Below are 113184 nucleotides of genomic sequence, written 5' to 3' on the forward strand. Positions count from 1 at the left end.
CGAGCAGGGTGAGGCTCAATGCCCCGGCCAGCCCCAGCAGTACGGCCCGGGCCGTTCGCCGAAGGGGGTGGCCGTCGGTATCGAAGTGGGCCGGGAAAGCAGATGTGGGGGGCAGGCCGCGCGAGAGAGGTCTGCGGGGTCTGGGGGAGCGGGGTTGGCGGAGACGGAACACGGAGCTCCTTCCTGAGCGCACAGCGTGTACGGCAGGGCAGTGCGCCGCCGTCGCGCAGCACGGCGGAGCCCGGCCCGCCGTCGCTTCGTGGGCGGTGCCACAGTCGTTGGCGCGGTTGCCTATGTGTACGGGCACGGGCGGGCGCACTGGCTGCGAGCGCCAGAGTAGAGCCGCTTGTACATCGATGTATACAGACGTGCGCAACTTTTTTTACATCGATGTACAACCTCTGTGGCATCTCCCACACGCGTAGGACTTGGGCTCCGGAAGGCCCTTGCGGAGCTCGCCGATCTCCCGCCGGCCCGCCCGCACAGCCGTCCGACCGTACCGGCGTTGACGGCTGTGCGGGCGGCGGTTCGGCAGGTGACTGGGCCCACCACGGACGCCGCAGTGGGGGCGGAGGTGCCCACTCCCTCCAATCAGGCTCCCGGCTCGACGCCAGGGCTCGACGCCAGGAGACGTGGATCCGGACCACCCAGCGGGGCTGTCCGAGTTTTCAGGTGATCACCAGACTCACGCTGGGCTTGTCGACGGTCACGGCGCCGAGGCTGGGGGCTTCCCGGCCGTCGCGGCGGCAGACGCGTACGACGGGCTGTCCCGCGCTCCTGGCCCTCGTGGTCGAAGTGACCGACCGCGTCGAGCGGGTGAGCGGCGAGGCGTTCGCGGCCAGGGCCGTGGGCAATTACTCGGCGTCGACTCCGCCCGCGCCCGCCTCCACGAAGTCTGGCGGCGGCTCGGCTCGGTATCCGGTCCTGCTTCACCTCGGTGAACTGCGTGGGACCCGGAGTCAGGGCCAAGCCGGCCCCCGACACCTATCTGCGGGCGCTGGCGGGGCCGACCCTATTACATGGGGTGAGGGCGGATCAGACAGCGGAACATCCCCGCGGGTGCGGGGCCGACGACATCATCGTCTTAGCGCTTTAGGGTGCATGTACTACGCGGCCATGCGGCCGGCAGAGGTCATTCACCTCCGCCTCTCGCAGTGCCACCTCCCAAAGGCCGGGTGGGGCATGCTCAACCTGACCGGCGGGGTCGTAACCTCCGGCAAGGAGTGGACCGACAACGGCGAGGTCCATGAGGTGCATTCCCTCAAACGACGTGCGGCCAAGGCCACGCGCCCGGTGCCGATTCCGCCGTCGTTCGTGACCGAGCTGAGAGCACACATCGACCGGTTCGGCGTGGCGCCGGACGGTCGACTCTTCCGCAACGAGGCAGGGCGCTACGTTGACGCCTCTGCCTACGGCAACACCTGGGCCCGGGCACGCACGGACGCCCTGACTGCCGCCGAGCATGCCTCCCTTCTCGCCAAGAGGCCCTACGACCTTCGGCACGCGGGGATCTCCTTCTGGCTGCACTCCGGCGTGGACCCGGCCGAATGCGCGCGCCGAGCCGGGCAGAGCATCGAAGTCCTCTTCCGGCATTACGCCAAGTTCCTTGTCGGCATTCAGGAGCACGCCAACCGGCTCATCGAGCAGTCCATGCAGGAGTGGGACCGGCGTGGCGAAGGCGCGGCTGATCAGAGCTGAGTGCCGGATCTGGTCCGCCACTGGTCCGGAAGTGCTGGTCAGGAGTGGGATACCGGTGGGAGGAACTGGTGTAGACGGCGCTATTCGGGCTGCTCTGGGATCGGATCGCATGGAAGGTGCCTGACGGGCATAAGCCCAGGTCAGGCACCTTCTTTCCGGCCGCTAGAAGAAGCCGAGCTTCCTGGGGGAGTAGCTCACCAGCAGATTCTTCGTCTGCTGATAGTGCTCCAGCATCATCTTGTGGTTCTCGCGGCCGATGCCCGACTGCTTGTAGCCGCCGAACGCCGCGTGCGCCGGGTAGGTGTGGTAGCAGTTCGTCCAGACCCGGCCCGCCTGGATGGCGCGCCCCGCCCGGTACGCGGTGTTGATGTCCCGCGTCCACACGCCCGCCCCGAGCCCGTACAGCGTGTCGTTCGCCGTCCTGATCGCGTCATCGAAGTCCGAGAACGACGTGACGGCGACCACCGGACCGAAGATCTCCTCCTGGAAGACCCGCATCCGGTTGTCGCCCTCGAAGACCGTGGGCTGGACGTAGTAGCCGCCCGCCAGCTCGCCGTCATACTCGATCCGCCGACCGCCCGTCAGCACCTTCGCGCCCTCCTGCTGGCCGATGTCCAGATACGAAAGGATCTTCTGGAGCTGGTCGTTGGACGCCTGCGCGCCGATCATCGTGTCGGTGTCCAGGGGGTGGCCGGGCACTATCTTCTCCGTGCGGGCGATGCCCGCCTCCAGGAACTCGCTGTAGTGCCCGCGCTGGATCAGCGCACGCGACGGACACGTGCACACCTCGCCCTGGTTGAGCGCGAACATGGTGAAGCCCTCGAGCGCCTTGTCGCGGAAGTCGTCGTCGGCCGCCCACACGTCGTCGAAGAAGATGTTCGGCGACTTGCCGCCCAGTTCCAGCGAGACCGGTTTGATGTTCTCGGAGGCGTACTGCATGATCAGCCGCCCCGTCGTCGTCTCGCCGGTGAACGCGATCTTCGCCACGCGCGCGCTGGACGCGAGCGGTTTGCCCGCCTCCACACCGAAGCCGTTGACGATGTTGACGACCCCCGGCGGCAGCAGATCGGCCACCAGGCTCAGCCAGACGTGGATCGAGGCCGGGGTCTGCTCGGCCGGTTTGAGTATCACCGCGTTGCCCGCCGCCAGCGCAGGCGCCAGCTTCCACGTAGCCATCAGGATCGGGAAGTTCCAGGGGATGATCTGGCCCACCACGCCCAGCGGCTCATGGAAGTGGTACGCGACCGTGTCGTCGTCGAGCTCGCTCAGCGAGCCCTCCTGGGCGCGCAGAGCCCCCGCGAAGTAGCGGAAGTGGTCGATGGCGAGTGGGATGTCGGCGGCCAGGGTCTCCCGTACCGGCTTGCCGTTCTCCCAGCTCTCGGCCACCGCGAGCTGTTCGAGATTCGCCTCCATCCGGTCGGCGATCTTCAGCAGCACGGAGGCGCGGTCACCGGCGGAGGTGGCGCCCCAGCCGGGCGCGGCGGCGTGTGCCGCGTCCAGGGCGCGTTCGATGTCCTCGGCGGTGCCGCGGGCGATCTCGGTGAAGGGGCGGCCGTTGACCGGGCTCGGGTTCTCGAAATACTGGCCGCGGGCCGGCGCGACGTACTCGCCACCGATCCAGTGGTCGTAGCGGGACTCGTACGAGACGATCGCGCCGTCGCTGCCCGGCGCTGCGTATCGGGTCATCTCCATGGCCTCCCGGTGAGGGTGCCGCCCGCCATTGGACGGCACTCGCCGCGAGGCTAGAAGCCCGGACGTTGCAGGCAGGTTGCGGTGGGACGGGTGTGGGGGCTACGAGCGCTGCCAGGCGTCGAGTGCGCGTACGCGCGCGAGCGCCGACGGCCGCTGCCGCACCGGCAGTACGGCCGCCAGGGCCCGCCAGACCGGCAGGTCGTCCTCGCCCCACGGGCTGTACGCCCAGTCCGCCAGCAGCCCCGGATCGCCGCGCGCGATCAGCGCGGCCCGCAGCTCGTCCGCAAGGCGCCGGCGCAGCCGCACCACCGCCGGGGCCACGGAGGCAGGCAGCAGCGGACCCGCGTACGCGCTCAGCGCCCCGGTCACCGCCCCCGACGCCAGCCGCCGTGCCACCGTGTCGAAGTCCGCGTCGACGCGCACCGCCAGCCGGTACGGGCGTGAGCGCAGCAGCTCCGCGCCCAGCAGTCCGCGCAACCGGGACAGTTCGGCCCGCAGCGTGACCGGGGTGACCGACTCGTCCTCGTACAGGTCCATCAGCAGCTCGTCGCCGCCGATGCCCTCCGGCCGGCGGGCCAGCGCCACCAGGATCTCGCTGTGGCGGCGGCTCAGACGCACCTTGCGCCCGCCCGCCACGAGCAGCGCCTCGTCCCGTCCCAGCGCGGACAGCCGCACACAGTCGGCGGCGGGCGGCGGGGCGAGCAGCGCCAGCTGCGACTCGGCGGCCCGCGCCACGGCGCCGACGAACGCGAGACTGTGCGGATGCGCCAGCCGGTCGCCGCCGGTGATGTCCACCGCGCCGAGCAGTCGCCCGGTCGCCGGGTCGTGAATGGGAGCCGCCGCGCACGTCCAGGCCTGCACCGGCCGCCGGTAGTGCTCGGCGGCGAAGACCTGGACGGGCCGGTCCACCGTGATCGCCGTACCGGGGGCGTTCGTCCCGGCGACGGCCTCGGCCCAGCGCGCGCCCGGCACGAAATTCATCCGGCTCGCCCTGCTACAGGTGGCAGGCGGCCCCTCGACCCACAGCAGTCGTCCGTGCGCGTCGCACACCGCGACCAGGTGCTCGCCGTCCATGGCGTACGCGCCCATCAACTCCCGTATCAGCGGCATCACTCGCGCCAGCGGGTGGCTCTCGCGGTACGCGCCCACCTCGTCGTCGGCCAGCTCGACGCCCGTCGTACCGTCCGGGCTGACGTGGGCGCGGGCCGAGCGCCGCCAGGATTCGGCCACCACGGACCGTACCGGCCGCTCGACCCGCCCGGCCGTCAGATACGCGTCGTACGCCCGGCGCAGGACCGCGAGCCGCTCCGCCGGATCCGCTCCGGACTCCAGGGCCACCCATGCGTCGCTCAACTCGGCCTCCCGAGCCCATCGTGACCCCATCCGCGAGGGCCGACAAGCGGCAGGGGCCGACAGGCCTCAGGCGAAGTTGACCAGGCGGATGTAGCGGACCCAGTCCCACAGCGGTCCGGGGTCGGTGTGGTCGGCGCCCGGCACCTCGTTGTGGCCGATGATGTGCGCCCGGTCCTTGGGGATGCCGTACCGGTCGCAGATGGAGGAGGTGAGCGCCGCGGACCGCTCGTACATCGCATGAGTGAAGTACGCCGGCCGGTCCACCCAGCCCTCGTGCTCGATGCCCACGCTGCGTGTGTTGTAGTCCCAATTGCCCGCGTGCCAGGCGACATCGCTCTCCCGTACGCACTGTGCGACATGACCGTCCGACGAGCGGACCACATAGTGCGCGGAGACCCGTTTCGCCGGATTCTGGAAGATCCCGATGGTGCTGGCGAAGGTCTCCTGGGTGACATGGATGACCACATACTGGACGGGGTACGCCGAAGGGCGGCCGGACACCGTGTAGTTGGCGGTCGATGCGGGTGTCCATTGCGCGAGCGGATAATCGATGCCGGCCCTGATGGTCGCCGCATGCGCATGCGCATGCGCACGGGGGGCGGGCAGCAGCGCACCGCTGACGGCCGCTGCTGCGGCGCCCTGAAGTAATCCTCTACGGTCCATGGGACCTTTCCTGGTCGGTCGTTGGCGGCGCACCCACGGTACGGGCTGTGGCGTGAGTGGTGGAAGGTGGCCGCGGCAACCGCTGTCGTGTCGGGGGAAGTTCAGCCCATCTGGCCCAGTGCGTCCGCCAGTGCCTCCGCCAGCGCCGCCGCCGGATCGTGGTCCGCGGGCCCGGCGGGCGCCCACTGTCCGCGCTCCTTGCGGTACGGCCACCAGCGGCCGTCCTGGCCCAGGCGCAGCTGTGCCTGGGCGCCCACCACCGTCCAGCGGCCCGGACCGCTCGCCCGCAGCTGTGGACGGTCGGACGCCTCCCAGGCCTCGGCGAGCCGCGTGCCGGCCCGTGCGAGCGCCTCCGGTTCCGGGGTGCGCTCCTCTTCGAGGACCGAGAGGGCGGCCGCCCCGCCGTAGCGCCAGGCGCGCACGGCCAGGTCCAGTTGGGCGGGGTGCCGGCCGGTGCCCTCGGCGAGGCGCTTCGAGACCGCCGCCGGGCCGGGATCAAGACCCGGGGCGGCTGTGGCTGCCAGCCGTACCGCATCCTGGTCCGGCGTCAACTCCGGCTCCAACGGCCGCTGCTCATGGCCGGGCGACAGCGCCTCCGACAGCAGCCGGTACGCCCGTGCCGCCGCGTCTGCGGCCAGGAACTCCAGCGCCGCCGCGTCGATCCCGGGCGCCGGAGCGGTCTCCGTGTCCAGCGCGGGCGGCGTGCCCGGCTCGTCCGGTACCGGCGGGGGAGCGGGCAGCGGCGGCAGGATGTCGCGGGCCGCGAACGCCTCGTCGGCCCGTACACCTATGCCTATGCCCATGGCGGCCCGACCGGCCTCCTGGCTCTGGCTCTCCGGCTGGCCCTGAGCCTGCTTCACGCTCCGCAGCTGCAACTCGTCCAGCAGCCGACGCTCCCCGCGCCCCCGCATCAGCAGCAGCACGAACGGATCCTCGTCGAGCAGCCGTGCCACCTGATAGCACAGCGCCGCCGTATGCGGGCAGTGGTCCCATGCCGCCTCACACGTGCACTCGGGCTCCAGGTCCCCGATGCCCGGCAGCAGTTCGACCCCCGCTGCCGCCGCGTCCTCCACCAGGTGCGGCGGCATCTCGCGGTCCAGCAGCGCCGCGATATGCCCGGCACGGTCCACCGCCATGTCCAGGAAGCGGTCCCACTCCTCCTCGCTCAGCTCCTGAAGCAGCACATCGCTGCGCTGCCCGCTGCCGTCCCGGTTCCGTACAACGGCGGTGATCCGGCCCGGCCGTACCGAGACCGCCCCGACCGCGCCCTCCCGCGCGTGCCTGCGGCCCTTCTTCAGCTGCTGGCCGTCGAGCGCCGTGTCCTCCAGCGCCTTGAGCCAGGCCAGGCCCCACCAGGTCTGCGCGAATCCCCGGCCCCGCGCAGGCGGCAGCGCGGCGAACGTCCGCTCCGCCCGCTCCCCGGTCTCACTCCTGTTGTCACTCCTGTGGTCACTCACACTCATCGTCCGCCGCCCCCTCGCAGCTCCACCAGATCCGCCAGCTCGGCGTCGGTCAGTTCCGTCAGTTCCCTCAGCGCGCTCTCGCCGGAGCCGAGGACCGAGTCCGCCAGCTCCTGTTTGCGCGCCAGCATGGCGGCGATCCGGTCCTCGATGGTGCCCTCCGCGATCAGCCTGTGCACCTGCACAGGACGGTCCTGTCCGATGCGGTACGCGCGGTCGGTGGCCTGCGCCTCCACGGCCGGGTTCCACCAGCGGTCGTAGTGCACGACATGCTCGGCGCGCGTGAGGTTCAGCCCGGTGCCCGCGGCCTTCAACGACAGCAGGAAGACGGGCGCTTCGCCTGCCTGGAAGCGGTTCACCATCGCCTCGCGCTCGGCGATCGGCGTGCCGCCGTGCAGGAACTGCGTACGCACCCCCCGCGCCGCCAGATGCTGTTCCAGCAGCCGCCCCATCTGCACGTACTGCGTGAAGATCAGCACGCTCGCCTCCTCGGCCAGGATGGTGTCGAGGAGTTCGTCCAGCAGCTCCAGCTTGCCGGAACGGTCCTGGATCCGTGGCTGAGGTTCCTTGAGGTACTGCGCCGGGTGGTTGCAGATCTGTTTGAGCGCGGTCAGCAGCTTCACCACCAGGCCGCGCCGTTCCATGCCGTCCGCCTCCGCGATCGCCGCGAGGGTCTCGCGCACCACCGCCTCGTACAGCCCCGTCTGCTCGCGGGTCAGCGAGACGGCCCGGTCGGTCTCCGTCTTGGGCGGCAGCTCGGGCGCGATGCCCGGGTCGGACTTGCGCCGGCGCAGCAGGAAAGGCCGTACCAGGGTGGCCAGTCGCTGGGCCGCCGCCGGGTCCTGGCCGCCCTCGACCGCCTTGGCGTAGCGCGTACGGAAGGCGCCGAGCTTGCCGAGCAGGCCGGGCGTGGTCCAGTCGAGGATCGCCCACAGCTCGGAGAGGTTGTTCTCCACGGGCGTGCCGGTGAGCGCGACGCGTGCCTTCGCGCCGATGGTGCGCAGCTGTCTGGCGGTGGCGGAGTACGGGTTCTTGACGTGCTGCGCCTCGTCGGCGACGACCATGCCCCAGGGCACCTGGCCGAGCCTCTCGGCGTCCAGCCGCATCGTGCCGTACGTCGTCAGGACGAATTCCCCGGCCGCCAGGGAGTCGAGACCACGCGAGGCACCGTGAAAGCGGCGTACGGGTGTGCCGGGAGCGAACTTCTCGATCTCGCGCTGCCAGTTGCCCATCAACGAGGTCGGACAGACGACGAGGGTCGGGCCCGCGGCCGCCTCGTCGGTCTGCCGGTGCAGATGGAGCGAGATCAGCGTGATCGTCTTGCCGAGCCCCATGTCGTCGGCGAGGCAGCCGCCGAGGCCCAGCGAGGTCATGCCGTGCAGCCAGTTGAGGCCGCGCAGCTGGTAGTCGCGCAGCGTCGCGGCGAGGGCCGCGGGCTGCCCGATGGCCTGTTGTCCCCCCTCAGGATCGGCGAGCCGGTCGCGCAGCCGCGCCAGCCACCCCGACGCCTGTACGTCGACGCGGCGGCCGTCGACCTCCGTCGAACCCGTCAGTACGGCGCCGAGCGCGTCGACCGGGGTCAGCTTGCGGTCCTGGTTGTCGCGGGCGCGCCGGGCCTCCTCCGGGTCGATGAGCACCCACTGGTCGCGCAGGCGCACGACGGGGCGGTTGGCCTCGGCGAGCTGGTCCAGCTCGGCCCGGGTGAGCTGCTGATCGCCCAGCGCGAACGACCAGTTGAAGCCGAGCAGAGCGTCGGCGGAGAGGAAGGAGGGCAGCCCGGACTCGTCCCTGCGGGGGCCCTTGCCGTTTTCCTCATCCGGTTCTGCTTCATCCGGTTCCTCGAGCGGGCCGATCACGGCACGTGCGGTGAACTTGCGCGCCAGCTCCTTCGGCCAGTGGACGTGGAAGCCGGTCGTCGCCAGGGTCCTGGACGCCTCGCCCAGCAACTCGCCCACCTCCTCGTCGGCGAGCTCGATCGCGTCCGGCACGGCGGCCTGGAGCAGCGGCGTCAGCGGCGGCCAGGCGCGGGCGGCGCGGCGCAGCGCCAGCAGGGCGTCCAGCCGGGCGCGCGGGCCGAACGCGGCTCCGGTCGGGCCCGCCTCCGCCGCCGCCCCCGCCCCCGCCCAGACCTCGGCGGCGTCGGCGACCAGCGTCGGATCGCTGACGCTGTGCATCTGCAGGACGGCACGGAAGACCGGCCCGGCGTCCGGCTGCCCGGCCCCGGCATCCCTCTGCTCAAGGCCCTGGATCTCGATGCGCAGGGAGAGCCGTACGCCCGCGTCGTGGCCCGCTGCCACATCCGCCGCCCAGGCGCGCTGGTCGGGCAGCAGCCGCGGCTCGCGCGCCGCGAAGGCGGGGCCGCCCGCGGCGATCGGCGCGGCGGGCGTACGCGGCAGCCCGTCCGCGACCGCGTCGAGGAACGCCCGCAGCAGCCGTTCCGGGTCGGGCAGCAGCACCGGGTCGGCCGCTTCGTCCAGCGGTACGGCGTGTGCGGCGGGCGGCATCGAGGCCGCGAGCGTACGCACACGCTCCAGGTCTTCGGGCGTCAGCGGGCCCACCCGCCAGGCGTCGTGGTCGCCCGCGCTGAGCCCCGGCAGCAGCAGCCCGCGCGCGGCGAACTGGAGCGCGAGGACCGCCGCCGTACCCCAGAAGGCGGCCGCGGGGGAGGCGTTCGCCGCTACGCGGGCCCTGGTGAGGACCGGCAGGGCGTCCCGTACGGGCAGCAGCAGCGCCGGTACGGCGTGGGGGCGGGCGTCGTCCGTGACGACGGTCAGCTGCTCGACGGAGGGGGAGCCAGGCACTGCGGCGGGGGGTTCGTCACCGTCGGTACACCAGAAGGCGATTCGGCCTGCGCGGGCCGGATCGCCGGGAAGGAAGACCACGGAGCAGCGGGCGAGTGGCGCGAGGTCGGGGTCGGGGTGGGGGACGGGGTCGAGGGCGGGTTCGGCGACCGGGGAGAGCATTGGAGCGGGGAGCCTCTGCACAGCGATGATGCATTCCTCAAATTTGACTACTGCGGCCGGAGTCGCCGAGGGTACCCCGCATCGCGAATGGATGGCCGTGACATGCCCGTGATGTGTGTCACTTTCGCCCCGTGGCGGTGTGCTCAGCCCCACCCTCGGCCACGGGTTGGCCCCCAGAAGTAATCGGGGGCTGGCGTCATGGCCGAAAGAGTCTGACAACCCGTACGTTTGGGAAGGTCGGCGCATGTAGCGCAGTCAGTCCAGCCAGTGCGGTCACGCACGGCCGCCCATAGACCGGAGACCGCTCATGCCCCAGGCCATCGCCACGCCGCTCGTGGCGTCCGTAACCGCAACCGCGACCTCACCGCCCGCCGCGGTCCCCGGCGCGCGGTCCGGAGCGGGAAGCGACTTCGCGCCACTTCTGCGGGCCGTCAAGGAGCAGGGTCTCCTGGAGCGCCGCACCGGCTGGTACACGCGCGGCATCACCCTCAATCTCCTCGGCCTCGCCGCCGTCATCTCGGGTGTGGTCCTGTTCGGCGGCTCCTGGTGGGTGCTTCTGCTCGCACCGCTGCTGGCCGTCCTGTCCGCTCGTACCGGCTTCTTCGGCCACGACGCCGGGCACGCCCAGATAACCGGCGACCGCCGCAAGAGCAGGCTCATCCAGCTCTTCCATGCCAATCTGCTCCTCGGCATGAGCCAGGAGTGGTGGAACGACAAGCACAACCGCCACCACGCCAACCCGAACCACTCCGAGAAGGACCCGGATGTCGAGGCCGACGTTCTGGTCTTCGCGGAGAAGCAGGCGGTCGGCCGTACGGGAGCGCGTGGCTGGCTCACCCGCCACCAGGCCTGGCTGTTCTTCCCGCTGACCACGCTTGAGGGCATAGCCCTGAAGGTCTACGGATTCCAGTCCGTCTTCTCCAAGGAGGCGGGCGCCCGTCAGTCCGTCAGCTCGCGCGTCCTCGAAGGCATGCTGCTGTTCGCGCATGTCGCCGCGTACGTCACGCTGCTGCTGACCACGATGCCGCTGGGCATCGCCGTGGTCTTCGCGCTGATCCACCAGATGCTCCTCGGCCTCCACCTCGGCATGGCCTTCGCGCCCAACCACAAGGGGATGGAAGTGCCCGACGAGGAGGGCGAGGGCGGGGAGCGCTGGGGCCATCTGCGCCGCCAGGTCCTCACTTCCCGCAATGTCCGCGGCGGGTTCCTCACCGACTGGTTCCTCGGCGGACTGAACTACCAGATCGAGCACCACCTCTTCCCGAGCATGCCGCGCCCGCACCTGCGGCTCGCCCAGCCGCTGGTGCGCGCCCACTGCGGGACGCTGGGGATGGCGTACACCGAGACCGGGCTCGTCGACTCGTACCGGCAGGTGCTGAGCCACCTGCACAAGGTCGGCGAACCCCTGCGGACCAGCGCATAGTGGAACCGTGGGGCGCGGGTGCGCGTTCTCACAGCAGGAGCGGCGTGGCCGCGGAGGAGGCGTCGAAGATGTCGACACGTACGAAGATCGTCGTAGGGGGAGTGGCTGTAGGCCTGCTCCTGATGCCGCTGATCGGATTCTGGCTGTCGCTGTTGGTGGTGCTCGGAGTGCCTGCGGTGGCGTATCTGGCGCTCGACCCCAGCCAGCGGCGCAGGCTCCGCCGCATCAACCGCAAGGAGATCGGCCGCTGACTGCGGACCACCCTGACTGCGGAGCCTGAGTTCGGTACGCCCGGCCTGAGCGTTGATCGCTGACGCAGATCTCAGGCCGGGCGTACGGCGATCCTGTTGAGCGACTCGAGCAGTCCGGGCAGCTCGGGTCCGCGGCCTACGGGCAGCACCTCGGACGGCTCCTCGTCCAGCAGTACAAAAGCCATGTCGTCGGTCCTGGCGACCAGGGACCAGCCAGGGCCGTCGGCGCGCAGGGTCCGGGCTCCGCCGGGGGCGAAGCTGGAGCGGATCCGGCCGACGGGCGGGGCCGACTCCAGATAGCCGCGGGCCTCCGTCAGGGCCCGGCGGACGCCCTCATGGCCCTGTCCGGCCGCTTTGGCCTCTTCGTTCCCCTCGCCTTTCGGCGTGTCGGGCACAGGCGCCTCGGGCGTGCTCGACGTGCTCGACGTGCTCGACGTGTCCGACGTGTCCGACGTGTCCGGCGGGTTCGGCGGGTTCGAATCCGATGCGCCGGGGACGTCGAACGTGTCGTCTTCGTCCACCTGCCGGCGCCACTCCACCCACTGGAGAGCTATCTCGTCCGCCCCGAGGCGGCGCTGTGCGGGTCCCCAGTCGCCGGTGTCGGGCGGCGTCAGCGGCGGCCGGTCGCCCTCCTCGGGTGCCGGATCGTGCGGCTCGGGGACGCCCGGCGCGGCGACCGCGAGGGCCAGTGGCCAGCCGGGCAGCGCGGAGACCACCGTGCGCTCGCTGGGCGACAGGTCGTACTCCATGCCGCAGTCCCAGGACGCGATCGCGACGGCGACGAGCGACACATCGTCCACGACGACCGTCCAGCGGGCGCCGTCGGAGTCCTGGCCGAGCACCAGCCCGTATCCCTCGGCGTACGGCTCAAGGCCGAGCGCCGCGCACGCGGCCGGGAAGTCGTCGCCGAGCACGCTCGGGAACTGGGCGGGCGTCAGCAGCAGTGCCGTGAGCACATACAGCGCGTCCTGGTCGATGGCGTCGTCCGTCCCGGCCACGGAAACCACCCTCCCCATCCGATCGCTTGTCGGCGCACCCTAACCAGTGGGTAACCCGGTAGTCGAGGGGCGTCGGCACGATTGTGATGAGGGCGATTCCGCGGGGGAGGCGGGCGGCGGCGAGGGCGGAGGTCAGGGTGGAGGTCAGGGTGGAGGTCAGGCGGCGGGCAGACCGAGGAGGCTGCGCGCCACTGTCTGCGGAGACTCGTCGCGCTCGCGGGCGAGGACGATGATCGCGCGGCACGCCAGTTCGCTGACCCCGAAGGAGAGCGCCTCGGGGGACACCCAGGTCGTTGCCTCGTCGATCTGCTGCTGATCGTCCTCGGCGCGCCCGGCCACGTACACCGCGGCGGCCTCGAATATGTTGTGCTGCCGCGCCGGAGGCCGTGCGGCCGGCGTGTCGTCGGAACGGTTCGCAAAGAAGTTGCGGAGCCTGCGGAATCCATTGAGCATGCGGACGACCTTCCCCCTGCGCGGCGGCTGCCGCCGATCTTTCAAGCCTGATCACTCAAGTCTGGCATCCCTGTGCGGATTTGATGTTGGGAGTGCGCACGTTCGAGCGCTGCGCGATCGTTCACGAACGTCTCTGTGTCACATTGCATCAGCTTTCGAAAGGCGCCCCCAGCGCGCGCCTCCCGCGGGTCTAGCGTCCCTGAGCCATGGGACACCTGGACCACGCCGCCTTCGGCTTGCTGACCCCCGTGCTGTCGTACGCGATGGCCGTCATCGGCGCCGCCCTCGGGCTGCGCTGCACCGTGCGCGCGCTCGCCACGAGCGGCCGTGCCCGCCGGAACTGGCTGATGACCGCCGCGTCCGCCATCGGCACCGGCATCTGGACGATGCACTTCGTCGCGATGCTCGGCTTCGCCGTACGCGGCACCGAGATCCGCTACAACGTGCCGCTGACCATCCTCAGCCTGCTCGTCGCCATGTTCGTCGTCGGTGCAGGGGTGTTCTGCGTCGGCTTCGGCCGCGACCGTGTCACGGCACTGCTGATCGGCGGGCTCACCACCGGGCTCGGCGTCGCGAGCATGCACTACCTGGGCATGGCGGCCCTGCGGCTGCACGGCTCGGTGCGCTACGACCCGCTGCTCGTCGTCCTCTCCGTCGTGATCGCCGTGGCCGCCGCCACCGCGGCCCTGTGGGCGGCGCTCAACATCAAGTCACCGGGTGCGGTCGCGGGCGCCTCGCTGGTCATGGGGGCGGCGGTCAGCAGCATGCACTACACCGGGATGCTCGCGGTCACCGTGCGGGTCGTTCCGTCCGGGGGAGAGCTGCCGGGAGCCACGGCGATGCAGTTCATCTTCCCCCTCGCCGTCGGCCTCGGGTCGTATCTCTTCGTCACCGCCGCCTTTGTCGCGCTCTCCCCGACAGCGGGCGAGCGCGCCGCCTACGCGTCCGCCGAGCGGCCCACCGAACCCGCGGGCTCCGTCGCCGAGGGCAGCAGCACCGCCACCGCCCACACCGCCTAGCCGGACCGGTGGTCGGCAGTCGGCAGTCGGCGGTCGGCGGTCGGCTGTCGCACCCCAGCCCTGTACCCGGAATGAGGAGGCCATGCGCATATCCCGCAAGACCCCTGGCACCGCCACAACGCCCCCCTCTCACAAGCAGCACGCATCGGCGGCGGTGCGCGGACGGCGCGCCCACGCCGGGCGGCCCGCCGTCGAACACGTAGGACAGGAGTCGGGGGCTGCCGCACCGCCGTCCCCGGCCGTCACGGACAGCCGATGGCTGCCGCGTCCCAGAACCGTACGAGCGAAGATCATCTCCCTGCTGATGGTCCCCGTCGTCTCGCTGCTCGCCCTCTGGGGCTTCGCGACCGTCTCCACCGCGCAGGAGGTGTCGCGACTGCGCGAGCTGCGGCACGTCGACACCCAGGTCGGCGAACCTGTCGCGGTCGCGGTCGCGGCCCTGCAAGCCGAACGGCAAGCCGCGGTACGTCAGGTGGCGGCCCCCTCGGACGAGCGCGCTGCGACACTCCAGCAGGAGGCACGGCGCACCGACGACGCCATGAAACGGCTGCGCCTCGACGACAAGCACACCGTCGCGGCAGGCGGGGAACTCCCGGCCGCTGCGGCAGGACGGCTAGAAGAATTCGTCACCCGGGCGGAGAGACTGCCCACCCTGCGCGCCGCCGTCCTCGGCGGCCAGGCCGCCTGGGACACCACATACGAGCAGTACACCGCTGCCGTTACCGCGGCGTTCGGCGTCACCGGCGCGCTCGCCGCCGGCCAGGACCGCGGCCCCGGCGCCGGCTCCGGCTCCGATGCCCGGGTCCTCCTGGAATTCGCCCGGGCAGGAGAGCTGCTCGCCCGCGAGGACGCACTCCTCACCTCCGCCCACCCCACCAAGTCCCTCGGAGCGGAACGGCTGCGGCTGTTCACCGGCGCCGTCTGGACCCGCAGGAGCGTCGCCGAATCAGCGGTCCCCGACCTGCGCGCCCCTCAGCGCACCGCCTGGCGCGAACTCACCGCCCAACGCCCCTACCGCGCGCTCCAGGCGGCCGAGGACAAGGTCCTCGCCGCCCCCGCGGGCCGCAAGACGGCGAAGATCGTCCCCGCCGCCGCCTGGGACGAGGCGTACGACGCCGTCGCCGGCGAGCTGCGCGCCATCGAGACGGACGCGCGCCGCGGCGCGGCGGACCGGGCCGACCCCGTCGCCCGCGCCATCCTCGCCCCGGCCGGAGCGGCGGTGCTCCTCGGACTTGCCGCCGTCGCCGCATCCTTGGCCATCTCCGTACGCATCGGCCGCGCCCTCGTCGTAGAACTGATCAGTCTGCGCAACAGCGCACTGGAGATCGCCCGGCACAAACTGCCCCACGCCATGCGCAGGCTGCGCACCGGCGAAGACATCGACATCCAGGCCGAAGCCCCGCCGGGACCCCTCGCCGACGACGAGGTCGGCCAGGTCGGCGAGGCGCTCTCCACCGTCCACCGGGCCGCGCTGAGCGCCGCCGTCGAACGTGCCGAGCTCGCCGACGGCATCTCCGGCGTCTTCGTCAACCTCGCCCGCCGCAGCCAGACCCTGGTCCACCGACAGCTCACCCTGCTCGACGCCATGGAGCGCCGCTCCGACGATCCCAACGAACTCGGAGACCTCTTCCGCCTCGACCACCTGACCACCCGGATGCGGCGACACGCCGAAAGCCTGATCATCCTGTCCGGCGCCGCGCCCGGGCGCGCCTGGCGCATGCCCGTTCCGCTCACCAGCGTCGTACGGGCCGCCGTCTCCGAAATCGAGGAGTACGCGCGCGTGGAGGTACGGCAACTGCCCGAGACCGCGATCGCCGGAGCTGCCGTCGCCGACCTCACGCACCTGCTCGCCGAGCTCATCGAGAACGCCGCGGAGTTCTCCCCACCGCACACCAAGGTACGTATCAGCGGCGAACCCGTCGGCAATGGCTACGCCCTGGAGATCGAGGACCGCGGCCTCGGCATGGGCAAGGACGTACTCGCCGAAGCGAACCGCAGACTGGCCCAGTCCGAAGCCCTTGACCTCTTCGACAGCGACCGCCTCGGCCTCTTCGTCGTCAGCCGGCTGGCCGTCCGCCGCGAGATCAAGGTCCATCTGCGTACGTCGCCCTACGGCGGTACGACCGCGGTCGTGCTGTTGCCGATCTCGCTGCTGCAGAGCGCCATCCCCGCTCCGGCGGGCACCCGTCCGGCCCCGGGCCCCGGCGAAGGGGAGTCGCAGCCGCAGCCGCAGTGGCAGCCGCAGCCGGCGCCGTATGAGCCCGCACCGCACGCCAACGGCACCTCCGTTCCGGCCCCGGCGCCGCGTCCGGCGCTGGAGGCGCAGGGACCCGAGCGCGCAACGCCGCCCGGCGTCACGACGCTGCGTCTGCACGGGGCCCCACCGCAGGCGCAGCACGCCCCGAGCGCCGAGGGCGGCGAACTCCCGCGCCGGATCAGGCAGGCGCACCTCGTCCCGCAACTGCGCGAAGAACCCCCGGCGGAGGAGCCGGAGAGGCCGGGGGAACCGGCGGATCGTACGGCCGGGGCCGACGCCGCCCAGGAACGTACCCCCGAACAGGTACGGGACCGCATGACGGCGTACCGCATCGGCTGGACCAGGGGCGGCGGCGCTCCACCCGGCACAGCCGCCACCCCCGGCAGCCGGCCAAGCGAAGGAGACGAAGCATGACTGAGCACGTGCCAGCCGCAGCCCGCCACCTCTTCGGTGAACTCGACTGGCTGCTGGACGACCTCGTCGTGCGGGCGGGCGAAGTCCGCCACGCGGTCGTGCTGTCCAGCGACGGCCTGCCGGTGGGCGCCTCGACGGCGCTGACCCGCGAGGAGGCCGAGCACCTGGCCGCCGTCGCCTCCGGATTTCACAGTCTCGCCAAGGGTGCGGGCCGGCATTTCCAGGTCGGAGGCGTACGCCAGACGATGGTGGAGATGGACGACGGCTTCCTCTTCGTGGCGGCCGCGGGAGACGGCTCCTGCCTCGCCGTACTCACCTCCGTCGTCGCCGACATCGGCTTGATCGCCTACGAGATGGCCCGCCTGGTCAAGCGCGTCGGCGAGCACCTGCGCACCCCGCCGCGCACCGTCGTGACCTGACCCGAACGTGACTGACACGGCGGAGGTGAGCCTGAGATGACCGACGACATGGCCGAGCCGGCAGGCATGGCAGGCATGGCAGGCATGGCAGGCATGAGCGGCAGCCAGTGGTACGACGCCGAAGCGGGCCCGCTCGTTCGCCCGTACGCGGTGACCGGCGGACGCACCAGGCCCGGCCCCGGCAATGTACGGTTCGACCTCATCGCGCTCGTCGACCTGGCGGCCGACGCACCCGGCTCCGCCGAGGAGTTACTGCTCGGACCCGAACACCGCGCGCTGCTCACTCTGTGCCGCGTGGAGACCCAGTCGGTCGCGGAACTGGCGGCGGACGCCGATCTGCCGGTCGGCGTCGTGCGCGTACTCCTCGGCGATCTGCTTGAAGCGGGCTACGTCACGGTCAGCCGCCCCGTACCACCCGCGCAGCTGCCGGACGAGAAGATCCTCAGGGATGTGATCGACGGCCTGAGGGCTCTGTAGCCGTTGCTCTCGACTCCCAGTCGGACCTGGTCAGCGCATACTCGACATCGCCGGACTCGGAGCCCTCGATGAGGTCCGGCCACTCTTCGAAGAAGGTCCGGACGTAGGTCAGGCCCGACTTCTCCAGCACGCGCCGCGAACGGGCGTTGACCGTCATCGTGTTCGCCGTCACCCGCTGTACGCCGAACTCGGTGAACCCCTTGCGGATCAGCGCGCGCGAGCCCTCTGTCGCAAAGCCGCGACCCCATGCTGCCTTTGCGAGCCGGTAGCCGAGCTCGACCACCGTGGAGTCGTGGTCCGTCAGCGGCCGGAATTCGAACCAGCCCAGAAACTCTGCCGTGGTCTTCTCCTCAGCTGCCCAGAAGCCGCGGTTGTCGATGCACGGATAGCGGTGCAGAAGCGGCGGCAGGGTCTCTGCCTTGACCGCTTCCCGCGTGGTCGGCCGGCCTCCATTGAGGAAACGCATGACTTCGGGGTCGTTGTCGAGGCCGAGCAGCCGGTCCACGTCGTCCTCGCTGAAAGGGCGGACGAGCAGCCGCTCGGTTGTGACCGGACAAGGGGACATGACTCGATCGTGGCCCCCTCCGGCATCGGCCACCACCGAATATCCGCCGCGACAGGGTCGTCATGCGTACTGATCCGGGCATCGAGTGGACCGGAACAGTCACAACGCTCCAAAAGAAGTCCGCTCCCCTCGGGGGAGGGCCGAGCTTGTCATCCTGTCTGGATAGCTGGAAAACCGGGTGCTCGGATTAGCGGGACACCGGGATACCGGGACACCGGGATGACGCTGAGAATCTTGCGAGAAGAAGAGAAGAAGTGACCCATGGCCTCCGAGAGCTCTGACAGCACCGGTGGGGAGTCCACCGCCCTCGCGCTGAAAATCCTTGTGGCCGGCGGCTTCGGCGTCGGCAAGACCACACTGGTCGGCGCGGTCAGCGAGATCCGGCCCCTGCGCACCGAAGAACATCTCAGCCTGGCGGGCAGCACGGTCGACGACACCGGGGGAGTCGATCAGAAGACCACGACGACCGTCGCCATGGACTTCGGACGCATCACCATCCGCTCCGGCCTGTCCCTCTACCTCTTCGGCACGCCGGGACAGGACCGATTCTGGTTCCTGTGGGACGAGCTCTCCCAAGGGGCTCTGGGCGCCGTCGTCCTCGCCGACACCCGCCGGCTCGTGGACTGCTTCCCCGCCGTCGACTATTTCGAGCACCGCCGGATCCCCTTCGTCGTCGCGGTCAACTGCTTCGCGGGCGCCCGTACCTTTGGCGAGGACGAAGTCTCACGCGCCCTCGATCTCGACCGTGGGACGCCTGTTGTGCTGTGTGACGCACGTGACCGGGACTCCGGAAAAGAGGTCCTCGTACGACTTGTCGAGTATGCCGGGCGCATGCACACGGCGCGGCTGCTCGACTCGGTCGGCTAGCCGCACCTTGCCCTGCCGTCCGTCGTACGAAAGGCTTACGGAAACACGGGGTTCACGGGGAACGTTTGAGCGGGGAGGACTGACCATGGCGTTGGACAAGGGACTGGACTGGCTTCTTGACGACCTGACCAAGAGGATCGAGCACATACGGCACGCGCTGGTGCTGTCAAATGACGGCCTGGTAACGGGAGCGAGCACGGGCCTGGCGCGGGAGGACGCGGAACATCTCGCCGCGGTCTCCTCGGGGCTGCACTCCCTGGCCCGGGGATCCGGCCGTCACTTCCACGCGGGCAAGGCACGTCAGACGATGGTCGAGTTCGATGAGGCGCTGCTCTTCGTCACCGCGGCCGGCGACGGAAGCTGCCTCTGTGTACTCAGCACGGCCGAGGCCGATGTCGGCCAGGTCGCCTACGAGATGACGTTGATGGTCAACCGGGTCGGCGAGCACTTGGGCGTCGCCGCGAGGCAGCCGGGCACCAACACCCGCTGACCTGCGGGAATCCGACCGGTCGAGGGGCAGCCTGCAGTTATCCACAGGCGACCATCGGTAGTTGTCCACAGGCCGGGCGGAAAGGTGGTCAGTCGGGCTACGGTCGTCACCGAGAGTTATTCGCACTCACGGGGGAGACTGTCATGACGGCGAAGGAAGCAGTGACGCGCAGCCTGGCGCTGGGCCGGGCCGCTCGGGAACTGGACCTCAAGCGCGGCGAGTTCGAGCTCGCGGTCCAATTGGGACACATTCGCACCACGTCGCCCGGCGCGGGCGGCGGGCCGCCGCGGGTCGAGCAGGCGGAGGTCGACCGGCTGCGTGGCTTGGAAGGGTTCCCGGACGCGCTGCGGGAGCGAGTGCGCACTGTTGGCACGGTGGAAGGCGCGCAGCTCATCTCGATCAGCCCCGCGCGGTTCGCCCGGCTCGCCCGCACGGGCCATTTCACTCCGATCCGGTTCTATCTGAACCGCTATCGCGCGGTCGTCTGGCTCTATCTCGCCGAAGAGCTGCGCGAGTTCGCCCTCGCCCATCCTGCGTTGCTCAGCGGCAGGACGCCGCCCGCGCTGCGGACTGTCCTGGACACGGGCGAGGACCGGCGCGCGCGGAACTGGCGGGGGCGGCGGCTTGGACTGCTGCTGCGCAGGACCGAGGATCCGTGGGAGCGCGCGGCGGCGATCGCCTCCGTCCTCGACCCGGTCACGGTGGCCGAGGTGGTGCCCGATCCATATGAACGGTCGCACCTGCGTGTGCTGCGGCCCGAACTGGTTCCCGCACGCCCCGATTCGCCCGCCGCGAGCGAAGTCGTGCAACAGCTTCTGCTGGCGGACCACCCGGACGAGATCCTCTGGCACCGGTCGAGTCTGGCCGACGCCCTGCGAGAGGCGCGAGCCCTGCGCCCGGCGCCCCGACCGGTGCCGAAGGCTGATCCCGGCCGCGATCCCAGGGCTCATCCCGGGGCGGTCCGCAGAGGCCCGCGGCTGCTGCCGATGCGCCGAACTCCTTACGGCCGAGGCCTGTTGAAGCGCCTGCGCCTGAGAAAGGCGGGCACAGTGGCCTGACGGCGACCGCGGAAGGCTTCATACTGCCCATACGCCCGAAGCCCCGCGGGGAGCCGAAGAACTCCGGACGCCGGAGAACGCCGATACGCCGGAACGCCGAAGAGCAACGACGGGGCCGACCTCGCCGCTGTGTGCCACGAACGCTGATGTGGCCGACTCTCGAAGGAGGCGCAATGGGGATGAGGGTTGTGCCTTGAAGATCCTTGTAGTCGACGACCGCGAGGACAACCTCTTCGCGATGGAGAGTCTGTTGCGCCCCCTGGGGCGTCCGGTGGTCCGTGCGCACAGTGGCGACGAAGCGTTGAAGACCGTGCTGCGCGGCGGCATCGCGGTGGTCATCCTTGATGTCGTCATGCCGCATATGGATGGCGTGGAGGCGCTGGCCTATATCAAGCGGCTGGATCACACCAGCAGCCTGCCCGTCGTGCTGATGACCGGCCTGGGCAGGGACGACGAGCTGGCCGCCCACGCCTACGACCTCGGCGTTTCCGACTTCCTGGTCAAGCCCGTGGACCCCTGGGCGGTGCGCATGAAGATACGGGCGCTCGCCGATCTGTATGTCGAGAACCAGAGCCTGCGTGAGCAGCTCAGTGCCCTGGCCGAAGGCGGGTCCGACGCCGAATCCAAGGAATCCGCCGAATCCAGTGAATCCGGCACCGGCACCGGCACCGGCACCGAATCCGATGCCGAAGCGGCGGCCCGCCTTCCCGACCTCGTCGACGCACGCGTGCCCCGCCAGCAAAGTGGCATCGACTGACGCGAGGGGGGAAACCGGTCGCCACAGGGGTGCCGAACGATCTATCCTCGGCAACCGCTCCACACCCCGGGTCCGCCGGTCCCCGCATCATCACACCGCCATGAGCCGGCCCACGCCCGGCCGCGGCAGGAAGGCAAGAACGTGCCCCTCGCCCTGCACCACAGCTCCCTCGTCGCGGACGCTCACAACGACCTGCTGATCGCGGTCACCGCCCGCCCGCCGCGGCGCTGGGCGGACTTCTTCCGCGAGCGGTGGCTGCCCCAACTGCGTGAGGGCGGGGTCGGCCTGCAGGTGCTGCCCGTCTTCATCGGGGACCGGTTCCGTCCGGACGGTGCGCTGCGCGAGACGCTGCGGATGATCGAGTGCGCCCACACCCTCGCCGAGGGCAACGCGGACCAAGTACGGCTGTGCCTGGACGGAGCCGATATCGACGCCGCGCTGGCCGAGGGAAAGATCGCGCTCGTGCTCGCCCTGGAGAGCGCACCTGGCGTCGATGCGAACGTGGAGCTCTTCGCCACACTCCACCGTCTCGGCGTCCGCATAGCGTCCATCGCGCACTGGAGCCGTACGCCGCTCGCCGACGGCAGCGGCGAGGACGCCACCGGCAGCCGGCTTACCGAAGCCGGGGTCGAGGCGCTCGCCGAGATGGAGCGCCTGGGGATGCTGTTCGACGTCTCACACCTGAGCGCCTCCGGCGTCGAGCATGTCCTGGAGCTGGCCACCCGTCCGGTCATGGCCACCCACTCCTCGGCCCGGGCGCTGCGCGACCATCACCGCAACCTCACCGACGACCAGATCCGGGGCATCGCAGCCACCGGCGGCACCGTGTGCGTCAACTTCCTGCCCGAGTTCCTCGCCGCGGACTCGGCCGACTGCACGATGGACCGGCTGGCCGACCACATCCTGCACATCAGTGAGGTGGCGGGCCCCGACCATGTGGGTCTCGGCCCCGACTTCATCCAGGAGGTCAACGACGACATCACCCCGCCCTGCTGCGAGGACAGCTACGACTTCGACTGGGCGCTGCCCGGCCTCGAAGGCCCCCGCGGCCTGCCTCTGGTCACCGAAGCGCTGCACCGGCGCGGTCTGCCCGAGGACTCCATACGGAAGATCCTCGGCGGCAATGTGCTGGACCTGTTCCGCAAGGAACTGGGCCGCCCTGCCTGAGCTCGGCCGGGGCGCTACGGCAGGGCGGGCGCGGCAGTGGGTGTCTTCGGCAGGGTGACCGTCGCCGGGGGCGTGGCCGCCGCTGACGGTGTGGTCGGTGCCGGGGGTGTGGCTGCCGCCGTCGGTGTGGCCGGTTTCGCAGGAGCGGGTGTCGCCGAGGTCGTAGGCGTCGTGGAGAGCTCGGGCAGTTCCGCGTCCTCCAGGCCGCTCAGGGTGGAGTCGATGATGGAGTTGACCACGTCCGTCACGGCGTCCAACAGCGAGGTGCCCGCTGTGGTCGTATTTCCGGAGGTGATGGAGTTGACGAACTCGTCGATCGCCTGATCGAGGGCGGTGGCCGCGTCGGTGTCGGTGTCGGTGTCAGTGTCGGTGTCTTCATCGCGGGCGGCGGCCGGGTTCGTGGACTGGGTGCCTACGAGAGGCGCGACGGTTCCACGCGCGGGGTCGCCGTTCGCGGGGACCACCAGCTTCCTGAAGGCGTCGGCGTGCCGGGCCGCCGCCGCGGAGCCGGGGGCAGGAGCGGCACTCGCGGCCGGGGCGGGTTCCGGTGCGGGGCCCGGGACGGTGGTCAGGGCGGTGGCGGGAGCGACGGTTCCCACGACCAGAGCGGCGCAGACGGCCGAGGGGACAAGGAGACGGGACACCGGTGGGACGCGCATGTGTACGTTCCTTTCAGGGGGGCTGCACTTTCCCCCACCGTGTAAAGAGGGGTCACCCAACGCAACCGCACGGATCCCCGGCCACCGGCTGCGCCGCGCCCGCGTAAAGCGTCTGACCAGCGCCTTTTCGCCGGTCCCTGTACCTTCCGAGCGGCTGGCACATCTGCTGCATCCGGGTCTGTCGAATGCGCGGATACTGGGACATTCCCGGTTGCGTGGCCGATTGCGTGGCTGGTGGCTCGACGAAGGAGGGAGCTGACGTGCCGGACCCGCTGCCGAGTCCTGACGAGGGCGACTTTCCCGCGCGTACCGCGCCACGCTGCGCGGATCTGGGTGAGCTCGACGCGCAGGTGATCCGGTGCCGGGCCTGTCCGAGGCTCGTGGCCTGGCGCGAAGAGGTCGCCGAGACGAAACGCGCAGCGTTTCAGGACTGGGAGTACTGGGGACGGCCCGTGCCGGGTTTCGGCCCGGCGGACGCCGCAGTGGCCGTGGTCGGGCTGGCACCCGCCGCGCACGGAGGGAACAGAACCGGCCGGATGTTCACCGGTGACCCCTCGGGCGACTTCCTGTTCTCCGCGCTGCACACTGTCGGCCTCGCCTCCCACCCGACGGCCACGCACCGCGGTGACGGCCTGGAGCTGCGCGGGGTGCGGCTCGCCGCGCCCGTTCACTGCGCTCCGCCGCAGAACAAGCCCACCCCGGCCGAGCGGGACTCCTGCCGGCCATGGCTGGCGGCCGAGCTGGCGCTGCTCGGCCCCACCCTGCGTACGATCGTCGTCCTCGGTGCCTTCGGCTGGCAGGCGCTGCTGCCTGTTCTCAGCGACGCGGGGTGGCAGCTGCCGCGCCCCCGCCCGGCGTTCGGGCACGGCAGACAGGTGATGCTGACCAGTGGCGGCGAGCTACCCGAGCTCTGTCTCCTCGGCTGCTACCACCCCAGTCAGCGCAACCAGTTCACCGGGCGGCTCACCTTCGCCATGCTGGTCGATGTCCTCCAGCACGCGGCCGACCTCTCCGGACTGAACCGTTGACCACCGAGACCACCGAGACCACCGAGAACGCCCAGAACGCCTGAGGCCACGCCGAGACCGCCGAGAGCGCCCAGCGCGTTCACCCGGCCGTCAGCCGCGGCAGCACCTTGTCCGGTGTGAGCGGCAGCTCCCGCAGCCGTACCCCGATCGCGTGGTGCACGGCATTGGCGATGGCCGCCGCCGTACCGACAATGCCGATCTCGCCGATGCCCTTGCTGCCCATCGGGTTGAGATGCGGATCATCCTCATCGATCCAGTGCGCATCGATCGCCGACACGTCGGCGCACGAAGGCACGTGGTAGGAGGCCAGATCGCTCTCGCTGAAGTCACCGAAAGCCGCGTCGATGGTGCTTCCCTCCGTCAGCGCCATGCCCAGCCCCATGGTCATACCGCCGATGAACTGGGAGCGCGCGGTCCGGGCGTTGAGGATGCGGCCCGCCGCGAAGACGCCGAGCAGACGGCGTACGCGCACCTCCCCCGTAACGGAGTCGACCTGGACCTCGGCGAACTGCGCGCCGAATGCGTGGCGCGCATACGGAGTTTCCTCACCCGCCTCCTCCTGAGTGTCCGCGGTGACGGTCACGCCCTCGGGCGGCAGGCCGCCGGGGTGCTCGCGCATCCGTTCGGCCAGGAGCGAGCAGGCCTTGTGCACGGACCACCCCCAGGAGGCGGTGCCCGAGGAGCCGCCCGCGAGCGGGGCCCGGGGCAGGTCCGTGGACCCGATGTCGATACGTACCGACTCCAGCGGAGCGTCCAGCGCCGCGGCGGCGATCTGCGCGAGCACGGTACGCGCGCCGGTGCCGATATCGGTGGCGTTGACCCGGACGTGGTACGTGGAGTCGGGTGCGGCGTGCGCGGAGGCGCTGGACGGCATGATGAATACGGGATAGGCCGACGCGGCCACCCCCGTGCCCAGTAGCAGGTCCCCTTCGCGGCGGACGCCGGGCTGCGGGTCGCGCCCCGCCCAGCCGAAGCGCCGGGCCCCCTCCCGGAGGCATTCCGCGAGGTGGCGGCTGCTGAAGGGCCTGCCGCTGTCGGGTTCGGTGTCCGAGTCGTTGCGCAGCCGCAGCTCCACGGGGTCCACCCCGGTCGCCACGGCGAGTTCGTCCATGGCCGACTCCAGGGCGTACATACCGGGGGCCTCGCCCGGGGCGCGCATCCACGACGGGGTCGGCACGTCCAGAGCGGTCACCCGATGGACGGTGCGGCTGTGCGGCGAGGTGTACATGACGCGGGCGGGCACGGCGGCCTGCTCCACGAACTCCTTGATGGTGGAGGTGTGGGTGATGGCCTCATGGGCGAGGGCCGTGAGGACGCCGTCGGCGGCGGCGCCCAGCCGGACGCGCTGGATCAGGGGCGCCCGGTGGCCGACGACCATGGGCATCTGACGCCGGGGGAGCGACACCTTGACGGGGCGTCCGGTGTGGAGCGCGCCCATGGCGGCCAGCACGACCGAGGGGCGGGGGGTGCCCTTGGAGCCGAAGCCGCCGCCGACATGCTCGGAGACGACGGTGACCTGCTCCTTGCCGAGCTGGAACAACCCGGCCAGCACGTCCCGTACCGTGCCGGCACCCTGACTCGAGTCGTACACCGTCAGGTGCCCCTCGTCCCACTGGGCCGTGGCGGCGTGCGGCTCCATCGGGTGGTTGTGCAGCGCGGTCAGGGTGTAGACCTCGTCGACCTGGACGGCCGCGGCGGCGAAGGCCGTGTCGAAGTCGCCGCGCTCCCGGGCGCCGGGGTATCCGCCGTTGGCCTCCTTGGGCGTGTAGAGGCCCGGATGGTCCGCGGTCAGGTGTACGTCGTGGTTCTGCGCGTCGTACTCGATCCGCAGCGCCTGCGCGGCCCGACGGGCGTTCTCCAGGGTGTCCGCGACGACCAGGGCGACGTACCAGCCGTTGTGGGGGATCCGGGTGTTCTGGAGGAGCGCGGCGATCGGGTCGTCCGGCGGCACGAGCCAGACCCGGCCGTCCAGAGGGGCGAGCCGGGGCGCGTTTTCATGGGTGAGAACGGCTCGCACACCGGGAAGGGCCAGCGCCTCGTCGGTGTGGACGGCGGTCACCCGGCCGCGGGCGATGGCGGCGGGCACCGGCCAGCCGTAGAGGCAGCCCGGCGGGGTGTGCTCGGCCGCGTAGCGCGCGGCGCCGGTGACCTTCTCGCGGGCCTCCCGGCGGACGGCGGGGCTGCCCAGCAGCGGAGTGCGTACATGCGTCATGACGGGTCATCACATCCTCGGGGCATCCTCACGACGAGCATCCTCTCCACGGGCATCCTCACGACGCGGCGGCAGCGAGCTCGGCCAGCACGCTGATGGCGAGGTTGCGGGCGAGCGGCACCTTGAAGCCGTTGTCGCGCAGCGGCGCGGCAGCGGCGAGTTCGGCGTTCGCCGCCCGGGCGAAGGTCTCTGGTGTGGCGGGCGCGCCGATCAGCACCTCTTCGGCCGCGCGCGCCCGCCAGGGCCGGTGGGCGAGCCCGCCGAAGGCCAGGGCCGCGTGGCGTACGGTGCCGTCGCCGACGTCGAGGACGGCGGCGACGGAGGCCAGCGCGAAGGCGTACGAGGCGCGGTCGCGGGCCTTGCGGTACGCGCAGCTGCCAGGGCCCGGTGGGGGGAGTGTCACGGCGGTGATCAGCTCGCCCGGGCGGATCACGGTGTCCTGATCGGGACGGTCGCCGGGCAGCCGGTAGAAATCCGTGACCGCGACATCGCGCTCGGCCTGCCGGTCGCGCAGGTGGACCGTGGCGTCGAGGGCGGCCAGCGCCACTGCCATGTCCGAGGGATGGGTGGCGACGCAGTGCTCGGAGTGGCCAAGCACCGCGAGTTCGCGGTGGTGGCCCTCGCGGGCCGGACATCCGGTGCCGGGAGCGCGTTTGTTGCACGGTTTCGAGATGTCCTGGAAGTACGTGCAGCGGGTGCGCTGGAGCAGGTTTCCGCCGGTGGTGGCGGCGTTGCGCAGTTGCCCCGACGCGCCGGACAGCAGCGCCTGGGACAGGGCGGGATAGCGCGTACGGACGGTGGGGTGCGCGGCCAGGTCGCTGTTGCGCACGGCCGCGCCGATGCGCAGCCCGCCGTCGGGCGTCTCCTCGACCCCGTCCAGCGGCAGCCGGCTGACATCGATGAGCAGCTCCGGGGTCTCCACACCGTGTTTCATCAGGTCGATGAGGTTGGTGCCGCCGCCGAGGAACTGCGCGCCCGGATGTGCGGTGAAGGCGTCGACGGCCTCGTCGGCGCTGCCGGCGCGCACATAGGCGAAGGGTTTCACGACGCCACCTCCTCGATCGCGTCCACGATGTTCGGATAGGCCCCGCAGCGGCACAGGTTGCCGCTCATGCGTTCGCGGATCTCGTCCGGTGTGAGAGCGGCGGGCCCGCCCGGGGGCTGGTGGTGGGGTGTGACGTGCGAGGGATGCCCCTCGGCTGCTTCGGTCAGCATGCCCACGGCCGAGCAGAGCTGGCCGGGGGTGCAGTAGCCGCACTGCAGGGCATCCCGCTCGACGAAGGCCTCCTGCAGCGGATGCAGCCGGTCGCCGTCGGCGAGACCTTCGACCGTGGTGATGTGCGCGCCGTCGTGGGCGACGGCGAGCAGCAGACAGCTGTTGGTGCGCCGCCCCTCGACCAGCACGGTGCACGCGCCGCACTGGCCGTGATCACAGCCCTTCTTCGCGCCCGTCAGGTCCAGATGCTCGCGCAGGGCGTCCAGGAGGGTGGTGCGGTGGTCGAGCGTCAGGGTGTGCGCGGTTCCGTTGACGTGCAGGGTGAGGGCGGAGCGATGGGCGCTCTCCGAGGACTGCGCGACCTCGCTCTCCCGGTTCTCCCGCAGACTGGTTGGCTCCACTCCGTCGCGCCTTTCGGGTCATGGATGGATTGCCTTGCCTCCTTCTTATCAAGGTGTGACGGTTTGCGCCGTTCCAGGGACTTTGCGGAGGGTGGCTCAGCCGCTGTCGCGCGTGGTGAACTCCCGGCTGCCGTGCGGGCCGCGAACGGGCCCGGACGCAACGAAGGCCCGGCGTATGCCGGGCCTTCGTTCATGAGTAGCGGGGGCAGGATTTGAACCTACGACCTCTGGGTTATGAGCCCAGCGAGCTACCGAGCTGCTCCACCCCGCGCCGTTGATGTCGACTGTACGGCATCCGTCCTGATCAGCCGAATCGGGGTGTTCGTCACCGTGCGCGGCTTGTTGCCGAGGAAGAATCGGTCAAGCACCGGCCAAGGAATGACGCCGCCCTTGCCGCACCCGCCGCCCGCACGCTTCACTGTCGATCACCCCCACAGGAGACCCTGTTCATGACATCCGAAGGGCTTCTCTTGACTGCCGTACCTGTACGTCTGAGTACCATCAGCGTTACCGTCACCGCCGCGGCCTGTGCCCTCGTGCTCGCCGCGGCACTGCCGTCCTCCGCGATCAACTCGTACAACGCGACGCCCGCGCCGGAGCGCACCGAGGTCGGCGTACTCGTCGCCACCTGGGACAACGACGGCGACCCCGCCACCCCCGACCGGGTCGACTGGGTCTGCTCAGGCACCATGATCGACGCGGACACCTTCCTGACCGCGGCGCACTGCACCACCGACTGGCCGGCGAATGTGAAGTTCTACGTCTCGCTCGACCAGGACGTACAGGCCGGGCTCGACAAGGCCGCCGCCGCCCACCCCGGCGACCCGGCCGCCGTCGCGAAGGCCGTCGCCGTCCAGGGCGTCGCCCACAGCCACCCCGGCTTCCCCGGACCGGCCTCCGACACCCATGACATATCCGTGGTCGAACTGCCCGCCGCCCAGGTCAAGGCGCGCTGGACGTTCACCCCGGCCACTCTGCCCAAGGCCGGGGCACTGAACGCGCTGGGACCGCAGGGGCTCAAGGACACCTCGTTCCTTGTCGCGGGGTACGGCACCCAGGAGGCCCAGCGCGGTCCCGGCGGCCACACCCACCCCGGCGGCGGTGTCCGGATGAAGGCCCCCGTCACGTACGACGCTCTGAACAACGCGTGGCTGCGACTGGCCATGACCGCGCCCCAGGGCAACGGCGGTGCCTGCTACGGCGATTCGGGAGGCCCCAACTTCGCCACGCTGGGCGGCAGGCTCACCCTGGTCGCGACCACGATCACGGGCGACACCCCGTGCTACGCCACCAACGTGACGTACCGGCTGGACTCGCCCGGCGCCCGCGACTTCCTCTCTCCGTTCACGAAGCTGCCGTAGCACAGAGCTGTAGCACAGAGCTGTAGCACAGAGCTGTAGCACTGAGTGGGTGCCGTCGGGCCGCATGCTGTGCGCCCGGCGGCACTTCAGCCGCTGTCAGCCGCCGGACACCTTCAGTTCGGCCTCGATACTGGCCGCGGTTGCCAGCAGCGGCGGCAGCAGGTGCCTGCGTATCGAGTCCGGGGTTCCGCGGCTGACGTGTGTGGAGAGGTTCACCCCGGCCACCACCTGCCGGGACTCGTCCCGGATCGGCGCGGCTATCGATATCAGGCCCTCCTCCAGCTCCTGGTCCACCAGGCACCAGCCCCGCGCCCGTACCTGCTCCAGCTCGTCGGCCAGGGTCTTCGTGCAGGTGATCGTCTTCGGCGTCAGCGCGGCCAGGGACACGGAGTCCAGGTAGCGCCGCAGCCGGTCGTCCGGCAGGCCCGCCAGCAGGACCCGGCCGAGGGAGGCGGCGTACGCCGGGAAGCGGGTTCCGACACTGATCGAGACGGTCATGATCCGCCGCGTGGGCACCCGGCTGACATACACGGCGTCCTCACCGTCGAGCACCGCCACCGACGAGGATTCGTGGACCTCGGCGACCAGCCGTTCCAGATGCGGTGCGGCGATCTCCGCCAGGGACAGGCTCGACAGGTAGGAGTACCCCAGCTCCAGCACCCGAGGGCTGAGCCGGAATAGCCGGCCGTCAGTGGCCATATAACCCATATCGCTGAGGGTCAGCAGGAAGCGCCGGGCCGCGGCGCGGCTCATACCGGTGGTCCTGGCCACCTCGGCGAGCGTCATCTCGGGCGTCTCGGCGGTGAACGCCCGGATCACGGAAAGACCCCGCTCCAGGGACTGCACAAAGTACGGCCCACGTCCGTCGTCCGTCACCGTGCTCACCATCTTTCACCGACCTTGTCGCTGTGGAGCCGTTCAGGCCGCGGAGCACACCATCTGTGCCAGAGCATAGGAGGACGATGCTATGGCTTGGTCGTTTCCAGGGCCAAACCGGGAATGTCCGTGGGTTCCGGCGCCGGGGCGGAGTGGTCGGAGTCGCCACTGTGCTGCTTGGCGCGCTGGATCTGCTCGTAGACATGCGCGCGCAGCTCCGCGAAGCGCGCACTGGAGCGGGTGTGCAACTGGTCGCGCTCATCGGGGAGATCGATGACCAGATCCTCCTGTACCACCGTCGGCGACTTGGACAGGATGATCGTCCGCTCGCCCAGGTACACGGCCTCGTCTATGTCATGGGTGACGAACAGCACGGTGACTCCCAGCTCGTGCCAGAGCCGCCGGATGAGGTCCTCCAGTTCGGCGCGGGTCTGCGCGTCGACCGCCGCGAAGGGCTCGTCCATCAGCAGCACCTTCGGCTCGAACGCGACGGCGCGGGCGATGGCGACGCGCTGCTGCATTCCTCCGGAGAGCTGCCAGGGGTACGCCTGGTGGGCGTCGGCCAGGCCCACCACCTCCAGCGCGTGGTTCACCAGCTCCCTCTCGCGCGCCTTCCCGAGCTTCTTGCGGCGCAGCGGCAGGGCGACGTTGTCGCGCACATTCATCCAGGCGAAGAGGGAGCGGCCGTACTCCTGGAACACCACCGCCATGCCGGGCGGCGGGCCATCGACCGGGCGGCCCTCCAGGCGTACTTCTCCGGCGCTGGGGGCGAGCAGGCCCGCCATGCACTTCAGTAGCGTGGTCTTGCCACAGCCGGACGGGCCGACCAGGCACACCAGTTCCCCGGCATCGATATGGAAAGTGAGGTTCCGCAGCGCTTCGACGTTGCGGTGGCGTCCGGTGTAGATCTTCTGCAAATCTCGAACGTCGAGCATCGACGCGCCTCCTTATGGGTCCTTTATGAGTTCCGCCGGGCTATGAGTTCCGCTGGGCCTGGCGCAGGCCGTGGTACCAGGCGAGCACCCGGTTCTCCGCGAACCGGAACAGCAGTGACAGGACGAAACCGAGCAGGCCGAGCAGCAGCACACCGCTCCACATCTCGGGAATCGCGAAGGACCGCTGGAACTGCACGATCGTGAAGCCCAGGCCGTTGCTGGCGGCGAACATCTCGCTGATGACCATGAGGATGATCCCGATCGACAGGGACTGGCGCATCCCCGTGACGATCTGCGGGCTCGCCGAGCGCAGCACCAGATGCCACAGCCGGGACGGTCCGCCGATGCCGTACGACCGGCAGGTGTCGCTCAGCACGTCATCGACGGCGCGGACGCCCTCGACCGTGTTGAGCAGGATCGGCCATACACAGCCGCTGACGATGACGAGCACCTTCATGGTGTCGCCGATGCCCGCGAACAGCATGATCACCGGTACGAGCACCGGTGGCGGGATGGCGCGGAAGAGCTCCAGGACCGGTTCCAGGACATCCCGGACGACCCGGCTCGTACCGATCAGCAGGCCGAGCCCGACGCCGATGACGGCAGCGAGGAGGTAGCCCTCGGTGAGCCGGATCAGGCTGGGCAGCACGTCCGACGCGAGTCGCTCGCCCGTCCAGACCTCCCCGAAGGTGCGCAGGATGTCGGACAGCGGCGGGAAGTAGAAGTTGGTGGACCCGGCGGTGGCGTACCACCACAGGGTGAACAGGACCGCGGGCAGGCCCAGGGCCAGCAGAATCCGCCGTGCCACGGTGCGGAAGGACATCGCCATAAACCCTCTACCCCTCCCTTCGCATGGACTGGTGCCAGTGCAGCGCGCGCCGCTCGACCTGCCGTGCCATCAGATTGACGGCGACGCCGAGGAGCCCGCTGACCAGGACCAGGGCGTAGACCTCGGGCACCGCGCCGGAGACCTGCGCCACGGCGATCTGATGGCCGATTCCGGGCGAGCCGATGATGAGTTCGGCGGTGATCGCGAGGACCAGCGCCACGGTCGCGGCCAGCCGTATGCCTGTCATCACATAGGGCAGCGCGGTCGGCCACAGGACGTACCGCACCCGTCCCCAGCTGCCCAGTTGGTAGCTGCGGGCGGTGTCGTCCGCGACCGGATCGAGGTCCTGCATGCCGGCGAGCACCTGGATCAGCACCTGCCAGAACGAGGCGTACACCACCAGCAGCAGCGTCGACATCAGGTCGGTGCCGTACAGCAGCACCGCCACCGGGATCAGCGCCACGGACGGGATCGGCCGCAGGAACTCGATGGTGGACGCGGTCACGGCCCGCAGCAGGGGAACGGAGCCGATCACGACCCCGAGCACCACGCCCGCGACGACGGCGATGACCAGACCCAGACCCCACCCGGTCAGGGTGTCTCCGAGCGCGGTCCAGAACGCCTGGTCGTCCAGCATCCGCCACAGCGCGCCCGCGGTCTCCGAGGCCGGTGGCAGATAGTCGGCCGACACCAGACCGGTGTGCGGCAGCAGCTCCAGCACCGCCACGAGACCGGCCAGTCCGGCCAGACCGCGCAGCGGGGTGGCGGCGCGTCCCAGACCCCGCCGAACGAGGGGTGTGGCGGCGGTCTTCGTCTCTACGGGATGGACGATGGGCGGCGCCGTCATGAGAACAGGGCGTCGAGGTCCGGCGACTTGGTGAAGATGCCGTCCTTCTTGCCGAGCTCGGCCAGGGTTTCCACCGAAGCGCGGTTGACCTCCGTGGGCCAGCGGGGCAGCGTGAGGTCCTTCACCACCGTCGCGTTGATCTTGGTGTAGGCGGTGAGTATCTGGCGCGCCTCCTCCGGGTGCTCGTCGGCGTACTTCAGCGACTCCGTCATGGCGGCGACGAACTTCTTCACCAGCTCGGGGTTCTCCTTGAGCAGTTTGGCCGAGGTGAAGTACGTCGCGAGTGTGAGGTCGGGGTGGGTCTCGGCGAACGGCGACGCCACGACGCGGGCGCCCTTGGCCTTGGCGATGGTCAGCGCGGGCTCGCCCATCCAGGCGGCCTCCACCTGCCCGCCGTCCAGCGCGGCCGGCATCTGGTCGAAGGGCATCTCGACGAACTTGATCCCGGACGGGTCGCCGCCCGCCTTGCGCACCGATTCGCGGACGGTGGTGTCGCCGATGTTCTTCAGGGTGTTCACCGCGAGCGTGCGCCCGGCGAGATCCTTGGCCGAGGTGATCGGGCTGTCCTTCTTGACCGCGACACCGCTGATGTCGGCTCCGACCTTGCCCGTGGTGGCCACCCCGTTGACCACGGATTTGATGGGAACGCCCTTGGTCTGGGCGACCATCAGCGAGGTGACGTTGCTGAACCCGAACTGGAACTGCCCGCTCACCACACCGGGGACGATCGCCGCGCCGCCCTGGGCGCTCTCCATCGTCAGCTTGATGCCGCGACTGCTGAAGAAGCCCTTCTTCTCGCCGAGGTAGAGCGGTGCCACATCCACGATCGGGATAATCCCGACTTTTACCTGCGTGGTTCCGCTGCCGTCCGCGGACACCGAACCACCGGACGGGGAAGCCGAGGCTCCGCATCCGGCGGCGGCGACCACCGTCGCCGCCGCCATGACCAACCCAAAAACGCGCCTTCGCATTGCGCCTCCTGAGGAGCGAGAACCCTGAGTGTGCGCAATGCGAACACTCGTGCGGTCTTCGAACTGTGCGGAACGCTAGGACGCGGTCGCGGGCGAGTCAATGGGTGGTGTCGAAGGTGTTGCGAATTGTGTCCCCGGAGGGGGAAGCGGGGAACGACGTCAGAGATCGAGCACCAGGCGCGGACCCCGGCAGCGCGACACGCAGATCATCATCGACTCGTTGGCCGCCTGCTCCTCGGCGGTGAGCACCGAGTCGCGGTGGTCCGCCTCGCCCTCGACGATGTCGGTCTCGCAGGTGCCGCAGGTGCCCTCCGTGCAGGAGAAGAGCACCTGGACCCCGGCGTCCTCGACGGTCTGCAGAATGGAGCGGTCCGCGGGCACGGTGAGCGTCAGACCGGACTGCAGCAGTTCCAACTCGAAGGAGTCCGACGCCGCTTCGGGATCGGCGGCCCTGGCCGTGAACCGCTCGACGTGCAGCGCGCCGGCCGGCCAGGTGCCGCACTGCTCCTCGGCCGCGTTCAGCAGCGGTTCGGGGCCGCAGCAGTACACCAGCGTGTCCGGGGCCGGACTGCCCAGATACGAGGCGAGGTCCAGCAGCCCGGTCTCGTCGGCGGGCGCGATGGTGACCTTCTCCCCGTACGCGGCCAGCCGCCCCGTGAACGCCATCGATCCGCGGGTCCGGCCCCCGTACAGCAGCGTCCAGTCGGCGCCCGCCGCCTCGGCGGCGGCGGTCATCGGCAGGATCGGGGTGATCCCGATGCCGCCCGCGACGAACAGATAGCGGGCGGCGGGCAGCAGCGCGAAGTTGTTGCGCGGACCCCGGACGCGTACGGAGCTGCCTTCGGTGAGCTTGTCGTGGACGTACGCCGAACCGCCGCGCCCGGCAGGTTCGCGGCCCACCGCGACCTGCCAGGCCGTACGGTCCGCGGGGTCACCGCAGAGCGAGTACTGCCGGGTCAGTGTCAGCCCTGGCGAGCCGCAGTCGTCCAGAAGCAGATCGACATGCGCGCCGGGCTCCCAGCCGGGCAGTCGGCCGCCCGACGGGTGACGGAGCGTCAGCGATACGACGCCCTCGGCCTCTTCGGAGCGGGCGGCGACGATCAGTTCGCTCTCGTACTCGTACTCGGTGGTGCTCACGAACGCTCCTTGTCGCGACCGGGGTGGTCCGGGTGATCCGGGTGGGCCAGCATCCATTCCCACAGCTCCACCGGGTCCTGCGCGGAGCGCTCGGCGCCGCAGTGGCAGATCCCGTGCAGGGTGTCGGTGCCCGGGACCCAGTCGATGCGGTAGACCTCGGCGGTGGGCGCGCCGCTCATCGCGCGGCGGCCGGCAGGGGAGTGGCCGGTCCGGTCCGCTCGCTCTCGCCTTCGGCGGCGAGGCGGGCGAGGATCCGGCGGGCGGCGAGGCCGCCGGTGTCGATGTTGATGCTCAGCTCCTGGTAGCCGGCGGCCTCGGTGTCCAGGCTCTTCTGCAACAGGTTGAGCGCGTCCACGTCCTGCATGACCACGGACCGGTTGAAGTCGTGCAGGAAGGTGGTGACTTCCTCGTCGCCCTGGGCGAAGTCCCGCGAGACGCACCAGAAGTCGTACACCGTCTTGTCCGTCGACGGCGTGATGGCGTACGTGATCTCGACGTGGAAGGCGTCCGGGTCGGTGCCGTCGGGGCGCGGCAGCACCCCGACCGGCGCGATACGGCTGTGCAGCAGATAGAGGCAGGGTGCGTGGTACTCGATGTCCTGCCAGCGGGTGATACGGCCGTCGATGCCGGTGGACCGGGCGTAGAAGGGCGGGCACTCGGCGTCGTCCATGTGGCGGCTGACCCGTACGATTCCCGCGCCCTCGTCCACCTCGGTGGTCATCGGCGTCTCGGCCACCTCGGGGGTGCCGATGTATCCGCCGTGCAGATACGTCTCGTGGGAGAGGTCCAGCAGGTTGTCCACCAGCAGCCCGTAGCCGCAGTCGATGGGCTCCATGCCGCCGACCGTCTCCCAGGCGGGGTCGGCCAGGTGGCGGGCGCGCGGGATGGCGGCGGGGTCGGCGAGCGCCGGGTCCCCGATCCACACCCACACCAGCGAGTCCTGCTCGACGACGGGATAGGCGGACACGCGCGCGGTCCGCGGAATGCGCTTCTGGCCCGGCACATACACGCAGGTGCCGGTGGTGTCGTAGGTGAAGCCGTGGTAGCCGCAGACCACCTTGTCGCCGTCCAGCCGGCTGGCCGACAGCGGGAAGCGGCGGTGTACGCAGCGGTCCGCGAGGGCGACGATCTCGCCGACCGCACCGGAGTCGGCCGCCCCGGAGGCCGCCGAGTCGTCAACCTCGGTGCGATAGAAGGCGATCGGCTCGTTGAGGATCGTACGTCCCAGCAGCTCACGGCCGATCTCGCGGCCGTAAGCGGCGACGTACCACTGGTTCCTGGCAAAGGCGGTCATGGGGTGTCCCGTCATCCTCGACGTTGTGTCGGCAACACCATGACGGTGTCGCGTACACCCCGGCAATAGACCTTCCGTCCTACGGAAAAGGCCTGGTCAGGCGCTTGCCGTTGGTTGTGTGGTATTCAGTTCGCCACACCGCTCCGAAGTGCTTGAGATTGTGGTATCGGGTCTCTTCCGGCAGCCCGGCCAGCTAATCTATAACACCCTCAACGATCACAGACGCCAATGATTCCACAAACAGAATCACGCAATATACCCGATCGGGTTGATCTGCACACCCGGTTAGCCGAACATGCGAGCCGCTGCGAGCAGGCCTAGCATCAAAGCTATGACGACAGAAAAGACACGAGAAGCTATCTATTACGTCGTAGAGGGAGATACCCTCTCCAGAATAGCTGAGCGATTCCGAACCACGGTCGCGAAGCTCCAGCAGTTGAACCATATTCCAGATGTCAACCTGATCCACCCCGGGCAGCGCCTGATCGTTTCCCAATCAGGAAACGGCTTCGTGCCCTTCCCCGGCGCAGAATGGTTCCATCATCGCCCGGAGAACGCGGTCGTCCTCGCGATGGCTCATCGCCTGGAGGAGGAAAGCTGTTCCGCCTACAGCCCACCGGAGCCTGACAAGAAGTGGTCGGCGGCGGATAAAGCCTCCTACAGTAATTGGCAACGCAAAATGGGGTTCTCGGGCGCGGACGCGGACGGCATCCCGGGGAAGACGTCCTGGGACGAGCTCAGGATTCCCACGCCTCCTGCCTGACCGCGCGGGCGAGCCCGCCAGGGTCTGTCCACACGGCTCCGAGCATTTCGTCGGGCGTCACCGCCGAGCCTCCGAATAAGTAAGTCTTGCGCACGGTTCGGTGACTGATTAGCGAGCCGCCGCTGCCCCGGCGCGGCTGTGGTCAGACGTGGCGCTGTTTGACGGTCATGGGGATACGGTCGGCGTGCGCCACCGCTGAGGCCACTTCCTTGGGCGTGTGACCGGGGAGCGGGGTCAGCTCCCACCGGGCGAGTACGGTCGCGATGGCGATGGTGGCCTCCGTCCATACGTACTGGTCCCCGATGCACTTGCGGTTTCCCGCTCCGAACGGGACGTACGCCTCACGTGCGATGTCTCCCCGGCGCGCAGGCAGCCACCGGTCGGGGTCGAACGCCTCTGGATTCGCGTACAGAGCCGGGTCGCGGTGGAGGGCATAGAGGCTGAAGGCGACCTCGGTGCCGGCGGGCATCTCAACGCCGCCCAGCACCACCGGCTCCGTTGTGCGGCGCATCAGCAGGGTGACGCCGTGCAGTCGAAGCACCTCGTCCAGTACCCGGCGGATTCCCTCCAGCCGGGGCACGTCCGCGATGGTTACCGGCCGGTCGCCGACGACCTCCTGTATCTCCGCGACCACTTGCTTCTCGGCCTTGGGATGGGAGGCCAGCTCGTGGAAAGTCCAGGCGAGCATGGCCGCCGTGGTCTCGGCGCCGGCGAAGAGAATGGTGCTGAGTTCGTCGCGGACCTCGACATCGGAGAGCGACTTTCCGCTGTCCGCGTCCTGGGCTGAAAGCAGCAGGGACAGCAGGTCGCCTTTGTTGTCCGTGTGCCCGGAGCGGCGGGCGCCGGCGACGACCTCGTCGATCACCGCGCGCAGCGCCTTGCTCGCAGTGTCGAAGTCGCGGTTGGCGCGGATCGGGAACCGATCCAGGAACTTGGGAGACGCCGCTCGTATCAGCAGGTTTTTCAGTAGGGTGGGCAGATTTTTGCGTATCGCCTCGACTGCCGGCAGCCCGATCTCCGTGGAGAACATGGTCGACGCGAGCGTGTCTATGGCGTACTTGGCCATCGCCTGCTCCAGATCGACCACCTGGCCTGGTGTCCAGGAGTCCACCAGCTCCCGCGCATTGCGGCTCATGATCTTCGAATAGTCCGCGATGCGCTCCTTGGAGAACATCGGTTGGATCATGCGCCGGTGCTGGCGGTGCAGCTCTCCGTCGCTGTTGGCCAGGCCGTTGCCGGCGAGCGGTCGCAGCCGGTCGAAGAAGCGGCCCTTCTCGAAGCTGCGGGCCTGTTTCACTGTCACCTCATGGACCAGCTCTGCCGAGGTGACCACGATCATGGGCATTGTGCCGAGGCCGACTTGGACCAAGTCTCCGTGCTGGCGCAACGACGTCATGAAGGTGAGAGGATCCCGCCACAGCGCCAGGGCGTGTCCGAGAAGCGGAACCGCCCCGGGGGCGCGCGGAACCGACTGCAATCCAACTGGCACTGACACAGGGCATCCTTCGCTGTAACCGGGCGCCGCTGCATGCGGCCTATCTGGGGAATCACACCACCAGACGCGTCTGAGCGCGAGAGTGCCCCGGTCTCCAACTGGCGATGTGGGAGGCCCGTTTGGTGCTCGGACGAAGTTGACCATGGATATGCTGCAAGCGCCCGCTGCTTCACTCGCACCCGAGGAGACACCGGACTCGTGCGTACGGCTGCCCTGCAGGCCTGGCGGCGCGCGCGAACGGTGCCCAGCCCGTCAGATCCGTGTCTCACGAGGGTACTGTCGATGATCACGAAATCGGCTGGAGCATCGGAGCGACCGTCCATCGCCCCTTCCCTCTACGCTGCTCCCTCTCGGAGGCCTCGTGACCACCCCGTACTCAGACCCGACCGGCACCTCGTCCACCGCCGTTCCGCCTCCGCAGTGCCCCGCGCACGTGCGTGGCCCGGCCGGACTGCGGCGGATGTACGGGCCGGGGGCCGACGCGCCGTATGAGTTGTACGCACAGCTGCGCCAGGAGCACGGTGCGGTGGCGCCGGTGCTGCTCCCCGGCGACGTGCCCGCCTGGCTGGTTCTCGGGCACCGGGAAAACCTTCAGGTGATGCGGTCTTCTGGGCAGTTCTCCTGCGACTCCCGCAGATGGAACGTCACCCTGGAGGCGGACTCCCCGCTGCACCCGATCACCCAGTGGCAACCGCTGCTCGTTTTCGCCGACGGCGAGGAGCACGCGCGACTGCGGTCCGCGGTGACCGACAGCCTGGGACGCTTCAACCGTCACGGAATTCGCCGCTATGTTGGCCGCTACACGCGGCAGCTGATCGATGGCTTCCCGAAGACGGGCAAGGTCGACCTGGTGGCCGAGTTCGCGGAGAAGCTGCCGATCCTGGTCCTGGCGCGGCAGTTCGGCGTTTCCGAGGACGACGCGCTTCCTCTCGGCGCGGCCGTGCGCGACATGGTCAAGGGCACCGAGACAGCGCTGAAGAGCAACGAGTTCGTCGTCGGCATCATGTCGGAGCTGGTGAAGCGCAAGAAGGAGGAGCCAGGCGAGGACTTTGCCAGCTGGCTGCTGCGGCACGAGGCGAACCTCACCGACGACGAGGTCATGGAGCACCTGCGGCACGCGATCGTGGCCGCGAACGAGAACACCACGAACCTGATCGCCAACACGCTGCGGATGCTGCTGACCGACGGTCGCTTCCGGGCGAGACTGTCTGGCGGCTCGATGACCCTGGAGGAGGCGCTGGACCAGGCGATGTGGGACGCTCCCCCCCTTGCCTTGGGGGCCTGCCGGTGGGCGACCGGCGATACCCTGCTCGGCAACCAGCAGATCAAGGTCGGCGACATCGTGCTCCTGGGGCTGGCCGCCGGCAACGTCGACCCGGAAATCCGGCCCGACCTCAGCACGCCGGTGCACGGCAACCGCTCGCACCTGGCCTTCAGCAACGGGCCCCACGAATGCCCGGGTCAGGACATTGGACGGGCCATCGCGGACACGGGCATCGACACTCTCCTGGGCAAACTGCCCGACATGCGGCTCGCCGTACCGGAAGACGAGCTGCTGGTGACCGCCTCCCTCATCTCCCACCGGCTGAACAACCTGCCCGCGCAGTTCACGCCCCGGCAGTCCCGGGACAACGAGAGCGATGCCGCCACCGCCGGGCGTACGGCTCCTGTGGGACAGGCCCTGCCGGCGGCCGTCCCGACGGCTGAACCTGCGGCTGCGCCGACTGTCGTGACCGCCCGCAGGCCTTGGTGGCGCAGGCTCTTGGCGCGGCGCTCGCGCTAACACCCGGCAAAGGGCCCAGGCCAGGCTGGTCCGGGCCCCTCTGTCCATGGGGCTGTTCACCTGCGGCAGCGCTCAGGAGGCGGAAGCCCTGGCGGGAGGGGTCAGTGCGCGGGACGGTCGGACAGCGCGGCCCGGCAGCGGTTGAGATAGTCCTCCAGATCGTGCCTCTCCTGCTTCCGCAGGCCTCCCAGCATCCGCTCCTCCAGCGCGCCCACCGCCTCGTCGTACGCGGCGAGCAGCTCGCGCCCGGTGTCGGTGAGGCTGATCAGCAGCACGCGCCGGTTGCCCGGGTCGCGGCGGCGGGTGATCAGGCCGCGCCGCTCCAGACCGGTGACCATGTCGGCCATGGACTGCGCGGTGACGAAGGAGTTACGGGCGAGCTGGGCGGAGCTGAGGCCGTCCCGGCGGCGCAGCACCGTCAGGGCGGTGTACTGCAGGGCGGTGATGCCGGCGGGCTTGAGCAGCTCGTCCATGTGCGACCGCGCCGCGAGTTCGACCTGCTTGATGGCGTAGAGCAGGGAAGGACGCGGTCCTTCGCCGGGTCCGGCCGGTCCGCTACCGCTACCGCTACCGGTGCTCGCTGGGTACGTGTCCGTCACGTGGGCCCCGCCGCCTCTCGCTGTCGTCGCCCTCGCGGGCTCCTTCGATGTTCAGGGTTCCTGATTATCCCCGACCTCTTGCCTTCCATGCCGCGAGGGCGTAATCATCAGGAAACCTGTTGGTCGCAGTGGCGCGGCCGACCTCAGCGCGGTGCGGACGGCGACCGTACCGGGAAGGCGAGCGGAGCCATGAGTGTGAGTCGGCCGCATATCGAACCGGGCAGGCTTTTCATCGACGGCGAGTGGCGCGAGGCGGACGCGAAGGGCCGCCGGGACATCCTGGATCCCTCCACGGGCAAAGTGATCACCACGGTCGCCGAGGCCGACGCCATCGATGTCGACGCCGCGGTCACCGCCGCCCGCAAGGCGTTCGACACGGGACCGTGGGCATCAACCCCGGGTCGCGAGCGGGCCCGCGTCCTGCACCGCGTCGCCGACCTCATCCGGCAGCGGGCGGACGAGATCGTCGCGGTCGAGAGCGTGAACGTCGGCAAGCCGGTGTCCCTGTGCCGCGCGGTCGACGTGGCCACCGCCGCCGAGGAGTACGAGTACTACTCGGCGATGGCGCAGAGCGTCGACGGCTCGTCCCGCCGACTCCCGTTCCCCGCGCACGCCTACACCACGCGCGACCCGCTGGGGGTGATCGGCGCGATCACCCCCTTCAACTTCCCGCTCGTCCTGAGTAGTTCGAAGATCGCCCCGGCGCTGGCCGCCGGGAACACGGTCGTCCACAAGCCCGCCGAGGAGACCCCGCTCAGCGCGCTGCTGATGGCGGAGATACTGGCCGAAGCCGGGGTGCCGGACGGTGTGGTCAACGTCGTCACCGGCGGCGGCGCGGTGGTCGGCGAGGCCCTGCTGCGCCACCCCGGAGTCGACAAGATCGCCTTCACCGGCTCCACGCGGATCGGCCGCCACGCCGCGAGCCTGGCGGGCGAGGCGCTCAAGCCCGTCACGATGGAGCTGGGCGGCAACGCCGCGCAGATTGTCTTCGAGGACGCCGATGTGGAGAAGGCCATCGGTTCGGCCATCAAGGGCTTCGTCTTCAACACCGGCCAGTTCTGCATGGGCGGCCCGCGGCTGCTGGTGCACAGCTCGCTCTACGAAACCGTCCTGGGGATCCTGGCCGAAGCCGTCGCGGGGGTGCCCGTCGGCGACCCGTTCGACCCGGCCACCGTCGTCGGCCCGATGGCGGGCGCGCGCCACCTGGCGAAGGTCGAGGAGTACGTACGTATCGCCAGGGCGGAGGGCGGCCGGGTCGTCGTGGGCGGCGAGCGCCTCGAACTCAACGGCGGCAACTACTACAGGCCGACCGTCATCGCCGACCTCTCCAACGACTCCCGCGCGGTGCAGGAGGAGATCTTCGGCCCGGTCCTGACCGTGCAGCCCTTCGACACCGAGGACGAGGCCGTCGCGCTCGCCAACAGCACGCCGTACGGGCTGGCCTCGGGCCTCCAGACCAGGGACCTCGCCCGTGCGCACCGGGTCGCGGCGCGGCTCCAGGCGGGCATCGTGTGGGTCAACGACTGGGCGATGCTCGACCCCGCGATGCCCTTCGGCGGGGTCAAGCAGTCCGGCTACGGGCGCGAGTACGGGCCCGAGGCGCTGGAGTCGTACACCAAGGTCAAGTCCGTCATCATCTCCCTCGCCTGACCGGCGCGGGCTTGCCTGCGGCGGGCTTGAGCTGCCGGCCGTCGGCAACTCAAGCCCTGCGGACCCGTAGCCCGTCAGCCCGAAACACCCAAGCACCTGCTGCATCCGCTGCATCGCCTGCATCCGTCGCACCCGTTGCATCCGTACAAGGAGCCTCCCGTGAACACCACCGCTGCCGCTGTCGTTGAATCCGCGGGCGCCGGATTCACTCTGACCGAGATCGAGCTCGCCGAGCCCCGCGCCGACGAGGTACTCGTCCGTATGGTCGCCGCCGGGGTCTGCCACACCGATCTGGGCGTCGCCGCGGGCGCGCTGCCCTTCCCGCTCCCCGGGGTGCTCGGCCACGAGGGCGCGGGCGTCGTGGAGGCGGTCGGCTCCTCGGTCACCCGGGTCCGCCCCGGCGACCAGGTGCTGCTGTCCTTCACCTCCTGCGGCAGATGCGCCAACTGCCGGGACGGCCACCCCGCGTACTGCGACGTATGGCTGCCGCTCAATCTGCTCGGCGGCGCGCGGGCCGACGGCTCGCCCACCGTCAGCCGGGACGGCGAGAGCCTCGGCGGCCACTTCTTCGGCCAGTCCTCGTTCGCGCGGCACGCCCTGGTGGACGAGCGGAGCCTGGTCAAGGTTCCGGCTGATGCGCCGCTGGAGCTGCTCGCGCCGCTCGGCTGCGGGGTGCAGACCGGCGCCGGAGCGGTGTGGAACGTGCTGAAGCCGCGCCCCGGGGCGAGCATCGTCGTCACCGGCGCGGGCGCCGTCGGCCTGTCCGCGATCATGGCTGCCCGGCTCACCCCGGCGACCCGCATCATCGCCGTGGACCGGGTGCCCGCCCGGCTGGAGCTCGCGCGTGAACTCGGCGCGACCCACACCATCGACACCACAACCGCCGACTTCGCCGAGGCGGTCGTCGAGCTCACCGGCGGCAAGGGGGCGGACGGAGTGGTCGAGACAACCGGCAACACCGGGGTCGCGGGCGCCGCCGTCTCCACGCTTGCCGCCCGCGGCACCGCCGTACTGGTGGGGGCTCCGGCGTTCGGGTCCACCGTTCCGGTGGACGTCAACTTCATGCTGCCGGGGCGCACGGTTGTGGGCCTGACGCTGGGCGACAGCGAGACCGAGGCGCTCATCCCGGTCCTGGTGGACCTGGTGACGTCGGGCCGCATGCCCGTGGAACGGCTGGTGCGGCACTACAAGTTCGAGGAGATCCAGAGCGCGGTCGCCGACGTCGTCTCCGGCGAGACGATCAAGCCCGTTCTGCGATTCTGACGCCGTGTACGCCGTGTACGGCTCAGGGCGGACCGGTTCGGACGCTCGGCTGCCAGCCCAGCGCCCGGGAGATGCCGCGCGCCGCGACCCGTACGGCGGGTATCAGCGCCGGTGTCCGGTCATCCCCGGCGTGGACGACCACCGACACGGCGGCGACCACGTCCCCGCGCGGACCCCGCACCGGCGCGGCCACCGACAGCGCGTCCTCGGTGATCTGCCGCTCGCTCACCGCGCACCCCGAACGGCGCACCTCCGCCAGGATCCGGCGCAGCCGCGCCGGATCGGTGACGGTGTACGGGGTGAAGGCGGTGAGCGGATGCGCGCAGACCTGCTCCTGCACGGCGGCGGCGCCGTGGGCCAGCAGCACCAGGCCGACACCCGTCGCGTGCAGCGGCCAGCGCGCGCCCACCTCGCTGCGTACGCGTACCGCCAGACGCCCGGAGATCCGCTCGATATAGACCACCTCAAGCCCGTCGCGCACCGCGAGATGGACGTTCTCATGGGTGGTCTCGTACAGATCCTCCAGGAACGGCATCGCCGCCTGCCGCAGTGCGACGCCGCGCGGCGCCAGCGCCGCGACCTCCCACAGCCGCAGGCCGATGTGGTAGCTGCCCGACTCGTCGCGCTCCAGAGCGCCCCACCGGGTGAGCGTGCCCACCAGCCGGTGGGCGGTGGCCAGCGGCAGTTCGGCCCGGCGGCTGATCTCGCTCAGCGACAGCGCCGGATTACGCAGGTCGAAGGCGGCCAGGACGTCCAGCAGCCGGTCGGCGGCGGACCTCGGAACCTCGCTCGCGGGCACGGCTCAGCCCCGGTCCTGGTCCCGGTCGGAGACCCGCAGCAGCAGCGCGTGCAGGGTCTCGCGGTCCTTGGCGTCCAGCGGGCCGAGCAGGTCGTCGGTGACCCGGCGGCTCCCCTTGTCGGTGTCGCGCAGCGCGTCCCGGCCCTTGTCGGTCAGGACGACGACGCGGCTGCGACGGTCGCCGGGGGAGGGGCGGCGAACAACGAAGCCGAGGGTCTGGAGGTCGTCCACGAGGCTCACAATGGCGCTCGGGTCGTAGCCAAGACGCTCGCTCAGCTCGCGCTGGAGGGCTCCTTCCACGGTCACCAGGTAGCGCAGCAGCGCATAGTGACGCAGCCGCAGCCCGTACTCCTCCAGCATGGAATTGAACAGCTGTCCCGACCGCAGGCCCAGGCGGTAGAGGAGATAGCCGGTGTCGGCGTGCAGTGCGCGCATCCAGGGCGCGTCCGTCTCGGTGTCAGTGATCTTCTGCTCCTGGGTCGGGCCCGTACCGGGGGCGTCATGCGTGTGTGAACCAGCATGCCGCTTTCCGGAGTTCAGGACAACTATTGACGTCAACAATGATTGGTCATAGCTTCTATTTCGTCAGCTCCTCTCAGCGATCGAAGGGACACAGAGCTGTGTCGAACGCCTCCACAGACCTGACAGGCAAGGTCGCCGTCGTCACCGGCAGCGGCCGTGGCCTCGGCCTCGCCTACGCCACCGCGCTCGCCAAGGCAGGCGCCTCGGTCGTCGTCAACGACCTGGACGAGGCCATCGCCGAACAGGCCGCGAAGTCGATCACCGAGGCGGGCGGCAAGGCCGTCGCCGAGGCGGTCGCCGTCGGTACGAGCGAGGCCGCCGAGCGCCTGGTCGCCCGCGCGGTCTCCGAGTTCGGGCGGCTCGACACCGTGGTCACCAACGCGGGCATCCTCCGCGACAAGGTGCTGTGGAAGATGACCGACGACGATTTCGACGCCGTCATCACCACCCACCTCAAGGGCACGTTCACCCTCGCCCGCGCCGCCGCCGTACAGCTGCGCGAGCAGGGCGAGGGCGGCAGTCTGATCCTCGTCGGCTCTCCGGCCGGCCAGCGCGGCAACTTCGGCCAGACCAACTACGCCGCCGCCAAGGCCGGTATCGCCGCCTTCGTCCGTACGTGGTCGATGGAGCTGGCCCGGGCGGGCATCACCGTCAACGCGATCATCCCGGTCGCCGCCACCGCCATGACCGAGACCATCCCCGCCTTCGCGCCGTACATCACGGCGAACCGCGCCGGTGCGCCGCTGCCGGACTTCCTGCGCAAGGGGGAAGGCTTCGGGACCGCCGACGACTGCGCCGCCCTGGTCCCCTTCCTCGCCTCCGCCGCCGCCCGGGACGTCACCGGGCAGTGCATCGGCATCGGCGGCGACAAGCTGGCCCTGTGGTCGCACCCGCAGGAGGCCAGGGTCGCGTACGCCGACGGCGGCTGGACGCCGGAGACCATCGCCGCCGTCTGGCACTCCTCGGTCGGCAGCGAGCCCGAGTCCGTCGGCATCCCGGCGCCCCGGATCCCGGAGGCATGAGCAGCGTGTCCCCCACGAATGTGTCCCCCACGAATGTGTCCGCCATGAACCGGTCCACGATGAATGTGGCTGACCTGGTCGCCATCGACGTACACACCCACGCCGAGGTCTCGTCCAAGGGGCACTCCTCCCTGGACGACGACCTGCACGACGCCTCCAGCGCGTACTTCAAGGTCGAGGGCAAGCGGAAGCCGACGCTGGAGGAGACCGCCGCCTACTACCGCGAGCGCAGGATGGCCGCCGTCATCTTCACCGTCGACGCGGAGTCGGCCACCGGCACCGAGCCCGTCCCGAACGAAGAGGTCGCCGAGGCCGCGGCCGCCAACGCGGATGTGCTGATCCCCTTCGCCTCCATCGATCCCTTCCGGGGCCGGGCGGGAGTGAAGCAGGCCCGGCGGCTGGTCGAGGAGTACGGGGTCAAGGGCTTCAAGTTCCACCCCAGCATCCAGGGCTTCTTCCCCAATGACCGGTCCGTCGCCTACGAGCTGTACGAGGTGATCGAGGAGGCCGGCGCCATCGCCCTCTTCCACACCGGCCAGACCGGCATCGGCGCGGGCCTCCCGGGCGGCGGCGGCATCCGCCTGAAGTACTCCAACCCGCTCCACATCGACGATGTCGCCGCCGACTTCCCGCATCTGAAGATCATCCTGGCGCATCCGTCCTTCCCCTGGCAGGACGAGGCGCTGGCAGTGGCCACCCACAAGCCGGGCGTCCACATCGACCTGTCCGGCTGGTCGCCGAAGTACTTCCCGCCGCAGCTGGTGCAGTACGCCAACACGCTGCTGAAGGACAAGGTCCTCTTCGGCTCCGACTATCCCGTGCTGACCCCCGACCGGTGGCTCGCCGACTTCGACAAACTGGACATCAAGGACGAAGTGCGTCCGAAGATTCTCAAGGAGAACGCGGCCCGGCTGCTCGGGCTCACCCCCCACTCGTAGACGCCAACCCAACCCGTCGACAGTCAACACTCGTGAAGGGGCGCGACGATGCGCAACGAGGGACTGGGATCATGGCCCGCGCGGCGGGCCCGTAAGACCCCACACCGCACTGCCCTCATCCACCGGGACACGGTGGTCAGCTATGCCGCGCTGCACGAGCGCACCACCCGGCTCGCCCACGCCCTGCGCGCGGCCGGTGTCCGGCGCGGCGACCGCGTCGCCTATCTGGGCGCCAACCATCCGTCCTACCTGGAGACGCTGTTCGCCGCCGGAGTGCTGGGCGCCGTCTTCGTACCGCTCAACACCCGGCTGGCCGGACCCGAGATCGCCCACCAGCTGACGGACTCCGGGGCGAGGGCCCTGGTCCACGCCCCCTCGCACAGCGTCCTGGTGGAGGGGCTGCGCGGCGAGACCGACGTACGGATCCGGATCGTCGTCGGCCCCGACTACGAGAAGCTGCTCGCCGAGGCGTGCGCCGACGCCTCCGCCGAGGTGATCGACGAGCCGGTCGGCCTCGATGACATCTGCATGATCATGTACACCTCCGGGACGACCGGGCGCCCCAAGGGGGCGATGCTCACCCATGGCAACCTCAGCTGGAACGCCGTGAATGTCCTGATCGACCATGACTTCATCGCCGACGAGGTGGCGCTGGTCTCCGCCCCCCTCTTCCACACCGCCGGGCTGAACATGCTGACGCTGCCGGTGCTGCTCAAGGGCGGCCGCTGTGTTCTGGTGGAGGCGTTCGACCCCGGTGAAACCCTCGGGCTGGTCGAGAGCCACCGGGTCACCTTTATGTTCGGGGTGCCCGCGATGTTCGACCAGATCGCCTGCCACCCGCGCTGGGCCGGGGCGGATCTGTCGTCCCTGCGCATGCTCTCCTGCGGGGGCTCGCCGGTGCCGACCTCGCTCATCGCCACGTATCAGAACCGCGGTCTCACCTTTATGCAGGGGTACGGGATGACGGAGGCGGCGCCCGGCGTGCTGTTCCTGGACGCCGAGCACGCGGTCAGCAAGGCGGGATCGGCCGGTGTGCCGCACTTCTTCAGCGACGTACGAGTGGTGCGGCCCGATCTGACCCCGGCCGGGGTGGGGGAGACCGGCGAGATCCTGGTGCGCGGGCCGCATGTCATGGCGGGGTACTGGGGGCTGCCCCACGAGACCGAAGCTGTGTTCGCCGACGGCTGGTTGCGTACGGGGGACGCGGCCCGGGTCGACAAGGACGGCTATGTCACGATCGTCGACCGGCTCAAGGACATGATCATCTCGGGCGGCGAGAACATCTATCCCGCCGAGGTGGAGGATGCTCTGCTCGGCCATCCCTCGATCGTGGAGTGCGCGGTCATCGGGGTGCCCGACCGCAAGTGGGGCGAGGTCGGGCGCGCGGTGGTGGTGGCCCGCGAGGGTGCGCGGATCGACCCGGACGAGGTGCTGGCCTCGCTGGCCGGACGGCTGGCCAAGTACAAGATCCCCAAGTCCCTGGTCGTGGTGGACGCCCTGCCGCGTACGGCCTCCGGAAAGCTCCTCAAGACGCGGGTCCGCAGCCGGTACGGCTCGGCCTGACCACCCCCCCACACACACACCTACGAACCTGGAGAACTTCATGGGCATCACCGTCAACGGCCTGGACGAGCTGAAGAAGCTCGCGGACACCGACCTCGGCACCAGCGACTGGATCGAGATCACCCAGGAGCGCATCAACACCTTCGCGGACGCCACCGGCGACCACCAGTGGATCCATGTGGATGTGGAGAAGGCCAAGGAAGGCCCCTTCGGCGGCCCCATCGCCCATGGCTATCTGACGCTGTCCCTCTTCATCCCCCTGTTCACCGAGCTGCTGGACGTCGAGGGCGTCACCACCAAGGTCAACTACGGCCTGAACAAGGTCCGTTTCCCCTCCCCGGTGAAGGCCGGTTCCCGCGTCCGGCTCGTGGCGCGGCTGGCCGAGGTGGCCGAGGTGCCCGGAGGCGTGCAGATCACCGTCGACGGCATGATCGAGACCGAGGGCGGCACCAAGCCGGCGTGCGTCCTGCAGAGCGTTTCCCGCTTCTACGCGTAGCGCTCTCAGGCCAGGGGCACCCGGACGTAACGGGCGGCCACCTGCAGCTCGTTCTCGATCTTCCTGGCCGCCTCCCGCAGCGGCGGCAGCGTCTCGGCGCGCGCCTCGTCGGCGGAGCGGCGGCTCGCGTGCATCGAGACGTTGACCGCGGCGACGACCCGTCCGGCACGGTCGTGGACCGGCACGGCGATCGACCGCAGGCCCTCCTCCAGCTCCTCGTCGATGAGCGAGTAGCCCTCCCGGGCCACCTGGTCCAGGATGCCGGCCAGACGGTCGGGGGAGGTGACCGTGTGCCCGGTGAGCGGCTTGAGCTCGGCGCGCGACAGGCGCTCGGCGCGCTCCGGGGCCGGCAGCCCTGCCAGAAGGACGCGGCCCATGGAGGTCGCGTACGCCGGGAAGCGTGTGCCCACGGTGATGTTGACGCTCATGATGCGCACCGTGGGGACCCGGGCCACGTACTGGATGTCGTCCTGGCTGCCGTCCGCCGTGAGCACCGCCATCGACGCCGAGTCGTGCACCCGCTTCACCACCTCGACGAGGTGCGGCTCGGCGATCTGGGGGAGGGTGAGCCCGGACAGATGGGCGAACCCGAGCTCCAGGACGCGCGGGGTGAGCCGGAAGAGCCTGCCCTCCGAGGCCACGTACTCCAGGTGCTCCAGCGTGATCAGGGACCGCCGGACGGTCGCCCGGGCCAGACCGGTGGCCTCGGCGACGGCGGTGAGCGGCAACTCCGCGCGTCCCTCACCGAAGGCCGTCAGGACGGTGAGTCCGCGGGCGAGCGACTCCACGAACTCCGGCCCGAGCTCCTGCTTGGAGGCGCGCGTCCAGGACGCGGGCGATGCGGCGGCGGGCGCGGGAGAGGCCGGCGGCACATCGGCGGCCGGTGCAGCGGCGGCCAGCGCCTGCTCCATGCCGGTGACCGCCTTGCGCAGCCGGGGCAGGACGGCCTGCCGCAGCGACTCGGCGCTGTGCCTGCTGGTGTGGCTGACGACGCTGACCGCGCACACCTGCCGCCCCCGCTCGTCTCGTACGGGCATGGCGATGGCGACGAGACCGGGCTCGATGAGCTGGTCGTCCAGCGCCCAGCCCTGCTTGCGCGCGGTCGCGGTGCGCCGCTCGAACGCCACTGGATCTGCGTTTCGGCGGAGCCGCCAGCGCTCCCAGTCGTCCTCCGTCCAGTCGGCGGCGAACAGCGGGCCCGGCGCGCCGCGCTCCGCGGGCAGTACGTCGCCGATCCGGAAGGTGAGGGACATGGCGCGGCGCCGGGTCGCCTGGTGGACGAAGCGCAGCCCGTCCCGGTCCGGCACCGCGATGGAAACCGACTCGTCAAGGCTGTCGGCGAGTCCGTCCGCCAGGGGCCCCAGGGCGTCCGGCAGGCGGCAGGCCGCCAGATAGGCGTTGCCGAGTTCCATCAGGCGGGGGGTGAGCACGGCGTAGCGGCCGTCGACGCGCAGATAGCCGGTGCGGGCGAGTGTGGAGACCACCCGGTCCACCGTGGAGCGGGCCAACCCCGTGGCCCGTACGAGCTCGCCCAGGGGCCGCCGCCCGTCGGCCGCGGCCAGCTCGCGCAGTACGGCGAGGCCCCGGACCAGCGGGCCCACGCACTCGGTGGGCGGCGCGGTGGGCGGCGAGGTGGGCGGGGTAGTGGTCGCGGCGTGGGATGTCATGGGCACTCCAGCGTGGCGAAATCTCGTCGCAACCGTACTGGCTCGCAACGTTGACAGAGGCGATGGCCTGGGATCAGACTCGGGCTATTCGTATTATGAACTAAAGTTCACCAGGCGAACAGTGGTGAGTGGCGAGTGCTAAGGACGGGACCCGTGGCCGACATCCGGACTCTGCAGGAGGCGGTGGCGGAGCTGATCCATGACGGCGACACTGTCGCCATGGAGGGCTTCACCCACCTGATCCCGTTCGCGGCGGCACACGAAGTGATCCGCCAGGGGATCACCGACCTGACGTTGGTACGGATGACGCCCGACGTCATCTACGACCAGCTGATCGGCGCGGGACTGGTCAAGCGGCTCGTCTTCTCCTGGGGCGGCAACCCCGGCGTCGGCTCCCTGCACCGCTTCCGCGACGCCGTCGAGAACGGCTGGCCGCGCCCCCTGGAGATCGAGGAGCACAGCCACGCGGGCATGGCCAACCGCTATGTCGCCGGCGCGTCCGGCCTGCCCTTCGCCGTGCTGCGCGGCTACCGCGGCACCGGCCTGGTCGAGCGCACCGCCACGGTCGCCATGGTGACCTGCCCCTTCACCGGCGAGGAACTCGCGGCCGTCGCCGCCCTCAACCCGGATGTCACGGTCATCCACGCCCAGCAGGCCGACCGCGCCGGAAACGTACAGCTGTGGGGCCTGCCCGGCGTCCAGAAGGAAGCCGCGCTGGCCGCCGCGCGGGTGCTGGTCACCGTGGAGGAGCTCGTCGACGAGCTGGAACCGAAGCCGGGCGCGGTGTTCCTGCCGGCCTGGGCGGTCACGGCGGTCGCCGAGGTCCCGGGCGGTGCCCACCCGTCGTACGCCGCCGGGTACACCGTCCGCGACAACGACTTCTACCGCGCCTGGGACCCCATAGCGCGGGACCGCGACGTCTTCACTTCCTGGATCAAGGAACACGTGCTGGAGACCGAAGGAGCCGCCCGATGAGCCTCTCGGCCACCGCGACCTGGACCACCGACGAGCTGATGGAGGTCAACGCCGCCCGCGCCCTCGCCGGAGCCAGGACCTGCTTCGTCGGCATCGGCCTGCCCTCCACCGCGGCCAACCTCGCCCGCGCCACCGTCAACCCCGGCCTCGTCCTCATCTACGAGTCCGGCACCATCGGCTCCAAGCCCACCCGGCTCCCGCTGTCCATCGGCGACGGCGAACTCGCCGAGACCGCCGACGCCGTGATCTCCGTCCCCGAGATGTTCAGCTACTGGCTCCAGGCCGGCCGGATCGACGTCGGCTTCCTCGGCGCCGCCCAGCTCGACCGGTACGCCAACATCAACACCACGGTCATCGACCGTGGCCCCGACCGCCCCGAGGGCCGACTCCCCGGCGCCGGAGGAGCCCCCGAGATCGCCGCCAACTGCGGCGAAGTACTCATCGTGCTCCGCCACTCCCCGCGCAACTTCGTCGGCAAGCTGGACTTCGTCACCTCCGTCGGCCACGGCAGCGGTCCCGGCGACCGGCGCGGACTCGGCCTGCGCGGCAAGGGACCCACCGCCGTCATCACCGACCTCGGCATCCTGCGGCCCGACCCGGCCACCGCCGAACTGTTCCTGACAGAACTCCACCCCGGCGCCAGTGTCGAGCAGGTGCGGGCGGCGACCGGCTGGGAGCTGAAGACCGCCGACGCCATCGGCGTCACCGCCGAGCCCACCGCCGCCGAACTGACCGCGCTGCGCGCCCTCAAGGCCGCCGGAAAGGCCGTATCGAAATGAGTGACCGGAAGAACCGGAACAACCGGAGTGACCGCCTCAAGGACGTCTATATCGTCGACGCCGTCCGCACCCCGGTCGGCAAGTACGGCGGCGCGCTGTCCGGGGTCCGCCCCGACGACCTCGCGGCCCATGTCGTACGGTCCCTCCTCGGCCGTACGCCCGGCCTCGACCCGGCCCGTATCGGCGACGTCTTCTTCGGCAACGCCAACGGCGCGGGCGAGGACAACCGCAATGTCGCGCGGATGGCGGTGCTGCTGGCCGGTCTTCCCGTCACCGTGCCCGGCGTGAGCGTCAACCGGCTGTGCGCCTCCGGCCTCGAAGCCGTCATCCAGGCGGCCAGGTCGATCGCGGTCGGCGACCTTTCCATCGCCCTCGCCGGCGGCGTCGAGTCGATGTCCCGCGCGCCGTGGGTCCTGCCCAAGCCCGAAGGGGCCTTCCCGGTGGGACACCAGGAGCTGTACTCGACCACCCTCGGCTGGCGCATGGTCAACCCGAAGATGGAGCCGCAGTGGACGGTTCCCCTCGGTGAGAGCGCGGAGCTGATCGCGGAGAAGCACTCCATCACCCGCGAGCAGCAGGACGCCTACGCGCTGGCCAGCCACGAGAAGGCCTCGCGCGCCTGGAAGGACGGTCTGTACGACACGGAGGTCGTGCCCGTCGAAATCCCGCAGCGCAAGGGCGAACCGGTGCTCTTCGCGCGCGACGAATGCGTACGCGACAACGCCTCACTGGAGGCGCTGGCCAAGCTGAAGCCCTCCTTCCGTACGGAACACGGCACCGTCACCGCGGGCACCGCGTCCCCGCTCAACGACGGCGCGGCGGCGCTGCTGCTCACGGACGAGGAGGGCCTGAAGGCCACCGGCCGCGAGCCCCTCGCCCGGATCCGGGCCTCCGCCGTCACCGCCATCGAGCCGCACTACTTCGGACTCGGCCCGGTCGAGGCGGTCAACCGCGCCCTCGCCAGAGCCGGAGCGGACTTCGGGGACCTCACCACCCTTGAGCTCAACGAGGCGTTCGCCGCCCAGGTCCTCGGCTGCGTGGCCGAATGGCCCGACCTCGACCCCGCGATCCTCAACCCGCGCGGCGGCGCCATCGCGATCGGCCACCCCCTCGGCGCGTCCGGCGCCCGTATCGCCGGAGCCGTCGCCCACCAGCTCGCCGCCGCGGGCTCCGGCACCGGCGTCGCCGCGCTCTGCATCGGCGTGGGCCAGGGGCTGGCCCTGGTACTGGAGCGATGATGCGTCCCCAAGGAGAGTCAGTGAAGCCCAGTCAGGAACAACCCGTCATGACATCTGTCGCGGAACCGCTGACCCAGGAGCACATCAGCCAGGAGATCGCGGAGGCACGCGAGGCGTACGCCAAGCGCGTCGCCGACGGCGCGCCCGTCGAACACCACCCGAGCCGCGGCTACGCCCCGTACCGCAGCAGCACCCTGCGCCACCCGAAGCGGCCCCTCGTCGCCGTGCGCGACGCCCTGCACGACCCCGAGGCCGTCGAGCTGACCGGCCCCGCCTTCGGCGTCACCGACGTCACCGCGCTCGACCACGACCTGACCCGCCAGCACCAGGGCGAGCCCCTCGGTGAGCGCATCAAGATCACCGGCCGGGTCGTGGACCGCGCCGGGCACCCGGTGCGCGGCCAGCTCGTCGAGGTCTGGCAGGCCAACGCCTCGGGCCGCTACGCCCACCAGCGCGACGACCACCCGGCACCGCTCGACCCCAACTTCACCGGTGTCGGCCGCTGCCTGACGGATGACGAGGGCAGGTACGAATTCGTCACCGTCAAACCCGGCGCGTACCCCTGGCGCAACCACCTCAACGCGTGGCGGCCCGCGCACATCCACTTCTCGCTCTTCGGGACGGCGTTCACGCAGCGGCTCGTCACACAGATGTACTTCCCCGGCGACCCGCTCTTCGCGTACGACCCCATCCTGCAGTCCGTGACCGACGACGCCGCGCGCGGCCGTCTTGTCGCGGCGTACGACCACGACCTGTCCACCCCCGAATGGTCGCTCGGCTACCGCTGGGACATCGTCCTCGACGGCCCGGCCGCCACCTGGATCGAAGAGGGCCGCTGATGTCCGCACTGCCTCTTCCCCTGCCTACGCCTTCGCAGACGGTCGGCCCTTTCTACGGCTACGCCCTGCCCTTCCCGGGCGGCGGAGACGTGGCCCCCGCCGGGCACCCCGACACCGTCACCGTGCACGGCCATGTCTACGACGGCGCGGGCCTGCCGGTCCCCGACGCGCTGCTGGAGTTCTGGCAGACAGCCCCCGACGGCTCACGCCCCCGTGCGTCCGGGTCACTGCGCCGCGACCCCGTCACCGGCGGCTACCTCGGCCGCAACGGCGTGGACTTCACCGGCTTCGGCCGGGTCGCCACCGACGCGGACGGCCACTATGCGCTGCGTACGCTGGCGCCCGGCGGCGCGCCGTACCTGGCGGTCATCGTTTTCGCCCGCGGCCTGATGCGCCATCTGCACACCCGGGCGTACCTGAACCACCCGACCGAGGCGACGGACGACCCGCTGCTCGCCTCGCTGGAGCCGGAGCGCCGGGCCACGCTGCTCGCCGCCGCCGAGGGCGAGAGGACCCACCGCTTCGACATCCGTCTGCAGTACGACGGTACGCACGAGGAGACGGTCTTCCTTGACTTCGACGCATCCCACTGAGGACGGCGGTCTGCTCGCGCCGGGCTGGGCCGGATCGGCGGCGGAGCGCGCGACGGGCGACACCGCGTACGTACGGGCCATGCTCGACGCCGAGGCGGCGCTGACCCGGGCCCAGGCCACGCTGGGGCTCGCCCCGGCGCGGGCCGCGGTCACGGTCACCGAGGCGGCGTCCGACCCGGCGCGCTACGACGCCCGCGACCTGGCGCTGCGCGCCCGCTCCGGCGGCAACCCGGTCATCCCGCTGGTCGCCGACCTCACCGCGGCCGTCGCCGAGCGGGACCCGGACGCGGCTCAGTACGTCCACCGGGGCGCGACCAGCCAGGACATCCTCGACACGGCCACGATGCTGGTCGCCCGGCGGACCCTGGAGCCGGTCGTCGCCGATCTGGACCGTACGGCACAGGCCCTGGCACGCCTCGCGGCCGAGCACCGCGACACCCCCATGCCCGGCCGCACCCTCACCCAGCACGCCGTCCCCACCACCTTCGGCCTCAAGGCCGCGGGCTGGCGTGCCCTGGCGCTCGACGCCCGCGACCGCCTCGCCGCGGCCCGCTCGGCGCTGCCCGCGCAACTGGGCGGCGCGGCGGGCACCCTGGCGGCCTTCCACGCCTTCGCCGAAGCCGAAGGCTCCTCGGCCGTGCCGCCCGATCTGGGCCTGCGGCTGATCGCCGCGTACGCCGCCGAGACCGGTCTCGCCGAGCCCGCGCTGCCCTGGCACACGCTGCGTACGCCGGTCGCCGACCTCGGCGGGGCGCTGGCGTTCGCCGCCGGGGCGCTCGGCAAGATCGCGGCCGATGTGCTGGTGCTGTGCCGTACGGAGACGGGCGAGGTCGCCGAGGGCAGCGGCGGCGGCTCCTCCGCGATGCCGCACAAGGCGAACCCCGTACGCTCGACCCTCATCACCGCCGCGACCCGGCAGGTACCCGCGCTGGCCTCGGTCCTGTACGGCTGCCTCGCGGCCGAGGACGAGCGCCCGGCGGGCGCCTGGCACGCGGAGTGGCAGCCCCTGCGCCAGGCCCTCCGCCTGACCGGCGGCGCGGCCCGCGACGCCGCGGAACTGACCGAGGGCCTGCGGGTCCGCCCGCACCGTATGCGGGAGAACCTCGCAGCGACGGACGGGCTGATCGTCACCGAACGCCTCGCGGCGGCCCTCACCGCCCTGATCGGCCGCACCGAAGCGAGGCAGTTGCTGGAGCGAGCGACGGCCGGCGCGGCCGAAGAGGGCGCCGAACTCGAAGCCCTGCTCCAGGAGGACCCGGCGCTTGCGGGTCTCCTGCCGAAGGAGCGGCTGCGCGAACTGACCGACCCGGCGGCCTACTTGGGCTCGGCGGGCGCACTGGTGGACCGCGCGCTGCGGGCCCCCGGCAGCGGGGGGACGGCTTCATGACCGGGTGTGATCGCCCCCGGGGCCAGCGAGAGGCTCGCTTGACGGTGGCACCGTCGGCGCTGCCGGTGCCCGGCCCCGCGGCGCGCGCGGGTGGTTGCGTCTTTGCTCGCGGGTGCAAGCTCGCGGCACGCTGCCTGGCGGTGGCATGTTCGGGACCGCTGGTCTCCGCCGTGGCGGTGGGTCCGGGTACGTCGGGGTGGCGAGGCCCGGCCCTTGGCGTCGGCGCCACGCGGGGCGCGGGATCGCGTGCGGCCCGCCGTATGACGGTGACATCTGTGGCGCTGCCGGTGCCCGGCCTCGGTGCCTTGCCGGGTGCGGGAACCGCAGCGCGTACTCGCGGTTGCGCGTCCGGCCGCGAGGGCCCGCGAGAGGCCCGCCCAGCGGTGGCACCGTCAGTGCCCCGACCCGGCGACTGGCCGGGCGCGGGAACGGCCCCGCCGCCAATCTCCCCCGCAGCCTCGCCGTACCACCCGCCCGGCCCACTCGTCCTGCTCGTCGAGGAGATCCCATGACCCCCCCTGGCGCCGCCCCCCGGCTGCCGCACCACCGTGAGGACGGGGCGGGTTCCGCGCCGCCGCTCATTCTCGGGCCGTCCCTCGGCACCTCGCTCGCCGTGTGGGAGCCCCAGGTCCCCGGTCTCGCCCAGAGCCACCGCGTGATCCGCTGGGACCTGCCAGGCCATGGCGGTTCGCCCGCCGGCCTGCCGGTCAGCAGCGTCGGTGACCTCGGGCGGCTCGTGCTCGCACTCGCCGACGCGCTCGGCGTCGACCGCTTCGCGTACGCCGGGATCTCCCTCGGCGGAGCCGTCGGCGCCTGGCTCGCCGTCCACCACCCCGAGCGGGTCGAGTCGCTCGCCCTCGTCTGCTCATCGGCCCGCTTCGGCGACGAGCAGAGCTGGCACGAGCGCGCGGCGCTCGTCCGGGCCAAGGGCACCGACCCCGTCGCCGACACCGCCGCCACCCGCTGGTTCACCCCGGCATTCGCCGACGACCCGACCGCCCACGCCCTGGTGGCCGACGCACGGGCCGCCGACCCGGAGGCGTACGCCGCCTGCTGCGACGCCCTGGCCGCCTTCGATCTGCGCGGCGAGCTGCCGCGTATCACCGCGCCCACCCTCGTCGTCGCGGGCCGCCTCGATCCGGCCGTTCCGCTCACCCGGGCTCGCGAGCTCGCCGACTCCATCCCCGGCGCGAGCCTGACGGAGGTCGCCCACGCCGCCCACCTGGCGAGCGTCGAACGCCCGGCGCCCGTCCTGGCCGCACTCCTCGCCCACCTGGACGGTCTCCACCCGCCCGCGCGATCCGCCGGGATGGCCGTACGCCGCGCCGTACTCGGTGACGCGCATGTCGACCGCGCCATCGCCACAACCACCCCCTTCACCGCCGTCTTCCAGGACTTCATCACCCGCTACGCATGGGGCGAGATCTGGACCCGGCCCGGCCTGAGCCGCAAGACCCGCAGCTGCATCACCCTCACTGCCCTCGTGGCCCACGGGCACCACGATGAGCTGGCCATGCACGTCCGCGCCGCGCTGCGCAACGGACTCACCTCCGACGAGATCCAGGAAGTACTTCTCCAGTCGGCGATCTACTGCGGCGTCCCCGCCGCAAACGCCGCGTTCGCCATCGCCAACCGCATCCTCGAAGAAGAGACCTCATGACGACGCACACCACCGTGGGCATCATCGGCGGCGGCCCCGCCGGCCTGCTGCTCGCCCGCCTGCTGCACAACTCCGGCGTCGACTGCGTCGTCCTGGAGAGCCACGACCGCGCGTACGTCGAACAGCGCCAGCGCGCGGGCATCCTCGAACAGAGCACGGTCGACGTGCTCCGCGCCGCCGGCGCGGGCGAGCGGCTCGACCGCGAAGGCCTGGCCCACGACGGCATCGAGCTGCGCTTCGACCGTCGCGCCCACCGCATCGACTTCCCCAGCCTGACCGGCGGGCGCCGCGTCTGGGTCTACGCGCAGACCGAGGTCGTCAAGGACCTCATAGCCCTCCAGCTCAAGGACGGCCCGCCGCTGCACTTCGGCGCCCAGGTGCACGCCGTCGAGGGCGCCGACAGCGACCGGCCCCTCGTCCGTTACACCCACGAAGCCCGCGAACAGGTGCTGACCTGCGACTACGTCGTAGGCTGCGACGGGTTCCACGGCGTCGCCCGCAGTGCGGTGCCGGACAGCGTGATCCGTACGTACGAACGGATCTACCCCTACTCCTGGCTCGGCATCCTGGCCGACGTACCGCCCTCCTGCGACGAGCTGATCTACGCACACTCCCCGCGCGGCTTCGCCCTGCACAGCATGCGCTCCCCCTCCGTCAGCCGCCTCTACCTCCAGGTCCCGAACGGCGAGGACCCCGCCGACTGGCCGGACGAGCGCATCTGGGACGAGCTGGACGCGCGATTCGCGGTCGACGGCGACTGGACGCTGGCGCGCGGCCCGATCACCGCCAAGTCGGTGCTGCCGATGCGGAGCTCCGTCACCGAGCCCATGCGGTACGGACGGGTCCTGCTGGCGGGCGACGCCGCGCATATCGTACCGCCGACCGGGGCCAAGGGCCTCAACCTCGCGGCTTCCGATGTCACCGTGCTCGCGCAGGCATTCGCGCACCTGAAGGAGACGGGCTCCGCAGAGCTGCTCGACTCCTACTCCGACACCTGCCTGCGCAGGGTGTGGCGGGCCGAGCACTTCTCGTACTTCATGACGACCACGCTGCACACCGACCCGGCGCAGAGCCCCTTCGACACCCGGCTCCAGCTCTCCCAGCTCGACCGCATCGCGAACTCCCCACACGCCGCCGCCGAACTCGCCGAGAACTACGCGGGACTGCGCATCGGCTGACCGGACGGTCAGCCGGACCCGGGGCCGCCCAGGTCCCTGCGTTGCTCATCGCTCCATTTACGGGTGTCCCGCGGCTCGACATAGGGCTCCCGCCCCTCGGGGTGGCCACGCATCATGGCCTGCTCCCGAGACAATTCCGCGTCGAATTCCAGGCCGAGCAGCATCGCCAGATTCGTGATCCACAACCACACCAGGAAGATGATGACGCCCGCCAGCGTCCCGTAAGTCTTGTTGTAGGAGGCGAAATTCGCCACGTACACCGCGAACCCCGCCGACGCGGCCAGCCAGATCAGCAGAGCCAGGAAACTCCCCGGAGTGACCCATGCGAAACCGCGGCCCCGCGCATTGGGGGAGGCCCAGTAGAGGACGGCGATCACGATGGTGACGAGGAGGACCAGGACGGGCCACTTGGCGATCGACCAGACCGTCAGCGCGGTGTCGCCGATGCCCAGGGCCGTGCCGACGTGCTCGGCGAGACCGCCGGTGAACACCACGATCAGCGCGCTGACGCAGGCCAGGACCATCAGCAGCACCGTCACGCCCAGCCGAAGGGGAGTGAGCTTCCATGCGGGCCGGCCTTCCGGAATGTCATAGACGGCATTGGAGCTCCGCATGAAGGCCGCCACATAGCCGGACGCCGACCACAGCGCCCCCAGCAGGCCCACGACCGCGAGCACAGAGCCGGTGCCGCCCCCGCCCGCCCGGAGCTGCTCGACCGCATCGGAGATGATCTGCCGCGCCGAGCCGGGGGCGAGCTGCTGGAGGTTGTCCAGAACGCTCCGCGTCGCCGATTCACCGGCGATCCCGAGTACGGAGACAAGCACCAGCAGTGCGGGGAACAGGGCGAGCACGCTGTAGTACGTCAGGGCCGCCGCGCGGTCCGCGAGCTCGTCGTCCTTGAATTCCGCGACCGTACGGCGCAGCACGGCCCACCACGACCTCCGGGGCAATTCCGTCGGCCTCGCGGGCCCTGAGGGTGGCTCGTGCTCCTGGGATTTACGATCCTTTAGGCTCCCCATACTGCTCCGGGTAACCGCGAATCCGCCCGTGAATCCGGGCTTGGCGCATTGTCCAGTGGTGTCCTGGCCGGCGGCCCGCCTCGTTGACCCGGCAAGATGGGCGACATGGTCCACGACGGGAACACAGGATTCACGCTGCCACGGGGTGCGACGGGTTTCTTCCTGGCGAAGGACGGCCCGCTTCCGGAGACTGACCTGCGGGGGTTCCGCACTGCTCTGCATGCCGCTGCCCGCGTCGTCGGGGGCGAGGTCGGCGAGGTTGAGAAACAGGCCTACCCCCGGACCTTCCACACCGCATCGGTCGTCGACCGTGCGGGAGAGCACATCATCCTGTGTCACGCCCATCACCCCTGGATCGCCTTTGCCCAGGAACGCAGGGATTGGTACAGAGAGGAGTTCCTCGCCCCACCGCCCTGGTCTCACCTCTTCGCCGACGCGGGGTTGGTGGTTCTCAGCAGCGAGCTGCTTGCCACACAACTCTCTGACGTGGACACTTCTGGTCTTTCGGAGGGGGAGTGGCGCCAGGTTCGCACCTACGAGATCACCACGTTGGGCGGATTGCTCTTCAACTCATGGGACTGATGAGCACCCACGCCCGCCGACTGGGTGCAGGGGCTGGGAATGTTTATGCCGAGCCGCGGCGTCGACCAGGGCCTGGAGCTTGCACCAGATCCGCAGGAATGGTCAGGTCGGGACCGACAGCCCGTTCGCCCGTTCGGCCGGAGCCTTGGCCGACTCCAGTCTCCTGTTCGCGCTGCGCGTGCTGCTGCCGGACATCCGCATCACCACACGGCTCGACGACGGCGGCCCTGTCGCGCGGCTGCACGACGGCCGCTCGTCCTGGGCCACCATCGCCACCACCGACACCGAGGACGGCCCGGCTGCCGCCGCCCAGGGTGGTCCGCGCCGCCTGGCCGACGAGATCACCTGCCGGATTCCGCAGCACCTCACGCGCGACCGCGGGACGCTCGAACGATCAACCGCTACCCGCCCACCCGCCGTACGACGTGCAGCAGGTACTCCCTGCGGTTGAGTGGGTTGTGGTCCGACCGGGGCCGTGCCGGGATCGTGCCGCTGACCGGCTGATACCGCTCGAAGGCGCATTCCAGCATGGACTCGCCGCGCGTCAGACCCGGCAGCCGCTGCTCCAGCTCATGCACCGAAGCAGCCGGGATCTCGCCCTCCAGCAGATACGAAGAACCCCGCATCACCGGTGCGTGCGGAACCGCTCGCAGCCGCGCCAGCACGGGCAGAATCGACCCGAACGTGTCTGCTGGTACGTCGAGTTGGAAGCGGTGCATCGGCTCGTACACCGTGCTGCCCGCCTGCCGCAGCGCGCTCATCAGCACCAGCGGCGTCAGATTGCGGAAGTCCCCGGCCGTGCTCGACATGCTCTTGTCGAAGGTGCCGTGGGAGTGGCTCTGCCGCGCCCAGTAGCCGGAATGCGTCATGGTGACCGCACAGTCGGTGACCTCCCAGCCGTGGATCCCCTGTCCCAGCGCTTCCCGCACGGTTTCCTCGACCGCCTTGATGAACGAGAACGGCATTGACCCGAGTTCGACCGCCAGCCGGAATTCCACGCCGGTATGGAGCGGAGCGGGCTCGATGCGCAGCCCGACCGTCGCGAGAAAGGGATTGGGCTCCTTTCCGATGAACTCGACGGCCGCACCGGCGGCGACAGGCCGTTCGATGCAGATCGTCGTCGTCTCGCGGAATGCGACCTCGACGCCGAATTCGTCCGCCAGCGTTGCCTGGATTACCTCTTTCTGCACCTCGCCATAGAGGGAGACGGAGGTTTCCTGCCGGATTCCGTCCTGCCGCAGGTTGATCAGCGGATCCTGCTCGGCGAGTTGAGTGAGCGCGACATGCAGCGCGCCTCGGTCGGCGGGACGGGAGGGGACGACGACTGTTTCGAGTGTCGGCGGAGCGAAGTGGTGGCCCTCCTGTGGTGTGTCGGGGAGGGGCGCCGGACCGGACTCGCCGATCGTGTCGCCGATCCGGATGTCGCCGAGACCCCAGAGCTTGCCGATCTGCCCTGCGGCGACCGATCCGCACGGGACGGCTTCCGAGCCGCGGTCGAAGACGCTGACCGCGGTGACCTTCCCCTCGTCGTCCCTGCCGGACCGCAGCCGGTCCCGTACGTGTACGGCTCCCGACACCATGCGGACGTACGCGATCTTCTCCCCGGCAGGACCCCGTTCGACCTTGAAGACCGTGCCCGACACAGGGCCGTCCGCGTCGCTTTCGGCCGCGGGCAGCAGCTCCCTGATCCCCGCGGTCAACGCGTCCATGCCCGCACCGGTGATGGCCGAGCCGAAGTACACCGGATGCACCAGCGCCTGCCGGGTCTGCTCCGCGAGTACGGCCCGGAGCCGGTCGTACGAGACCGACCTCTCGTCATCGACATACGCGGCCAGCAGCGCGTCGTCATGGTCGGCGAGCAGGTTGGCCAGCCGTGCCGTGAATACGGGATCGGCCGCGCCGTACGGTGTGAAGCCGGGGTCGCGCGTGCCGATACCGCGAACCGATCCCATCGCGACGATCGCGGGCGTCAGCCTCTCCGAAATGCCCCGCAGGGTGCGTTCAGCGTCCGCGCCCGCCCGGTCGGTCTTGTTCACGAAGATGAGGGTGGGGATGCGCAGCCGGTGCAGCGTCCGCATCAGCACCCGGGTCTGCGCCTGCACCCCCTCAACGGCGGAGAGGACCAGTACGGCGCCGTCGAGCACGCTCAACACCCGCTCCACCTCGGCGATGAAGTCCGGGTGACCGGGCGTGTCGATCAGGTTGACCGTGAGGTCATCGATGGCGAAAGAGACAACGGCGGACTTGATGGTGATGCCGCGCTGTCGTTCCAGCGCCATGGAATCTGTCTGGGTGGAGCCGTCGTCGACGCTGCCGATCTCGTCGATTACTCCGGCGGCGTGGAGCAGCCGCTCCGTCAGGCTTGTCTTACCGGCGTCGACGTGCGCCAGGATTCCCAGGTTCAACGTGTGCACTGAGCGTCATGTCCCTTTGGTAGGTGGAAATTCCCTTCTGGGTGGACATGAATGCTCCGCGCATAATCGTCTCCTTGGTCGCTCGGTCGTTGTCGCACAGTGCAGCAGAGGGCCACCCGGGAGGCAACCGCTTTTTTGATCCGCGAAGCGGACGACGGGATGACCTCGCCCCCTCCTCACATGTCCGCGATGTGACGGGGGTGTTGACGGGACGGTACGCGGAGCGACATCCTCCGTCGAGCGAAATGCCGTACGCCGTCCGATATATCGAACGAGATGTGAGGAACGCGCCTATGCCGCGCACCCGTTCCAGACTCGCCCTCGCCGTCGGGGTCCTGCTCGCAGGCACGCTGGTCACCGCCCCCGCCGACGCCGCCGTCGAGCCAGACGCCGCCGTCGAGCCCGCCGACTACACCATCTCCGTCGACCCGGCCAAGACAGGCCCCGCCATCGACGACAGCATGTACGGCGTCTTCTACGAAGACATCAACCGCGCCGCCGACGGCGGCCTGTACGCGGAGCTCGTCCAGAACCGGTCCTTCGAGTTCGACCGCGCCGACAACGCCTCCTACACCCCCATGACCGCCTGGACGCCCACCGCGACCGGCGGAGCGACCGGCAGCGCGCAGGTCGTGGACGACGACGGCCGCCTGAGCGAGCGCAACCGCCGCTACCTGCGGCTGCAGTCCGACGCCAACGGCGATTCCGGTGCCAGGTACGGCGTCACCAACTCCGGCTTCCTCTCCGGAATGAGCGTGCTGGCGGGCAAGAGGTACGACTTCTCCGTCTGGGCCCGCACCGACCGCAAACAGGGCACCCCCCTGACCATCGAGCTGGGCGACGCGGCTGGGACCGCGACGCTCGCCGCCCCGCTGCGCGTCACCGCGCGCGGCGACCGCTGGCGCAAGTACACCGGCACGTTCACGGCCCGCACCTCCAGCGCCGCCGGACGGCTCACCGTCAGCGCGGGCGGCGAAGGCACCATCGGCCTCGACATGGTCTCGCTCTTCCCCAGGGACACGTACAAGGGCCGGTCCAACGGCCTGCGCAAGGACCTCGCGGAGAAGATCGCGGCACTGAAGCCCGGCTTCCTGCGCTTCCCAGGCGGCTGCCTCGTCAACACCGGCAGCCATGAGGCCTACGAAGCGCCCGACTGGCCGCGCAAGCGCTCCTACCAGTGGAAAGACACCGTAGGACCGGTCGAGCAGCGGCCCGTCAACGCCAACTTCTGGGGCTACAACCAGTCCTACGGACTCGGCTACTACGAGTACTTCCAGTTCGCCGAGGACATCGGCTCGATGGCGCTGCCCGTCGTCCCGGCGCTGGTCACCGGCTGCGGCCAGAACAAGGCCACCGACGACCCGGAACTGCTGCGGCGGCACATCCAGGACAGCCTGGACCTGATCGAGTTCGCCAACGGTCCGGTTTCCAGCCCCTGGGGCAAGAAGCGCGCCCAGATGGGCCACCCCCGCCCCTTCGGCCTGACCCACCTCGAAGTCGGCAACGAGGAGAATCTGCCCGACGAGTTCTTCGCCCGCTTCACCCAGTTCCGGGACGCCATCGAGGCGAAGTACCCCGACATCACGGTGATCAGCAACTCCGGTCCCGACGACGCCGGCCAGACCTTCGACCGCGCCTGGGAACTGAACCGCGAAGCCGACGTGGCCATGGTCGACGAGCACTACTACAACAGCCCCCAGTGGTTCCTGGAGAACAACAACCGCTACGACTCCTACGACCGCAACGGGCCCAAGGTCTTCCTCGGTGAGTACGCTTCCCTGGACAACCGCTTCCGCAACGCGCTCTCCGAAGCCGCCTTCATGACCGGCCTTGAGCGCAACGCCGACGTTGTCAAGCTGGCCTCGTACGCCCCGCTGCTCGCGCACACCGACTCCGCGCAGTGGCGTCCCGACATGATCTGGTTCGACAACCAGAAGTCGTGGGGCTCGACGAGCTACGAGACGCAGAAGCTGTTCATGACCAACGTCGGCGACGAGGTCGTACCCAGCCGGGCCTCCGCGACACCGTCCATGGCCGGGCCCATATCCGGCGCGGTCGGGCTCTCGACGTGGGCGACCAGCGCCGCGTACGACGACGTACGGGTCACCGCCGCCGACGGCAGCGCCCTGCTCAGCGACGACTTCTCGGCGGGCGACGCGCAGTGGACGAAGGCGGCGGGACGCGGCGCGTGGACCGTCGAGGACGGTGCGTACGTCCAGTCCGACGCCGCGGCCGAAGACACCCTGGTCACCGCGGGCGACCCCGCCTGGAGCAACTACGACCTCCAGGTGAAGGCCACAAAGAAGTCCGGGCGCGAGGGCTTCCTCGTCGCGTTCGGCGTCAAGGACACCGGCAACTACTACTGGTGGAACCTCGGAGGCTGGGGCAACACCCGCTCGGTCGTGGAGAAGGCCGTCGACGGCGCCAAGCAGATCATGACCGAGGACGCCACGACGATCGAGACCGGCCGCGCCTACGACCTGCGGATCCAGGTCCGCGGCCGCCAGGTGACGCTGTTCCTCGACGGCAAGCAGTGGGGCAGCTTCACCGACGACAAGCCCGCCGAGCCCTTCCGCCAGGTCGTGACCCGGGACAAGTCGACCGGCGAGCTCATCGTCAAGGTCGTCAACGCCCAGGACACACCCGCCAGGACCAGCGTCGACCTCGGGAAGACCCGGGTCGCGCCGGTCGCGCGGGTGACAACGCTGGAAGGGGACCCGGACGCGGTCAACACCGCCGAGTCGCAGCCCGTCCAGCCGCGCAACTCGACGCTGACCGGCGTGGCCGCCACCTTCACGTACACCTTCCCGGCCAACTCGGTCACGTTCATGCGCATCAAAACCAAGTCCTGAGCGGAGATTCACTCATGAACGACCATCGACCCGACAGACGGACGCTGCTGCTGGCGGGCGGTTCCCTCGCCGCCGCCACCGCCCTCCCGCTGGCCACGGCCGGCCAGGCGCAGGCGGCCGAGACGACAGGACATGAAACCGCCGCCGGCCTCACGACCCGCAGCCCGCTCGTCGAACAGCGCGCCGACCCCTTCATCACCCGCCCGGTCAACGGCATGTACTACCTGACCGGCTCCGTGCCCGAGTACGACCGCATCGTCGTCCGCGGCGCGCCCACCCTCGACGGTCTGTCCCAGGCGCGCGAGCGGACCGTGTGGCGCCGTCCGGCCACCGGCCGGATGGGCGGCCACATCTGGGCCCCGGAGCTGCACCGCATCGACGGCCGCTGGTTCATCTACTTCGCCGCGGGCGACTCCGACAACGTCTTCCGGGTCCGGATCTACGTACTGGAGTCCGCCGCCGACGATCCGCGCGAGGACGCCTGGCTGCCGCCGCGCCGGATCACCACCGCCTGGGACACCTTCTCCCTCGACGCGACCACGTTCGAGCACCGCGACAGGCGCTACTTCGTCTGGGCACAGGGCGAACCGGGCATCGCCACCAACAGCAACCTCTACATCGCCGAGATGGCCTCGCCCGTCGAGATCAAGGGCACCCCGGTCCGGATCGCCGTCCCCACCCTCGACTGGGAGATCCAGGGCTTCAAGGTGAACGAAGGGGCCGCCGTGATCATACGCAACGGGCGGGTGTTCCTCACCTACTCGGCGAGCGCGACCGACGCCCGGTACGCCATGGGGCTGCTCACCGCCGATGCCCGCGCCGACCTCCTCGACCCCGCCTCCTGGGTCAAATCCCCGCAGCCGGTCTTCGTGACCGATCCGAACACCCGGCAGTACGGCCCGGGGCACAACTGCTTCACGGTCGCCGAGGACGGCACCACCGACGTCCTCGTCTACCACGCGCGCGACTACCGGGACATCAAGGGCGATCCCCTGTACGACCCCAACCGCCACGCGCGCGTGCAGCGCCTGCACTGGAACGACGACGGCACCCCGAGCTTCGGCGTGCCGGTGGGCAAGGGCGGTCCGGTGATCCGCCTGGCACCCCTGGACGCGCCGAACACCCGCGTACGCCACCTCGCGGACCAGCTGCGGGTCGACAGCGACATCCGCGACGTCGCCGACAGCCAGTTCCGTATCGTGCCGGGCTTCCTCGGTCCGGACCGGATCGCGCTCCAGTCGGTCAACTTCCCCGACCGGTATGTACGTGTCGTCGGTACAGAGCTGGTGCTCGCGCCGTACGAGGACAGCGACGCCTACGGGCGTACGGCGAGCTTCGTCCGCCGTCCCGGGCTGGCGCACAGCGCGGGCGGAATCTCTCTGCGGCTGCCGGACGGCGAACGGACCTACGTCACCCACGACAAGGGCAGTCTGACGCTCACCACCCCCACGGGGCGCGCCGGCCGCGCACGGGCGACGTTCCGGCTGATCGAGAGCTGACCGAGGGCTGACACACCCCACCAGGGTCGCCCTCCTCAGCGGAGGAGGGCGACCCTCAGCGGGCTACCAGCGGTGGTGGACCTGCCCCCGGATACGCCGGTCGTACAGGTCACGCACCGCGTCCAGCGTCTCCCGCGGGAGCGGCGGCAGCGAGGCGGCCGAGGCGTTCGCCCGCGCCTGCGCGACCGAGCGCGCGCCCGGAATGACGGAAGTGACCCCGGGCTGCTGAAGGATCCAGCGCAGCGCCGTCTGAGCGGATGTGGCCCCTTCGGGCGCGAGCCCGGAGAACTCCGCCGCCGCTTCCACACCGGTCTCGTAGTCGACGCCGGAGAACGTCTCGCCCTGGTCGAAGGCCTCACCGTGGCGGTTGTACGTACGGTGGTCGTCGGCCGCGAAGACGGTGTCCTTCGTGTACCTGCCGGAAAGCAGTCCGGAGGCCAGCGGCACCCGCGCGATGATGCCCACGCCCGCGGCGGACGCGGCGGGCAGCACCTCTTCCAGCGGCTTGCGCCTGAACGGGTTGAGGATGATCTGCACACTCGCGGTACCCGGCCGGGCGATGGCCGTCAGTGCCTCGGCGCACGTCTCGACGCTCACGCCGTACGCGGCGACGCGCTTCTCCGCGACGAGCGTGTCCAGCGCGTCGAACACGGCGTCGGAGGAGAACACCGGCGTCGGCGGGCAGTGCAGCTGTACGAGATCGAGGGTGTCCACGCCGAGATTGGCGCGCGAACGGTCGGTCCAGGCGCGGAAATTGTCCAGCGTGTAGTTCTCCGGGACCTGGTCGGCCCGGCGGCCCATCTTCGTGGCCACGAACACACCGGCGTCGGCGTGATCCCGGAGATACCGGCCGATGAGCTGCTCGCTGCGCCCGTCCCCGTAGACGTCGGCGGTGTCGAAGAACGTCACACCCGACTCGACGGCCGCGTCGAGGACCGCGAAGGCGTCCGACTCGCGGACCTCACCCCAGTCCGCGCCCAGCTGCCACGTACCCAGACCTACGACCGAAACGCTCTGACCTGCCCTGTTCAGCACACGCTCTTCCATGCGCGCCATGCTACGTCGAGGGGCGCGCGCCCTTGGCAGATCCCCCGAGCACCTCGACGGCGGTGATCACCCGGTCCCAGTACAGCTCGCGGTCCAGGCCCACCGCGACACGCGCGTTCACGGGCCGGTCCACGTACTGGTGCAGGTCCACCACGGTCGCCCCGCGCGTGTACTGTCCGCGCAGTTCGACGGCCACGCTCGCGTCCACGCACCGCACGATCGCCGGGTCGATGACGCGGGCCACCGCGACCGGGTCGTGCAGCGGCGGGGACGCGAAACCCCACAGCCGCCGGTAGGTGGCCGCGAAGAAGGTCAGCAACTGCGCGCACATACGGCCCAGTTCGGTGCCCAGACCCTCCAGGCGGGCCAGCACCTCCGGTGTGGCCAGGGCCTGGTGAGTGACGTTCAGCCCGCACATGGTGACCGGCAGGCCGCTGCGGAAGACGATGTCCGCGGCCTCCGGGTCGACGTGGATGTTGAATTCGGCGGCCGGGGTCCTGTTGCCGCGTTCGGTGGAGCCACCCATGAGGACGATCTCGCGGATGTGCGCGGCGCTGTCCGGGTAGCGGGTCAGCAGCAGCGCGATATTGGTCAGCGGCGCTGTCGGGACGAGGGTGACCGCCTCGGGATGCTCCATCAGGATCCGGTACATCAGGTCCACCGCGTGCTCGGGGACCACGTCCACCGTCGGTTCCGGAAACTCCGGCCCGTCCAGGCCGGAGTCCCCGTGTACGTCGTCGGCCACGAGCAGCGGCTGCACCAGCGGCTGTGCGCAGCCGGCCGCGATGGGAACACCGGTGATTCCGGCGACCGTGCAGACCCGGCGGGCGTTCAGAGTGGTCTTCTCGACCGTCTGATTCCCGGCGACCGTGGTGATCGCGAGGAGGTCGATCGCAGGGTCGCCCGCCGCGAGCATGATGGCGAGGGCGTCGTCGTGACCGGGATCGCAGTCGATGATGATCGGTACAGGCACGATGCTCCTTCATCCGAACTGTGGGCCCCGACCACCATCGCATCCTGCCCCGGCTATTTGACGGAGCCCGCCATCACCCCTTGGACGAAGTGGCGCTGGAAGGCGAAGAACACGACCAGCGGCACCACCAGGGAGAGGAACGCGCCCGGCGCCAGGATCCCGATGTTGCTGCCGAACTGCCGCATCTCGGACTGGAGCGCGACGGTGAGCGGCTGCGAGCCACTGTCGGCGAACAGCAGCGCCACCAGCATGTCGTTCCAGACCCAGAGGAACTGGAAGATGGCCAGGCTCGCCACGGCGGGCTTCCCGAGCGGCAGGATCAGCCGGGAGAAGATCCGCCATTCCCCGCCGCCGTCCATTCGCGCGGCCTCCAGCATTTCGCGCGGGATCTCCGCGAAGTAGTTGCGGAGCAGGAAGATCGCGAAGGGCAGCCCGTAGGCCACATGGAAGAGGACCACGCCGGGGATCGTTCCGAACAGCCCTATGGCCCCGAACAGCTTGGCCACGGGCAGCAGCCCGATCTGGACGGGCACCACGAGCAGACCCACGACCACCAGGAAGATCGCGTTGCGGCCGGGGAACTCCAGCCAGGCGAAGGCGTATCCCGCCAGCGCCGCGATCCCCACGACCAGCGCGGTGGTGGGCACCGAGATCAGCACGGTGTTCCAGAAGGCCTGGGCGAGGCCGGAGTTCTCGAACAGGGCGGTGTAGTTGTCCAGGGACAGCTGCCCGGGATCGGTCAGCGCCGTCCACCAGCCCTTGGCCGCGTTGTCCGTCTCGGAGCGCATCGAGGACAGGAACAGCCCGGCCAGCGGGGTGATCCAGACCAGTGCGACGACGATCAGGACGGCCTGGACCAGGCCGTTGCTGAGCCAGCCGGTCAGCCGGCTCAGGGCACGCGGACGCCGGCGGGGCGGCGGGGCGGGGGCGCCGACCGAGGTCTTGGCGACCGGCTTCGGGGACGGAGTGCGCTCGATGGTGCTGTGACCGCTCATGATCCGCTCTTTCGGAAGCGCCGGACGTTGAAGACCATGGCCGGTATGACCAGCAGGAGGAGCAGCATGCTGATCGCGCTGCCGAGCCCCTGGTTGTTGCCGCCGCCGAAGGACACCAGCCACATCCGGGTCGCCAGCACACTGGCGTCCTCCTGGACCGGTCCTGGCGCGATGATGTAGACGAGGTCGAAGACCTTCATCACATTGATCACGAGGGTCACAAAGACCACCGTCAGCACCGGGCCGAGCAGCGGCACTGTGATCTTCCGGAAGATCTGCAGCTCATTGGCGCCGTCCATCCGGGCCGCCTCCAGCGTCTCCCGGGGGAGCGCGGCGAGCCCCGCTCCGATCAGCACCATCGAGAAGCCGGTCCAGATCCACAGATACGCGCCGATGATCGCCGGAGTGACCAGAGCGGGCCCGAGCCAGGAAATGCCCTGGTAGGGGGCGGCGAAGTTCTTCGCCGGGACGCGGACGGTGTACGAACCGGCCTCCAGGCCGCGGAAGGCGAACGAGCCGTCCGCGGCGGTGGTGGCGCTCGCGGCCACGTCTCCGTCCCGTACCGCCTCGACGGACATCCCCGGCAGACCCTTCTCGGCCGGGTCGACCGTGCCGGGCTTACCGCCGCCGCCGGGGGTGAAGTCGAGGTAGACCACGCCCCGCACCTCGTCCGCGGCGGGCGTGGCGGCCGACGCGTTCTGCGCGGACCGCGCGCCGGACGGCATCGCGTCCGGCGCCACGCCGACGAAGCCGAGGCTGAGACCGGGGGACTCCCCGGGGCGTACCGCTTCGGTCGTACGGTAGGCGCCGCCCGGGTCGCCGGTCAGGCTCTGGCCCTCGCGCGCCCGGGCGGTGGGGTAGGCGGAGCGGTCGTCGAAGGCGTCGTGGACGCCGACGGCGACGGCGTTGAGCACGCCCCGGTTCGGGTCCTCCTCGTACGCCAGCCGGAAGACGATTCCGGCGGCGAGGAACGACACCGCCATGGGCAGGAAGAGCACCAGCTTGAAAGCGGTCGCCCAGCGCACCTTCTCGGTGAGCACGGCGAGCACCAGGCCGAGACCGGTCAGCAGGGCCGGGGCCACGACCACCCAGATGGTGCTGTTGCGGATCGCCTTGAGCGTGGCGGGATCGTTGAACAGCTCCGCGTAGTTGTCGCCGCCGACGAAGCGGTCGCCGCTCGCGTCGAACAGGCTGCGGCCCGCGGAGAACAGCACCGGGTAGACGACCAGCGCGCCGAGCAGCAGCAGGGCGGGCAGGCAGAACAGCACCGCGATGTTCCGCCGTCTGCGCTGGGCCTGCTGCCGCGGATTCGCGGCGGTGGCGGGGGAGTTGACAGCCATGGTGCGCGGCCTCAGTTCTTGTAGGCCTTGGCGGCTGCGGCTTCCAGCTTGGCCGCGGTGGCCTTCGGGTCCGAGGGGTCGCGCAGGAAGTCCTGGAGGAGCTTCCACTCGCCGACGCCCGCCGTGCCGCCAAACGCGGCCGGAGCCTGGTCCGACATGTCGAAGCGGACCGAGTCACCGGCGTCGACCAGCGAACCGGCCGTGGTGCGGGTGATGTCGTCGGCGTACGCGGAGAGCTTGACGTCCTTATTGGGGGAGAGGAAGCCGCCCGCGCCGGCCCACACCGATGCCGCCTCGGGAGTGGCCATGAATTCCAGCAGCAGATGCGCCGCCTTCTGGTTCTTGCCGTTCTTGAGCACCACGGCCGCGTCGCCGCCGCTCACCACCGGCGCCTTGCCCGCGCCGACGGCCGGGAACGGGAAGAACTTGGCGTCCACTCCGGGCTTCTTGCCGAAGTCGTCCTTGGCGACGCCGCCGACGAAGTCACCCTCGTAGACCATGCCCGCCGTGGGCTTGGGGCCGAAGACGTTTCCGACGGAGGCGGGGAAGTCGGTGCGCAGCGCGGTGGCGGCGCCGCCCGCGACGAGCTGCTTGTCCTTGAACACCTCGCCCAGGGTGGTGAGCGCCGTGACCACACTGGCGTCGGTCCAGGGCAGCTTGTGCGCGGCCAGCTGGTCGTACTTCTCGGGTCCCGCCTGGGAGAGGTAGATGTTCTCGAACCAGTCGGTGAGGGTCCAGCCGTCCTGACCGGCGACGGAGAAGGCGGGCAGGCCCGAGTCGGCGAGCGTGCGGCCCACCTTGAGCAGGTCCGCGTAGCTTTTGGGCTCCGCCACTCCGGCCTGCTGGAACGCGTCCGGGCTGTACCAGACGGTCGACTTGTGGGCGGCCTTGAAGTAGAGGCCGTAGTAGGTCTTGTCGACGGTGCCGTAGGTCCGCCAGACGTCGGGCAGGTTCCCGGTGGCCGTAGTCGTCGTCTTCGGGGAGAGCGGCGCGAGCCAGCCCTCCTTGGCGAACTGCTGGAGCACGCCGACCTGGGGCACCATCGCCACGTCCGGCGCGTTGCCGCCCTCGATCTTGCTGCCGACGAAGGTGGAGACGTTGTCGCCGGTGGGCACGAAGACCGTCTTGGCACCGGTCTGCTCGGTGAAGGCGTCCAGCACCTTACGGAAGTTCTTCTGCTCGCTGCCGGTCCACACCCCGGCCACGGTCACGGTCTGGCCGCTCAGCTCCTGGCCGCTCGCCGGGCCCGGCGAGTCGTCGCCGCAGGCGGTCGCGCCGAGCGCGAGGGTGAGTACCGCGGAGGCGGTCGCCGTGGCCCGGCGGGTGGAGGTGAGTCGTCGCATGGGACTGTCCTTCTCAAGGATTGTGGCCTGAGGCCAAAAGGAGTGGAACGAGCGGTTGATCGATGTGGCGCGGTGACTCGCGGTGACTCGCGGTGACTTACGGGGGCGGGCAGGCGCCCGTCCACCACGCGGCCGTCGCTCCCGGCAGCACACCGTCCGGGCAGGGCCCGCTGGAGAGCAGCGGCGTCCCGGTGACGGGCGCGGGCACGGGCTCGGTGCCGAAGTTGACCGCGCAGATCAGCCCGTCACCACGGACCATCGCCAGCACCTGCGGCGGGGCCTCCAGCCAGCGCAGGCTGCCTTCGCCCAACTGGGGCAGGCTGCGCCGCAGTTGCAGCCCTTCGCGGTACAGGTGCCAGAAGGAGCGGGTGTCGGCCAGCGCCCGGTCGGTGGCGTGCTCGCCGAACCAATCGGGCTGCGGCAGCCAGGGCCGCGCCCCGGCCGCGCCCTGGCTGAAGCCGAACGGCGAAGCATGGCCCGACCAGGGCAGCGGCACCCGGCAGCCGTCCCGGATACGCGCGCGGCTGCCGGTACGGTGGAAGATCGGGTCGGTGAGCACCTCGTCCGGCAGGTCGAGGACCTCCGGCAGGCCCAGCTCCTCGCCCTGGTAGACGTACGCGGCGCCGGGCAGCGCCAGCATCAGCAGCGCGGCGGCGCGGGCGCGGGCCGCGCCGAGTCCGCTGGCCTCCACGCCGGGCTCGCCCGCGTAACGGGTGACCGTGCGCACCTGGTCGTGGTTGTTGAGCACCCAGGTCACGGTGGAGCCGGTCCCGGCGATGTCGCGCATCGCCTCGGTGATGGTCTTCCGGAACGCGTCGGCGTCCCAGGGGGCGCTGAGCAGGTCGAAGAAGAACGCCTGGTGCAGCTCGTCGGGGCGTACGTACTCGGCGTGTTCGCGCATCGTCGGCACGGAGACCTCGCCGACCAGCAGCCGTTCGTTGCCGTCCCTGGCGGTGTACTGCTCGCACACCGACCGCCAGCGGCGCCACACCTGGTGGACCTCGGGCTGGTTCCAGGCCAGCGGGTTCACCGAGTCGCGGGCGCGCTCGTCGGCTTCGGGGTCGGGCGAGTCGGGCAGCAGCGGGTGCTTGAAGAGACCGGCGGCGACATCGATGCGGAAGCCGTCGGCGCCCCGGTTCAGCCAGAAGCGCAGCACCCGCTCGAAGGAGTCGCCGACCCCGGGGTCGCGCCAGTTGAGGTCGGGCTGCTGCGGGGTGAACAGGTGCAGATACCACTGCCCGGGAGTGCCGTCGGATTCGGTGATCCGGCTCCAGGCGGGCCCGCCGAACATCGCGCGCCAGTTGTTGGGGGGCTCCGCGCCGTCAGGGCCGCGGCCGTCGGCGAAGTGGAACCGGGCGCGGGCGGCGCTGCCGGGCGCGGTGGCGAGGGCCTCGCGGAACCACGGGTGCGCGCTGGAACAGTGGTTGGGGACGATGTCGAGCAGCAGCTTGAGCCCGAGCCTGTGGGCGTCGGCGCGCAGCAGGTCGAACTCGGCCAGGTCGCCGTAGACGGGGTCGACGGCGCAGTAGTCGGAGACGTCGTAACCGTGGTCGTGCTGCGGCGAGGGGTAGAACGGGCTGAGCCAGATGCCGTCGACGCCGAGCTTCCTGAGGTACGGAAGTCCGGCCCGTACGCCCGCCAGGTCGCCGATGCCGTCGCCCGTGCTGTCGAGGAAGCTGCGCACGTACACCTGGTAGATCACGGCGTCGCGCCACCAGGAGGTGGCCGTGCGCAAGGACTGGCCGAGGACGACCGGACGAGTTGTCAGCATCTCGCGTGACCTGTTCCTGCTGGGTGCGAGAGCGCCCCCGACTGGGTGCGCTGTTATGCATGCATGTTATGTAGGCGTAACAGTGGCGTGTCAACGATGCTGCGCGAAGTGGCCTGGATATGCCCAGATATCTGGGGGTATTTAAGGTTGATCTTCTACTTAACAAGTAACTAAGAGGGGAGGGGGAGCGGAACGACAGCTCAACCCCGGTGGGCGATGGAACCCAGCTCGCGCGACAGCCGCGCCACGGCCTGCTCGGGCGACTGCCGTAGCGCCATGACGTCCTGTACGACGGCCTGCACGGCGAGCGTCACCTGGTCGTACCTGGGGCTCTTGGCGCGCGGCTCGGCCGCCAGCAGGCTCTGCCGCAGCGTCGGCAGATACGGGTAGGCCCGGATCAGCGCCGGGTCCTCGTACAGCGCGGCACGCACCGGCGGCAGTGAGCCCTCCGTGAGGACCTGTCGCTGGACGCGCTCGCTGGTGAGGTAGGCGATCAGATCGGCGGCCGACTCCGGATGCCGGGAGTGGCTGCTGACCGCGAGATCGGAGCCGCCCAGCACACTCGTGCCGGGCCCCGAGGGGCCGGGCAGCGGCACTGTGCCGAACGCGCCCGCCACCTTCGAACCCGGCTCGTTGGCCCCCGCGTACATGTAGGGCCAGTTGCGCAGGAAGAGCAGCCGGCCGTCCTGGAACGCCTGGCGGGACTCCTCCTCCTTGTAGCCGCGGGCCTCGGGCGCGATCCAGCCGTCGCGTACCCCGCCCGCCAGGAACTCCAGCCCGGCGCGGGCCGCGGCGGAGTCCACCGAGACCCGGGCGCCGTCGTCCCGCAGGATCGAGCCGCCCGCCGAGAGCACCGCCTCGGTGGCGTTGACGGTCAGCCCCTCGTACGGCAGGAACTGGCCCGCGTAGCCGCCCATGCCGTACTCCGGCGCGAGGGTCCGGGCCTGGCGGGACAGCTCCGCCCAGGTACGCGGCGGCTGTTCGCCCGCCCGGTCCAGAATGTCCTTGCGGTAGTAGAGCAGCCCCGCGTTGGTGACATAGGGGACCGCGTACAGGCGGCCGTCGAAGGTGGCCGTGTCCACCACCGGAGCGAGGAAGGTGTCCAGCGGGAACCGGTCCCGCCGCAGCGGAGAGATCCAGCCCGCCGCCGCGAACTCCGGCACCCACGCCACATCGATGTTCAGTACGTCGAACCGGTCGCTGCCCGACCGCAGTTCACTGATCATCTGGGCCCGGGTCTCGTCCGCGGAATCGGGCAGCTCGACGAGCGTGACCTTCTCCCCGGCGTGATCGCGGTTCCAGTCGTCCAGCAGCGGACCGAGATAGTGGGTCAGATCGCCCGCCGTCACCAGGGTCATCGGACCGCGGCCCGTGGAATCCGCCACCCCTTGCGGGGTGCCGGGACCCATGTAACCGGCCACGAGTACGGCGGCAGCGAGGAGCCCTCTACCCGCGGCACGCGCCCACCGCATAGGTTCCTCCCCCGTGCATGGATCCGGCCACGCTGCCGTCCCATGCGGCCTATGTATACCTGTTAGGCATGGGGGATACTAGACGTTCAGGCAGAGAAGGCCAGTGGCACGGACATGCCCCCTTCTCCGAGCCAACAAGAAACTATGAATCCCCAACATTGCGCAGCGAGAGAGAGGGGAGCGCGTGCGACTGCCGCTCCTTGCACTCCTCACCCGTGGACCTGCCCATGGGTACGAGCTCAAGCAGGACCTTGAGAAGCTCCTGGGCGCCGCGTACCCTCAGCCGAACGTCGGCCAGATCTACGTCACACTCGGCAGGCTGGAAAAGTCCGGACTGATCGCCGGCGAGGACGTCGAGCAGGCAGGAAGACCCAACAAGCGCACGTACCGGCTCACCGACGCCGGGCACGAGGCTGTACGCGCCTGGCTGGACGAGACCACGGACGAGCCGCGGGTGAGGGACGAGTTCTTCATGAAGATCGCCCTCGCACCGCTGTCCGGGCTGGCCGATCCGATCACGCTGATCAACAGACAGCGGCGGCAGTATCTGAACACCATGCGGGATCTGTCCAGGCTGGCAGCGGCCGAGGACCGGGACAACAAGGTGTCCCAGTTGCTGATCGAGGGCGCGATGCTGCATCTGCAGGCCGACCTCGACTGGTTGGAACGCTGTCAGGAGGAGCTGGAATGAGCCAGGAGACCGCTCCCGCTGTGCCGATCGTGCGCGCCGAGGGGCTGACCAAGACTCACCACGGCGAAGGCGCGCCGGTGCACGCCGTACGCGCGGTGGATCTGACCGTCCAGCCCGGCGAGTTCGTCGCCGTCACCGGGCCGTCGGGCGCCGGAAAATCCACGCTGCTGCACCTGATCGGCGGGCTCCAGCGGCCCGACAGCGGCAGTCTCTGGCTGGACGGCCACCGGGTCGACGCATACCGCGAGGCCCGCTGGGCCGTGCTGCGCCGCCGCAGCATCGGCATCGTCTTCCAGTTCTTCAACCTCGTCTCCGACCTCACCGTCGCCGACAACGTCGAACTGCCCGCGCTGCTCGCGGGCGCCTCACCCAAGGCCGCCCGCGACAGCCGGGCCGAACTCCTCGCCGAACTCGGCCTCGAAGGCAGGGAACGGTCCATGCCGGGCGAGCTGTCGGGCGGCGAGCAGCAGCGGGTCGCCCTGGCCAGGGCCCTGGTGAACCATCCCGCGCTGCTGCTCGCCGACGAACCGGCCGGCAGCCTGGACAGCAAGGGCACCCGGGAAGTGCTCCGGCTGCTCTCCCGCTTCCACCAGCGCGGCCAGACGATCCTGCTGGTCACCCATGACGCCCGGATGGCCAGCGCGGCCGACCGGGTCATCAGCTTCTTCGACGGGCGCATAGCCGACGACGCGGTGCTCGACGCCGGACGCCGCACCGCGGACCGCGGAGTCACCGGCGTACTCGAACTGAGGGAGTAAGCGTGCGGGCCACCCTGCGTTGGGCGCACGCCGACCTGAGAGCACACCGCGGACAGTCGGTCTTCGCCGTCCTGGCCAGCGCCGGGATCATCGGCTCGCTGCTGCTGGCCGTGGCGCTGTTCAGCTATGCGGCCAACCCCTGGCAGCGGATCTTCACCCAGTCCCGGGGCGCGCATGTCTGGCTCCACACCAGCGGCCCCGCGGACCCCGGCGCGATCACCGCGCTCGGCGCGCTGGACGGCGTCGCCGGTGTCTCGGGGCCCCACCGCACCGGGCAGGTCACCTTTGAATCGCGAGGTGTGCGGGCGGGCGTGGTCCTGCGCGCGGCCGACGCCCGCCCGCCGGACATCGCCCGGCCGCTGATCACCGCGGGCAGCTGGCTCGACACACAGGGCGGGGGAGTGGTCCTGGAGAGCTCACTCGCCCGCGTGCTGTGGGCGGAGCCGGGCGACACACTGACCGTCGAGGGACCCGAAGGCATCCTCCACAGCCTCCAGGTGGCCGGGGTCGCCGAGGCCGCGGAAGCCCCCTACCGGGCGGGAGGCGCACCCGGCATCGGCTGGGTGCTGCCCGGCACGCTCAGCAGCGTCGCGCCGCGGAGCCCCGGGCAGAACGTGGGGCTACGGCTCAAGGACCCGGACGACACGGACTTCATGGTCCAGCAGGCGGTCACCGTACTCGGGGCCGACCGGGTGACCCTGGTGACCAAATGGCGGCAGGCGCGGGCCGAGGCCGGGAGCGACGAAAGACTGCTCGGGCTGCTGTTCGCCGTCTTCGGTCTGGGCGCCCTGCTGGCCGCGGCGCTCGCCGCTTCCGGGGCGATCAGCGCCCGTATCCGCGGCCAGTTGAGGGACATCTCGATCCTCAAGGCGATCGGCTTCACCCCCGGCCAGGTGGTACGCGGTTTCCTCGTCCAGCATCTCGCCTTCGCGCTGCTCGGGGTCACCCTGGGCACCACGGCGATCACGCTGCTCGGCGACCGGCTGCCCGGCCGGATCGGGGAGGCGGCCGGGGTGTGGCAGGACCTGCCCTGGCACACCGCTCTGATCATCGGCGTCCCCAGCGGCGCGGTGCTGCTGATCGGGGCCGTCACCGGACTGGCCGCCTGGCGGGCCGGGCGCGTCCCGCCGGTGCCCGTCGCCCGGGCGGCGCTTCCCTCGGCCGCGCCGATGACCGGGCTCGGCCGCCGGGCGCTCGGTATGCGGCTGCCGCCCGCGCTCGTACTGGGCTGGCGGGCGGCGTTCCCGCGCCGGCCACGCACCCTGATCACGCTGGCCCGGCTGGCGCTGCCGCTGCTGATGATCACGGTCGCGCTGGTGACCTGGTCCACGCTGGACCTGTTCCGCAGCCGCCCCGCGGACATGGGGGTACCGGCCGCGCTGACCGTACGGGCCGGGCAGCCCGGCAGCCTCACCGGCCAGGATCTCGACCGCGCGCTGACCGCGCCCCCGGACGTCGCCGCGGTCCACCCGGGGGTGGAGGTCACGGCCCTGGTGCCGGGGCAGACCGGCACCATCACCCTGCGCGGGCTCGGCACCGACCGCGCCCCCTATCCGTTCACCGTGGTCGAGGGGCGCCCGGCCGACGGGCCCGACGAGGCGGTCGCCGGCCAGGGGCTCCTCGACCTGCTGGACGTACGGGTCGGGGACTGGGTGCGGATGACGGTGGAGGGACGGCCGCAGATCCTGCACATCGTCGGACGCAGCATCGAACCCGAAGCGGGCGGCCGGGTGATCTCGACGACGGTCGACACGCTCGAAGAGCGCGATCCCGCACTGCGGCCGGCCTTCTACCACCTCGTACTGCGGCCGGGCGCCGACCCCCGGGCGGTGAGCAGCGCCCTGACCGCGGCGGCCGGCGGCCATCTGGAGATCCGCGAGACCCCCAACCCGGCGGACCGGCTGGAACCGGCGCGGGGCGTGATCGCCACGCTGATCGCGGTACTGGCCCTGATCGGACTCACCGAACTGCTGACGCTGATCCGCACCGGCGTCCGCGACCGGGGCCGCGATCTGCTCGCGCTCAAGGCGATCGGACTGACCCCCCGCCAGATCAGCTCGTCCATCATGGCGGCGGCGGGCTTCACGGCGCTGGTGGCCGCCGTACTCGGCACGGGGCTGGGGGTGCTGTCCGGCACCTGGCTGGTGGACACCCAGGGCCGCTCCAGCGGGATGGGCGCGGGCATCGCCCATGCGCCGCCCGCGCTGCTGCTGGCGGCGGTGGTGGGCGGGGCGGTGCTGGGGGCGGTGCTGGCGGCGGCGGTACCGGCGACGCGGACGGCGCGGCGCCGGCTGGCGGACTCCCTGGCGGAGACGCTCTGACGGTGGTGCGCTGGGGGCTCCGCCCCCACACCCTCCCCCTATGCCTAGCGGCATGGGAGGTGCCCCCCGCGCCTCAATCGCCGGCGGGGCTGGATTTCCAGCCCGTCCGGCGATTGAGGACACCGCCCGAAGGGCGGTACGGGGGTCCAGGGGGCGGAGCCCCTTGGTTAGGGGAAGCGGCGGGTAGGGGAAAGCTCGCCGCAGGCGCACCCCGCAGGGGCTCAGCCCCAGCTCTCGGAGTAGTACTTGCGGTAGTTGCGGCGGTCCTGGCTGGACCGGATCCAGCGCGCTGCCACCAGCCCCACCAGACTCGCGCCGATGACCGTCAGCCCCGGGCCGAGATTCCTCATGTTCACGATGTCGGTGACTATCGCCGACGCGTTCGACGCTCCCGGCGACCCTTCCGGGACGGTTCCGGCGGCAGCCGACGGGGCGGGGGGCGTACCCGCGTCCGCGCCCTCGCCGGGGGCCGGAGCGCTTCCGGCCAAGGTCACCCCCAGGGTCTCCAGCGCCTTTGTCGCGGGCTGGAAGAACGTGGTCCCCCCGGCGGTGCAGTCCCCGTCGCCGCCCGAGGTCACGCCGAGTGCCAGGCCCTCCGCGAACATCGGGCCCCCGCTGTCCCCGGGCTCGGCGCACAGTGACGTCTCGATCAGGCCGCTTACCGTGCCCTCGGGGTAGTTCACCGTCGCGTTCAGCGCGGTCACCTGGCCGGACCGGAACCCCGTGGTGCTGCCGCTGCGGAAGACCCGCTGACCGACGACGGCGTCGGCCGCGCCGACGATCCGTATGCCCTTGCCTCCGCCGATGTCCACAATGTTGGTGCCATTGCGCGGGTCGTTGTTCTGGTACTGCACGAGGGAGAAGTCATTGCCCGGGAAGGTCCCGGCGACGGTGGTGCCGACCCGCCCGTTCCCCTGGGTGTCCCGGAACCAGGTGGTGCCGACCGGGCCGCAGTGCCCGGCCGTCAGGATGAACGCCTCCCGCCCGTTGGTCACGTTGAACCCCGCGGAGCAGCGGCCTTTGCCCGCGAAAATCGGGACGGCCCCGTTCAGCTTGGTGGTGAAGGTGCCCTTGGTCCGTTCCATCTGTACGGAGCCGCCGATCCGCTCGGCAACGTCCGTCATGCGCGACCAGTCGGCGGCGGAGACCGTGCTGTCGGCGCGCACCACGACCTTGTTGGAGGCGTAGTCCACCGCCCACGCGGTGCCCACCGTCCGGGGGGCCGCGCCCAGAGCCTCGGTGGCCGAGCGCAGTCGGCTCATGCTGTAGGGGACCATTTTGGCGTTCGCCCCGGCCCTGCGTACCTCCGCTGCCGCGTCCTCGTCGGTCACCGCGACGACCGGACGGCCATCGGCGCCCATCCAGCTGCCGGCGGTACGGGATGCCCCGAGCCGCGAGACCAGGGTCGCGCTCAGCTCGGCGGTCTGGGAGGGGCCGTCCGCCGTCCCCTGGGCGGGCGGTTCGCTCGCCACGGCGTTCGAGATCATCAGCCCGCCGCAGACCAGTCCGCCGACAGCCGCCAGCCGCGCGATCCGCTGGAGGTTCCGCCGTGCGTGCCTCATCCGTGGTCCCCAATGTCGTCCGGCACGGCGCCAGAGCGCCGTGGGGCCTCGGAGAGAAAACAAGATGCCCTACCTCAATACGTGGCGACTCACCGTCCCGTTCACCACCCGTTGGCGGCGACGCATCTGTCATGGTTTGTCGGTGTGCCGGTCGGGAACCCGGCACGCGTTCGTACGTTCCTGCACAGCGAGGAGGCTGCTGTGGCGGCATCGGAGCAGGTGAGCGCGGAGCTGTGGGACGAGTTCCACAAGGTCGTCAATATGACGTCCCGCGAACTGCAAGAGTGGCTGAACGTCGAGTCCGCGGGCGAAGAGGTCGAGGAACTCCCCGACAAGGCGGGGCGGCCGACGGGCCGCCGGGTCCTTGAGGTCCTCGGCAAGCGCCGTACCGACCTCACCGAAGACGATGTGCGGGTCATGGAACACGTCGTCGCCGTCATCCGGTCGCAGCGGGCCGCGGAGCTGGATCCGAAGGCAGGCAGCGCGGAGTGGCGGCACAGCCTGATGGACATCGGGCACGACCCGCTCAAGCCCGCGTAGTCGTACGTGTACGTGTAGTCGTACGTACAGAGAACCCGCCGCCCCATGGCGGCGGGTTCTGCGCGGGGCGGGTTACTACGTGGGCCAGGTGCCGGTCAGCCGCCGTACGCCTGCCGCCCCGCCGCGGTCCACAGCCGCCTTGACCACGGCGAAGATCGCGCCCTGCAGGGCCGCCGCCGGCAGCACCTCCCGCCAGCTCCGTTCTTCGTCGGTCGCGGAAGGGGCTTCCTCCTCGCCGCCGACCGCCTTCCACACCTGCTTGAAGACCGCACCCGCGAGGACGCCGCCGAGCGCCCCGAACAGCAGGCCGAACGGCTTGTACAGCAGCTTGCCCATGCGTCAGCACCACCTTCCGCGCCGCCCGCTGGGCCTACGAGCGCTCCTCACGCTCTTTACAGTCCTCATGCTTCTGCCGCTTCTGCCGCTGGTACTCCCACTGTGCTGCCGACGCAGCACCAGCACCGTCACCAGGCCCGCGGCCCCGACGGCGATCAGCGGCGCCGCGGCCGCGTTCTTTCGCACCGGCTCCGGCGTCCGCTCCTGTACGGCGTGAGCGGCCCGCTTCGCCCTGTGCTGTGCCCCCTCCGCGAGGCGCGCGGCCTTCTCCTGGGCCCTGGCCTTCACGTCCGCCTTGGCGGTCAGCTCCTCCACCGTGTCACCCAGCTGATCGCGGGCGTGCTTCACCTGTTCCCGCAGCTCCTCAAGGCCGCCTGCGGAACCGTCCGTCTCGTGGTGCTTCCTCATCGCCGTACCCTCTCCCTGATCGCCTCCATATCGGCCTTCATACCGCTGATGGCCTGACCCGGCATCGGCGGTTTGGCCTGGCTCATCTGCTGCTTGCCGAGCAGCGCCAGGATCCCCGCCACGAGGAGTAGCGCACCGGCCACGATCAGCGCGGCGCCCCAGAGCGGCACCACCAGCCACAGGCCCGCGATCGCGGCTGCGGCGAACGCCATGAAGGCGACATACCCGACCGCGGCAGCGCCGCCGAACATCCCGCCGCCTACACGCGCCCGTTTGCCCTTCTGCGTCATCTCGGCCTGCGCCAGCCGCATTTCCTGGCGCACCAGCGCGGACAGCTGCTCCGATGCCTGTTTGACCAGCTCTCCCACCGAATGCTCGGCTGTCTCGGCCGGGCGGCGGTGCCCATTTCCGATCATCGCGCTCCACCTCACTTCCTCCGGGGACAACCGAGTTCCCCCGCCTGGCCCAGCTACTCGCGGAGCCGTCGGCTCCGCCTCGGCGATACCCTGGGCAAGGAGCGCATCGACGCATAGGGGCCGAGATGGTGATGATGTGGGACGCGTTCCTGTCGGCGGTTCAGGAGCGGGGTGAGTACCCCTCCCGACAGGAAGCCGATCGGGCGACTCGTGTGGTGCTCGGACTTCTGGGAGCGCATCTGGTCGGCTCCGTGCGGTCCGAACTGGCCGCACGGCTCCCGGAAACCTGCGCACTGATACTCCTCAACCCGCTCCCCGCGGCCGAACCACTCACGCCGCAGCGCTTCGTACGGGCGACAGCGGCGTGGATCGAGGGCGCGACCGAAGAGACCGCGAAGTGGGACGTCAGCGCCGTGCTGAGCGTGGTGGTGGACTCCGCCGACGAGGAGCTGACGCGCCGCGTCCTGCTCCAACTGCCACCGGGCTACGACACGCTGTTCGGCCGGCTTTAGTCCATGTGAGCCCGCGGGCGGGCCCCGCGGTCAGGGCGAGGTGCGGGATTCGAGGTCGCGGCGGGTGTCGTCGCCGTAGACGCCGGTCTCGTCGCCCCGGATGCCGTACCAGAGCTGGAAACGGGATACGGCGGCGGTGAGGGTCGCGTCGTAGCTGCCGGTGACGCTGCCGCCCTCGTACACATTGGGGATGCGCAGCAGCCGTTCCTGGAGCCCGGTCACCGCCGGGCCGGTGGCTCCCTCGCGGAGCGTGCCGGAGCCGTCCGGGTCGGCCGCCTCGCCGGCCGCCGCCCGGGAAGGTGCGGGCGCCGGGGACGCAGCCCCCGCACCGCCACCAGCCCCCGCACTCGGCCCTGCCCCGGCCCGTGGTCCGGTGTCGGTCTCGCCGCCGGTGAGCAGCAGCGCGATGCCGAAGCCCACCAGCGCGGCGACGGCGATCGCGGCCATGACGGTGACCGTCGGCCGGCGGCCGTACGCCGCTACCGTCGCCGTTGCCTGGCGCTCCGCGTCGCTGTCGCCGTGGTGGCTCTCGTTCCCGCTGTCGACCACGACGGGCGGCAGTTCCTGGGTGTCCTCGTCCGAGGCGGGCACCGCCACGGACTCATAGGCGTAGTCCGGGCCGTCGTCCGGATCCAGCAGATCCGACAGCGGCCGGGGCCGCCGGCGGCGGAGGACATGGGTGGGCTCAAGCGTCGGACGCCGCATGGGCTGCCGGGGTCCGGATGGTGTCGACACACTGGTCTCCTTCCCTGCGTGCGGCGTTCCGTCGTCGCTGTGGGGTGGTACGCAGGGCAAGGGCCGGGAGTTCAGCGGCAGGCGGGTCAATCGGCTCAATCGGCCGCGGCCTGCCCGCCGAGGAAGTCCGCCATGGCCGGCGCGACGGTGCGCGCCAGGTCGTCGGCGGTCCGCAGGGCGGGGGAGGTCACCGCCCGGAGCGGGACATCAGCGTCCGAGGACGACAGCCACCGCCGCTACGACGATCGTGGCCCCGGCCAGAGTGACCATCGCCGTCCGCGCCGCCGCTGTCGCCGTCACCCTCCGGGCCGCGCGGGTTAGGAAGACCGGGTTGCTGCCGAAGACGCTCATGTCAGGTCCAACGACGCAATCCGGTCAATGGGGACGGCGAACCGGGCGATGCAACACAACCGTCATCAGCCGCGCGTACAGCCCGTAGCTCGTAAACCCTGTAAAGCGCGCGAAAAAGGAGCCCCGACTGGACGGGGGAGACCAGCCGGGGCCGTATAGGGGGTGGCACGGCGGGCGATCGCCGTCGCCGCGTCCACATACATAGGAACGAGGAACCACCCCGGTCCGTTCCTGTCATTCCCGCTCCGAAAGTGTGACCTCAAGCACGTCCGGGCACGTCAGCCGCCGGTGGGCCAGGGCAGCAACTCCTGCTCGGTCCAGACGGTCTTGCCCTCGTGCGCGTGCCGCGTGCCCCACCGCGCCGTCAGCTGGGCGACCAGCAGCAGTCCCCGGCCGCCCTCGTCGGTGGGGCGGGCGCGGCGCAGATGGGGGGAAGTGCTGCTCGGGTCGGAAACCTCGCAGATGAGGCGGTGGTGGTGGATGAGCCGCAGCGTCACGGGCCCGCCCGCGTAGCGGTAGGCGTTGGTGACGAGTTCGCTGACGATCAGCTCGGTGGTGAAGAGCATGTCGTCCAGTCCCCAGGCGACGAGCTGGTCGGCGGTCAGCTTGCGGGCTCTGGCCGGTGCGGTGGGCTCCGCGGGCAGCTGCCAGCTGGCGACGTGCTCCGGCGCCAGTACCCGGGTCTGAGCCAGCAGCAGCGCTACGTCGTCGGCGGGCCGCGTGGGCAGCAGCTGGTCGATCACCTCCTGGGAGGTCTCCTCCAGTGGCCGGTCCGTACGGGCCAGCGCGGCGCACAGCCGGGACAGCCCGGCGTCGATGTCGTGGTCGTCCCCCGAGATGAGCCCATTGGTGTAGAGGGCCAGCACACTGCCTTCGGGAAGGTGCAGTTCCGCCGTTTCGAACGGCAGCCCGCCCAGGCCCAGGGGCGGACCCGCGGGCAGGTCGGGCAGGCTCACCTGCCCGTCCGGCGTCGCCACCGCCGGCGGGGGGTGGCCCGCCCGCGCCAGCGAGCAGCACCGGGACACCGGGTCGTACACGGCGTAGAGGCAGGTGGCGCCCACCACCTGGTCCCCGGGCGAGCCCTCGGTGCCGGGCTCCTGCTCCTCCGCCAGCCGGGTCACCAGGTCATCGAGGTGGGAGAGCACCTCGTCGGGTTCGAGGTCGAGGTCGGCCAGGGTGTGTACGGCGGTACGCAGCCGGCCCATCGTGGCCGCGGCGTTGATGCCGTGGCCGACCACATCGCCGACGACCAGGGCCACACGCGCTCCGGAGAGCGGAATGACGTCGAACCAGTCGCCGCCGACTCCCGCGGCGCCACCCGCGGGCAGATAGCGGTGGGCGACGACGACCGCGGGATGTTCGGGAAACGCGCGGGGCAGCAGGCGGCGTTGCAGCGCCAGCGCGGTGCGGTGCTGCTGGGTGTAGCGGCGGGCGTTGTCGATGGAGAGCGCGGCCCGGCCGGCGAATTCACTGGCCAGCGTGAGATCGTCGGCCTCGAACGGCTCGGGCAGCCGGAACCGCCACAGGGAGAGAATGCCCAGGACCAGGCCGCGGGCGGTCAAGGGGACCACCATCAGCGAGTGGACGCCCCGGGAATGTGCCCGCGCCGCCCATTCCGGATCCAGGCCCGAGCCGACGTCCAACGGGTCGAAGTCGGCCGCCAGCACCGGGTGCCGCCCGGCCATGCACCGCGCCTGCGGCGTGTCCGGGGCGAAGGAGCGCACCGTGCCCACCGGGTCCAGCAGCTGTTCCCCCTGCGGTGTGACCGTCTTGAGCGCTGTTCTGCGCAGGGGCCCGGTCTCGCCCGGCACGGGCTCCGCGCCAAGGCTGACCGACTCCAGCAGATCGACCGACACCCAGTCGGCGATGCCGGGGGCCGCGACCTCAACCAGTTCCCTCGCCGTGGTGTCCACGTCCAGCGTGGTCCCGATGAGGGCGCTGGCCTGATTGAACATCGCCAGTCGGCGCTGTGCGCGATGCCGGGCGGTGACATCCTCGATCAGCTGCGTCACACCCAGCGTCCGGCCGTCGGCGTTCTCCATGCGGAACGCGGACACGGCGACGAGCCGCTCCCGGGACGGATCGCTCCGTACGCGGCACGGCTGCTCCGTGAAGATCATCGGAATCCCCGTGTCCAGCACCTGCCGCAGCCGGGTCTCGATCGTCTCCGCGTCCGGACGGAGCAGGAAGTCGCCGATACGGTGGCCGCGCGCCTGCTCCGCCTCCATGCCGCCGATCTTCGCGATCGCGCGGTTGACCCGCAGGATCTGCAGCCCCGGATCGTGGACGGACAGGCCGATGGGCGACCGGCTGAACAGCCCGTCCATCACCGACCGGTCGATCTCCCACTGCACGACTTCCTCCGCGGGCGCACCCACCAGAAACCATTCGTCGGCGCTGCCCGCCCCCCGGACCACGCGACGGGCCCGCACCCCGAAACCGAGGGTCCGGCCGTCGCGGCTCCGCACCGGCAGGATTCCGAACCAGCCACCGGCCGCGAGGCAGGCCGCCGCGGCCTCCCGGACGACCTGGCGATCGGCACGATCGACCAGGAAATCGGCGGCGGACCGGCCGAGGACCTCCTCGGCCGGGTAACCCAGCAGCTCCCGCGCGCGGTCGCTCCAGCCGGCCACCGAGCCGCGGTGGTCCAGCACTACGGAGGCAGCGCGAGCCAGCGAGAACGGGTCCTCCGGGCTCTCACTGATCGTGGTCACGGATCCGGTCATCCCTCTCATGATCCACCGGGTCCGGTGGACCCGCATACGCTGATCCTGATCCTGCTCCTGTCGCGTCCTATCGCGGCACGCTACCGCCCGCCGCCGGGTTTGACGCCAGTTCAGCCAGTTCAGCCAATTCGGCAAATTCAGCCGCTTCAACCGGTTCGGTCACGTGGGCCGGTTCGCTCACTGCGTCCGGTTCAGCTGCTCCGGCCGCTCAGGGCCGTCGCCAGCTGCGCCCGCGAGCGGACGTCCAGCTTCTGGTAGATGCGGGTGAGACGCGCCTCGACCGTCTTCACACTCAGATACAGCTTGGCAGCCGCCTCCTGATTGCTCGCCCCCCGGCCCACCAGCAGCGCCAGCCGCAGCTCCGCCTCGGTCAGGCCGGAGACCGCGCCGCCGCGCGCGGGGTCGGGCTCGGACGTACGGGACGGAGCCTCCGTCACCAGCGCCAGCCAGGGCAGCGCCCCCGCCCGTTCGAAGACCGTGGCCGCCGCGTGCAGCGCGCTCTGCGCGGCCGAGCGTCTGCGGCGGCGGCGCTCGACCCGGGCCAGCGCGATCAGCGCCCGCCCCCGCTCCAGCGGCAGCCCCGCCAGCGCGAAGCGGTCGGCGGTCGTGGTCAGCAGCACCGCCGCCTCTTCGGACTTCCCGCTCGCCGCCAGATACAGCGCGTACGCCCGGTCGCAGCCGAGCAGCACCGTCGTACAGCCCAGGCGCTCCGCGACGGGTCGCACATCGGCGAGCAGCGAGGCGGCCTCCTCCGGGGCGTCGTTGGCCACCAGCGCCTCCGCCAGCTCCTCGTGCCAGCGCAGCATCGACGGGTCGACGGCCGACTGGGCGTGCTCGCCCGCCCGCACCCGGCGCAGCGTCTCCAGCGCCCCGGCCACATCCCCGGTGATGAGCTGCACCCGGCCCAGCGCGTACAGACTCCGGGACAGGAAGACGTGATCGCACTCCTCCTCGGAGGCCTGGGCGCTGCGCCGGGCGTAGCTGGCGGCGCGGCCGAAGCCGCCGCCGGCGGTCTCCGCGAGGGCCAGCGCGAACCAGGCCGGCCCCGGCGAGAGCCCGGCCTCCAGGGTCAGCGCGAGCGACCGCCCGGCGTGCGCGAGCGCCGCCGCGCACTGACCCCGCCGGGCCTCGACCTCCGCGAGCGTACGGAACAGCTCGATGCGGTCCTCGACCGAGCCACGGCGCTCGACCAGCGGCAGCAGCGCGTTGATCCCGTCGCGCGCCTCGGTCAGCCGGTCGTCGAACAGCGCATGGCGGATCGTCAGGATCTGGGCCGCGTTACGGATGCCGAGCGGGCTCTCGATCACTTCGAGCTCCCGCGCCTGCGCGAGCACCCGCTCCGCGTCCGGCGAACCGAGCACCCGGTCCATGCGCGCCCGCACGGTCAGCGCCCGCGCCGCCGTCCTGTCGTCGCCCACCGAACCGGCGAGCGCCGCCGACTCGACGGCCGCCGCCCGGGACCGTACGGGATCGCCGTCGGCCAGCACGTACTTCACCGCGAGCCGCAGCTGTACGGCCGCGCGCAGCGCCGTGTCACCCTCGGAGTCCTCCATGGCGTGTACGTAGATCTCATCGAGGCCGCTGAGCCCCTGCCCGGCGGTGTCCAGCACCGCGAGCCGCGCGCGCACCCGGTCGGCGGGCGCGGCGTCGCGGGCCAGGAGATCCGTCGCGGCGCGCATCGCCAGATCCGCGCGGGCGGCGCGGGCGGCTTCCTCGGCGGCGTCGACCAGCCGGGCGATGCGCTGCGCGGTGTGCTGGACGGGCGTGGACTCGGCGGCCAGCATGGCGAGTTCGGCGGCCAGCGCGCTGTTCCCACGGCGGCGCGCCGTCTCGGCGGCGGCGGTGACCTCCGCCGCCAGCAGCTCGTCGGGGATGTCGGTGGCCAGCGCCCGGTGCCGTACCGCCTCGACCGGGTCGTCCACGACGCGCGCCAGAGCCGCGTGACCGCTGCTGCGCTCGGCCCAGCAGGCGTCGTGCACCAGCGTGGAGGGCAGCAGGCCCGCCGTGAACGCGACCGTACCGTCCTCCTTCAGCCAGACCAGGTTCGCCCGTTCGGCGGCGGCGAGATCCGCCTCGGCCGCGGGGCGGCCCGCGCGGCGGACCAGCGACGCCGTCGGGCGCAGCGCCAGCGCGGCCACCAGCAGCGTGGCGCGGACGCCGGGCGACGCGGCGCCCAGCAGCTGCCGCGCGAGATCGCGGGCGCGCCCGGACAGGGACAGCTCCTCGGCGTGGTGCACGGGCGTCCGCGCGTCGGCCAGCGAGCGGCCGACGGCCAGCGCCAGACGCGGATTGCCGCCACTGGCCCGGTGGATACGGCCGGCCATCCGGGACGGCAGCCGGTGGTGGATGAGGAGTTCGGCGATCTCGTCGGCGTGCAGCGACGGTACGAACAGGACATCGGCCTCGGACGGCACCCACAGCGGCTCCGGGCCACTCGCGTCCGGCCGCTGCGCACGCGCGGCGGCTTCATGCCGCCCGTACGCCGACGGGGTCTCGACGGCGACGACCCGCAGCGCCGACGGAGCCAGATGCAGCGCGAAACGCAGCAGATCGGCGCTGTCGGCGTCGATGCGCTGCACGCCGTCGACGACGAGCAGGACGGGACCCTGCGCGGCCAGCGTCCGCAGGATGTGGGCGAGGGCCAGCCGCAGCGCGATGGGGTCCCAGCCGCCGTCCGGGATGGGCGTCTCGCGGCACAGCATGGCGATGGCGGTCCGCTGTGGCCCCGGCAGCCCCGCGAGCACGTCGTACGCGCCGGGATCGCCGTGGGTCCGGGCCCCGGGCCAGGACACGCACGCCGCGATCGTCGCGACGAGGGCGGCGGCAGCCGCGCCGGGTATGTCCCGGTCGGCGGGCAGCATGGCGACCCACACCACGTGCTCGCCGCGGGACTCGGCGCGCGCGGCGGCGGCCAGGGCGATCTCCGTCTTGCCGACCCCGGCGGGGCCGGTGAGCAGGGCGCGCCCGCGGGTGTGCAGGACGCGGTCGAGCCGGGCGAGGAGCTCCGCCCGCCCGACCGGCGCGGGGCGGTACGGCGTCGTCGTCACCTATCCACCACTCTCTGCTCGCACACGTGCGAGCAGAGAATACGAAGCAGACCGCCGCCGTCCAGGGCAGCTGTCCGCCATACGGACAACCGCGCGCGGAAAAGCGGCGGGCGCGCCCGCGGCAGACTGCCGCGAGCACGCCCTTGACCAGCGATGATGCAGGGCTACCTGGGGCCTCAGAGAGTGAGACTCCAGGTGTCGATGTATCCGGTGTCACTCGATGCCACATCGCGGACCTGCAGCTTCCAGGTGCCGTTGGCGACCTCGCTGGACGCGTCGACGGTGTACGTCGCCAGGACGTTGTCGGCGCTGTCGGAGGACGACGAGGCCTTCAGATTGCGCACCGTGCCGTCCGGGGCGATCAGGTCGATGACCAGGTCGCCGCGGTAGGTGTGCTTGATGTCCACGTCGACCTTGAGGGCGGCGGGGGCATTGCCGGTGCGGCCGGTGACGGCGATCGACGAGCTGACGGTCGCGTTGTCCGTGATCGTGACGTTCGTGGCGTTGGTGAACGTCGTACCGGCGGGGGGTGTGGTTCCGGTAACGGCGTTCACTGTCTTCGTGGCGTCAGCGATACCCGCGCCACAGCCGCCGGTGCAGGTGCCGGGCAGCGGACGGGCGTTGCTCTTGATCGCGGACTCGATCTCGGCCGGAGTGAGGGTCGACTTGGCTGACTTGAGCAGCGCGGCGAGCCCGGCGATGTGCGGGGCGGCCATCGACGTGCCCTGGTAAGGCTTGTAGTTCTCCGTCGACTGCGTGGTGGCGCCGGAGTTCAGCGTCGAGAGGATGGCGTTCTCGGGGGTGGTGACGGTGCCGGGGGTGTCGGTGGCGTTGCGGGTCTCGCCACCGGGCGCGGAGACGTCGATGTTGCTGCCGAAGTTGGAGTAGTAGGAACGGCTGCCCGCACGGTTGGTGGAGGCCACATTGATGACGCCCGCGCAGTTGGCGGGAGTGAAGGCCGACGCGTTGGCGTTGCTGTTGCCCGCCGCGACGACGACCGTGGTGCCGCGGGAGACCGCGCCGTTGATGGCGTTCTGGTAGACGCTGGGGCAGGTCGCGCTGGAGCCGCCGAGGCTCATGTTGATGACCTTGGCCGGGCTGGCGTTCGCCGGGACACCGGGCACGGTGCCGCCGGACGCCCAGGTGATGGCGTCGGCGATGTCCGCCGATGAGCCGCCGCACTTGCCGAGCACGCGCACGGGCTGGATCTTCGCGCTGTACGCGATGCCCGCGACGCCCTTGCTGTTGTGGGTCGTTGCCGCGATGGTGCCCGCGACGTGCGTGCCGTGCCAGGAGGAGTTGCCGGCCTGTGAACCGGTGCCGCACTCGCCGGCGGTGGCGTTCCAGTCGCCCTCGTCCTTGGCGTCGCTGTCCCGGCCGTTGCTGTCCCGGGCGTCCGCGGAGGACGAGATGAAGTCGTAGCCGGACACGACGTTGGCGGCCAGATCGGTGTGGGCGGCGTAGCCGGTGTCGATGACGGCGACGGTGACGCCGCTGCCGGTCGACTTGTCCCAGGCGCCCGGCACGTTCATGCCGCCGGTGGCCTCGAACAGGTCCCACTGCTTGGCGTACTCGGTGTCGTTCGGGGTGACAGCCATCGCGTAGGCGCGGATATCGGGCTCGACCAACGCCACCGAGGGGTCGGCGCGGAAAGCGGCCATGACCTCGGTGAGGTCCTGCTTGGACGCCTTGCCGCCGAGGTCGACCAGGGCCGCGCCACCGGCGAGCCGCCGCTCGAACGACAGGGACTCGCCGGTCTCGGCGCCCTTGGCCGTCGCGTCGCCGGCGGCAGCCGCGTTGGAACTGGCCTCGGTCGCCTTGGACGTATAGGTGACGATGAGCTTCTCGACCGGTGCGGTCGGCAGGGCAGCCATGGACTGCGAAGCCGGGGCGGGGACCGGTGCGGGCGACTGCGGAGTGGCGGCGAGTGCCACGGACGACGTGGCGGCGACGGCAGCGATGGCGGCGCTGGCGGCCACAACGGATATGAGTCTCCGTCTGGAACCGTTCAAGGTGTTCCCTTTCAACTGACGGTGCGGAGCACGGCGGGCGGCGCGGGAACCAAGGCCGGCGTGGGGGCACAGCCGCGATTCCCTGGGCTGGGGTGCCCACGCGCCGCCGCCGGCGCGACGGCCCCGGGTCAAGGACCGTCACCGACGGAGCGTCAAGGGGTTGCGATCCGCCGGTCCGGCAGACAGTAGGGAACGCGGAGATGAACCCGATACGGGGAAAACCCTTGTCACCGCTGCTGAGCACGGAGTGGGCGGGTTTCCTCACGCCCTGGGGCTTCCGATCGGGCCTGCCAGTGCTGGGCACCCCACTTGGAGGTGCTGCCGGTCGGCGGCCTGCCACGCGGTTGCAGCGGACCAACTGGCCTCGTACAGGTTCGTCGTCCATACTGCCCGCCGTGGAGCAGAGCATAGATCCGAACACTCAGCCCGAGTTCGCCGCGGGGACAGACCCGGCGTACATCCCTGGCCTGACGGGCCCCCGTCCTGCCGAGTCCGAGGACGCGGTCCCGGAGCAGACCGAGGAGGCAATGCCCGACGACGCCCCCGAAGTTGAGGAGGAGGCCAAGGAGGAGGCCAGGGAAGAAGAGGCCAAGGAGGAAGAAGAGGAAGAGGGACCTGTTTTTGAGGTCAGTGACCGGCGCGGTTCGATCACCGCGGACCGAGCCGGTGTCCGGTTCCGGCTGGACGATCAGGAGGCCGAGTTCCTGTGGAGCGAAATCGGCGCGGTCGAGATCCACTCGCCGCGATTCGGTCGCCGGTTCACCATCACGGTCCACCTGTCGAGCCGCCGTTGGTTCAACACCGAGGTCGAGGCGGCGGCCAGGAGCCAGCTCAAGGAGTGGACGGCAGAGCTCGACGCCGTCCTGGACGCCTACTTCGAGGAATCCTGACGGCCCACCGGGACCGCTGACCGCGCGCATGCCGGGTCTTCAGCCATTGGTGGCACGCACCAGCGCCCCGGCCGACAGGTTCGTCGGCCGGGGCGCTCAGTTCGCTCGGGTTACGGAAGAGCGGGGGGAAGCGGGCGGTCAGATGACGCCGCAGTCCGAGATGGTGATCTTGGCCTTGGTCTTCCCGGCCTGGGTGCCGTAGGACTCGATCTTCTGGACCACGTCCATGGACTCGTTGTCGGCGACCTCACCGAAGACGACATGCTTGCCGTCCAGCCACGACGTGACCACAGTGGTGATGAAGAACTGCGAGCCGTTGGAGTTCGGACCGCTGTTGGCCATCGAGAGCAGGCCCGGCTTCGTGTGCTTGAGCTGGAAGTTCTCGTCGGGGAACTTCGCGCCGTAGATGCTCTTGCCGCCCGTGCCGTTGCCCGCGGTGAAGTCGCCGCCCTGCAGCATGAAGGCGGGAATGACCCGGTGGAAGGACGACCCCTTGAAGCCGAACCCCTTCTCGCCGGTCGCCAGGGCGCGGAAGTTCTCCGCCGTCTTGGGAACCACGTCGTCGAAGAGATTGAAGTTGATCCGCCCGGCGGGCTGGTCGTCGATGGTGATGTCGAAATAAACCTTGATCGTCATGGTTGCCATTCTGGCACTTGCCGGTCCGCTCGGGTAATTCATCCCCCGGAGCGTCCCTCGGAGCGCCGGTCAGCGGCGCTGAGAAGCTCATGAAGCAGGTGTGAAGCGGTGATCACTCCGAGCAGGTGGATGCCGTCCTTGGCCTTCTCCGCCACCGCCACCAGCGGGCTGCGTACCCGCGCCATCAGCGCCGCCACCTCCAGGGCGGTGTCGTCGGGCGCGGCGATCGGCGGCGGGGCCGCCGTGGCGGACAGGCAGTCGCCCACGGTGCGGCCCACCAGCGCCTGACACAGCCGGTCGGCGTGCTTCTCGTCGACGACCGAGGCAAGCGTCGGATCCTCGATCACATACGTCGGGACCAGGACCTTGACCATCTGGGAGGCGGGCAGGATCGCCTTGGGCTCGCCGCGCTCGTCCAGGACGAGCAGTCCGGGCAGCTTGTGCTCGGCCATCAGGCGGGCCGCCTCCACGGCATCGCTGTCGACGGTCACCGACTCGTATTCCACCGCCAGGTCACGTGCGCGCACGGTCGGCTCCTGTCTCTGCCGTTCGGTCCATCCGTTATGTGACACTAACGGGTCAGCGGCGACCTGTAGCGCTACGGGCGGGGCCGTCTGGCCAGGAGTTCGGCAAGACCGCGCCGGGTGGCGGCCAGCACCACGCGGTCCTCCGGCCGCAGGACATAGCCCGGATGCAGGTCCCAGACCAGAGCGGTGCGGTGTTCCTCGCCGTCCGCCGGGCGTGGCGCGGCCAGGTCGGGGCGGCGGTCCGCCGGAGCCGTGGTGTCCAGGGCGAGGACGCGCCAGGCGCCCGGGCGAAACGCCTCGGCGACAGTGCGCCCTTCGAGCTGTGCGTGACCGGCCACTTCGAGTGCCGCGAAGAGGAGCACCTTGCGTTCGACCGGGATGGCGCCGAGGACCTGGCGGCCCATCATGGCCCCGGCGAAGGCGGGCGCCGCGAGGGTGGAGACGCTGCGGCTGCGGGTGAGGGCCTCGGGGTGGGCGGCGCGCAGGGTGCGGTAGACGGCGGTGGCGAAGTCGTCGTCGTACAGGCGCAGCGCGACCCTCAGGTCCGGTTTGACCGTACGGGCGTACAGCGCGGCTTCCAGGTTCGTCGTGTCGGCGCTGGTGAGCGCGAGCAGGGCGTGCGCCCGGTGGATCTTGGCTGCTTCCAGCACGCCTTCCTGGGTGACGTCTCCGATCACGGTCGGCACGCGCAGCCGCCGGGCGAGCGGGATGCCCCGGGCCTCGGGGTCCTCCTCGACGCAGACCACCGGGATGTCGAGCTCACGCAGCCGGGCCAGCACACGGGTGCCGATCTTGCCGAGCCCCAGCAGGACGACATGGCCCGACAGACCGCGCGGCGGGCGGCGCAGCGCGGACGTGGCGCGGAACGCGCCCAGCGCTTCGAGCGCGCCCGCCACGAGTACGGGGAGCAGCGCCAGGCCCGCGAGGCCGGCCAGGAGCTGGAGCACCTGGCGGGCCATGGGCGCGCCGACCGCCGGGTCGTTGATGGCGAAGAAGTCGAGCAGCGTGACATACGCGGCGTGCAGGGGGTGATCACCGGTGGTGACCCAGGAGGCGACCGCCAGCGCGAGGACGGCCAGGCCGATGCCGACGACAGCCCAGCGCAGCCGGCGCGAGAAGAGCTCCCGGAGCGGAACGCCCCGGCTCGCCAGCCGCCCGGCCGGGAGTACGGGACCGGCGTGGCTGACCGCCTCCAGGACGATGGTGCCGCGCCCGACGGCGGACGTGACCGTGCGGTCGTCCGGCAGTAGTTGCGGGCCCTCCACTCCGCTGGTGTCCGAACCCTCGGCGCCCGCCGGGTCATGGGTGGTGGCGGACAGCAGCGCCAGGGTGCACAGGCCCGGGTCGGCGACCTCGCCGGAGCCGGGCGGCGTGCGCTCGGCCGCCCGCAGCAGCAGCCCGTCCGCCTGGACAACCTTGCTCGTGCCGCCGACCGCGGTGGCGGCCAGGGCGGGAGCGACTGTGTCCGCGTCGGACAGCACGGTCGTGGACGCGTCCAGATGCTCCGTGTCCAGCTCCGGCATGGCGACCGCGGCGGCCTGGTCGAGGAGCTCCTCCAGATGCTGGCCCAGTTTGCGGTTGTAGAGCCGGATCACCAGCCGCAGACGGGGGTTGAGGCGGCGGGCGGTCAGCGCGGCGCGGATGTTCGTCTCGTCGTCGTCGTAGACGAGCGCGAGCGCGGCGGCACGTTCCACCCCGGCTTCGGCGAGCACCGCGTCGGCGGGCTCGGCCGCGTGGAGCACCCGGACGGCGTCGGCGGGCTCCCGCCTGGTGTTGGCGGCGGTGCGCCGGGTGTCCGCGGGCGCGGCGGCCGTACGGGACATCGCGGCGGACACCCGCCCGAAGATCGCGGACGGGCTCCGCCGCCCCGGCACCGTGATCTGCGGGCTGCCGGCCGTGCCGTCGGGCGGGATGACCAGGGTCACCCGCTCCTTGTAGAGGTCACGCAGCTCGGCGCCGAGGCGGTGGGCCAGCGCGTCGTCACCGCAGATCACCATGTGACCGGTGAACGCGCCGATGTGGGCCGCCTGAGCCCGGACTTGAACGACTGGACCTTGAACTTGACCTGGAACTTGACCTGGAACTTGATCGGGAAGTGAGGACACGCCTCATAGTCTCCGGGACTCAGGCCAGGGCGAAGTAGCGCAGCCAGACGTAGACCACGGAGATGGCCACGGTGACGGCGGTGACGACGAGGCCGTACTTGGTGAACTGCCAGAAGCTGATGGCCTGCCGGTTGCGTTCGGCGATGCCGAGGACGACGACGTTGGCGCTGGCGCCGATGGCGGTGGCGTTGCCGCCGAGGTCCGCGCCGATGGCCAGCGCCCACCACATCACATGGTCGGGGGCGCCGCCCATGTTCTCGACGAGGTCGCTGGTGATGGGCGCCATGGTCGCGACGTACGGAATGTTGTCGATGATCCCGGAGAGCACGGCGGAGGAGGTCAGCAGCAGCATGGACCCGCCGAGTTCGTTCTGGCCGATGACATCGGCCAGAGCGGTGGAGACCTCGCCGATGACGCCCGTCTCGATCAGTCCGCCGATCATGATGAACAGCCCGGCGAAGAAGGCCAGCGTCGGCCACTCCACCTCACCGAGCACATCACCGGTCTTGACGGTGGAGATCGTGATGAGCAGCCCGGCGCCGAGCAGCGCGACGACGCTCGGCTCGAAGTGCAGCACCGGGTGCAGGATGAACCCGGCGACGACGAGGACGAGGACGACCAGGCCCTGGACGAGCAGGCGCGGGTCGTGGATGGCCTCGCGCTCCTCCAGCGCCATGACCTCCTCGGCGCGCTCCTCGTCGTAGACGAAGCTCTTGCGGAACAGGAAGCGGCACAGGGCGATCAGTACGACGATGAGCACCGCGGACAGCGGCGCGAGGTGGATCAGGAAGTCGTTGAAGGTCAGTCCGGCGCGGCTGGCGATGATGATGTTGGGCGGGTCGCCGACGAGGGTGGCGGTGCCGCCGATGTTGGAGGCCAGGACCTCGGCGATGAGGAAGGGGGCGGAGGGCAGCGCGAGGCGTTCGCACACCAGCAGCGTCACGGGGACGATCAGCAGCACGGTGGTGACGTTGTCGAGCAGCGCCGAGGCGACGGCGGTGATGACGATGAGCATGACCATCACGCGGAACGGTTTCGCCTGGGCGCGTTTGACCGACCAAATGGCCAAGTACTCGAACATGCCGGTCTTCTTGAGCACGCCGACGATCATCATCATTCCGAGGAGAAGGAAGATGACGTTCCAGTCGACGCCGCTGTGCTCGGAGTAGAAGGCCGACTTGTCGTCGGTCGCCCCGATGGCCAGCATCAGTCCGGCGCCGCCGAGGGCGGCGGCCACCCGGTGGACCTTCTCGCTGATGATCAGGGTGTAGGTACCGACGAAAACGGCAATGGCCGCCCAGCTGTGCCAGTCGTTCACGGTGCTCCGATCAGCGAAGAGAGAGCTGTCTCTTGTTCGCCGACCAGGCTTCCCGGCACACCGCGAAGAACCTTACACGTCCTTAACGCGGCTCTGTCAGGTCTCGTACGCGCTGCCGCCGCGCGCCGCTCCTGTCCACGCCCGCTGGATGCCCGCGTAATCGATGACGACGATGCCTTCCTCCTGGAGGAGTTCAAAAGCCCTGCGCGAGGTCAGAAACTCGTAGTCCGTCCGGCGCACCCGCCAGCCGCTGGGGTCGATCGTCCGCGCCTCCTCGTCGCCCAGACCGGGATGCACCGCCCACTCGCTCAGACCCGCGGGCAGCTCCCGCAGCAGTTGGGCACAGCGGGCGGGCTTCCCTTCGACGTCGAGACTGAAGCTGTCCAGGAACGGGTTGTCGATGACCGGCAGGCCCCGCCCGCGCAGCCTCCCGCGCGCGGGTTCCAGCCAGACCCGCACCGCCAGGCCGTACTCCCCGGCCAGCGCCACCGTCAGGTCGAGGATGTCGTCACGTCCGCCGTCGGCCAGGCAGTGGAAGTCCAGATGGGCAGGACTGAGCCCGGCGTCGGCCACCGCGTCGATCTGCGCGCGGAACTCACGCTCCACCTCCTCCAGACGGGCCCGGGCGAGCAGCCCGGCCCGCCCGGCGGGCGTGGGCAGGAACAGCTCGCCCCGCTCGTCGAGCAGCGAGGGCACGCTCTCCCTCGCCGCCAGCGGCCCCCACCGGTACTCAGCCGTGTCGCAGACCAGCGTGAGGTGGATCCCGAACGGGATCCCCGGACGCCCGCGGAGCAGCCGCATGGCGTGCGCCGCCGACGGACACGGCGCCATCAGGCTGCACGAACTCGCGATCCCCTCCTCGATCGACTCCACGATCGCGACGTTGACCGCCTCGTACATCCCGAGGTCGTCGCAGTTGACGATGAGGACTCGGGCATCGGCATCGAAACCCAGCAGTTCACTGGACCGGACGGGGCTCAAGGGCGGTCCGCGCTGTCCACCAGGCGCAGCCGGGCGTCCGCCCAGTCGGCATGGTCGAAGTTGATCCCGTCGCCGCCGTCGGTCGCGCGGAGAGTGAGCCGCCGCACCCCCGACACATCGACGTCGATGGCGTGGGCCGCGTCCGCGCGGGTCAGTACCCCGGTGCGGGCCAGCACCCGGTCGTCGCCCACCACCTCGAAGACGACCGAGGCCGCGCCGCTCACCTCGTCGTCCACGCCCACGTACGCCGTGAACCGGTCGTACGTCCCGCCGATGTCGACGGACACCTCGCTCAGGGAGTGCGTGCCAAGACCCTTGTCGTACGCCGTGCCACGGATACGGAGCGGTCCTCCGTCGCCCGCGCTGTTCTCGCCGTTGGACAGATCACGCTCGACCGGTCCCCAGCCGTTGCGCTCCGCGGCGAACGGCAGATCGCTGACGTAGTCGATCCCCGGCGGTGAGACGAAGACGCGCACTGTTCGCTGCGTACGCAGCGGGGGAGTGCGCTTCGGCCTGCCCGGTGCGCGGTACTCGGACGTCACGACCACCTCGCTGTAGCCGTACGCGGCGTCCGCCGGCACCTGCACCTTCCAGCTGCCGTCGAGCGCCTGCCCCGTGGGCAGTTCGGCGGCCCCGGCGCCGCCGCCCTGGACCGTCCAGCCCTGCGGGGCGCTCGCCCGCAGAGTGACGTCCTGGGCCGGGCCGAACTCCTCGACCAGGAACCGGCCGTCGATGTCCACCACGTCACCCGGCTCCGCCTCGGTCTTCTGCGGCCCGGCGGTGAGGGTCGTCAACGGCGTACGGACGACCGGCTTGTCACAGGTGGCGCGCCCGGGCCTCTCCCGGCAGATCAGCGCGGCGAAACCGCCGTTGGACCCGGTCGGAACCTCCAGTGTGGCGCGCCGGTCGACGACGCGGGATTCGCGCACCAGCCCGTCCTCACCGTCTCGTACGACCTCCACCCGCCAGCGCCCCGCGCCGAGGAAGTCCAGTGCCACGCGCTCCGTGCCCGGGGCCGGGGCGGACACGCTGCCCAGGAACCAGCGGTCCGCGTCGCGCCGCGCGAAGGTCACCGCCTCGCCGGGCCGGCCGGACAGCAGCCGCGTCTCGTCCCAGACGGTAGGCACCTGTTCGAGGAAGCGCTCCAGCTGAGGGCGGTCCTGGTACGCCCGCACCGAGCCGGCGTAGTTCTGGAAGCCCGACTCGTACACGACGGACAGCGCCAGCTCGGCGGCGTCGGAGGTGTTGCGCGTGCCGAACTGGAAGCCCATCGGCGTGTAGTCCATGGACCCCACGACATTGCGCGTGTACGGCAGGGTGGTGATGTCGCTACGGGAGACATTGCCCTGCTCGGCCCCGTAGACCGCCTCCACCGTCATCACATGCGGCCAGGTGCGCTGGATGCCGTGGGGCAGCGTCGCGCCGTGGAAGTTGACGAGCAGCTTCTGCTCGGCGGTCGCCTTGAGGATGTCGTCGTACCAGCGGAAGCGTTCCTGCGAGTCGGAGTCCATGAAGTCGATCTTCAGCCCGGCGGCGCCCCACTGTTTGACCCGGGCCAGGGTTTCATCCCGTTCCGCGGCGGTGTCGAGATCGCTCCAGTGCATCCACAGCAGGATCTTCACGCCGCGCTGTCCGGCGTACGCGATGAGCTCGGGCATCCAGTCGGCGGTCTTCCAGCCGTCGTCGACCAGGGTGTACTCCCATCCGTGCGCCGCGCTGTAGTCGACGAAACGCTGCTGCGTCTCCAGGCTGCGCTGCGCGCCGGCGAACCCGGCGAGCCAGGACCAGGCGACCGTGCCCGGACGTATCCAGGAGGTGTCCCCGATACGGGAGTCCGGCGCGAGGTCGTCCACGAGCGTGGACTCGGTGACGGTCGCCAGGTCGCCGATGACGGCGGTGCGCCAGGGCGTGGCCAGCGGGCCGGGGGAAACGATCCGCTCGTCGGCGAGGGTCACCTCGTACCGGCCGGTGCCTGTCCGGTGGGCCAGGCGGGAGGCGGCGTACCGGCCGTCGACGTCCGACTCGGTGAGCAGTACGTAGTCCGCGCCGACCTGGAAGAGCGACGGGTATCCGAACGCGCCGGTGGCCGCGCCCGCCGCGGTCGTCTGGAGGTGGGGGCGCTCGTAGTTGACGGAGTAGGGCGTCAGCCAGGCCGGGGAAGCGGCCGGCAGCTCGAAGGCGGAGGCCTCGCGGAGCACTGTCACGCCGTCCTGGCCAGGGGGCGCCGGGACGACGTAGCGGTAGGCGATGCCGTCGTCACAGACGCGTACGAGAAGGTCGAGACGGGCGTCGCCCGCGCCCGCGAAGGAGAACCGGCTCTCCGTCATCCGCGCGCTGCGCCGGCGCTGCTTGCCGGTCGTGGTCGTGTACTGCTCGGTCACCTGCCGGGTGTCGCGGCCGAGCAGTCGCAGACCGGAGGTCAGGTCGGCGGCCCCGGTGACGATGCCGAGGGGCGCGGGCGCCAGGACGGTGCGGTCGCCGCGGTGCACGGACAGCGACAGCGCGCCCCCGGATCCGTCGAGGCGTACGACTGCCGACAGCTCGTCACCGGGCGGCGCCGCGGTGCGGCCGGTGACGGTCCAGGTGCTCTCCCCGGTCTCGGCCGCGCCGGCTGGTGGCGTGAGCGCGCTGATGCCGAGCAGGGCGCTCAGCACGGCGGCGAGCAGCGCCAGAAGTCCGTACCTCGAGCCGATGGAGCCACGCGACCCACGTGAACCACTGAGCACCGAAAGCCTCCGCCTCACGACCGTATGACAACGTTGTCTGCCCGCACCGTGCCCGGCTTCGGTCATTCGCTCAACTGCGAACAGCCTCACCCGAATTCGGATGGCGCAACTACAGTGACTACAGCGTTCTCCCGTGGCTGTAAACCCCTCGCGTTCCGATCCGTCACCCACGCGGGCGCGAACGCCGCGATGGCCGACGAGGACATCGCGACCCGGTTGCTGGAGCGGCCCGGCAGCGGGTGGCTCAGGCCTCCGTGCCGTGGTTCAGCACCGTACGTATGTAGTCGGCGACCGTGACATCCAGACCCACGTCGTGCCCGGCCTGTTCCGACATCAGCCAGCGGTGCTCCAGCAGTTCGTAGTAGAGCTGCGCCACGTCCATGGAGCCGCGCAGTTCCAGGGGAACGGCTCGTACGGTCGGCCGGAAGACGTCGCGGACCCAGCGGTGGGCGAGCACCTCCGGGCGTGCGCCGAGGGGGTCGCCGGGCGCGTAGTCGTCCTGTGAGGCCATCCAGGCCTCCAGGTCGTTGAGGAGGCTGCGCGCCTGGTTCTCCTCCGCGTCCATGCCGGTCAGCCGCAGCAGCTGCCGCTGGTGGTGCCCGGCGTCCACGACCTTCGGCAGGAAGGTGATCTTGTCCCCGTCGGGTGAGCGCTGGATCTGCATTTCGGCCACGTCGAAACCGAGGTCGTTGAGGCGGCGGACCCGGCGGTCGATGTAGTGCCGCTTGTCGGGCGGGTAGACCGACTGGCGGGTCAGCTCGTGCCACAGTTCCGTGTACCGCTCGGCGATGGCCTGGCCGAAGAGAACCGGGTCCACCGACGGATGCAGGGACCCGCCCGCCTCCAGGTCCATCAGCTCGCCCGCGATGTTCACCCGCGCGACCTCCACGTCGTACTCCCGCTGCCCGTGGGTGAGCCGCGGCTGGAGCTGCCCCGTCTCGGCGTCCACGAGGTACGCCGCGTACGCGCCCGCGTCGCGCCGGAAGAGGGTGTTGGACAGCGAGCAGTCGCCCCAGGCGAAGCCGGTGAGGTGCAGTCGTACCAGCAGCACGGCGAGCGCGTCGAGCAGCCGCTTGATCGTGGTGGGGCGCATTGTCGTCTCGAACATCGAGCGATACGGCAGCGAGCCCTTGAGGTGGCGCGTCACCAGGACCGGCTCCAGTGGCTCACCGTGGGCGTCGGTGCGGCCGGTCACCACCGCCACCGCGTCGACCGCGGGCATGGCGAGCCGGTCGAGGTCCCGCAGCAGCCCGTACTCCCGTACGGCCGCCCACTCGCCGACCTCCTTGACCGCGACCACTTCGTCGCCCGCCCGCGCGAACCGTACGACATGGCGGGAGATGCCACGCGGCAGGGAGACCAGGCACTCGTCCGGCCATTCCTCCAGCGGGAGGCTCCACGGCAGATCGAGAAGGGCGGCCGGGTGCTCGGGCGAGGTCGCGGTGATCTGCAGGTCCATGGCACAACAGTCTGCGGCAGGGGACGCGGCGCCGAGCGAGCGGGTCTCCCCTCTACGGGGTCCGTTCTAAGGGGTGTCCGTCATCTGAAGGGCGCCGGCTGTCTTACGCGCGGTCCCGCGGCCGCTCTCCGGCGGCCCGCGGGAGGCGCCATCACCCGGGGAACGGCCCGGTGCATACGGAGCGCGTCGACCGACTCCGCGAGGAACTCGTACTCGGTCACCTCGTCATGGACCGCGACCCGGATGAGCCGGCCGGCGGAGAGCTGTTCGGCGACTCTGTTCTGGCAGGCGGGGTCGTCACGCCAGCCGCGCAGCAGATCCGGCACATCGGGGACGTGCGCCCCTACCAGAGAGAGCGCCTGGGCCGGTAAGTACGGGCACTCGGGGCTGGGGTCGAGTCTCTCGGCTATCCACGTCGCGCGGTCACGCAGCCACCACAGCGCGAGCGGCAGAGTGGGAGCGCGATACGTACCCAGCGGTACGCCGATACGCTGCCCGCCGGCCACCCCGTAAGCGGTGACGTGACACAGGAATTCGTCATGCACGGCTGCTCTCCTTGCACCGTTTTCGTCGCGGGGCGGCCACGGCCGCCAGGTCACTGCCTCGATGTGGCGCGCGTATGGAGGAGTCGGTCCCGGGAGAGCGATTTGTTCAATCTTGGATGGCCTCAGCCAATGAGTATCCCCCTGACCGGAAACCTGTCACCACAAGGTTCCGGGCAGATCTGAGGCAATTTCAGGAGACTTATTGGCTGGAAATATTCGCATGCTTCGGCTCGGGCCCGGTCACGCGCGAGCGCGGCCGGGCCCGAGCCTTCACAGGGTTTGGTCGGTCTGTCCAGGGGCGGTCAGGGAGCGTCGACCAGGTCGTACGGGGGCACGGTCACCTCACGGGCGCCCGCCTCGCCACTCAGTACAACCTTGCGGAGCGCGACGTTGTTGGTCAGGTCGGTCTCCTGCAGCCGCTGCTCGGGGTTGGCGATCACCTGGATGTAGTAGGTGCCGTTCGGCAGATCGGTGACGTCGAAGGACTGGCCGGGCAGGTACTGGGTGTACGTGTCACCGGAGCCGACATCGAGCACTTCCCGGACGGAGATCGAGCTCTGCTGGCCACACGCGGTGGACAGGTCGGTGTTCTGCGGATGCCAGTTGGCGTTCTTCACCGTGTAGTCGATGGCGTCGGTGTTGGCCAGGCAGAAGGCCTCCTTGCCACTGCGCACGATCTCGCTCTGGTCGGCGCTCAGCAGGCGGTAACTGGCGAAGTCGGTGAAGTGCCAGTGCTCGTGGCCGGCGCGCGCGTCCCACTCCATGGTGCCGGTGGGCGTGTAGCCGATCTGCTTTCCGGCGGCGTCGTAGAAGTACTGATAGGCGTCCATCAGGTCCTTGCCGGGAGCGCGGAAACCGTCCACGACCAGGGGCGCGGGTCCCGCGTTCCACACATTGGCGCTGAAGACCATGTAGTCCTTGCCCGGCGCGTCGCCTTCCTCGCCGTCGGAGATGCCGACGTCCCAGGCGGGCAGCGAGCGGAGGTCGGGCTTGGGCACGTCCGGGACGCTCGCCCGGCCCGTCGGGCGCTGCGCGTTGGGCTTCCGCGCGGGCGCGATCCGGGAGCCGTCGGTGTGTCCGGGACCGTCACCCAGGTGCTGTGCCGCGCGGCCCTTCTTGAGCGCGTACGGCAGTGCGGGCGGTGCGGGCGCGTCGGCTCCGCGGTCCTCCTGGTACGCGTGGCCCGAGCCACTCGTGGCCTGCCCCGGCGAGGCCGTATGGCCGGAGTGTCCGCCGGCCATGGATCCGTGCGCGCCGGTGGCCGCCCGGCCCTTGCCGCCCTCGCCGTCGCGGACGGTCACCTTGAGCGTCTGGGTCTCGTTCGGAAGGTTGAAGAAGTCCCGGTAGGCCTTCGTCACGGACAGTTTGGCGGTGTATTCACCGACCTCCAGATCGACCGGCTCGGAGTAGTGGCCCGCGTAGGTGTTGGACGCCCAGCCGTTCTCGACGCCCCATACCGAGCCCAGCGTGAAGGGGTTGGTCGGACAGCTCTCGGGATACTTCGAGGTGGCCGGGGCGTCGGGCCGGATCCGCCCGGACGCGTTGTTCGGGCAGAAGGTCTCCGTCGTCTTCGTCACCGTCTTGCCGGTGGCGTCGGTGAGGGTGATCTCAAGGAAGTCCGACAGGCCGGAGAAGTCCTTCGTCAGGCTCGCCGGGAGGGTCCTGGTCCGGGTTTTCGTCCCCTCGCGGATGATCTGCTTGACGAGGACAGGGTCCTTGTAGGACTTGCGTGTCGCCTTGAACTCCAGGGGTCCGCCCTCGGCGGTGACATAGGTGCCGAGGTCCAGGAAGACACCGCCGGGTTCCCCTTCTCCCCAGTCCCACCGGTCGAGGGTGACCGAGGTGGAGGCGGCGATGAGGCTGAGCTTGGGCGCTTTCGGCGCCACCGAACGGACGACAGGCGCGGCGGCAGCCACGCCCGCGACCACGGTGAGCGCGGCGGAGGCGGCGAGTGCGGAACGCCATATGCGATTGCGGTGAGGTCTCGTCATTGTTCCTCGGTTCCTCGGTTCCTCGCTTGCGAGTGCGACTGATGCGACTGATACGTCGGGCATCTGGCGTGTGAGATCGAGTGCGCGCGCCAGGGGTTGTCTGTCGGCTCGCAAGTCATGGATCGTTGTCCGAAAACCGTTCGTGAATCGTGGAACAAGCCGTTGCTGTGCCATTTCCGTCCTGGGACGGGGCGGCTGTGGTAATGCACGGAAGGACCGCCTCGCCCCGCGGGGGGAGGCGGTCCTTGTCGACCCGGTCGGTCGCTCAGTCGCTCTGGGGGCGCTCGCTCTTCGGGCCCCGGCCGCGCTCGGTCGCGGGCCCCGGCTGCGCCAGTCGTCTTCTTCCTGGAGGGTCCTGGTGGCCTCCTCATTGGCCTGCTGGTCGCTCATACCACTGCCCTCGGCGTCCTTGCGAAGCCGGGCACGCCGAGTGTCGTAGCGCTTGCTGCCGGGCTCGGGCACGGTAACCACCTCCTTGCGCGTGCGGGTGCCCCCCCGCGCCTGACCGGCAAACGCTCGCGGAGGCCGCCCCCCTGGTTTCCGGGGACGTGCGCGGGGCACCCGTATCGCGTTCTCATATCTGCCGATTGTTCAGGGATGGGGGGTGAGTCACGTGCCGGGACGGGAAGAACTGCCGTCGACTCTGGAACGGTCGCCCGACGAAGCGCAGCGCACCTGGATCAAGGCGCATGACTCCGCTGTGGAGCAGTACGGCGAGGGCCAGCGGGCGCACCGGGTGGCTTACAGCGCGCTCAAGCACACCTACGAGAAGGTCGGAGACCGCTGGGAGCGCAAGGAGGCGCAGCGCAAGGGACCCTCCGATCCGAAGGCGGCGCGGCCTCGCCAGCAGGGCGGGCGCAGCGGTGAAGGCGTCGACGAGCAGGCGTCGAAGCAGCATCTCTACGACTTGGCCAAGCGGCTCGGTATCGAGGGGCGCTCGCATATGACCAAATCCGACCTGTTGGACGCCATCCGCAAGGCGAACCGCTCGAAGACCCGCGAGGCCAGGAGCTGAGGCAAGGAGCTGAGGCCGGGCGCCAGACGTGACGACCTGGTCAGCTGATCCCCGAGCGCGGCACCACGAGCCCCGACTCGTACGCCGTCACCACCGCCTGGGTGCGGTCGCGCAGGCCGAGCTTCGCCAGGACACGGCTCACATGGGTCTTCACCGTCTCCTCGCTGACATGCAGCCGCGCGGCGATCTCCGGGTTGGACAGCCCCTCGGCGATCAGCCGCAGCACCTCCGTCTCGCGCGGGGTCAGCGCGCCCAGCCCGGCCTGCCGGGCCGTGTCGCGGGCGAGTGCCGGTCGCAGGCGCGCGAACTCCGCGATCAGGCGGCGGGTCACGGTCGGGGCGAGCAGCGCCTCGCCCGACGCCACCACCCGTACGGCGTCGAAGAGACGCTCCGCGGTGACGTCCTTGAGCAGAAAGCCGCTCGCCCCCGCGCCCAGCGCGTCGTACACATGCTCGTCCAGGTCGAAGGTGGTCAGGATCAGGACCCGGACGGCGGAGGCGGCCGTGGTGATCCGGGCGGTCGCCTCGATGCCGTCCATGACCGGCATCCGGACATCCATCAGGACGAGGTCGGGGCGCAGCTCGCGGCAGACCGCCACCGCCTCGGCGCCGTCGCCCGCCGTGCCGACGACCGTGAAGTCCGGTTGGGTGGCGAGCAGCCCGGCGAAGCCCGCGCGTACCACCTCGTGGTCATCCACGACCACGATGCGGACCGGCGCGCCCGGCGTGCCCGCGGTCGGCGTGCCTGTGGTCGGCGTGGTCATACGGTGCTCCCTTCGGTGACGGTGGGCAGCGCCGCCTCCACCAGGAAGCCGCCGCCCCGCGCGGGCCCGGTGCGCAGCGTCCCGCCGACGGTCGCCGCGCGTTCGCGCATGCCCAGCAGGCCGTGGCCGTCGCTCTTGCCCGGCGGACTCGGACCGTTGTCGCGGATACGCAGATGCAGCGTGTCGTCGGTGTAGCCGAGCTCGATGTCGACGGCGGCCCCGGGCGCGTGCCGACGGGCGTTGGTGAGGGCCTCCTGCACAATGCGGTACGCGGTCAGCTCGACGCCCGGGTCCAGCGGGCGCACCGTGCCGCGGACGATCAGGCGGGTGCCGGAGCCCGCGGCGTCCCGGGCCTCGTCGACGAGTTCGTTGAGCTGCTGCAGGCCCGGCTGGGGGCGGCGCGTGGGCGTGGTCCCGGCGTCCTCCCGCAGTACGCCCAACAGGCGCCGCATCTCGGTGAGCGCGGCGCGCGCGGTGTCGCCGATCGCCCGCAGGCGTACCGCGCCCGCCGCGGGCAGGCCGGGCGTGGTGAGCCGGGCCGTCTCCGCCTGTACGGAGATCATCGAGATGTGGTGGGCGACGACATCGTGCAACTCACGGGCGATACGGGCCCGCTCACCGCGCGCCGCGTGTTCGAGGAGGGTCTCGGCGATGGCCTGCTCGGTGGCCGAATGCACCAGGGCCTCTCCACGCGCCCGCCGCGCCAGGCCCGCCCCGGCAGCCGCCGTCGCGGACGTGGCCACCAGCACGGCGAGGACACGAGGGGCGACGGCCGACGACACCGAGGCGGCCATGGCGTGCCCGACAAACGGCAGCGGCAGGAGCACGGCGAGCAGGCGCGGCCCGCGCCGGGCCGCCCCGTACAAGGAGAGCAGCAGAGCGGGCAGAGCTGCCGCGGTGAACACCTCGAACGGGGCAAGCGACAGAGCCCCTGCCACCGTGAGGGTCACCGCGACCGCCGCCGGATACACCCGCAGCAGCGCGAGGGGCGCGGTGGTGCCCAGGCTCAGCAGCAGCACGAGCGGCAGGTCGGCCTCCGGCCCGGTGCGCAGGATCACCTCGCACGCGGCGCACAGCGCCAGCAGCGCGGCGGCTCTCGCCGGTGTCTCCGGCGCGTTCGTCATCCGCCGCAGCCTCCGCGCCACCAGCGCGGTTCTCGGCTTCACCCATGTCATCGCTGCCATTGTCGCCGGGCAGCCGCCGGGCGGAGTCCCTCGCACGGGGGATACGAAGACGGCTCTCACCCGTGACGACCCGCGGGCCGCCCGGTCCCTAGCCTCGCTTCTCATGGAAGCAACCATCCAAGTACAAGGGCTGCGCAAGCGCTTCGGGACCGTCACCGCGCTCGACGACATGTCCTTCACCGTTCTGCCGGGGCAGGTCACCGGTTTCGTCGGCCCCAACGGGGCCGGCAAGTCCACCACGCTGCGCGTGATCGTGGGACTCGACGCCCCCGACGCGGGCGCCGCCCTGATCGGCGGGCAGCGCTACTCCTCGCTGCGTACGCCACTGAGCCACGTCGGGGCACTGCTGGACGCCACCGCCGTGCACCCCGGCAGGCGAGGCCGCGACCATCTGCTGTGGCTCGCCCACTCCCACGCGCTGCCGGTACGGCGGGTGGACGAGGTCCTGGAGCTGGTGGGCCTCGCGGAGGCGGGACGACGACGGGCGGGCGGCTACTCCCTCGGCATGCGCCAGCGGCTCGGCATCGCCACCGCCCTGCTCGGCGATCCGCCCGTGCTGATGCTGGACGAACCCGTCAACGGCCTCGACCCGGAAGGGATCCGCTGGATCAGGGGCTTTCTGCGGCGGCTGGCGGGCGAAGGACGCGCCGTGCTCGTCTCCAGCCATCTGATGAGCGAACTGGAGGACACCGCCGACCATCTGGTGGTGGTCGGCCGCGGCAAGGTGATCGCCGACACCAGCGTGCGGGAGCTGCTCGCCACCGCCTCCGGGGACCGTGTCGCCCTGCGTACGAGCGCCCGCACCCGGGCCATGACCGTACTCGCGGGCGCGGGGGCGACCGTTGCCGCCACCGGGCGGGAGACCCTCACCGTCTCCGGGCTGCCCGCCGAGCGGGTGGTGGAGCTGCTCGCCCGGGACCAGGTGCCCTTCGCCGAGGTCGCCGCGCACCGCGCGACCCTCGAAGAGGCGTACATGGAGCTCACCGCGGACGCGGTCGAGTTCGCCGCCGAGGCCGGGGAGCAAGCCCGATGACCACCATGACCCCCTCGCCCTACCGCTCCACACTGCCGCCGACCCGGGACGGCTTCCCGCAGCTGCTGCACGCCGAGTGGACCAAACTGCGCACGATCGGCCGCTGGACCCTCACCCTGCTCGCCGCGGCCGTGCTGACCGTACTGATCTCCGTCATCTCCGCCACCGGCGCGAGCTTCCAGCGGGCACCCGTGCCGTCGGAGTCGGGCGCCGCACCGCCCGAGCCCGGTACGGGCCCGGACGGACTGATCGTGCAGGACGCCTTCCGCTTCGTCCACCAGCCGCTCACCGGGGACGGCTCCATCACCGCCCGTGTCTCGGGCCTCACCGGCGAGGACGGAGAGAGCCCTGGCTGGGCCAAGGCCGGTCTCATCGTCAAACAGAGCACCAAGCCGAGCGCGCCGTACGCGGCCGTGATGATCACCCCGGGACACGGGGTGCGGATGCAGTCCAACTTCACCCACGACACCGCGGGCAGCGCGGCGTCCGCGGACACCCCGCGCTGGCTGCGCCTGACCCGTACGGGAACGAGCCTGACCGGCTACGAGTCCGCCGACGGCGCCACATGGCAGAAGATCGGCACCGTCCGGCTCGCCGGACTGCCGGACACCGCCGAGGCCGGGATGTTCGTCGCGTCCCCCAACGCCGAGGAGGCGAACGCGTCCTCCGGCTCGGTCTCCTTCCCCACCCGCTCCACGGCGGTCTTCTCGGACGTGACCCGGACGGGCGGCGGGGGACAGGGCTCCTGGCAGAACACGGATGTCGGCGAAACCCCAGCCGGCAGTGGTGAGTCGCGGCGGACCGCGGGCACCTCCACCTCCACCTTCACCGTCACCGGGTCCGGCGACATCACCCCCCATCAGCCGCGCTTGGACCTTGCCGTGGTGGGGCTGAGCGGCAGCCAGCTGGGCCTGGTGCTCTTCGCCGCGCTGGGCGTGCTGTTCATCACCGCCGAGTACCGGCGCGGCATGATCTGCACCACCCTGTCCGCCAGCCCGCGCCGCGGCCGGGTGCTCGTGGCGAAGGCCGTCGTGATCGGCGGCGCGACCTTCGGCGCCGGACTGATCGCCGCCATCGTCTCGTTCCTCCTGACCCAGCCGATCCTGCGCGAGAAGGGGCACAAGCTCCCCTACTTCCCCGAACTGTCCCTCACCGACGGTCCGGTGCTGCGGGCCGTGGTCGGCACCGCCGCGTTGCTGGCACTCGTCGCCGTGTTCGCCCTGGGCGTCGGCGCACTGCTGCGGCACACCGCGGCGGCCATCACCGTCGTCGTCGTCCTCGTCGTGCTGCCGCTGATCCTGGTCTCCGGGCTGCCGCTGTCGACCGCCCAGTGGGTGCAACGCCTCACTCCTGTCGCCGGGTTCGCCATTCAGCAGACCACGCCGCGCTACGACTTCACGGGCCAGGCGTGCCTTCCCGGGGAAGGCTGCTATCCCCAGGGCCCGTGGTGGGGTCTCGCCGTCCTGGGTCTGTACGCCGCCGTGGCGCTCGGCCTCGCGGTGTGGCGGCTGCGCAGGAGGGACGCGTGAGGGACGCCGTACACGCCGCCGTACACCCCGCGCACGCCATACGCGCGGTACACGCCGAGTGGACCAAACTCCGTACGCTGCCCAGCACCTGGTGGCTGATCGTGGTCACCGTCGCGCTCACGGTCGCCCTGGGCGCGGCGGCCACCGCCTCGCTGTCCGCGGCACCCTGCCCGGATGCGGGCGGCTGCCGCGAGGACACCGTGAAACTCGCGCTGACCGGGGTCTGGCTCGGCCAGTCGGCGGTCGTGGTCCTCGCGGTGCTCGCGATGAGCGGCGAATACGTCACCGGCACCATCCGTACGAGCCTGACCGCACTGCCGAACCGCCTGCGCCTGCTGGCCGCCAAAGCCGCGGTCGTCACCGCGGCGGCCGTCGCCGCGGGCACGCTCGGCGTGGCCGGCTCGCTCGTCGCCGGACGCTTCGCGCTGCCCACGGACGGGTTCGACCCGCTGCCGCTCGACGAGGGCGCCACGCTGCGCGCCGCCGTCGGCACGGTGCTCTACCTGGCGCTGATCGCGCTGCTCAGCCTCGGTGTCGCGGCGGCGCTGCGGGACACGGCCGCGGCTGTCACCTGCGTACTGACTCTGCTGTACGCCTTCCCGATCCTGGCGGGGCTCCTCTCGGACCCGGACTGGGAGGAGCGCGCCAGGCGGTTCGGCCCCGCGACGGCGGGCATGGCCATCCAGGCCACGCGCGACCTCGACCAGCTGCCGATCGCGCCCTGGCCGGGTCTCGCGGTCCTCGCCGCCTATGCGGTGGTGGCCCTGGGCGTGGGAGGAGCGCTGCTCAGGGCGCGGGACGCGTAGGCGCCGAGGCGTGCGCGGCAGCGGCGGGCGGTCCGGACACCGATACCTGCGCGGGCCGCAGGAGCTGGTCGCCGACGCGGTAGCCGCTCCGTAGCACCTCGGTACAGATGGGCTGAGTGGCGTCGTTGTCCTGGGTGTACTGGGTGTAGGTGACCGCCTCGTGTGTCATGGGGTCGAAGGGCTCGCCCGGTTCACCGACCGGCTGGAGGCCCAGCGCGGCCAGCTGTCTTTCGAGCGCGTCGACGATGGCCGTGAGACCGCCGGTGACCTCGCCGTGTTCCCGTGCCTGTGCGACGGCGTCCAGGACCGGCAGCAGCCCGGCGAGCACATTGGCCACGGCGATCTCCCGTACCGCGAGGCGATCGCGGTGCACCCGCTTGCGGTAGTTGTCGTACTCGGCCTTGAGCCGCTGCAGATCCGCGGTCAGTTCAGCGACCCGGTCCCGCAACTGCTGGACCTGGGGCGGGGGCGCGCCGGCGTCGGTACCGGGTCCCGCGAGGTTCGCGGGGCCCGCGCCGCCGGTGAGCATCGCGGC

101 protein-coding genes and 1 tRNA gene (2 of these 102 running past the window's edge) are annotated in these 113184 nt (G+C 70.7%); 44 read left to right on the top strand and 58 right to left on the bottom strand.

Annotation, left to right across the window (positions count from 1 at the left end):
• Window position 1 carries a 1-nt sliver of an RICIN domain-containing protein gene (locus tag ACIHCQ_RS17025; protein ID WP_399662668.1) on the bottom strand. 1586 nt of this gene lie to the left of the window's left edge, so just 1 of its 1587 coding nucleotides falls inside the window; its start codon straddles the left edge of the window (only 1 of its three bases is visible, at window position 1); its stop codon lies beyond the left edge, outside the window.
• 667 nt (window positions 2–668) lie between these two features.
• Window positions 669–854: a hypothetical protein gene (locus ACIHCQ_RS17030; protein ID WP_399662670.1), complete on the bottom strand. Its 186-nt coding sequence runs from the start codon at window positions 852–854 to the stop codon at window positions 669–671.
• Window positions 855–1182: 328 nt separating this feature from the next.
• Between ACIHCQ_RS17030 and ACIHCQ_RS17035 the strand changes: the two genes are divergently transcribed.
• A complete protein-coding gene (locus ACIHCQ_RS17035; RefSeq protein WP_399662672.1) occupies window positions 1183–1698 on the top strand; it encodes a hypothetical protein in 516 nt (171 codons plus the stop codon).
• Window positions 1699–1860: 162 nt separating this feature from the next.
• Here ACIHCQ_RS17035 and ACIHCQ_RS17040 read toward each other — a convergent pair whose 3' ends face one another.
• The 5 genes from ACIHCQ_RS17040 to ACIHCQ_RS17060 form a co-directional block, all read right to left on the bottom strand.
• The gene (locus ACIHCQ_RS17040; protein ID WP_399662674.1) at window positions 1861–3384 is read right to left on the bottom strand and encodes an aldehyde dehydrogenase family protein; all 1524 of its coding nucleotides are present in this window, start codon (window positions 3382–3384) and stop codon (window positions 1861–1863) included.
• Between the two features lie 105 nt (window positions 3385–3489).
• Window positions 3490–4743 (bottom strand): GAF domain-containing protein, encoded by a 1254-nt coding sequence (locus tag ACIHCQ_RS17045; RefSeq protein ID WP_399662676.1) that lies wholly within the window; start codon window positions 4741–4743, stop codon window positions 3490–3492.
• 66 nt (window positions 4744–4809) lie between these two features.
• Window positions 4810–5406: an N-acetylmuramoyl-L-alanine amidase gene (locus tag ACIHCQ_RS17050; RefSeq protein WP_399662678.1), complete on the bottom strand. Its 597-nt coding sequence runs from the start codon at window positions 5404–5406 to the stop codon at window positions 4810–4812.
• 101 nt (window positions 5407–5507) lie between these two features.
• A complete protein-coding gene (locus ACIHCQ_RS17055) occupies window positions 5508–6869 on the bottom strand; it encodes an SWF or SNF family helicase (protein WP_399662679.1) in 1362 nt (453 codons plus the stop codon).
• Entirely contained in the window at window positions 6866–9829 is a 2964-nt protein-coding gene (locus ACIHCQ_RS17060) for a DEAD/DEAH box helicase (RefSeq protein ID WP_399663068.1), read from the bottom strand. The genes ACIHCQ_RS17055 and ACIHCQ_RS17060 overlap by 4 nt, the downstream gene beginning before the upstream one ends.
• Before the next feature lie 307 nt (window positions 9830–10136).
• On the opposite strand from ACIHCQ_RS17060, the gene ACIHCQ_RS17065 reads away from it, so the two are divergent.
• Window positions 10137–11252 carry a fatty acid desaturase family protein gene (locus tag ACIHCQ_RS17065; RefSeq protein WP_399662681.1) on the top strand — a complete coding sequence of 372 codons (1116 nt, stop codon included), beginning with the start codon at window positions 10137–10139 and terminating at the stop codon, window positions 11250–11252.
• A 68-nt stretch (window positions 11253–11320) separates the two neighbouring features.
• Window positions 11321–11503, top strand: a complete 183-nt coding sequence (locus ACIHCQ_RS17070; RefSeq protein ID WP_399662683.1) for a hypothetical protein — start codon at window positions 11321–11323, stop codon at window positions 11501–11503.
• A gap of 71 nt (window positions 11504–11574) precedes the next feature.
• On the opposite strand, the gene ACIHCQ_RS17075 is transcribed toward ACIHCQ_RS17070, so the two are convergent.
• On the bottom strand, window positions 11575–12501 hold the full coding sequence (locus ACIHCQ_RS17075; RefSeq protein WP_399662685.1) for a hypothetical protein: 927 nt from the start codon (window positions 12499–12501) through the stop codon (window positions 11575–11577).
• Window positions 12502–12657: 156 nt separating this feature from the next.
• Window positions 12658–12954 (bottom strand): hypothetical protein, encoded by a 297-nt coding sequence (locus tag ACIHCQ_RS17080; RefSeq protein ID WP_399662687.1) that lies wholly within the window; start codon window positions 12952–12954, stop codon window positions 12658–12660.
• Between the two features lie 206 nt (window positions 12955–13160).
• Between ACIHCQ_RS17080 and ACIHCQ_RS17085 the strand changes: the two genes are divergently transcribed.
• From ACIHCQ_RS17085 to ACIHCQ_RS17100, 4 genes are all read left to right on the top strand, one after another.
• On the top strand, window positions 13161–13973 hold the full coding sequence (locus ACIHCQ_RS17085; protein WP_399662689.1) for an MHYT domain-containing protein: 813 nt from the start codon (window positions 13161–13163) through the stop codon (window positions 13971–13973).
• 82 nt (window positions 13974–14055) lie between these two features.
• A complete protein-coding gene (locus tag ACIHCQ_RS17090; RefSeq protein ID WP_399662691.1) occupies window positions 14056–16644 on the top strand; it encodes a nitrate- and nitrite sensing domain-containing protein in 2589 nt (862 codons plus the stop codon).
• Window positions 16641–17063: a roadblock/LC7 domain-containing protein gene (locus tag ACIHCQ_RS17095; RefSeq protein WP_399662693.1), complete on the top strand. Its 423-nt coding sequence runs from the start codon at window positions 16641–16643 to the stop codon at window positions 17061–17063. Before ACIHCQ_RS17090 ends, ACIHCQ_RS17095 begins: the two co-directional genes overlap by 4 nt.
• A gap of 66 nt (window positions 17064–17129) precedes the next feature.
• Window positions 17130–17540, top strand: a complete 411-nt coding sequence (locus ACIHCQ_RS17100) for a DUF742 domain-containing protein (protein WP_399663070.1) — start codon at window positions 17130–17132, stop codon at window positions 17538–17540.
• Here the strand turns inward: ACIHCQ_RS17100 and ACIHCQ_RS17105 are convergent.
• Window positions 17506–18105 carry a GNAT family N-acetyltransferase gene (locus ACIHCQ_RS17105; protein WP_399662695.1) on the bottom strand — a complete coding sequence of 200 codons (600 nt, stop codon included), beginning with the start codon at window positions 18103–18105 and terminating at the stop codon, window positions 17506–17508. The two genes, ACIHCQ_RS17100 and ACIHCQ_RS17105, sit on opposite strands and share 35 nt — an antisense overlap.
• Window positions 18106–18366: 261 nt before the next feature.
• Between ACIHCQ_RS17105 and ACIHCQ_RS17110 the strand changes: the two genes are divergently transcribed.
• The 5 genes from ACIHCQ_RS17110 (at window position 18367) to ACIHCQ_RS17130 (ending at window position 22444) form a co-directional block, all read left to right on the top strand.
• Window positions 18367–18972: a GTP-binding protein gene (locus tag ACIHCQ_RS17110; protein ID WP_399662696.1), complete on the top strand. Its 606-nt coding sequence runs from the start codon at window positions 18367–18369 to the stop codon at window positions 18970–18972.
• A gap of 85 nt (window positions 18973–19057) precedes the next feature.
• Window positions 19058–19462, top strand: a complete 405-nt coding sequence (locus tag ACIHCQ_RS17115; RefSeq protein ID WP_399662698.1) for a roadblock/LC7 domain-containing protein — start codon at window positions 19058–19060, stop codon at window positions 19460–19462.
• 143 nt (window positions 19463–19605) lie between these two features.
• On the top strand, window positions 19606–20520 hold the full coding sequence (locus tag ACIHCQ_RS17120) for a DUF6397 family protein (protein ID WP_399662700.1): 915 nt from the start codon (window positions 19606–19608) through the stop codon (window positions 20518–20520).
• Window positions 20521–20713: 193 nt separating this feature from the next.
• On the top strand, window positions 20714–21277 hold the full coding sequence (locus ACIHCQ_RS17125) for a two-component system response regulator (protein ID WP_399662701.1): 564 nt from the start codon (window positions 20714–20716) through the stop codon (window positions 21275–21277).
• A 141-nt stretch (window positions 21278–21418) separates the two neighbouring features.
• Window positions 21419–22444: a dipeptidase gene (locus tag ACIHCQ_RS17130; RefSeq protein WP_399662703.1), complete on the top strand. Its 1026-nt coding sequence runs from the start codon at window positions 21419–21421 to the stop codon at window positions 22442–22444.
• A gap of 14 nt (window positions 22445–22458) precedes the next feature.
• Here the strand turns inward: ACIHCQ_RS17130 and ACIHCQ_RS17135 are convergent, their stop codons facing one another.
• A complete protein-coding gene (locus ACIHCQ_RS17135; RefSeq protein WP_399662705.1) occupies window positions 22459–23103 on the bottom strand; it encodes a hypothetical protein in 645 nt (214 codons plus the stop codon).
• Between the two features lie 260 nt (window positions 23104–23363).
• On the opposite strand from ACIHCQ_RS17135, the gene ACIHCQ_RS17140 reads away from it, so the two are divergent.
• Window positions 23364–24131, top strand: a complete 768-nt coding sequence (locus ACIHCQ_RS17140) for a uracil-DNA glycosylase (RefSeq protein WP_399662707.1) — start codon at window positions 23364–23366, stop codon at window positions 24129–24131.
• Window positions 24132–24210: 79 nt separating this feature from the next.
• Here ACIHCQ_RS17140 and ACIHCQ_RS17145 read toward each other — a convergent pair whose 3' ends face one another.
• The 4 genes from ACIHCQ_RS17145 to ACIHCQ_RS17160 all read right to left on the bottom strand — a co-directional run bounded on the left by ACIHCQ_RS17145 (window position 24211) and on the right by ACIHCQ_RS17160 (window position 28231).
• Window positions 24211–26343 carry a xanthine dehydrogenase family protein molybdopterin-binding subunit gene (locus tag ACIHCQ_RS17145; RefSeq protein WP_399662709.1) on the bottom strand — a complete coding sequence of 711 codons (2133 nt, stop codon included), beginning with the start codon at window positions 26341–26343 and terminating at the stop codon, window positions 24211–24213.
• Window positions 26344–26401: 58 nt separating this feature from the next.
• A complete protein-coding gene (locus ACIHCQ_RS17150) occupies window positions 26402–27388 on the bottom strand; it encodes an FAD binding domain-containing protein (protein WP_399662711.1) in 987 nt (328 codons plus the stop codon).
• Window positions 27385–27945, bottom strand: a complete 561-nt coding sequence (locus tag ACIHCQ_RS17155; RefSeq protein ID WP_399663072.1) for a 2Fe-2S iron-sulfur cluster-binding protein — start codon at window positions 27943–27945, stop codon at window positions 27385–27387. Before ACIHCQ_RS17155 ends, ACIHCQ_RS17150 begins: the two co-directional genes overlap by 4 nt.
• Window positions 27946–28157: 212 nt before the next feature.
• Window positions 28158–28231 (bottom strand) — tRNA-Met (locus tag ACIHCQ_RS17160).
• Between the two features lie 199 nt (window positions 28232–28430).
• Between ACIHCQ_RS17160 and ACIHCQ_RS17165 the strand changes: the two genes are divergently transcribed.
• The gene (locus ACIHCQ_RS17165) at window positions 28431–29321 is read left to right on the top strand and encodes a trypsin-like serine protease (RefSeq protein WP_399662713.1); all 891 of its coding nucleotides are present in this window, start codon (window positions 28431–28433) and stop codon (window positions 29319–29321) included.
• A 96-nt stretch (window positions 29322–29417) separates the two neighbouring features.
• Here ACIHCQ_RS17165 and ACIHCQ_RS17170 read toward each other — a convergent pair whose 3' ends face one another.
• The 8 genes from ACIHCQ_RS17170 to ACIHCQ_RS17205 form a co-directional block, all read right to left on the bottom strand.
• Complete coding sequence (locus ACIHCQ_RS17170) at window positions 29418–30197, bottom strand: IclR family transcriptional regulator C-terminal domain-containing protein (RefSeq protein ID WP_399662715.1); 780 nt, start codon at window positions 30195–30197, stop codon at window positions 29418–29420.
• A gap of 89 nt (window positions 30198–30286) precedes the next feature.
• On the bottom strand, window positions 30287–31132 hold the full coding sequence (locus ACIHCQ_RS17175; protein WP_399662717.1) for an ABC transporter ATP-binding protein: 846 nt from the start codon (window positions 31130–31132) through the stop codon (window positions 30287–30289).
• Window positions 31133–31172: 40 nt separating this feature from the next.
• Entirely contained in the window at window positions 31173–31955 is a 783-nt protein-coding gene (locus ACIHCQ_RS17180) for an ABC transporter permease (RefSeq protein ID WP_399662718.1), read from the bottom strand.
• A 13-nt stretch (window positions 31956–31968) separates the two neighbouring features.
• Window positions 31969–32808 carry an ABC transporter permease gene (locus ACIHCQ_RS17185; protein ID WP_399662720.1) on the bottom strand — a complete coding sequence of 280 codons (840 nt, stop codon included), beginning with the start codon at window positions 32806–32808 and terminating at the stop codon, window positions 31969–31971.
• Complete coding sequence (locus ACIHCQ_RS17190; protein WP_399662722.1) at window positions 32805–33779, bottom strand: ABC transporter substrate-binding protein; 975 nt, start codon at window positions 33777–33779, stop codon at window positions 32805–32807. Before ACIHCQ_RS17190 ends, ACIHCQ_RS17185 begins: the two co-directional genes overlap by 4 nt.
• 159 nt (window positions 33780–33938) lie before the next feature.
• The gene (locus tag ACIHCQ_RS17195; RefSeq protein WP_399662724.1) at window positions 33939–34916 is read right to left on the bottom strand and encodes a PDR/VanB family oxidoreductase; all 978 of its coding nucleotides are present in this window, start codon (window positions 34914–34916) and stop codon (window positions 33939–33941) included.
• Window positions 34913–35095 carry a hypothetical protein gene (locus tag ACIHCQ_RS17200; protein ID WP_399662726.1) on the bottom strand — a complete coding sequence of 61 codons (183 nt, stop codon included), beginning with the start codon at window positions 35093–35095 and terminating at the stop codon, window positions 34913–34915. Before ACIHCQ_RS17200 ends, ACIHCQ_RS17195 begins: the two co-directional genes overlap by 4 nt.
• The gene (locus ACIHCQ_RS17205) at window positions 35092–36210 is read right to left on the bottom strand and encodes a Rieske 2Fe-2S domain-containing protein (protein ID WP_399662728.1); all 1119 of its coding nucleotides are present in this window, start codon (window positions 36208–36210) and stop codon (window positions 35092–35094) included. Before ACIHCQ_RS17205 ends, ACIHCQ_RS17200 begins: the two co-directional genes overlap by 4 nt.
• A 331-nt stretch (window positions 36211–36541) precedes the next feature.
• On the opposite strand from ACIHCQ_RS17205, the gene ACIHCQ_RS17210 reads away from it, so the two are divergent.
• A complete protein-coding gene (locus tag ACIHCQ_RS17210; RefSeq protein ID WP_399662729.1) occupies window positions 36542–36973 on the top strand; it encodes a peptidoglycan-binding protein in 432 nt (143 codons plus the stop codon).
• A gap of 142 nt (window positions 36974–37115) precedes the next feature.
• On the opposite strand, the gene ACIHCQ_RS17215 is transcribed toward ACIHCQ_RS17210, so the two are convergent.
• Window positions 37116–38468, bottom strand: a complete 1353-nt coding sequence (locus tag ACIHCQ_RS17215) for a cytochrome P450 (protein ID WP_399662731.1) — start codon at window positions 38466–38468, stop codon at window positions 37116–37118.
• 361 nt (window positions 38469–38829) lie between these two features.
• Between ACIHCQ_RS17215 and ACIHCQ_RS17220 the strand changes: the two genes are divergently transcribed.
• Window positions 38830–40251, top strand: a complete 1422-nt coding sequence (locus ACIHCQ_RS17220) for a cytochrome P450 (protein ID WP_399662733.1) — start codon at window positions 38830–38832, stop codon at window positions 40249–40251.
• Window positions 40252–40352: 101 nt separating this feature from the next.
• Here ACIHCQ_RS17220 and ACIHCQ_RS17225 read toward each other — a convergent pair whose 3' ends face one another.
• Window positions 40353–40724 (bottom strand): MarR family winged helix-turn-helix transcriptional regulator, encoded by a 372-nt coding sequence (locus ACIHCQ_RS17225; RefSeq protein ID WP_399663074.1) that lies wholly within the window; start codon window positions 40722–40724, stop codon window positions 40353–40355.
• Between the two features lie 315 nt (window positions 40725–41039).
• Between ACIHCQ_RS17225 and ACIHCQ_RS17230 the strand changes: the two genes are divergently transcribed.
• Together ACIHCQ_RS17230 and ACIHCQ_RS17235 are read left to right on the top strand one after the other, a co-directional pair.
• Window positions 41040–42500 (top strand): aldehyde dehydrogenase family protein, encoded by a 1461-nt coding sequence (locus ACIHCQ_RS17230; protein WP_399662735.1) that lies wholly within the window; start codon window positions 41040–41042, stop codon window positions 42498–42500.
• A 159-nt stretch (window positions 42501–42659) separates the two neighbouring features.
• Window positions 42660–43763, top strand: a complete 1104-nt coding sequence (locus tag ACIHCQ_RS17235; protein WP_399662737.1) for an NAD(P)-dependent alcohol dehydrogenase — start codon at window positions 42660–42662, stop codon at window positions 43761–43763.
• A 22-nt stretch (window positions 43764–43785) separates the two neighbouring features.
• Here the strand turns inward: ACIHCQ_RS17235 and ACIHCQ_RS17240 are convergent, their stop codons facing one another.
• Both ACIHCQ_RS17240 and ACIHCQ_RS17245 read right to left on the bottom strand, forming a co-directional pair.
• Window positions 43786–44562, bottom strand: coding sequence for an IclR family transcriptional regulator (locus ACIHCQ_RS17240; RefSeq protein ID WP_399662739.1), 777 nt, complete (start codon window positions 44560–44562; stop codon window positions 43786–43788).
• 3 nt (window positions 44563–44565) lie between these two features.
• Entirely contained in the window at window positions 44566–44997 is a 432-nt protein-coding gene (locus tag ACIHCQ_RS17245) for a MarR family winged helix-turn-helix transcriptional regulator (RefSeq protein WP_399663076.1), read from the bottom strand.
• A gap of 185 nt (window positions 44998–45182) precedes the next feature.
• Here ACIHCQ_RS17245 and ACIHCQ_RS17250 point away from each other — a divergent pair, with 185 nt between their 5' ends.
• From ACIHCQ_RS17250 to ACIHCQ_RS17265, 4 genes are read left to right on the top strand one after another with little or no spacing between them, the layout of a single operon-like run.
• On the top strand, window positions 45183–46106 hold the full coding sequence (locus ACIHCQ_RS17250; protein ID WP_399662741.1) for an SDR family NAD(P)-dependent oxidoreductase: 924 nt from the start codon (window positions 45183–45185) through the stop codon (window positions 46104–46106).
• Window positions 46107–46165: 59 nt separating this feature from the next.
• Window positions 46166–47044, top strand: a complete 879-nt coding sequence (locus ACIHCQ_RS17255) for an amidohydrolase family protein (RefSeq protein WP_399663078.1) — start codon at window positions 46166–46168, stop codon at window positions 47042–47044.
• Between the two features lie 48 nt (window positions 47045–47092).
• Entirely contained in the window at window positions 47093–48607 is a 1515-nt protein-coding gene (locus ACIHCQ_RS17260; RefSeq protein ID WP_399662743.1) for a long-chain fatty acid--CoA ligase, read from the top strand.
• Between the two features lie 40 nt (window positions 48608–48647).
• Window positions 48648–49103 (top strand): MaoC family dehydratase, encoded by a 456-nt coding sequence (locus tag ACIHCQ_RS17265; protein ID WP_399662745.1) that lies wholly within the window; start codon window positions 48648–48650, stop codon window positions 49101–49103.
• Window positions 49104–49108: 5 nt separating this feature from the next.
• Here ACIHCQ_RS17265 and ACIHCQ_RS17270 read toward each other — a convergent pair whose 3' ends face one another.
• Window positions 49109–50770, bottom strand: a complete 1662-nt coding sequence (locus tag ACIHCQ_RS17270) for an IclR family transcriptional regulator C-terminal domain-containing protein (RefSeq protein ID WP_399662747.1) — start codon at window positions 50768–50770, stop codon at window positions 49109–49111.
• Window positions 50771–50923: 153 nt separating this feature from the next.
• Here ACIHCQ_RS17270 and ACIHCQ_RS17275 point away from each other — a divergent pair, with 153 nt between their 5' ends.
• The 8 genes from ACIHCQ_RS17275 (at window position 50924) to ACIHCQ_RS17310 (ending at window position 59419) form a co-directional block, all read left to right on the top strand.
• Window positions 50924–51745 (top strand): CoA transferase subunit A, encoded by an 822-nt coding sequence (locus tag ACIHCQ_RS17275; RefSeq protein ID WP_399662749.1) that lies wholly within the window; start codon window positions 50924–50926, stop codon window positions 51743–51745.
• A complete protein-coding gene (locus ACIHCQ_RS17280; RefSeq protein ID WP_399662751.1) occupies window positions 51742–52524 on the top strand; it encodes a CoA-transferase subunit beta in 783 nt (260 codons plus the stop codon). Before ACIHCQ_RS17275 ends, ACIHCQ_RS17280 begins: the two co-directional genes overlap by 4 nt.
• Window positions 52521–53762, top strand: coding sequence for a thiolase family protein (locus ACIHCQ_RS17285; RefSeq protein ID WP_399662752.1), 1242 nt, complete (start codon window positions 52521–52523; stop codon window positions 53760–53762). Before ACIHCQ_RS17280 ends, ACIHCQ_RS17285 begins: the two co-directional genes overlap by 4 nt.
• A 47-nt stretch (window positions 53763–53809) precedes the next feature.
• A complete protein-coding gene (pcaH, locus tag ACIHCQ_RS17290; RefSeq protein ID WP_399662754.1) occupies window positions 53810–54601 on the top strand; it encodes a protocatechuate 3,4-dioxygenase subunit beta in 792 nt (263 codons plus the stop codon).
• Window positions 54601–55194, top strand: a complete 594-nt coding sequence (pcaG, locus tag ACIHCQ_RS17295; protein ID WP_399662756.1) for a protocatechuate 3,4-dioxygenase subunit alpha — start codon at window positions 54601–54603, stop codon at window positions 55192–55194. The genes pcaH and pcaG overlap by 1 nt, the downstream gene beginning before the upstream one ends.
• Window positions 55172–56581, top strand: coding sequence for a 3-carboxy-cis,cis-muconate cycloisomerase (gene pcaB, locus ACIHCQ_RS17300; RefSeq protein WP_399662757.1), 1410 nt, complete (start codon window positions 55172–55174; stop codon window positions 56579–56581). The genes pcaG and pcaB overlap by 23 nt, the downstream gene beginning before the upstream one ends.
• A 508-nt stretch (window positions 56582–57089) precedes the next feature.
• The gene (gene pcaD, locus ACIHCQ_RS17305) at window positions 57090–58241 is read left to right on the top strand and encodes a 3-oxoadipate enol-lactonase (protein WP_399662759.1); all 1152 of its coding nucleotides are present in this window, start codon (window positions 57090–57092) and stop codon (window positions 58239–58241) included.
• Window positions 58238–59419 (top strand): 4-hydroxybenzoate 3-monooxygenase, encoded by a 1182-nt coding sequence (locus tag ACIHCQ_RS17310; RefSeq protein ID WP_399662761.1) that lies wholly within the window; start codon window positions 58238–58240, stop codon window positions 59417–59419. The genes pcaD and ACIHCQ_RS17310 overlap by 4 nt, the downstream gene beginning before the upstream one ends.
• 8 nt (window positions 59420–59427) lie before the next feature.
• Here ACIHCQ_RS17310 and ACIHCQ_RS17315 read toward each other — a convergent pair whose 3' ends face one another.
• The gene (locus ACIHCQ_RS17315) at window positions 59428–60438 is read right to left on the bottom strand and encodes a YihY/virulence factor BrkB family protein (protein ID WP_399662763.1); all 1011 of its coding nucleotides are present in this window, start codon (window positions 60436–60438) and stop codon (window positions 59428–59430) included.
• Window positions 60439–60543: 105 nt separating this feature from the next.
• On the opposite strand from ACIHCQ_RS17315, the gene ACIHCQ_RS17320 reads away from it, so the two are divergent.
• Both ACIHCQ_RS17320 and ACIHCQ_RS17325 read left to right on the top strand, forming a co-directional pair.
• Entirely contained in the window at window positions 60544–61020 is a 477-nt protein-coding gene (locus ACIHCQ_RS17320; RefSeq protein WP_399662765.1) for a hypothetical protein, read from the top strand.
• Window positions 61021–61165: 145 nt separating this feature from the next.
• Entirely contained in the window at window positions 61166–61471 is a 306-nt protein-coding gene (locus ACIHCQ_RS17325) for a hypothetical protein (protein ID WP_399662767.1), read from the top strand.
• On the opposite strand, the gene ACIHCQ_RS17330 is transcribed toward ACIHCQ_RS17325, so the two are convergent.
• Entirely contained in the window at window positions 61422–63434 is a 2013-nt protein-coding gene (locus tag ACIHCQ_RS17330; RefSeq protein ID WP_399662769.1) for a GTP-binding protein, read from the bottom strand. The genes ACIHCQ_RS17325 and ACIHCQ_RS17330 overlap by 50 nt on opposite strands.
• Before the next feature lie 293 nt (window positions 63435–63727).
• On the opposite strand from ACIHCQ_RS17330, the gene ACIHCQ_RS17335 reads away from it, so the two are divergent.
• Both ACIHCQ_RS17335 and ACIHCQ_RS17340 read left to right on the top strand, forming a co-directional pair.
• Window positions 63728–66286, top strand: coding sequence for an alpha-L-arabinofuranosidase C-terminal domain-containing protein (locus ACIHCQ_RS17335; RefSeq protein WP_399662771.1), 2559 nt, complete (start codon window positions 63728–63730; stop codon window positions 66284–66286).
• 14 nt (window positions 66287–66300) lie between these two features.
• Window positions 66301–67785: a family 43 glycosylhydrolase gene (locus tag ACIHCQ_RS17340; protein ID WP_399662772.1), complete on the top strand. Its 1485-nt coding sequence runs from the start codon at window positions 66301–66303 to the stop codon at window positions 67783–67785.
• 63 nt (window positions 67786–67848) lie between these two features.
• Here the strand turns inward: ACIHCQ_RS17340 and ACIHCQ_RS17345 are convergent, their stop codons facing one another.
• The 7 genes from ACIHCQ_RS17345 to ACIHCQ_RS17375 all read right to left on the bottom strand — a co-directional run bounded on the left by ACIHCQ_RS17345 (window position 67849) and on the right by ACIHCQ_RS17375 (window position 76726).
• A complete protein-coding gene (locus tag ACIHCQ_RS17345) occupies window positions 67849–68841 on the bottom strand; it encodes an aldo/keto reductase (RefSeq protein ID WP_399662773.1) in 993 nt (330 codons plus the stop codon).
• A gap of 1 nt (window position 68842) precedes the next feature.
• Entirely contained in the window at window positions 68843–69805 is a 963-nt protein-coding gene (locus ACIHCQ_RS17350; protein ID WP_399662775.1) for a nucleoside hydrolase, read from the bottom strand.
• Window positions 69806–69858: 53 nt separating this feature from the next.
• A complete protein-coding gene (locus ACIHCQ_RS17355) occupies window positions 69859–70800 on the bottom strand; it encodes a carbohydrate ABC transporter permease (RefSeq protein WP_399662776.1) in 942 nt (313 codons plus the stop codon).
• On the bottom strand, window positions 70797–72140 hold the full coding sequence (locus ACIHCQ_RS17360) for an ABC transporter permease subunit (RefSeq protein ID WP_399662778.1): 1344 nt from the start codon (window positions 72138–72140) through the stop codon (window positions 70797–70799). The genes ACIHCQ_RS17355 and ACIHCQ_RS17360 overlap by 4 nt, the downstream gene beginning before the upstream one ends.
• 11 nt (window positions 72141–72151) lie before the next feature.
• Complete coding sequence (locus tag ACIHCQ_RS17365; RefSeq protein WP_399662780.1) at window positions 72152–73483, bottom strand: ABC transporter substrate-binding protein; 1332 nt, start codon at window positions 73481–73483, stop codon at window positions 72152–72154.
• A gap of 97 nt (window positions 73484–73580) precedes the next feature.
• Window positions 73581–75254 carry a glycoside hydrolase family 13 protein gene (locus ACIHCQ_RS17370; RefSeq protein WP_399662782.1) on the bottom strand — a complete coding sequence of 558 codons (1674 nt, stop codon included), beginning with the start codon at window positions 75252–75254 and terminating at the stop codon, window positions 73581–73583.
• Window positions 75255–75454: 200 nt separating this feature from the next.
• On the bottom strand, window positions 75455–76726 hold the full coding sequence (locus ACIHCQ_RS17375; protein ID WP_399662784.1) for an ABC transporter substrate-binding protein: 1272 nt from the start codon (window positions 76724–76726) through the stop codon (window positions 75455–75457).
• Window positions 76727–76910: 184 nt separating this feature from the next.
• Here ACIHCQ_RS17375 and ACIHCQ_RS17380 point away from each other — a divergent pair, with 184 nt between their 5' ends.
• Genes ACIHCQ_RS17380 through ACIHCQ_RS17390 form a run of 3 tightly spaced genes read left to right on the top strand, consistent with a single transcriptional unit; the run spans window position 76911 to window position 80496 of the window.
• Complete coding sequence (locus ACIHCQ_RS17380) at window positions 76911–77417, top strand: PadR family transcriptional regulator (RefSeq protein ID WP_399662786.1); 507 nt, start codon at window positions 76911–76913, stop codon at window positions 77415–77417.
• Window positions 77414–78175, top strand: coding sequence for an ABC transporter ATP-binding protein (locus tag ACIHCQ_RS17385; RefSeq protein ID WP_399662788.1), 762 nt, complete (start codon window positions 77414–77416; stop codon window positions 78173–78175). The genes ACIHCQ_RS17380 and ACIHCQ_RS17385 overlap by 4 nt, the downstream gene beginning before the upstream one ends.
• 2 nt (window positions 78176–78177) lie before the next feature.
• The gene (locus ACIHCQ_RS17390) at window positions 78178–80496 is read left to right on the top strand and encodes an FtsX-like permease family protein (RefSeq protein ID WP_399662790.1); all 2319 of its coding nucleotides are present in this window, start codon (window positions 78178–78180) and stop codon (window positions 80494–80496) included.
• A 221-nt stretch (window positions 80497–80717) separates the two neighbouring features.
• Here ACIHCQ_RS17390 and ACIHCQ_RS17395 read toward each other — a convergent pair whose 3' ends face one another.
• A complete protein-coding gene (locus ACIHCQ_RS17395) occupies window positions 80718–82058 on the bottom strand; it encodes a S1 family peptidase (protein ID WP_399662792.1) in 1341 nt (446 codons plus the stop codon).
• A 201-nt stretch (window positions 82059–82259) separates the two neighbouring features.
• On the opposite strand from ACIHCQ_RS17395, the gene ACIHCQ_RS17400 reads away from it, so the two are divergent.
• Entirely contained in the window at window positions 82260–82598 is a 339-nt protein-coding gene (locus ACIHCQ_RS17400) for a DUF3140 domain-containing protein (protein ID WP_399662794.1), read from the top strand.
• A 75-nt stretch (window positions 82599–82673) separates the two neighbouring features.
• On the opposite strand, the gene ACIHCQ_RS17405 is transcribed toward ACIHCQ_RS17400, so the two are convergent.
• From ACIHCQ_RS17405 to ACIHCQ_RS17415, 3 genes are read right to left on the bottom strand one after another with little or no spacing between them, the layout of a single operon-like run.
• Entirely contained in the window at window positions 82674–82934 is a 261-nt protein-coding gene (locus ACIHCQ_RS17405; RefSeq protein WP_399662795.1) for a DUF4235 domain-containing protein, read from the bottom strand.
• A gap of 3 nt (window positions 82935–82937) precedes the next feature.
• The gene (locus ACIHCQ_RS17410) at window positions 82938–83342 is read right to left on the bottom strand and encodes a DUF3618 domain-containing protein (protein ID WP_399662797.1); all 405 of its coding nucleotides are present in this window, start codon (window positions 83340–83342) and stop codon (window positions 82938–82940) included.
• On the bottom strand, window positions 83339–83758 hold the full coding sequence (locus tag ACIHCQ_RS17415) for a phage holin family protein (protein ID WP_399662799.1): 420 nt from the start codon (window positions 83756–83758) through the stop codon (window positions 83339–83341). The genes ACIHCQ_RS17410 and ACIHCQ_RS17415 overlap by 4 nt, the downstream gene beginning before the upstream one ends.
• A 125-nt stretch (window positions 83759–83883) precedes the next feature.
• Here ACIHCQ_RS17415 and ACIHCQ_RS17420 point away from each other — a divergent pair, with 125 nt between their 5' ends.
• On the top strand, window positions 83884–84270 hold the full coding sequence (locus ACIHCQ_RS17420) for a DUF2267 domain-containing protein (RefSeq protein ID WP_399662800.1): 387 nt from the start codon (window positions 83884–83886) through the stop codon (window positions 84268–84270).
• A gap of 30 nt (window positions 84271–84300) precedes the next feature.
• Here the strand turns inward: ACIHCQ_RS17420 and ACIHCQ_RS17425 are convergent, their stop codons facing one another.
• From ACIHCQ_RS17425 to ACIHCQ_RS17445, 5 genes are all read right to left on the bottom strand, one after another.
• Window positions 84301–85005 carry a peptidoglycan-binding protein gene (locus ACIHCQ_RS17425; RefSeq protein ID WP_399662802.1) on the bottom strand — a complete coding sequence of 235 codons (705 nt, stop codon included), beginning with the start codon at window positions 85003–85005 and terminating at the stop codon, window positions 84301–84303.
• 207 nt (window positions 85006–85212) lie between these two features.
• Window positions 85213–85356, bottom strand: coding sequence for a hypothetical protein (locus tag ACIHCQ_RS17430; protein WP_399662804.1), 144 nt, complete (start codon window positions 85354–85356; stop codon window positions 85213–85215).
• A 278-nt stretch (window positions 85357–85634) separates the two neighbouring features.
• Window positions 85635–88082, bottom strand: coding sequence for a SpoIIE family protein phosphatase (locus tag ACIHCQ_RS17435; protein WP_399662806.1), 2448 nt, complete (start codon window positions 88080–88082; stop codon window positions 85635–85637).
• A 191-nt stretch (window positions 88083–88273) separates the two neighbouring features.
• Window positions 88274–91129 carry an AAA family ATPase gene (locus tag ACIHCQ_RS17440; protein ID WP_399662808.1) on the bottom strand — a complete coding sequence of 952 codons (2856 nt, stop codon included), beginning with the start codon at window positions 91127–91129 and terminating at the stop codon, window positions 88274–88276.
• Window positions 91130–91305: 176 nt separating this feature from the next.
• A complete protein-coding gene (locus ACIHCQ_RS17445; protein ID WP_399662809.1) occupies window positions 91306–93108 on the bottom strand; it encodes a S8 family serine peptidase in 1803 nt (600 codons plus the stop codon).
• Between the two features lie 428 nt (window positions 93109–93536).
• Between ACIHCQ_RS17445 and ACIHCQ_RS17450 the strand changes: the two genes are divergently transcribed.
• Window positions 93537–94031, top strand: coding sequence for a hypothetical protein (locus ACIHCQ_RS17450; RefSeq protein ID WP_399662811.1), 495 nt, complete (start codon window positions 93537–93539; stop codon window positions 94029–94031).
• A gap of 138 nt (window positions 94032–94169) precedes the next feature.
• Here the strand turns inward: ACIHCQ_RS17450 and ACIHCQ_RS17455 are convergent, their stop codons facing one another.
• The 9 genes from ACIHCQ_RS17455 to ACIHCQ_RS17495 all read right to left on the bottom strand — a co-directional run bounded on the left by ACIHCQ_RS17455 (window position 94170) and on the right by ACIHCQ_RS17495 (window position 106319).
• The gene (locus ACIHCQ_RS17455; RefSeq protein WP_399662813.1) at window positions 94170–94667 is read right to left on the bottom strand and encodes a peptidylprolyl isomerase; all 498 of its coding nucleotides are present in this window, start codon (window positions 94665–94667) and stop codon (window positions 94170–94172) included.
• A 38-nt stretch (window positions 94668–94705) separates the two neighbouring features.
• Window positions 94706–95194, bottom strand: coding sequence for a CBS domain-containing protein (locus tag ACIHCQ_RS17460; RefSeq protein ID WP_399662814.1), 489 nt, complete (start codon window positions 95192–95194; stop codon window positions 94706–94708).
• A 71-nt stretch (window positions 95195–95265) separates the two neighbouring features.
• On the bottom strand, window positions 95266–97191 hold the full coding sequence (locus tag ACIHCQ_RS17465; RefSeq protein WP_399662816.1) for an NAD-binding protein: 1926 nt from the start codon (window positions 97189–97191) through the stop codon (window positions 95266–95268).
• Window positions 97192–97318: 127 nt separating this feature from the next.
• Window positions 97319–98617: an ArsB/NhaD family transporter gene (locus ACIHCQ_RS17470; protein WP_399662818.1), complete on the bottom strand. Its 1299-nt coding sequence runs from the start codon at window positions 98615–98617 to the stop codon at window positions 97319–97321.
• Window positions 98618–98713: 96 nt separating this feature from the next.
• Window positions 98714–99598 carry a polysaccharide deacetylase family protein gene (locus tag ACIHCQ_RS17475; RefSeq protein ID WP_399662820.1) on the bottom strand — a complete coding sequence of 295 codons (885 nt, stop codon included), beginning with the start codon at window positions 99596–99598 and terminating at the stop codon, window positions 98714–98716.
• On the bottom strand, window positions 99595–102324 hold the full coding sequence (locus tag ACIHCQ_RS17480) for a glycoside hydrolase family 97 catalytic domain-containing protein (RefSeq protein WP_399662822.1): 2730 nt from the start codon (window positions 102322–102324) through the stop codon (window positions 99595–99597). The genes ACIHCQ_RS17475 and ACIHCQ_RS17480 overlap by 4 nt, the downstream gene beginning before the upstream one ends.
• 244 nt (window positions 102325–102568) lie before the next feature.
• The gene (locus ACIHCQ_RS17485) at window positions 102569–103783 is read right to left on the bottom strand and encodes a DUF4032 domain-containing protein (RefSeq protein ID WP_399662824.1); all 1215 of its coding nucleotides are present in this window, start codon (window positions 103781–103783) and stop codon (window positions 102569–102571) included.
• A gap of 80 nt (window positions 103784–103863) precedes the next feature.
• Window positions 103864–104328, bottom strand: a complete 465-nt coding sequence (locus tag ACIHCQ_RS17490; protein ID WP_399662826.1) for a hypothetical protein — start codon at window positions 104326–104328, stop codon at window positions 103864–103866.
• Between the two features lie 302 nt (window positions 104329–104630).
• On the bottom strand, window positions 104631–106319 hold the full coding sequence (locus tag ACIHCQ_RS17495; protein WP_399662828.1) for a lysyl oxidase family protein: 1689 nt from the start codon (window positions 106317–106319) through the stop codon (window positions 104631–104633).
• Between the two features lie 613 nt (window positions 106320–106932).
• Here ACIHCQ_RS17495 and ACIHCQ_RS17500 point away from each other — a divergent pair.
• The gene (locus ACIHCQ_RS17500; protein ID WP_399662830.1) at window positions 106933–107334 is read left to right on the top strand and encodes a ChaB family protein; all 402 of its coding nucleotides are present in this window, start codon (window positions 106933–106935) and stop codon (window positions 107332–107334) included.
• Window positions 107335–107374: 40 nt separating this feature from the next.
• Here the strand turns inward: ACIHCQ_RS17500 and ACIHCQ_RS17505 are convergent, their stop codons facing one another.
• Window positions 107375–108097 (bottom strand): response regulator, encoded by a 723-nt coding sequence (locus ACIHCQ_RS17505; RefSeq protein ID WP_399662832.1) that lies wholly within the window; start codon window positions 108095–108097, stop codon window positions 107375–107377.
• Window positions 108094–109272, bottom strand: coding sequence for a sensor histidine kinase (locus tag ACIHCQ_RS17510; RefSeq protein ID WP_399662834.1), 1179 nt, complete (start codon window positions 109270–109272; stop codon window positions 108094–108096). The genes ACIHCQ_RS17505 and ACIHCQ_RS17510 overlap by 4 nt, the downstream gene beginning before the upstream one ends.
• A gap of 112 nt (window positions 109273–109384) precedes the next feature.
• Between ACIHCQ_RS17510 and ACIHCQ_RS17515 the strand changes: the two genes are divergently transcribed.
• Genes ACIHCQ_RS17515 through ACIHCQ_RS17525 form a run of 3 tightly spaced genes read left to right on the top strand, consistent with a single transcriptional unit; the run spans window position 109385 to window position 112649 of the window.
• A complete protein-coding gene (locus ACIHCQ_RS17515; RefSeq protein WP_399662836.1) occupies window positions 109385–110314 on the top strand; it encodes an ATP-binding cassette domain-containing protein in 930 nt (309 codons plus the stop codon).
• Complete coding sequence (locus ACIHCQ_RS17520; RefSeq protein WP_399662838.1) at window positions 110311–111843, top strand: ABC transporter permease subunit; 1533 nt, start codon at window positions 110311–110313, stop codon at window positions 111841–111843. Before ACIHCQ_RS17515 ends, ACIHCQ_RS17520 begins: the two co-directional genes overlap by 4 nt.
• Entirely contained in the window at window positions 111840–112649 is an 810-nt protein-coding gene (locus tag ACIHCQ_RS17525; protein ID WP_399662840.1) for an ABC transporter permease, read from the top strand. The genes ACIHCQ_RS17520 and ACIHCQ_RS17525 overlap by 4 nt, the downstream gene beginning before the upstream one ends.
• On the opposite strand, the gene grpE is transcribed toward ACIHCQ_RS17525, so the two are convergent.
• Window positions 112630–113184: the 3' portion of a nucleotide exchange factor GrpE gene (grpE, locus tag ACIHCQ_RS17530; protein ID WP_399662842.1), read on the bottom strand. 171 nt of this gene lie beyond the right edge of the window; only the last 555 of its 726 coding nucleotides appear in the window; its start codon lies beyond the right edge, outside the window; its stop codon occupies window positions 112630–112632. The genes ACIHCQ_RS17525 and grpE overlap by 20 nt on opposite strands.

The organism is Streptomyces sp. NPDC052236 (assembly GCF_044548015.1).
In the GTDB taxonomy this organism is placed as follows: Bacteria; Actinomycetota; Actinomycetes; order Streptomycetales; family Streptomycetaceae; genus Streptomyces.

What these genes read in the sequence shown, in the direction of transcription:
- ACIHCQ_RS17035 (WP_399662672.1), top strand. Translation starts at nt 1,183, where the DNA reads ATGCTCAACCTGACCGGCGGGGTCGTAACCTCCGGCAAGGAGTGGACC.
- ACIHCQ_RS17040 (WP_399662674.1), bottom strand. Translation starts at nt 3,384, where the DNA reads ATGACCCGATACGCAGCGCCGGGCAGCGACGGCGCGATCGTCTCGTAC.
- ACIHCQ_RS17050 (WP_399662678.1), bottom strand. Translation starts at nt 5,406, where the DNA reads ATGGACCGTAGAGGATTACTTCAGGGCGCCGCAGCAGCGGCCGTCAGC.
- ACIHCQ_RS17055 (WP_399662679.1), bottom strand. Translation starts at nt 6,869, where the DNA reads ATGAGTGTGAGTGACCACAGGAGTGACAACAGGAGTGAGACCGGGGAG.
- ACIHCQ_RS17060 (WP_399663068.1), bottom strand. Translation starts at nt 9,829, where the DNA reads ATGCTCTCCCCGGTCGCCGAACCCGCCCTCGACCCCGTCCCCCACCCC.
- ACIHCQ_RS17065 (WP_399662681.1), top strand. Translation starts at nt 10,137, where the DNA reads ATGCCCCAGGCCATCGCCACGCCGCTCGTGGCGTCCGTAACCGCAACC.
- ACIHCQ_RS17070 (WP_399662683.1), top strand. Translation starts at nt 11,321, where the DNA reads ATGTCGACACGTACGAAGATCGTCGTAGGGGGAGTGGCTGTAGGCCTG.
- ACIHCQ_RS17080 (WP_399662687.1), bottom strand. Translation starts at nt 12,954, where the DNA reads ATGCTCAATGGATTCCGCAGGCTCCGCAACTTCTTTGCGAACCGTTCC.
- ACIHCQ_RS17085 (WP_399662689.1), top strand. Translation starts at nt 13,161, where the DNA reads ATGGGACACCTGGACCACGCCGCCTTCGGCTTGCTGACCCCCGTGCTG.
- ACIHCQ_RS17090 (WP_399662691.1), top strand. Translation starts at nt 14,056, where the DNA reads ATGCGCATATCCCGCAAGACCCCTGGCACCGCCACAACGCCCCCCTCT.
- ACIHCQ_RS17095 (WP_399662693.1), top strand. Translation starts at nt 16,641, where the DNA reads ATGACTGAGCACGTGCCAGCCGCAGCCCGCCACCTCTTCGGTGAACTC.
- ACIHCQ_RS17100 (WP_399663070.1), top strand. Translation starts at nt 17,130, where the DNA reads ATGGCAGGCATGGCAGGCATGGCAGGCATGAGCGGCAGCCAGTGGTAC.
- ACIHCQ_RS17105 (WP_399662695.1), bottom strand. Translation starts at nt 18,105, where the DNA reads ATGTCCCCTTGTCCGGTCACAACCGAGCGGCTGCTCGTCCGCCCTTTC.
- ACIHCQ_RS17110 (WP_399662696.1), top strand. Translation starts at nt 18,367, where the DNA reads ATGGCCTCCGAGAGCTCTGACAGCACCGGTGGGGAGTCCACCGCCCTC.
- ACIHCQ_RS17115 (WP_399662698.1), top strand. Translation starts at nt 19,058, where the DNA reads ATGGCGTTGGACAAGGGACTGGACTGGCTTCTTGACGACCTGACCAAG.
- ACIHCQ_RS17120 (WP_399662700.1), top strand. Translation starts at nt 19,606, where the DNA reads ATGACGGCGAAGGAAGCAGTGACGCGCAGCCTGGCGCTGGGCCGGGCC.
- ACIHCQ_RS17135 (WP_399662705.1), bottom strand. Translation starts at nt 23,103, where the DNA reads ATGCGCGTCCCACCGGTGTCCCGTCTCCTTGTCCCCTCGGCCGTCTGC.
- ACIHCQ_RS17145 (WP_399662709.1), bottom strand. Translation starts at nt 26,343, where the DNA reads ATGACGCATGTACGCACTCCGCTGCTGGGCAGCCCCGCCGTCCGCCGG.
- ACIHCQ_RS17175 (WP_399662717.1), bottom strand. Translation starts at nt 31,132, where the DNA reads ATGCTCGACGTTCGAGATTTGCAGAAGATCTACACCGGACGCCACCGC.
- ACIHCQ_RS17180 (WP_399662718.1), bottom strand. Translation starts at nt 31,955, where the DNA reads ATGTCCTTCCGCACCGTGGCACGGCGGATTCTGCTGGCCCTGGGCCTG.
- ACIHCQ_RS17185 (WP_399662720.1), bottom strand. Translation starts at nt 32,808, where the DNA reads ATGACGGCGCCGCCCATCGTCCATCCCGTAGAGACGAAGACCGCCGCC.
- ACIHCQ_RS17190 (WP_399662722.1), bottom strand. Translation starts at nt 33,779, where the DNA reads ATGCGAAGGCGCGTTTTTGGGTTGGTCATGGCGGCGGCGACGGTGGTC.
- ACIHCQ_RS17200 (WP_399662726.1), bottom strand. Translation starts at nt 35,095, where the DNA reads ATGAGCGGCGCGCCCACCGCCGAGGTCTACCGCATCGACTGGGTCCCG.
- ACIHCQ_RS17205 (WP_399662728.1), bottom strand. Translation starts at nt 36,210, where the DNA reads ATGACCGCCTTTGCCAGGAACCAGTGGTACGTCGCCGCTTACGGCCGC.
- ACIHCQ_RS17210 (WP_399662729.1), top strand. Translation starts at nt 36,542, where the DNA reads ATGACGACAGAAAAGACACGAGAAGCTATCTATTACGTCGTAGAGGGA.
- ACIHCQ_RS17225 (WP_399663074.1), bottom strand. Translation starts at nt 40,724, where the DNA reads ATGGACGAGCTGCTCAAGCCCGCCGGCATCACCGCCCTGCAGTACACC.
- ACIHCQ_RS17230 (WP_399662735.1), top strand. Translation starts at nt 41,040, where the DNA reads ATGAGTGTGAGTCGGCCGCATATCGAACCGGGCAGGCTTTTCATCGAC.
- ACIHCQ_RS17245 (WP_399663076.1), bottom strand. Translation starts at nt 44,997, where the DNA reads ATGCGCGCACTGCACGCCGACACCGGCTATCTCCTCTACCGCCTGGGC.
- ACIHCQ_RS17255 (WP_399663078.1), top strand. Translation starts at nt 46,166, where the DNA reads ATGAATGTGGCTGACCTGGTCGCCATCGACGTACACACCCACGCCGAG.
- ACIHCQ_RS17260 (WP_399662743.1), top strand. Translation starts at nt 47,093, where the DNA reads ATGCGCAACGAGGGACTGGGATCATGGCCCGCGCGGCGGGCCCGTAAG.
- ACIHCQ_RS17265 (WP_399662745.1), top strand. Translation starts at nt 48,648, where the DNA reads ATGGGCATCACCGTCAACGGCCTGGACGAGCTGAAGAAGCTCGCGGAC.
- ACIHCQ_RS17270 (WP_399662747.1), bottom strand. Translation starts at nt 50,770, where the DNA reads ATGACATCCCACGCCGCGACCACTACCCCGCCCACCTCGCCGCCCACC.
- ACIHCQ_RS17280 (WP_399662751.1), top strand. Translation starts at nt 51,742, where the DNA reads ATGAGCCTCTCGGCCACCGCGACCTGGACCACCGACGAGCTGATGGAG.
- ACIHCQ_RS17285 (WP_399662752.1), top strand. Translation starts at nt 52,521, where the DNA reads ATGAGTGACCGGAAGAACCGGAACAACCGGAGTGACCGCCTCAAGGAC.
- pcaH (WP_399662754.1), top strand. Translation starts at nt 53,810, where the DNA reads ATGACATCTGTCGCGGAACCGCTGACCCAGGAGCACATCAGCCAGGAG.
- pcaG (WP_399662756.1), top strand. Translation starts at nt 54,601, where the DNA reads ATGTCCGCACTGCCTCTTCCCCTGCCTACGCCTTCGCAGACGGTCGGC.
- pcaD (WP_399662759.1), top strand. Translation starts at nt 57,090, where the DNA reads ATGACCCCCCCTGGCGCCGCCCCCCGGCTGCCGCACCACCGTGAGGAC.
- ACIHCQ_RS17310 (WP_399662761.1), top strand. Translation starts at nt 58,238, where the DNA reads ATGACGACGCACACCACCGTGGGCATCATCGGCGGCGGCCCCGCCGGC.
- ACIHCQ_RS17315 (WP_399662763.1), bottom strand. Translation starts at nt 60,438, where the DNA reads ATGGGGAGCCTAAAGGATCGTAAATCCCAGGAGCACGAGCCACCCTCA.
- ACIHCQ_RS17320 (WP_399662765.1), top strand. Translation starts at nt 60,544, where the DNA reads ATGGTCCACGACGGGAACACAGGATTCACGCTGCCACGGGGTGCGACG.
- ACIHCQ_RS17335 (WP_399662771.1), top strand. Translation starts at nt 63,728, where the DNA reads ATGCCGCGCACCCGTTCCAGACTCGCCCTCGCCGTCGGGGTCCTGCTC.
- ACIHCQ_RS17340 (WP_399662772.1), top strand. Translation starts at nt 66,301, where the DNA reads ATGAACGACCATCGACCCGACAGACGGACGCTGCTGCTGGCGGGCGGT.
- ACIHCQ_RS17345 (WP_399662773.1), bottom strand. Translation starts at nt 68,841, where the DNA reads ATGGCGCGCATGGAAGAGCGTGTGCTGAACAGGGCAGGTCAGAGCGTT.
- ACIHCQ_RS17355 (WP_399662776.1), bottom strand. Translation starts at nt 70,800, where the DNA reads ATGAGCGGTCACAGCACCATCGAGCGCACTCCGTCCCCGAAGCCGGTC.
- ACIHCQ_RS17360 (WP_399662778.1), bottom strand. Translation starts at nt 72,140, where the DNA reads ATGGCTGTCAACTCCCCCGCCACCGCCGCGAATCCGCGGCAGCAGGCC.
- ACIHCQ_RS17365 (WP_399662780.1), bottom strand. Translation starts at nt 73,483, where the DNA reads ATGCGACGACTCACCTCCACCCGCCGGGCCACGGCGACCGCCTCCGCG.
- ACIHCQ_RS17370 (WP_399662782.1), bottom strand. Translation starts at nt 75,254, where the DNA reads ATGCTGACAACTCGTCCGGTCGTCCTCGGCCAGTCCTTGCGCACGGCC.
- ACIHCQ_RS17375 (WP_399662784.1), bottom strand. Translation starts at nt 76,726, where the DNA reads ATGCGGTGGGCGCGTGCCGCGGGTAGAGGGCTCCTCGCTGCCGCCGTA.
- ACIHCQ_RS17385 (WP_399662788.1), top strand. Translation starts at nt 77,414, where the DNA reads ATGAGCCAGGAGACCGCTCCCGCTGTGCCGATCGTGCGCGCCGAGGGG.
- ACIHCQ_RS17395 (WP_399662792.1), bottom strand. Translation starts at nt 82,058, where the DNA reads ATGAGGCACGCACGGCGGAACCTCCAGCGGATCGCGCGGCTGGCGGCT.
- ACIHCQ_RS17405 (WP_399662795.1), bottom strand. Translation starts at nt 82,934, where the DNA reads ATGGGCAAGCTGCTGTACAAGCCGTTCGGCCTGCTGTTCGGGGCGCTC.
- ACIHCQ_RS17410 (WP_399662797.1), bottom strand. Translation starts at nt 83,342, where the DNA reads ATGAGGAAGCACCACGAGACGGACGGTTCCGCAGGCGGCCTTGAGGAG.
- ACIHCQ_RS17415 (WP_399662799.1), bottom strand. Translation starts at nt 83,758, where the DNA reads ATGATCGGAAATGGGCACCGCCGCCCGGCCGAGACAGCCGAGCATTCG.
- ACIHCQ_RS17420 (WP_399662800.1), top strand. Translation starts at nt 83,884, where the DNA reads ATGGTGATGATGTGGGACGCGTTCCTGTCGGCGGTTCAGGAGCGGGGT.
- ACIHCQ_RS17430 (WP_399662804.1), bottom strand. Translation starts at nt 85,356, where the DNA reads ATGAGCGTCTTCGGCAGCAACCCGGTCTTCCTAACCCGCGCGGCCCGG.
- ACIHCQ_RS17435 (WP_399662806.1), bottom strand. Translation starts at nt 88,082, where the DNA reads ATGACCGGATCCGTGACCACGATCAGTGAGAGCCCGGAGGACCCGTTC.
- ACIHCQ_RS17455 (WP_399662813.1), bottom strand. Translation starts at nt 94,667, where the DNA reads ATGACGATCAAGGTTTATTTCGACATCACCATCGACGACCAGCCCGCC.
- ACIHCQ_RS17465 (WP_399662816.1), bottom strand. Translation starts at nt 97,191, where the DNA reads ATGGTGATCTGCGGTGACGACGCGCTGGCCCACCGCCTCGGCGCCGAG.
- ACIHCQ_RS17485 (WP_399662824.1), bottom strand. Translation starts at nt 103,783, where the DNA reads ATGGACCTGCAGATCACCGCGACCTCGCCCGAGCACCCGGCCGCCCTT.
- ACIHCQ_RS17495 (WP_399662828.1), bottom strand. Translation starts at nt 106,319, where the DNA reads ATGACGAGACCTCACCGCAATCGCATATGGCGTTCCGCACTCGCCGCC.
- ACIHCQ_RS17505 (WP_399662832.1), bottom strand. Translation starts at nt 108,097, where the DNA reads ATGACCACGCCGACCACAGGCACGCCGACCGCGGGCACGCCGGGCGCG.
- ACIHCQ_RS17510 (WP_399662834.1), bottom strand. Translation starts at nt 109,272, where the DNA reads ATGACATGGGTGAAGCCGAGAACCGCGCTGGTGGCGCGGAGGCTGCGG.
- ACIHCQ_RS17515 (WP_399662836.1), top strand. Translation starts at nt 109,385, where the DNA reads ATGGAAGCAACCATCCAAGTACAAGGGCTGCGCAAGCGCTTCGGGACC.
- ACIHCQ_RS17520 (WP_399662838.1), top strand. Translation starts at nt 110,311, where the DNA reads ATGACCACCATGACCCCCTCGCCCTACCGCTCCACACTGCCGCCGACC.